Source organism: Streptomyces sp. NPDC048258, from assembly GCF_043201995.1.
Taxonomy (GTDB): Bacteria; Actinomycetota; Actinomycetes; order Streptomycetales; family Streptomycetaceae; genus Streptomyces.
Genome location: NZ_JBICZH010000015.1, coordinates 56,557 through 171,120 on the forward strand (window position 1 = coordinate 56,557; position 114,564 = coordinate 171,120).

The 114,564-nt window shown below is 72.1% G+C and carries 95 protein-coding genes, 2 tRNA genes, 1 pseudogene and 1 riboswitch (2 of these 99 cut by a window edge); of the genes and pseudogenes, 61 read left to right on the plus strand and 37 right to left on the minus strand.

What is annotated here, in order from left to right; all coding sequences use genetic code 11:
• Positions 1 to 2,723: the 5' portion of a S41 family peptidase gene (locus ACGFYQ_RS29130; protein ID WP_393748971.1), read on the minus strand. It extends 562 nt beyond the left edge of the window; the window shows 2,723 of its 3,285 coding nt (coding positions 1-2,723); it begins with the start codon at positions 2,721 to 2,723; its stop codon lies beyond the left edge, outside the window.
• A 176-nt stretch (positions 2,724 to 2,899) separates the two neighbouring features.
• Between ACGFYQ_RS29130 and ACGFYQ_RS29135 the strand changes: the two genes are divergently transcribed.
• Both ACGFYQ_RS29135 and ACGFYQ_RS29140 read left to right on the plus strand, forming a co-directional pair.
• Positions 2,900 to 3,490: a TetR/AcrR family transcriptional regulator gene (locus tag ACGFYQ_RS29135; protein WP_393748973.1), complete on the plus strand. Its 591-nt coding sequence runs from the start codon at positions 2,900 to 2,902 to the stop codon at positions 3,488 to 3,490.
• A 133-nt stretch (positions 3,491 to 3,623) separates the two neighbouring features.
• Positions 3,624 to 5,825, plus strand: a complete 2,202-nt coding sequence (locus ACGFYQ_RS29140) for an MMPL family transporter (protein ID WP_393748975.1) — start codon at positions 3,624 to 3,626, stop codon at positions 5,823 to 5,825.
• Positions 5,826 to 5,896: 71 nt separating this feature from the next.
• Here the strand turns inward: ACGFYQ_RS29140 and ACGFYQ_RS29145 are convergent, their stop codons facing one another.
• Positions 5,897 to 6,355: an SsgA family sporulation/cell division regulator gene (locus ACGFYQ_RS29145; RefSeq protein ID WP_393748977.1), complete on the minus strand. Its 459-nt coding sequence runs from the start codon at positions 6,353 to 6,355 to the stop codon at positions 5,897 to 5,899.
• Positions 6,356 to 6,538: 183 nt separating this feature from the next.
• Here ACGFYQ_RS29145 and ACGFYQ_RS29150 point away from each other — a divergent pair, with 183 nt between their 5' ends.
• From ACGFYQ_RS29150 to ACGFYQ_RS29165, 4 genes are read left to right on the plus strand one after another with little or no spacing between them, the layout of a single operon-like run.
• Positions 6,539 to 7,615, plus strand: a complete 1,077-nt coding sequence (locus tag ACGFYQ_RS29150) for an energy-coupling factor ABC transporter permease (protein WP_393748979.1) — start codon at positions 6,539 to 6,541, stop codon at positions 7,613 to 7,615.
• 1 nt (position 7,616) lies between these two features.
• Entirely contained in the window at positions 7,617 to 8,378 is a 762-nt protein-coding gene (cbiQ, locus tag ACGFYQ_RS29155) for a cobalt ECF transporter T component CbiQ (RefSeq protein ID WP_393748981.1), read from the plus strand.
• A complete protein-coding gene (locus ACGFYQ_RS29160; RefSeq protein WP_393748983.1) occupies positions 8,366 to 9,145 on the plus strand; it encodes an energy-coupling factor ABC transporter ATP-binding protein in 780 nt (259 codons plus the stop codon). Before cbiQ ends, ACGFYQ_RS29160 begins: the two co-directional genes overlap by 13 nt.
• Before the next feature lie 28 nt (positions 9,146 to 9,173).
• Positions 9,174 to 10,337, plus strand: a complete 1,164-nt coding sequence (locus ACGFYQ_RS29165) for a serine hydrolase domain-containing protein (protein WP_393748985.1) — start codon at positions 9,174 to 9,176, stop codon at positions 10,335 to 10,337.
• Positions 10,338 to 10,340: 3 nt separating this feature from the next.
• On the opposite strand, the gene ACGFYQ_RS29170 is transcribed toward ACGFYQ_RS29165, so the two are convergent.
• The 3 genes from ACGFYQ_RS29170 to ACGFYQ_RS29180 form a co-directional block, all read right to left on the minus strand.
• Positions 10,341 to 10,823: a YbaK/EbsC family protein gene (locus tag ACGFYQ_RS29170; RefSeq protein ID WP_393748987.1), complete on the minus strand. Its 483-nt coding sequence runs from the start codon at positions 10,821 to 10,823 to the stop codon at positions 10,341 to 10,343.
• Between the two features lie 122 nt (positions 10,824 to 10,945).
• Positions 10,946 to 12,592 (minus strand): penicillin-binding transpeptidase domain-containing protein, encoded by a 1,647-nt coding sequence (locus ACGFYQ_RS29175; RefSeq protein ID WP_393748989.1) that lies wholly within the window; start codon positions 12,590 to 12,592, stop codon positions 10,946 to 10,948.
• 195 nt (positions 12,593 to 12,787) lie between these two features.
• Positions 12,788 to 14,557: a dolichyl-phosphate-mannose--protein mannosyltransferase gene (locus ACGFYQ_RS29180; protein ID WP_393748991.1), complete on the minus strand. Its 1,770-nt coding sequence runs from the start codon at positions 14,555 to 14,557 to the stop codon at positions 12,788 to 12,790.
• Positions 14,558 to 14,635: 78 nt separating this feature from the next.
• On the opposite strand from ACGFYQ_RS29180, the gene rsmI reads away from it, so the two are divergent.
• The 14 genes from rsmI (at position 14,636) to ACGFYQ_RS29250 (ending at position 32,858) form a co-directional block, all read left to right on the plus strand.
• A complete protein-coding gene (gene rsmI / locus ACGFYQ_RS29185) occupies positions 14,636 to 15,532 on the plus strand; it encodes a 16S rRNA (cytidine(1402)-2'-O)-methyltransferase (RefSeq protein ID WP_393748993.1) in 897 nt (298 codons plus the stop codon).
• Between the two features lie 160 nt (positions 15,533 to 15,692).
• A complete protein-coding gene (locus ACGFYQ_RS29190) occupies positions 15,693 to 16,172 on the plus strand; it encodes a hypothetical protein (RefSeq protein ID WP_393748995.1) in 480 nt (159 codons plus the stop codon).
• Between the two features lie 10 nt (positions 16,173 to 16,182).
• Positions 16,183 to 17,064: a TatD family hydrolase gene (locus ACGFYQ_RS29195; protein ID WP_393748997.1), complete on the plus strand. Its 882-nt coding sequence runs from the start codon at positions 16,183 to 16,185 to the stop codon at positions 17,062 to 17,064.
• Between the two features lie 778 nt (positions 17,065 to 17,842).
• Positions 17,843 to 19,063, plus strand: coding sequence for a ubiquitin-like domain-containing protein (locus ACGFYQ_RS29200; RefSeq protein ID WP_393749211.1), 1,221 nt, complete (start codon positions 17,843 to 17,845; stop codon positions 19,061 to 19,063).
• Positions 19,064 to 19,148: 85 nt separating this feature from the next.
• Positions 19,149 to 20,669 (plus strand): zinc ribbon domain-containing protein, encoded by a 1,521-nt coding sequence (locus ACGFYQ_RS29205; RefSeq protein WP_393748999.1) that lies wholly within the window; start codon positions 19,149 to 19,151, stop codon positions 20,667 to 20,669.
• Positions 20,629 to 21,531 carry a 16S rRNA (adenine(1518)-N(6)/adenine(1519)-N(6))-dimethyltransferase RsmA gene (rsmA, locus tag ACGFYQ_RS29210; protein WP_328926090.1) on the plus strand — a complete coding sequence of 301 codons (903 nt, stop codon included), beginning with the start codon at positions 20,629 to 20,631 and terminating at the stop codon, positions 21,529 to 21,531. Before ACGFYQ_RS29205 ends, rsmA begins: the two co-directional genes overlap by 41 nt.
• A complete protein-coding gene (locus ACGFYQ_RS29215; RefSeq protein WP_393749002.1) occupies positions 21,528 to 22,436 on the plus strand; it encodes a 4-(cytidine 5'-diphospho)-2-C-methyl-D-erythritol kinase in 909 nt (302 codons plus the stop codon). The genes rsmA and ACGFYQ_RS29215 overlap by 4 nt, the downstream gene beginning before the upstream one ends.
• Before the next feature lie 404 nt (positions 22,437 to 22,840).
• On the plus strand, positions 22,841 to 24,184 hold the full coding sequence (locus ACGFYQ_RS29220) for an acyltransferase (protein ID WP_393749004.1): 1,344 nt from the start codon (positions 22,841 to 22,843) through the stop codon (positions 24,182 to 24,184).
• Between the two features lie 29 nt (positions 24,185 to 24,213).
• The gene (locus tag ACGFYQ_RS29225; RefSeq protein WP_393749006.1) at positions 24,214 to 26,013 is read left to right on the plus strand and encodes an ABC-F family ATP-binding cassette domain-containing protein; all 1,800 of its coding nucleotides are present in this window, start codon (positions 24,214 to 24,216) and stop codon (positions 26,011 to 26,013) included.
• A 156-nt stretch (positions 26,014 to 26,169) separates the two neighbouring features.
• Complete coding sequence (locus ACGFYQ_RS29230; RefSeq protein ID WP_393749008.1) at positions 26,170 to 27,888, plus strand: PQQ-binding-like beta-propeller repeat protein; 1,719 nt, start codon at positions 26,170 to 26,172, stop codon at positions 27,886 to 27,888.
• 41 nt (positions 27,889 to 27,929) lie between these two features.
• Positions 27,930 to 29,651, plus strand: coding sequence for a PQQ-binding-like beta-propeller repeat protein (locus ACGFYQ_RS29235; RefSeq protein ID WP_393749010.1), 1,722 nt, complete (start codon positions 27,930 to 27,932; stop codon positions 29,649 to 29,651).
• A 125-nt stretch (positions 29,652 to 29,776) separates the two neighbouring features.
• Entirely contained in the window at positions 29,777 to 30,469 is a 693-nt protein-coding gene (locus ACGFYQ_RS29240) for a response regulator transcription factor (RefSeq protein WP_393749213.1), read from the plus strand.
• A 95-nt stretch (positions 30,470 to 30,564) separates the two neighbouring features.
• Positions 30,565 to 31,539: a UDP-glucose 4-epimerase GalE gene (galE, locus tag ACGFYQ_RS29245; protein WP_393749012.1), complete on the plus strand. Its 975-nt coding sequence runs from the start codon at positions 30,565 to 30,567 to the stop codon at positions 31,537 to 31,539.
• Positions 31,540 to 32,018: 479 nt separating this feature from the next.
• Positions 32,019 to 32,858, plus strand: a complete 840-nt coding sequence (locus ACGFYQ_RS29250; RefSeq protein WP_393749014.1) for a LuxR C-terminal-related transcriptional regulator — start codon at positions 32,019 to 32,021, stop codon at positions 32,856 to 32,858.
• Here ACGFYQ_RS29250 and ACGFYQ_RS29255 read toward each other — a convergent pair.
• Complete coding sequence (locus ACGFYQ_RS29255) at positions 32,817 to 33,314, minus strand: MarR family transcriptional regulator (RefSeq protein WP_355410861.1); 498 nt, start codon at positions 33,312 to 33,314, stop codon at positions 32,817 to 32,819. The two genes, ACGFYQ_RS29250 and ACGFYQ_RS29255, sit on opposite strands and share 42 nt — an antisense overlap.
• A gap of 161 nt (positions 33,315 to 33,475) precedes the next feature.
• On the opposite strand from ACGFYQ_RS29255, the gene ACGFYQ_RS29260 reads away from it, so the two are divergent.
• Both ACGFYQ_RS29260 and ACGFYQ_RS29265 read left to right on the plus strand, forming a co-directional pair.
• The gene (locus tag ACGFYQ_RS29260) at positions 33,476 to 34,333 is read left to right on the plus strand and encodes a trans-aconitate 2-methyltransferase (protein ID WP_393749016.1); all 858 of its coding nucleotides are present in this window, start codon (positions 33,476 to 33,478) and stop codon (positions 34,331 to 34,333) included.
• Positions 34,334 to 34,335: 2 nt separating this feature from the next.
• Positions 34,336 to 34,713, plus strand: coding sequence for a VOC family protein (locus ACGFYQ_RS29265; protein WP_393749018.1), 378 nt, complete (start codon positions 34,336 to 34,338; stop codon positions 34,711 to 34,713).
• A gap of 79 nt (positions 34,714 to 34,792) precedes the next feature.
• On the opposite strand, the gene ACGFYQ_RS29270 is transcribed toward ACGFYQ_RS29265, so the two are convergent.
• Complete coding sequence (locus tag ACGFYQ_RS29270; RefSeq protein ID WP_393749215.1) at positions 34,793 to 35,464, minus strand: TetR family transcriptional regulator; 672 nt, start codon at positions 35,462 to 35,464, stop codon at positions 34,793 to 34,795.
• Positions 35,464 to 36,453: an acyl-CoA desaturase gene (locus tag ACGFYQ_RS29275; RefSeq protein WP_393749020.1), complete on the minus strand. Its 990-nt coding sequence runs from the start codon at positions 36,451 to 36,453 to the stop codon at positions 35,464 to 35,466. The genes ACGFYQ_RS29270 and ACGFYQ_RS29275 overlap by 1 nt, the downstream gene beginning before the upstream one ends.
• A gap of 410 nt (positions 36,454 to 36,863) precedes the next feature.
• On the opposite strand from ACGFYQ_RS29275, the gene ppc reads away from it, so the two are divergent.
• The gene (gene ppc, locus ACGFYQ_RS29280) at positions 36,864 to 39,626 is read left to right on the plus strand and encodes a phosphoenolpyruvate carboxylase (protein WP_393749022.1); all 2,763 of its coding nucleotides are present in this window, start codon (positions 36,864 to 36,866) and stop codon (positions 39,624 to 39,626) included.
• Between the two features lie 87 nt (positions 39,627 to 39,713).
• On the opposite strand, the gene ACGFYQ_RS29285 is transcribed toward ppc, so the two are convergent.
• The 7 genes and pseudogenes from ACGFYQ_RS29285 to ACGFYQ_RS29315 form a co-directional block, all read right to left on the minus strand.
• Positions 39,714 to 40,445 carry an LPXTG cell wall anchor domain-containing protein gene (locus ACGFYQ_RS29285; RefSeq protein WP_393749024.1) on the minus strand — a complete coding sequence of 244 codons (732 nt, stop codon included), beginning with the start codon at positions 40,443 to 40,445 and terminating at the stop codon, positions 39,714 to 39,716.
• 166 nt (positions 40,446 to 40,611) lie between these two features.
• Positions 40,612 to 41,202 (minus strand): aminoacyl-tRNA hydrolase, encoded by a 591-nt coding sequence (gene pth, locus ACGFYQ_RS29290; protein ID WP_393749026.1) that lies wholly within the window; start codon positions 41,200 to 41,202, stop codon positions 40,612 to 40,614.
• Between the two features lie 99 nt (positions 41,203 to 41,301).
• The gene (locus tag ACGFYQ_RS29295) at positions 41,302 to 41,886 is read right to left on the minus strand and encodes a 50S ribosomal protein L25/general stress protein Ctc (protein WP_393749028.1); all 585 of its coding nucleotides are present in this window, start codon (positions 41,884 to 41,886) and stop codon (positions 41,302 to 41,304) included.
• A 177-nt stretch (positions 41,887 to 42,063) separates the two neighbouring features.
• Positions 42,064 to 43,041 (minus strand): ribose-phosphate diphosphokinase, encoded by a 978-nt coding sequence (locus ACGFYQ_RS29300; RefSeq protein ID WP_393749030.1) that lies wholly within the window; start codon positions 43,039 to 43,041, stop codon positions 42,064 to 42,066.
• Between the two features lie 134 nt (positions 43,042 to 43,175).
• Positions 43,176 to 44,621, minus strand: coding sequence for a bifunctional UDP-N-acetylglucosamine diphosphorylase/glucosamine-1-phosphate N-acetyltransferase GlmU (gene glmU, locus ACGFYQ_RS29305; protein WP_393749032.1), 1,446 nt, complete (start codon positions 44,619 to 44,621; stop codon positions 43,176 to 43,178).
• A 109-nt stretch (positions 44,622 to 44,730) separates the two neighbouring features.
• Positions 44,731 to 44,802: transfer RNA gene (locus ACGFYQ_RS29310), tRNA-Gln, on the minus strand.
• Between the two features lie 7 nt (positions 44,803 to 44,809).
• Positions 44,810 to 45,611 (minus strand): annotated as a pseudogene (locus ACGFYQ_RS29315) (hypothetical protein).
• Between ACGFYQ_RS29315 and ACGFYQ_RS29320 the strand changes: the two are divergent.
• Together ACGFYQ_RS29320 and ACGFYQ_RS29325 are read left to right on the plus strand one after the other, a co-directional pair.
• Positions 45,552 to 45,740, plus strand: a complete 189-nt coding sequence (locus ACGFYQ_RS29320; protein WP_393749229.1) for a hypothetical protein — start codon at positions 45,552 to 45,554, stop codon at positions 45,738 to 45,740. The pseudogene ACGFYQ_RS29315 and the gene ACGFYQ_RS29320 sit on opposite strands and share 60 nt — an antisense overlap.
• An 89-nt stretch (positions 45,741 to 45,829) precedes the next feature.
• A complete protein-coding gene (locus ACGFYQ_RS29325) occupies positions 45,830 to 47,149 on the plus strand; it encodes a sensor histidine kinase (RefSeq protein WP_393749034.1) in 1,320 nt (439 codons plus the stop codon).
• 142 nt (positions 47,150 to 47,291) lie between these two features.
• On the opposite strand, the gene ACGFYQ_RS29330 is transcribed toward ACGFYQ_RS29325, so the two are convergent.
• Both ACGFYQ_RS29330 and ACGFYQ_RS29335 read right to left on the minus strand, forming a co-directional pair.
• Positions 47,292 to 47,816: an SUKH-3 domain-containing protein gene (locus ACGFYQ_RS29330; protein WP_393749036.1), complete on the minus strand. Its 525-nt coding sequence runs from the start codon at positions 47,814 to 47,816 to the stop codon at positions 47,292 to 47,294.
• Between the two features lie 2 nt (positions 47,817 to 47,818).
• Positions 47,819 to 48,337, minus strand: coding sequence for a YwqJ-related putative deaminase (locus ACGFYQ_RS29335; RefSeq protein WP_393749038.1), 519 nt, complete (start codon positions 48,335 to 48,337; stop codon positions 47,819 to 47,821).
• Positions 48,338 to 48,690: 353 nt separating this feature from the next.
• Between ACGFYQ_RS29335 and ACGFYQ_RS29340 the strand changes: the two genes are divergently transcribed.
• The 3 genes from ACGFYQ_RS29340 to ACGFYQ_RS29350 all read left to right on the plus strand — a co-directional run bounded on the left by ACGFYQ_RS29340 (position 48,691) and on the right by ACGFYQ_RS29350 (position 53,056).
• Entirely contained in the window at positions 48,691 to 49,704 is a 1,014-nt protein-coding gene (locus ACGFYQ_RS29340) for an SMI1/KNR4 family protein (protein WP_393749040.1), read from the plus strand.
• A gap of 7 nt (positions 49,705 to 49,711) precedes the next feature.
• On the plus strand, positions 49,712 to 52,060 hold the full coding sequence (locus ACGFYQ_RS29345; RefSeq protein ID WP_393749042.1) for an SUKH-4 family immunity protein: 2,349 nt from the start codon (positions 49,712 to 49,714) through the stop codon (positions 52,058 to 52,060).
• 123 nt (positions 52,061 to 52,183) lie between these two features.
• On the plus strand, positions 52,184 to 53,056 hold the full coding sequence (locus tag ACGFYQ_RS29350; RefSeq protein WP_393749044.1) for a cellulose-binding protein: 873 nt from the start codon (positions 52,184 to 52,186) through the stop codon (positions 53,054 to 53,056).
• A gap of 224 nt (positions 53,057 to 53,280) precedes the next feature.
• Here the strand turns inward: ACGFYQ_RS29350 and ACGFYQ_RS29355 are convergent, their stop codons facing one another.
• Complete coding sequence (locus ACGFYQ_RS29355; RefSeq protein ID WP_393749046.1) at positions 53,281 to 54,141, minus strand: alpha/beta fold hydrolase; 861 nt, start codon at positions 54,139 to 54,141, stop codon at positions 53,281 to 53,283.
• Between the two features lie 82 nt (positions 54,142 to 54,223).
• Here ACGFYQ_RS29355 and ACGFYQ_RS29360 point away from each other — a divergent pair, with 82 nt between their 5' ends.
• On the plus strand, positions 54,224 to 54,775 hold the full coding sequence (locus ACGFYQ_RS29360) for a CGNR zinc finger domain-containing protein (RefSeq protein ID WP_393749048.1): 552 nt from the start codon (positions 54,224 to 54,226) through the stop codon (positions 54,773 to 54,775).
• A gap of 60 nt (positions 54,776 to 54,835) precedes the next feature.
• Here ACGFYQ_RS29360 and ACGFYQ_RS29365 read toward each other — a convergent pair whose 3' ends face one another.
• Entirely contained in the window at positions 54,836 to 55,687 is an 852-nt protein-coding gene (locus tag ACGFYQ_RS29365) for a hypothetical protein (RefSeq protein ID WP_393749050.1), read from the minus strand.
• Between the two features lie 82 nt (positions 55,688 to 55,769).
• A complete protein-coding gene (locus tag ACGFYQ_RS29370) occupies positions 55,770 to 57,227 on the minus strand; it encodes an MFS transporter (protein WP_393749217.1) in 1,458 nt (485 codons plus the stop codon).
• A 498-nt stretch (positions 57,228 to 57,725) separates the two neighbouring features.
• Between ACGFYQ_RS29370 and ACGFYQ_RS29375 the strand changes: the two genes are divergently transcribed.
• Both ACGFYQ_RS29375 and ACGFYQ_RS29380 read left to right on the plus strand, forming a co-directional pair.
• Positions 57,726 to 58,502: an ABC transporter ATP-binding protein gene (locus ACGFYQ_RS29375; RefSeq protein ID WP_393749052.1), complete on the plus strand. Its 777-nt coding sequence runs from the start codon at positions 57,726 to 57,728 to the stop codon at positions 58,500 to 58,502.
• Positions 58,503 to 58,555: 53 nt separating this feature from the next.
• A complete protein-coding gene (locus ACGFYQ_RS29380) occupies positions 58,556 to 61,084 on the plus strand; it encodes an ABC transporter permease (protein ID WP_393749219.1) in 2,529 nt (842 codons plus the stop codon).
• A gap of 112 nt (positions 61,085 to 61,196) precedes the next feature.
• Here ACGFYQ_RS29380 and ACGFYQ_RS29385 read toward each other — a convergent pair whose 3' ends face one another.
• From ACGFYQ_RS29385 to ACGFYQ_RS29395, 3 genes are read right to left on the minus strand one after another with little or no spacing between them, the layout of a single operon-like run.
• On the minus strand, positions 61,197 to 62,603 hold the full coding sequence (locus ACGFYQ_RS29385; RefSeq protein WP_393749054.1) for a DUF2079 domain-containing protein: 1,407 nt from the start codon (positions 62,601 to 62,603) through the stop codon (positions 61,197 to 61,199).
• Positions 62,604 to 62,659: 56 nt separating this feature from the next.
• On the minus strand, positions 62,660 to 63,028 hold the full coding sequence (locus tag ACGFYQ_RS29390) for a type II toxin-antitoxin system VapC family toxin (protein WP_393749056.1): 369 nt from the start codon (positions 63,026 to 63,028) through the stop codon (positions 62,660 to 62,662).
• The gene (locus tag ACGFYQ_RS29395; RefSeq protein WP_393749058.1) at positions 63,025 to 63,267 is read right to left on the minus strand and encodes a type II toxin-antitoxin system Phd/YefM family antitoxin; all 243 of its coding nucleotides are present in this window, start codon (positions 63,265 to 63,267) and stop codon (positions 63,025 to 63,027) included. The genes ACGFYQ_RS29390 and ACGFYQ_RS29395 overlap by 4 nt, the downstream gene beginning before the upstream one ends.
• A 200-nt stretch (positions 63,268 to 63,467) precedes the next feature.
• Between ACGFYQ_RS29395 and mfd the strand changes: the two genes are divergently transcribed.
• The 3 genes from mfd (at position 63,468) to ACGFYQ_RS29410 (ending at position 69,357) form a co-directional block, all read left to right on the plus strand.
• Positions 63,468 to 67,025, plus strand: coding sequence for a transcription-repair coupling factor (mfd, locus tag ACGFYQ_RS29400; RefSeq protein WP_393749060.1), 3,558 nt, complete (start codon positions 63,468 to 63,470; stop codon positions 67,023 to 67,025).
• A gap of 227 nt (positions 67,026 to 67,252) precedes the next feature.
• Positions 67,253 to 67,855: a hypothetical protein gene (locus tag ACGFYQ_RS29405; protein WP_393749062.1), complete on the plus strand. Its 603-nt coding sequence runs from the start codon at positions 67,253 to 67,255 to the stop codon at positions 67,853 to 67,855.
• Positions 67,852 to 69,357: a protein kinase gene (locus tag ACGFYQ_RS29410; RefSeq protein ID WP_393749064.1), complete on the plus strand. Its 1,506-nt coding sequence runs from the start codon at positions 67,852 to 67,854 to the stop codon at positions 69,355 to 69,357. The genes ACGFYQ_RS29405 and ACGFYQ_RS29410 overlap by 4 nt, the downstream gene beginning before the upstream one ends.
• Here the strand turns inward: ACGFYQ_RS29410 and ACGFYQ_RS29415 are convergent.
• On the minus strand, positions 69,345 to 71,708 hold the full coding sequence (locus ACGFYQ_RS29415) for a YfhO family protein (RefSeq protein ID WP_393749066.1): 2,364 nt from the start codon (positions 71,706 to 71,708) through the stop codon (positions 69,345 to 69,347). The genes ACGFYQ_RS29410 and ACGFYQ_RS29415 overlap by 13 nt on opposite strands.
• A gap of 192 nt (positions 71,709 to 71,900) precedes the next feature.
• On the opposite strand from ACGFYQ_RS29415, the gene ACGFYQ_RS29420 reads away from it, so the two are divergent.
• Complete coding sequence (locus ACGFYQ_RS29420; RefSeq protein ID WP_393749068.1) at positions 71,901 to 72,524, plus strand: SurA N-terminal domain-containing protein; 624 nt, start codon at positions 71,901 to 71,903, stop codon at positions 72,522 to 72,524.
• 54 nt (positions 72,525 to 72,578) lie between these two features.
• Positions 72,579 to 73,562 (plus strand): nucleoside triphosphate pyrophosphohydrolase, encoded by a 984-nt coding sequence (locus ACGFYQ_RS29425; protein WP_393749070.1) that lies wholly within the window; start codon positions 72,579 to 72,581, stop codon positions 73,560 to 73,562.
• A 22-nt stretch (positions 73,563 to 73,584) separates the two neighbouring features.
• On the opposite strand, the gene ACGFYQ_RS29430 is transcribed toward ACGFYQ_RS29425, so the two are convergent.
• Complete coding sequence (locus tag ACGFYQ_RS29430; RefSeq protein ID WP_393749072.1) at positions 73,585 to 74,796, minus strand: globin domain-containing protein; 1,212 nt, start codon at positions 74,794 to 74,796, stop codon at positions 73,585 to 73,587.
• Positions 74,797 to 74,917: 121 nt separating this feature from the next.
• On the opposite strand from ACGFYQ_RS29430, the gene ACGFYQ_RS29435 reads away from it, so the two are divergent.
• The 7 genes from ACGFYQ_RS29435 (at position 74,918) to ACGFYQ_RS29465 (ending at position 82,218) form a co-directional block, all read left to right on the plus strand.
• Positions 74,918 to 76,204, plus strand: a complete 1,287-nt coding sequence (locus tag ACGFYQ_RS29435) for a cytochrome P450 (RefSeq protein ID WP_393749074.1) — start codon at positions 74,918 to 74,920, stop codon at positions 76,202 to 76,204.
• 103 nt (positions 76,205 to 76,307) lie between these two features.
• Positions 76,308 to 77,369 carry a transglycosylase family protein gene (locus tag ACGFYQ_RS29440; RefSeq protein ID WP_393749076.1) on the plus strand — a complete coding sequence of 354 codons (1,062 nt, stop codon included), beginning with the start codon at positions 76,308 to 76,310 and terminating at the stop codon, positions 77,367 to 77,369.
• Positions 77,370 to 77,645: 276 nt separating this feature from the next.
• Positions 77,646 to 77,818: riboswitch (cyclic di-AMP (ydaO/yuaA leader) on the plus strand.
• Positions 77,819 to 77,821: 3 nt separating this feature from the next.
• A complete protein-coding gene (locus ACGFYQ_RS29445) occupies positions 77,822 to 78,520 on the plus strand; it encodes a transglycosylase family protein (protein WP_393749078.1) in 699 nt (232 codons plus the stop codon).
• 283 nt (positions 78,521 to 78,803) lie between these two features.
• Positions 78,804 to 80,090 carry a phosphopyruvate hydratase gene (gene eno, locus ACGFYQ_RS29450; protein WP_393749080.1) on the plus strand — a complete coding sequence of 429 codons (1,287 nt, stop codon included), beginning with the start codon at positions 78,804 to 78,806 and terminating at the stop codon, positions 80,088 to 80,090.
• Between the two features lie 91 nt (positions 80,091 to 80,181).
• Positions 80,182 to 80,670 (plus strand): septum formation initiator family protein, encoded by a 489-nt coding sequence (locus ACGFYQ_RS29455; RefSeq protein WP_393749082.1) that lies wholly within the window; start codon positions 80,182 to 80,184, stop codon positions 80,668 to 80,670.
• A gap of 49 nt (positions 80,671 to 80,719) precedes the next feature.
• Positions 80,720 to 81,268, plus strand: a complete 549-nt coding sequence (locus ACGFYQ_RS29460) for a DUF501 domain-containing protein (protein WP_393749084.1) — start codon at positions 80,720 to 80,722, stop codon at positions 81,266 to 81,268.
• Positions 81,265 to 82,218, plus strand: coding sequence for an exopolyphosphatase (locus ACGFYQ_RS29465; protein ID WP_393749086.1), 954 nt, complete (start codon positions 81,265 to 81,267; stop codon positions 82,216 to 82,218). Before ACGFYQ_RS29460 ends, ACGFYQ_RS29465 begins: the two co-directional genes overlap by 4 nt.
• A 76-nt stretch (positions 82,219 to 82,294) precedes the next feature.
• Here the strand turns inward: ACGFYQ_RS29465 and ACGFYQ_RS29470 are convergent, their stop codons facing one another.
• Together ACGFYQ_RS29470 and ACGFYQ_RS29475 are read right to left on the minus strand one after the other, a co-directional pair.
• Positions 82,295 to 82,564 (minus strand): type II toxin-antitoxin system RelE/ParE family toxin, encoded by a 270-nt coding sequence (locus tag ACGFYQ_RS29470; RefSeq protein WP_393749088.1) that lies wholly within the window; start codon positions 82,562 to 82,564, stop codon positions 82,295 to 82,297.
• Positions 82,561 to 82,833 carry a type II toxin-antitoxin system Phd/YefM family antitoxin gene (locus tag ACGFYQ_RS29475; RefSeq protein WP_393749090.1) on the minus strand — a complete coding sequence of 91 codons (273 nt, stop codon included), beginning with the start codon at positions 82,831 to 82,833 and terminating at the stop codon, positions 82,561 to 82,563. Before ACGFYQ_RS29475 ends, ACGFYQ_RS29470 begins: the two co-directional genes overlap by 4 nt.
• A gap of 450 nt (positions 82,834 to 83,283) precedes the next feature.
• Between ACGFYQ_RS29475 and ACGFYQ_RS29480 the strand changes: the two genes are divergently transcribed.
• Positions 83,284 to 84,663, plus strand: coding sequence for an NAD(P)/FAD-dependent oxidoreductase (locus tag ACGFYQ_RS29480; protein WP_393749092.1), 1,380 nt, complete (start codon positions 83,284 to 83,286; stop codon positions 84,661 to 84,663).
• Positions 84,664 to 84,809: 146 nt separating this feature from the next.
• Entirely contained in the window at positions 84,810 to 86,198 is a 1,389-nt protein-coding gene (locus ACGFYQ_RS29485) for a class I SAM-dependent methyltransferase (protein WP_393749094.1), read from the plus strand.
• A gap of 94 nt (positions 86,199 to 86,292) precedes the next feature.
• Here the strand turns inward: ACGFYQ_RS29485 and ACGFYQ_RS29490 are convergent, their stop codons facing one another.
• Together ACGFYQ_RS29490 and ACGFYQ_RS29495 are read right to left on the minus strand one after the other, a co-directional pair.
• Positions 86,293 to 88,836 carry an ABC transporter permease gene (locus tag ACGFYQ_RS29490; protein WP_393749096.1) on the minus strand — a complete coding sequence of 848 codons (2,544 nt, stop codon included), beginning with the start codon at positions 88,834 to 88,836 and terminating at the stop codon, positions 86,293 to 86,295.
• A gap of 62 nt (positions 88,837 to 88,898) precedes the next feature.
• Complete coding sequence (locus ACGFYQ_RS29495) at positions 88,899 to 89,672, minus strand: ABC transporter ATP-binding protein (protein WP_393749098.1); 774 nt, start codon at positions 89,670 to 89,672, stop codon at positions 88,899 to 88,901.
• 470 nt (positions 89,673 to 90,142) lie between these two features.
• Here ACGFYQ_RS29495 and ACGFYQ_RS29500 point away from each other — a divergent pair.
• Together ACGFYQ_RS29500 and ACGFYQ_RS29505 are read left to right on the plus strand one after the other, a co-directional pair.
• Positions 90,143 to 90,224 (plus strand) — tRNA-Leu (locus tag ACGFYQ_RS29500).
• Positions 90,225 to 90,401: 177 nt separating this feature from the next.
• Positions 90,402 to 91,250 carry a Bax inhibitor-1/YccA family protein gene (locus tag ACGFYQ_RS29505; protein ID WP_393749100.1) on the plus strand — a complete coding sequence of 283 codons (849 nt, stop codon included), beginning with the start codon at positions 90,402 to 90,404 and terminating at the stop codon, positions 91,248 to 91,250.
• Between the two features lie 107 nt (positions 91,251 to 91,357).
• Here the strand turns inward: ACGFYQ_RS29505 and ACGFYQ_RS29510 are convergent, their stop codons facing one another.
• Positions 91,358 to 91,588, minus strand: coding sequence for a DUF4287 domain-containing protein (locus ACGFYQ_RS29510; RefSeq protein ID WP_069920555.1), 231 nt, complete (start codon positions 91,586 to 91,588; stop codon positions 91,358 to 91,360).
• Between the two features lie 101 nt (positions 91,589 to 91,689).
• Here ACGFYQ_RS29510 and ACGFYQ_RS29515 point away from each other — a divergent pair, with 101 nt between their 5' ends.
• Positions 91,690 to 92,025, plus strand: coding sequence for a hypothetical protein (locus tag ACGFYQ_RS29515; RefSeq protein ID WP_393749103.1), 336 nt, complete (start codon positions 91,690 to 91,692; stop codon positions 92,023 to 92,025).
• Here the strand turns inward: ACGFYQ_RS29515 and ACGFYQ_RS29520 are convergent.
• From ACGFYQ_RS29520 to ACGFYQ_RS29530, 3 genes are all read right to left on the minus strand, one after another.
• Positions 92,009 to 92,815 (minus strand): hypothetical protein, encoded by an 807-nt coding sequence (locus ACGFYQ_RS29520; RefSeq protein WP_393749221.1) that lies wholly within the window; start codon positions 92,813 to 92,815, stop codon positions 92,009 to 92,011. The genes ACGFYQ_RS29515 and ACGFYQ_RS29520 overlap by 17 nt on opposite strands.
• 491 nt (positions 92,816 to 93,306) lie before the next feature.
• Positions 93,307 to 94,527, minus strand: a complete 1,221-nt coding sequence (locus tag ACGFYQ_RS29525; protein WP_393749105.1) for an acetyl-CoA C-acetyltransferase — start codon at positions 94,525 to 94,527, stop codon at positions 93,307 to 93,309.
• Between the two features lie 48 nt (positions 94,528 to 94,575).
• Entirely contained in the window at positions 94,576 to 95,682 is a 1,107-nt protein-coding gene (locus tag ACGFYQ_RS29530) for an SGNH/GDSL hydrolase family protein (protein WP_393749107.1), read from the minus strand.
• 134 nt (positions 95,683 to 95,816) lie between these two features.
• On the opposite strand from ACGFYQ_RS29530, the gene ACGFYQ_RS29535 reads away from it, so the two are divergent.
• On the plus strand, positions 95,817 to 97,202 hold the full coding sequence (locus ACGFYQ_RS29535; protein ID WP_393749223.1) for a cystathionine beta-synthase: 1,386 nt from the start codon (positions 95,817 to 95,819) through the stop codon (positions 97,200 to 97,202).
• A gap of 388 nt (positions 97,203 to 97,590) precedes the next feature.
• Here ACGFYQ_RS29535 and ACGFYQ_RS29540 read toward each other — a convergent pair whose 3' ends face one another.
• On the minus strand, positions 97,591 to 97,968 hold the full coding sequence (locus tag ACGFYQ_RS29540; protein WP_393749109.1) for a hypothetical protein: 378 nt from the start codon (positions 97,966 to 97,968) through the stop codon (positions 97,591 to 97,593).
• A gap of 141 nt (positions 97,969 to 98,109) precedes the next feature.
• Here ACGFYQ_RS29540 and ACGFYQ_RS29545 point away from each other — a divergent pair, with 141 nt between their 5' ends.
• The gene (locus tag ACGFYQ_RS29545; RefSeq protein ID WP_393749111.1) at positions 98,110 to 98,952 is read left to right on the plus strand and encodes a MurR/RpiR family transcriptional regulator; all 843 of its coding nucleotides are present in this window, start codon (positions 98,110 to 98,112) and stop codon (positions 98,950 to 98,952) included.
• A gap of 7 nt (positions 98,953 to 98,959) precedes the next feature.
• Here ACGFYQ_RS29545 and ACGFYQ_RS29550 read toward each other — a convergent pair whose 3' ends face one another.
• Positions 98,960 to 99,211 (minus strand): FAD-dependent oxidoreductase, encoded by a 252-nt coding sequence (locus ACGFYQ_RS29550; RefSeq protein ID WP_393749113.1) that lies wholly within the window; start codon positions 99,209 to 99,211, stop codon positions 98,960 to 98,962.
• Between ACGFYQ_RS29550 and ACGFYQ_RS29555 the strand changes: the two genes are divergently transcribed.
• Both ACGFYQ_RS29555 and ACGFYQ_RS29560 read left to right on the plus strand, forming a co-directional pair.
• Entirely contained in the window at positions 99,210 to 99,479 is a 270-nt protein-coding gene (locus tag ACGFYQ_RS29555; protein WP_393749115.1) for a hypothetical protein, read from the plus strand. The two genes, ACGFYQ_RS29550 and ACGFYQ_RS29555, sit on opposite strands and share 2 nt — an antisense overlap.
• A gap of 299 nt (positions 99,480 to 99,778) precedes the next feature.
• The gene (locus ACGFYQ_RS29560; protein WP_393749117.1) at positions 99,779 to 101,089 is read left to right on the plus strand and encodes a hypothetical protein; all 1,311 of its coding nucleotides are present in this window, start codon (positions 99,779 to 99,781) and stop codon (positions 101,087 to 101,089) included.
• On the opposite strand, the gene ACGFYQ_RS29565 is transcribed toward ACGFYQ_RS29560, so the two are convergent.
• On the minus strand, positions 101,086 to 102,453 hold the full coding sequence (locus ACGFYQ_RS29565) for a diaminopimelate decarboxylase (protein WP_393749119.1): 1,368 nt from the start codon (positions 102,451 to 102,453) through the stop codon (positions 101,086 to 101,088). The two genes, ACGFYQ_RS29560 and ACGFYQ_RS29565, sit on opposite strands and share 4 nt — an antisense overlap.
• 104 nt (positions 102,454 to 102,557) lie before the next feature.
• Between ACGFYQ_RS29565 and hutU the strand changes: the two genes are divergently transcribed.
• The 8 genes from hutU (at position 102,558) to ACGFYQ_RS29605 (ending at position 112,317) form a co-directional block, all read left to right on the plus strand.
• Complete coding sequence (gene hutU, locus ACGFYQ_RS29570; RefSeq protein WP_393749121.1) at positions 102,558 to 104,222, plus strand: urocanate hydratase; 1,665 nt, start codon at positions 102,558 to 102,560, stop codon at positions 104,220 to 104,222.
• A 23-nt stretch (positions 104,223 to 104,245) separates the two neighbouring features.
• Positions 104,246 to 105,436, plus strand: a complete 1,191-nt coding sequence (locus ACGFYQ_RS29575) for an allantoate amidohydrolase (RefSeq protein ID WP_393749225.1) — start codon at positions 104,246 to 104,248, stop codon at positions 105,434 to 105,436.
• Entirely contained in the window at positions 105,427 to 106,791 is a 1,365-nt protein-coding gene (locus tag ACGFYQ_RS29580) for a formimidoylglutamate deiminase (RefSeq protein WP_393749123.1), read from the plus strand. The genes ACGFYQ_RS29575 and ACGFYQ_RS29580 overlap by 10 nt, the downstream gene beginning before the upstream one ends.
• 175 nt (positions 106,792 to 106,966) lie before the next feature.
• Entirely contained in the window at positions 106,967 to 108,145 is a 1,179-nt protein-coding gene (gene hutI, locus ACGFYQ_RS29585) for an imidazolonepropionase (protein WP_393749125.1), read from the plus strand.
• A gap of 113 nt (positions 108,146 to 108,258) precedes the next feature.
• Positions 108,259 to 108,939 carry an LPXTG cell wall anchor domain-containing protein gene (locus tag ACGFYQ_RS29590; protein WP_393749127.1) on the plus strand — a complete coding sequence of 227 codons (681 nt, stop codon included), beginning with the start codon at positions 108,259 to 108,261 and terminating at the stop codon, positions 108,937 to 108,939.
• Between the two features lie 17 nt (positions 108,940 to 108,956).
• The gene (locus ACGFYQ_RS29595) at positions 108,957 to 109,988 is read left to right on the plus strand and encodes a hypothetical protein (protein ID WP_393749129.1); all 1,032 of its coding nucleotides are present in this window, start codon (positions 108,957 to 108,959) and stop codon (positions 109,986 to 109,988) included.
• On the plus strand, positions 109,985 to 111,016 hold the full coding sequence (locus ACGFYQ_RS29600; protein ID WP_393749131.1) for a hypothetical protein: 1,032 nt from the start codon (positions 109,985 to 109,987) through the stop codon (positions 111,014 to 111,016). The genes ACGFYQ_RS29595 and ACGFYQ_RS29600 overlap by 4 nt, the downstream gene beginning before the upstream one ends.
• Complete coding sequence (locus tag ACGFYQ_RS29605; protein ID WP_393749133.1) at positions 111,013 to 112,317, plus strand: hypothetical protein; 1,305 nt, start codon at positions 111,013 to 111,015, stop codon at positions 112,315 to 112,317. The genes ACGFYQ_RS29600 and ACGFYQ_RS29605 overlap by 4 nt, the downstream gene beginning before the upstream one ends.
• 93 nt (positions 112,318 to 112,410) lie before the next feature.
• On the opposite strand, the gene ACGFYQ_RS29610 is transcribed toward ACGFYQ_RS29605, so the two are convergent.
• Positions 112,411 to 113,928: a peptide MFS transporter gene (locus ACGFYQ_RS29610; protein ID WP_393749135.1), complete on the minus strand. Its 1,518-nt coding sequence runs from the start codon at positions 113,926 to 113,928 to the stop codon at positions 112,411 to 112,413.
• Positions 113,929 to 114,403: 475 nt separating this feature from the next.
• Here ACGFYQ_RS29610 and ACGFYQ_RS29615 point away from each other — a divergent pair, with 475 nt between their 5' ends.
• Positions 114,404 to 114,564: the beginning of a response regulator transcription factor gene (locus tag ACGFYQ_RS29615; RefSeq protein ID WP_215139424.1), read on the plus strand. 517 nt of this gene lie beyond the right edge of the window; only the first 161 of its 678 coding nucleotides appear in the window; its start codon is at positions 114,404 to 114,406; its stop codon lies beyond the right edge, outside the window.

Here is a 114,564-nt window from a genome sequence, read left to right on the forward strand (position 1 = left end):
AGGTCGCGGTTGAACTGCGCCCAGCCCGAGCCGCCCATGTCGGGGATGTGCAGGTAGCCGCAGCGGCCGCCGCTGATCTCCCGGACCACGGCCCGCCGCTTGGACACCCAGTCCTGGTAGCGCAGCGGCCGTTCGTCGATCAGCGGCACGATCGCGACCCTGCGGGCCCGGCCCTCGCCCTCGGCGGGCTGGAAGGTGAGCTCCACCGTCGTTCCGCCCGCCGCCGACAGCAGCGGGTACGGGCCGGTCACCGGGTCCACCGGGCGCCCGTCGACATGGGTGAGCACCGCGCCCTCCCGGATGCCGGTGCCGGCCAGCGGAGAGCGGGCCTTGGAGTCCGAGGACTCGCCGGGCAGGATCCGGCTGACCACCCACGCCCCGTCCCGGGGCACGAGGTTGGCGCCGAGCAGCCCGATCGCCCGCTGGTAGTGCGGGGGGCCTTCGTTGCGGCGGGCGGGGGAGACATAGGCGTGCGAGGTGCCCAGCTCGCCGAGGACCTCGCGCAACAGGTCCGCGAACTCGTCGGGGGACGCGACCCGTTCGACCAGGGAGCGGTACTGGCGCAGCACCCCGTCCCAGTCGATGCCGCACATCTTCGGCTCCCAGAAGTACGCGCGGATGATCCGCCCGGCCTCCTCGTAGGCCTGGCGCCACTCGGCCGCCGGGTCCACCTCGTGCAGGATGCGCCGCAGGTCCAGGTAGACGGTCGAGTCGCTGTCGCCCGACTCGGTGGCCGGGACCGCCCGCAGGTCGCCGTCGTCGTTGATCACGAGCCGGGTGCCGTCGCCGCTGACGGCGAACCAGTCCAGTCCGGAGGCCAGTTCCGTCTTGCGGGCCTTGGTGAGGTCGAAGTGCTCCAGCGTCGGCTTGCCGCTGATGTCGGCCGGGTTGGCGAAGGTCTCGCCGAGCGCGCCCGAGATCGGCCAGCGCAGCCACACCAGGCCGCCGCCGTGCACCGGGTACAGGGCCGAGTACTTCGACGCCGACACCGGGAAGGGCGTGACCCGGCTCTCCAGTCCCTCCACCTCCACCATCACCGCGCCGTCGCCGGTGTCGCCCGAGTCCCCTTCCACCGGGTCGAGTCCGCCCGCCGCGGGCCGCCCCTCGGCGGACAGCGCGAAGGGGGAGGGGGTCGCCGAGGACAGCGGGACCAGGTACGGGCGGCAGCCCAGCGGGAAGGACAGGTCGCCGGTGTGCACGTCGTACACCGGGTCGAAACCGCGCCACGACAGGAAGGCGAGGTAGCGCCCGTCCCGTGTGAAGACCGGACTCTCGTCCTCGAAGCGGCCGTTGGTGACGTCGATGACCGTGCGTGCGCCGGGGCCGGAGATCCGGGCCATCTTGATCTGCCGCAGCGACCGGCCGATGCCCGGGTGCGACCAGGTCAGCCAGCACCCGTCGGGTGAGAACGCCAGGTCGGTGACGGGCCCGTTGATGGACCGGATCAGCTCGGTGACCTCACCGGTGGACTCCTCGGTCGCGTCGAGCAGCAGCAGCCGCCCGTCGTTGGAGGCGATGGCGAGCCGCTCCCCGTCCGGGTCGGACAGCAGCTCCAGTACGCGCCCCAGCTCGCCCGAGGCCAGCCGGCGCGGCTCCCGCTCCCCGGACGCCCGCGGCAGGGAGGCGATCTCGATCGCGTCCTCGCCCTCGGCGTCGGTGACGTAGGCGACCTGCCCGCCGCTGCCGAGCATTTCGGGCAGCCGCACCCGTACGCCCGGGGTGTCGGCGATGGTCCGGGCGGGGCCGTCGCGGTGGGTCAGCCAGTACAGGCTGCCGCGCACCACGACCGCGCTGGCCCGCCCGGTGGCGTCCACGGACAGCGAGTCGACGTGGCTGGCGGCCGGCACCTGGTACGTACGCCGGCCGGCCCGCGGGCCGCCGAGCCGGACCTCCAGCTTGCGCGGGACGGCGTCGGGGGCCAGCGAGTCCACCAGCCAGATGTCCCCGGCGCACTGGTAGACGATCCGGGAGCCGTCGCTGGAGGCGTGCCGGGCGTAGAACTCCTCGTGGTCGGTGTGCCGGCGCAGGTCGGTGCCGTCGGGCAGGCAGGAGTAGAGGTTGCCGATGCCCTCGTGGTCCGAGAGGAAGGCGATCCGGCCGTCGACGAACATCGGGGAGTCGAGGTGGCCCTCGACGTCCTCCAGCAGCCGCCGGCCGTGCAGCCACAGCCGGCCGGTGGCGCCGCCGCGGTAGCGCTTCCAGGCGGCGGGCTCGTGCGGGGGCTTGCCGGTCAGCAGCAGGGTGCGCCGCTCGCCCGAGTCGTCGGTGTGGACCTGGATGTCGGAGACCGGCCCCCAGGGCAGGCGCCCGCCGGGGCTGCCGTCGGTGGGCAGGCTGTAGGCCCAGGCGAAGTAGGAGAAGGGCTGGCCGTGCGAGGAGACGGCCAGGATGTCGCTGCGGCCCTCCTCGTCGGGCGGGGTCCAGCCGCACACGCGGGTGTCGGTGGCGCCCCAGTAGCTCAGCTGGCGGGCGGGGCCGCCGTCGACGGGGGCCAGGTGGATCTCCGGGTCGAGGCTCCGCCAGGTGGTGAAGGCGATGTGGCGGCCGTCGGGGGAGAAGCGCGGGTGGCTGACCCTGGTCCGGTCGACGGTGAGCCGCCAGGCCCGGCCGACCGGATCTCCAGGGGGAACCAAGGGCGCCACCCAAAGATCGTCCTCGGTGGCGAAACACAGCAGGTCGTCGTGCAGGTGCGGGAAGCGGAGGTACGCGACGTCGTGACTCACCCCCCAATGCTTTCCGTGCCAGGGGGGCCTGGCAACTCGTACACGTGATCCATGCCACTGCGGGAAGCGAAACGGAACGGTTTCGTTTCGCTGGGAGCGGGGGTATCGTCGTATGCGTACGGAACACTTTCGTTTCGATAAGAGGCGTGTTCGGACGTTCGGACGGAGGCACGGAGATGACCGAGGCGATGGGGCCGCGGCGCAGCCGGATCACCCCCGAACGGGAGGCCGAACTCCACGGGGCGGTCCTCGACCTGCTCCGCGAGGTGGGCTACGAGGCGCTGACCATGGATGCGGTCGCCGCCCGCACCAAGTCCAGCAAGGCCACCCTCTACCGCCAGTGGGGGAGCAAGCCGGAGCTGGTCGCCAAGGCCCTGCGATGTACCCAGCCCGTCTCGCTGGGGGAGATCGACACGGGCAGCCTGCGCACGGACTTCGCGCGCATGGTGGAGCACTCGGACGACGCGCAGATGGCCAAGGACACCGCGCTGATGCGGGGTCTGGCCCATGCGGTCCACGAGAGCCCGGAGCTCCACAAGGCACTGCGGGACCTGCTGGTCGACCCGGAGATCAACGGCCTGCAGGTGATGCTCCAGCGCGCGGTGGACCGGGGGGAGATCCGCCCGGACTGTCCGGCACTGGACTTCGTACCGCACATGCTCATCGGGGCGTTCATCGCGCTCCCGCTGATCGAGGACCGTTCGGTCGACCGGGCCTTCCTCGGTGACTTCATCGACGCCGTGGTCTTCCCCGCCCTCGGCGTCTGAACTCCCCTTCTCCGTCCCGTCCCCGCTGCTTTCCCGCTGTTCCTGACACGCCGCTCTCGTCGTCGGGCCGGCTCTCCATGCCCAGATCCGCCTTCCGGATCCATCCCACGACCCGAACGGGAGAACCACCGACGTGGCCACCTTCCTCTACCGCCTCGGCCGGGGCGCCTTCCGGCGCCGCGGCCTTGTCGCCCTCATCTGGGTGGCGCTGCTGTTCGCCGCCGGATTCGGCGCGGCCTCGGCGTCCGCACCCACCTCAGGCTCGTTCTCGATACCCGGCACGGAGGCCCAGAAGGCCTTCGACGTGCTCGACAAGAAGTTCCCGGGGATGGCCGCCGACGGCGCCACCGCCCGGATCGTCATCAAGGCCCCGGCGGGCGCCAAGGTCACCGACCCGGGCACCAAGACCGAGGTCGAGAAGATCGTCGAAGGCCTGAAGTCCGGTCCGGGCAAGGACCAGATCTCCTCGGTCGCCGACCCTTACCAGAGCCAGGCCGTGAGCCAGGACGGCTCCACCGCCTACATCAGCGCCAAGTACAAGGTCAGCGGTATGGAGCTGACCGACGCGACCCGCGACGCGCTCAAGGAGTCCGGCACGGACGCCCAGGCGCAGGGGCTCACCGTCGAGATCGGCGGTGACGCGCTGATGGCTGCCCCCGAGACCGGCTCCGGCGAGATCATCGGCATCCTGATCGCCGCGATCGTCCTCGTCATCACCTTCGGCTCGCTGATCGCGGCCGGGCTGCCGCTGCTGACCGCGCTGATCGGCGTGGGCATCGGCGTCTCCTCCATCACCGCGCTGGCCAACGTGCTGGACCTCGGCAACACCACGGCCACCCTCGCCACGATGATCGGCCTCGCGGTCGGCATCGACTACGCCCTCTTCATCGTCTCCCGCTACCGCGCCGAGCTCGCCGAGGGCCGCGAGCGCGACGAGGCCGCCGGACGGGCCGCCGGAACCGCCGGCTCCGCCGTCGTCTTCGCCGGTCTGACCGTGGTCATCGCCCTGGTGGGCCTGGCCGTCGTCAACATCCCGATGCTGACCAAGATGGGCTTCGCGGCCGCCGGAACCGTGGTCATCGCGGTGCTGGTCGCCCTCACGCTGGTCCCGGCCATCCTGGGCTTCGCGGGCAAGAAGGTCCTGCCGGCCGGCGAGAAGAGCAAGCTGTTCGGCAAGGGCAAGCCCGCGGGCGCCGGCGCCGAGAAGAAGGCCAACGGCGGCACCCGCTGGGCCCGCTTCGTCCTGCGCCGCCCGGTCATGGTCCTGCTGGCCGGTGTGATCGGCCTCGGCATCATCGCCATCCCGGCGAGCAAGCTGGAGATGGGCCTGCCGGACGACGGCGCCCAGCCGGTCTCCACCACCCAGCGCCAGGCGTATGACCTGCTGTCCGACGGCTTCGGCCCGGGCTTCAACGGCCCGCTGATGGTGGTCGTGGACGGGGACAAGCCCCTCGCCGACTCCACCGTCGACCGGATCAAGGGCCTGGAGGGCGTGGCCGCGGTCATGCCGCCGATGCCCAACGAGGCCGGCGACGCCTCGATGATCACCGTCATCCCGAAGGACCGCCCGTCCTCCACGCAGACCGAGGACCTGGTCCACGAGATCCGCGACGGCAGCGGGGACGACGTCATGGTCACCGGCGCCACCGCGATGAACATCGACTTCTCGCAGAAGATGAACGACGCGCTGCTGCCCTACCTGGCGCTCGTGGTCGGTCTCGCCTTCCTGCTGCTGATGCTGGTGTTCCGCTCGGTGCTGGTCCCGCTCAAGGCGGCCCTCGGCTTCCTGCTCTCGGTCGTCGCCGCCCTCGGCGCCGTCGTCGCGGTCTTCCAGTGGGGCTGGCTCGGCTCGCTCTTCGGCGTGGAGCAGACCGGCCCGATCATGTCGATGATGCCGATCTTCATGGTGGGCGTGGTCTTCGGTCTGGCCATGGACTACGAGGTCTTCCTCGTCACCCGGATGCGCGAGGCGTACGTACACGGCGAGCGCCCGGGCCAGGCCGTGGTGACCGGCTTCCAGTACAGCGCCCGGGTGGTCGTGGCCGCCGCCGTCATCATGATCGCGGTGTTCGCGGGCTTCATCGGCGCCAGTGAGCAGATGGTCAAGATGATCGGCTTCGGTCTGGCCGTCGCCGTCTTCTTCGACGCCTTCGTGGTCCGGATGGCCATCGTCCCGGCGGTGCTCGCACTGCTCGGGCACAAGGCCTGGTGGCTGCCGAAGTGGCTGGACCGCCTGCTGCCGAACGTCGACGTGGAGGGCGAGAGCCTGCGCAAGCACCTCGCCGCCGACTCCTCGGAGGGCCCGGACAAGGACCGCGAGCTGGTCAACGCCTGACCCCGTACGGAAGACGGCCCGGCCCCGTTCCGCCCGAGCACCACGGCGGAACGGGGCCGGGCCCGTTCCGCCTAACGGGTGGCGGTGGGGGCACTCCCCCAGCTACCGCTGGGGGCACCCCCACCCGGCCGGAGGCTGGGGGAGTACGTACGGCGCAGGAAGCGGCGCAGCCCCGCGATGTCGAACTGGACCACGGCCACGCCCTCGGGGGAGTGGAACTCGACGACGGCCTGGACGCGGCCGCAGGGCCAGATGCGTACGTCCCCGGTCCCGGTCGGGGCCTGGAGGCCGGCCTCCAGCAGGGCGCGGGGGAAGACCCACTCGTTGTCGGTGCCCTCGGGGGAGAGGTCCGCCGGGAAGACGATCCGTACGGCCAGCGGTTCCGCGGGGACGAAGCGCAGGATGACCGGGATCGCCCGGTAGAGCGGGTCGTCGGTGATCACGCGGGCCCTGACGCGCTCCTCGACGAGCGGGACGGTCGCCGTGGCGGTCGCGGCGGCGGCGGGTGGATTCTCGGCGGGGGCTGACATCGACAGGACTCCTCGCATCGGAGCGTTGTGCAATCGGCGCATATGCACCTTTTATCCGTCCAGCCTCGCACATTCCGACAGAAGTGCGAGTAGGTATTTGTGACGGAGACGCTGTTGCCAACCATTTGCAAGAGGGCACTATTCTTGAACGGTTAAAGACTGTGTGAGAAGCGGAGCCACTCCATGCATGTGCCCGACGGATTCATCAACGCACCCGTGTCGGTGGCCGCCGGAGTGGCGGCCGCCGCCGCTGTGGCCGTCAGCCTCCGCGGCGCCCGGCGCGAACTTGGGGGCCCCTCCCAGGCCGAAGGCTCTGGGGGAGAGCGGACCGCGCCGCTCGCCGGTCTCGTCGCCGCCTTCATCTTCGCCGTCCAGATGCTGAACTTCCCCGTGGCCGCCGGCACCAGCGGACACCTGCTGGGCGGGGCGCTCGCCGCGATACTCGTCGGCCCGTACACGGGTGTGCTGTGCGTGTCCGTCGTCCTGCTCATGCAGGGCATCCTCTTCGCCGACGGCGGACTGACCGCCCTCGGCGTGAACATCACCGTCATGGGCGTCGTCACCGTCGTCGTCTCCTACGCGGTCTTCCGCGGGCTGCTCAAGGTGCTGCCCCGCACCCGCCGCTCCGTGACCGTCGCCGCCTTCGCCGGCGCCCTGCTCTCGGTGCCCGGCGCGGCCGCCGCCTTCACCGCGATCTACGCGGTCGGCGGCACCACCGACGTGTCCATCGGCAAGGTGTTCACCGCCATGGTCGGCGTGCACGTGCTCATCGGCATCGGCGAGGCCGCCATCACCGCCGCGACCGTCGGCGCCGTGATCGCCGTACGGCCCGACCTCGTGCACGGGGCGCGCGGACTGACCACGCCGCTGAAGCTGCGCGTGGGCGGCGCACTCGTCGACGCCCCGGCCGCCGCCCCCGCCCCCGTCGCGGCGCGCTCCACCACGAAGGTGTGGGCCACCGGCCTGGTCACCGCCCTCGCCCTCGCCGGGTTCGTCTCCTTCTACGCCTCCGCCAGCCCCGACGGCCTGGAGAAGGTCGCCGCCGACAAGGGCATCGACGCCAAGGCCGAGGAGCACGCCGCGAAGGACTCCCCGCTCGCCGACTACGCCGTCAAGGACGTCGCCGACGCCCGCCTCTCCGGCGGCCTCGCGGGCGCCCTCGGTGTCGGGGCGACCGTCGCCGTCGGCTCCGGAGTCTTCTGGGTCGTACGCCGCCGTCGCACCGCCGAGCCGGCCGCCGCCGAGCCGTCGGCGGTCTGAGATGGGCGCGGGCCACGCCCACCGGCTCTACCGGCACGGGCACTCACCGGTGCACGCGCTGCCGCCGCACTGCAAGCTCGCCGCGACCTTCGCGTTCGTGGTCGTCGTCGTGTCCACACCGCGCGAGGCGGTGTGGGCCTTCGGGCTGTACGCCGTCCTGCTCGCCGGGGTCGCGGCCGCGGCCCGGGTACCGGCCGGCTTCCTGCTGCGGCGGCTGCTGATCGAGATCCCGTTCGTGGCGTTCGCGGTGCTGATGCCGTTCGTGGCCGAGGGCGAGCGGGTGGACGTACTGGGCCTGTCGCTCAGCGTCTCCGGACTGTGGGGCGCCTGGAACGTCCTGGCCAAGGGCACGCTCGGGGTGGCCGCGTCCGTACTGCTCGCCTCGACGACGGAGCTGCGGGCGCTGCTGCTGGGACTGCAGCGGCTGAAGCTGCCGCCGCTGCTGGTGCAGATCGCCTCGTTCATGATCCGGTACGGCGACGTGGTCACCGGGGAGCTGCGGCGGATGTCCGTCGCCCGGCGCTCGCGCGGGTTCGAGGCGCGGGGGATCCGGCACTGGGGGGTGCTGGCCAAGACGGCGGGCGCGCTGTTCATCCGCTCCTACGAGCGCGGCGAGCGGGTCTACCTGGCGATGGTCAGCCGCGGCTACGCCGGTTCGATGCCGGTGATCGACGAGGCGGTGGCCACGCGCGCGCAGTGGGCGTACGCGGCCGCGCTCCCGGTGACGGCGCTCGCCGTCTGTCTGATGGGATGGACCCTGTGACCGACCCCGTGACCAGTACCCCCTCGCCCTCGCTGGAAGTGACCGGCCTCGCGTACGCCTACCCCGACGGGCACCAGGCCCTCTTCGGGGTCGACCTGACCGTCGCGCAAGGTGAGCGGGTGGCCCTGCTCGGCCCGAACGGCGCCGGCAAGACCACCCTCGTGCTGCACCTCAACGGCATCCTGAGCGGCGGCGTCGGCACCGTGACCGTGGCCGGGCTGCCGGTGGAGAAGCGCAACCTCGCCGAGATCCGGCGCCGGGTCGGGATCGTCTTCCAGGACCCCGACGACCAGCTGTTCATGCCGACCGTCCGCGAGGACGTGGCCTTCGGCCCGGCCGCGGCCGGCCTGCGCGGCGCCGAGCTGGAGGAGCGGGTCCGGGAGGCGCTGGAGCAGGTCGGGATGGCCGGATTCGCCGACCGGCCCCCGCACCACCTGTCCTTCGGACAGCGCCGCCGGGTCGCGGTGGCGACCGTCCTGGCCATGCGGCCCGAGATCCTGGTCCTGGACGAGCCCTCGTCCAACCTGGACCCGGCCTCGCGGCGCGAGCTCGCCGACATCCTGCGCTCGCTGGACGTCACGGTCCTGATGGTGACGCACGACCTGCCGTACGCGCTGGAGCTGTGCCCGCGCTCGGTCATCCTGAGCGAGGGCGCGATCACGGCCGACGGCCGCACCCAGGACCTCCTGTGCGACGAGCCCCTCATGCGGGCCCACCGCCTTGAGCTGCCCTTCGGCTTCGATCCCCGTTCGGTATCGGTGGCATAAGCACCGGTCGCCGGTTGTTGGACTGCCCGTGGACATCCAGGGTGTGGTGACGGAGGGCTTCGAGCCCGTCAGGGACGCGTTCGTACGCAACTTCGAGGTGCTCGGTGACCGGGGCGCGGCCGTGGCCGTGTACCGGGACGGGCGCAAGGTCGTCGACCTCTGGGGCGGGACCAAGGACGCGAACGGCACGGAGCCGTGGACCGAGGACACCGCGCAGATCGTCCGCTCCGCGACCAAGGGCGTGGCCGCCGCCGTCCCGCTGCTGCTGCACCAGCGCGGACTGCTCGACCTGGACGCGCCCGTGGCCTCGTACTGGCCGGAGTTCAAGGCGGGCGGCAAGGACAGGACCTTGGTCCGTGACCTGCTCGCGCACCGCGCGGGAGTCCCGGCCCTGGACCGCGGACTGACCGTGGCCGAGGCCGCGGACGGGGTCTCCGGACCGCGTGCGGTCGCCGCGCAGCAGGCCTTCTGGGAGCCCGGCACCGAGCACGGCTACCACGCGCAGACCTTCAGCTGGCTGGTGTCCGAGCTGGTGCTGCGGGCGACCGGCCGCACGGTGGGAGGCATCCTGGCCGAGGAGATGGCGGAGCCGCTGGGCCTGGACTTCTGGATCGGCCTGCCGGAGGCGCAGGCCCACCGGGTGGGCCGGGTGGCCCCGGTCGACCCGCCGGAGAGCGCCGGCCTGCTCAGGACCCGGCCGAGGCGAAACGTTTCCGAGGCCTACGCCGACCCGGACTCCCTCACCCGCCGCGCCTTCGCGGCCATCGACCCCGTGCCGGACGAGAACGACCCCGCCTACCAGGCGGCCGAGCTCCCGGGCTCGGCGGGCATCGGCACGGCCCGAGCCCTGGCCCGCTTCTACGGGGCCACCATCGGCGTGGTGGAGGACGGCGCGCGGATCTTCACACCGGCCACCACGGCGCTGGCCGCGCGGGAGTTCTCGGCCGGACCCGACCGGGTGCTGGTCGTGAACACCCGCTTCGGCCCCGGCTACATGCTGCACGGCCCGGCCTCGCCGCTGCTGTCCCCCGCCTCCTTCGGCCACCCGGGCCGCGGTGGCTCACTGGCGTTCGCGGACCCGGATTCGGGCATCGGCTTCGGCTACGTCACCAACGCCCACGCCAAGTCGGTCACGGCCGACCCGCGTGCGCAGGCCCTCGTACGGGCCCTGCGCTCGGCCCTGGCTTCCTGAGGCTCAGCCGGTGACTTCCCGTACGTCGGCGAGTGTGGCGCCGGCGTGTTCTACGAGTTCCTGCGGTCCCATCGGGAACACGGTGTTCGGGGTGCCGGCGGCCGCCCAGACCACGTCGTGGTCGAGCAGCCGCGTGTCGGCCAGCACCCGGGTGCGGTTGCGGTGCCCGAAGGGCGGGACCCCGCCGATGGCGTAACCGGTGGTCTCGCGGACCACGGCCGCGTCCGCCCGGGTGACCTTCCCGGCGCCGAGCTCCCGGCGTACCGCCTCCACGTCGACCCGCGAGGCCCCGTCCATCAGGACCAGCACCGGGACCCCGTCCGCGGCGAAGATCAGCGACTTGACGATCTGGCTCAGCTCACAGCCGATCGCGGCGGCCGCGTCGGCCGCGGTACGGGTCCCCTCGGGGAAGGCCCGGACGGTGAGTTCGAGGCCCAGCCCGGCCAGGGCCTCGGCGAACAGGGGGTGCGGGGTGGTGGTCGTCATGCGGGCACGCTAGCGCTCTGCGGGCCGGCCGGGCGAACGGTTTCCCCTACGCCCCCGCAGGCGGGAGGGGCGCGCCCCGCCCACCGCCGGACGGAGTCCCCCGCCCCCCGCCGCCGGTGGGTTCATCCGGCGTTCAGCACCGCGGCCACGATCGGGCCCGCCGAGTCGCCGCCGTGGCCGCCGGCCTCGACCATCGCCGCCGCGGCCACGTCGCCGCTGAAGCCCGTGAACCAGCTGTCGGGGCTGCCCGCGCCGTCGACCTCCGCGGAGCCGGTCTTCGCGCCCTTGTCCGAGCCGCCGACCGAGGCCATCGCCTCACGGGCGGTGCCGCTGGTCGCCGTCAGCTTCATCATCGAGACCAGCTGCTGCTGCACCGAGGGCTTCATCCGGCGCTGGGCCGTCGCGATCGTACGGCCGTCGAGGTCCGGGGAGACCAGCAGCGGCTGGCGGAACACGCCCGTGCGGGCGGTCGCCGTGATGGAGGCGACGTTCATCGGGTTCATGGTGATCTGGCCCTGCCCGATGTACTCGGCGGCCGCCGCCGCGCCCGTCGCCGGCGGGACCTTGCCGTCGGTGGTCTTGATGCCCGTCTTCCAGTCCAGCCCGATGCCGAAGACCTCCGTGGCCTCCTTCGGCAGCGCGGAGTCGTCGTCGACGGGCTTGATCTGCTTGATGAAGGCGGTGTTGCAGGACCGGGCGAACGAGGTCGCGAAGTTGGTGCCGGCCGGGAGGTCGAAGTTGTTCAGGTTGTGGAACGGACGGCCGCCCCAGGACACCTCCTTCGGGCACTCCGCCGGCTTGTCGGCCGCGACCAGGCCGCGGTCCAGCAGCATCGCCCCCGTCACGATCTTCATCGTGGAGCCGGGCGCCCGGTTGCCCCGCATCGCCGCGTTGTAGCCGTCCTTGCGGTTGTTGGCCACGGCCAGGATGTGCCCGGTGCTCGGCTTGATCGCGACCACGGAGGCCTCGGGGAACCCGGCGACCGCCTTTTCGGCCGCCGCCTGGACCTTCGCGTCCAGATACGTCTTGAGGACGCTCGGCTCTCCCTCGACCAGGGTCAGCAGGGTCCGCTTGGCCGCGTTCTGGTCCGCCGGCTCGATCCAGACCTCGGCGCCCGCCTTGCCGCCCGCCTTGGCTCCGTACGCCTCGCGCAGTTCGTCGAGGACGGGCCGCAGCGAGGGGTACTTCTCCGCCGGCAGCTCCTCGCCGTTGCGGTCGACCGCCTTGACCGGCGGGCTCGCCGGGGCGCCCGCGCGCAGTTTCTCGTCCCGCTGGAGCTGCGGGTGGATCACCGAGGCCTGCCAGTCGACCAGCGGTTTTCCGCTGGTCAGGCCGCGCACCACGGTCAGCTGGGAGTCGTAGGCGAGGGGCTTGGTCGTGCCCTCGTACGTGATCTCCGCGGCGACCGTGAAGGGCACGGTGTCGCCCTTCGGCGTCCCGGGGGTGATCGCGGCCTTGGACACGTACGCCTTGGCCCTGAAGTCCGCCACCGCGGTCCGGGCGGCCTGCTCGTTGTTCGTCAGGGCGGCGGCCGCCTGTTCGTCCCCCGCCGCCCACGCCGCCAGGAAGGCCTTGGCGGTCGCGGCGGTCTCCTTCTCGGTGACGGGCCCGCTGCCCTTCTCCGACCGGGCGGAGGCCTCGGCCTGCCCGCCCCCCTTGCCGTTGCCGTCGCCGGCGTCCCCGACCAGGGCGTACACCCCGTATCCGGCGCCGCCGACCATCGCGAGGAATACCCCGCCGACGATGGCGCCCTTCGCTACCCCGTTCACTTGTGTCCCCTTCAGAGTCCCCGTTCTCTGAACATGTTCAAAGAACCTCTGGTGCGGACCTTACGCTCCGCGAGCAGGCGGGTGCACCCTTGTTACCGGACCGGAACATCGATGGCCGAAAAGCGCCGGTGACACGGCAGGAGGGCCCTCCCGCTACGGGAAGGCCCTCCTGCGGACGCCGTACGAGTCGCCCCGCTACACCCAGGTGTCCAGCCACATGCGGGCCCGCCAGGAGTCCATCGGAAGGGTCTGGCCCGTGAAGATGGGCCAGAAGTAGATGAAGTTCCACACGATCAGCAGGACCAGCACACCCGCCCCGATCGCGCCCAGCGTCCGCCGTCTCTCGGTCGAGCCCGCCGGACCCAGCAGCGCGCCGATCATCATCGCCACCGCCAGGCACAGGTACGGGACGAAGACCACCGCGTAGAAGAAGAAGATGGTCCGCTCCTGGTAGTTGAACCAGGGCAGCAGGCCCGCGCCCAGCGCGCACGCGATCGCGCCGGCCCGCCAGTCGCGGCGGAAGAACCACCGCCACAGCACGTACAGCAGCGCGAAGCAGCCCGCCCACCACAGCAGCGGCGTGCCCAGGGCCAGCACCTCGCGGGCGCACTTGCCCGCCTCCGTCGCCGGGCAGCCGTCGGTGCCCGGCTCGGGGGACTCGTAGAAGTACGACACGGGCCGGCCCAGGACCAGCCAGCTCCACGGGTTCGACTCGTAGGTGTGCCCCGACGTCAGACCGACGTGGAACTTGTACACCTCGGTCTCGTAGTGCCACAGGCTGCGCAGCCACTCCGGCAGGAACGACAGCGCGCTGCCCTGGTCGTTCTTGGCCGCCCAGTCGCGCAGGTAGCCGCCCTTGCCGTTGTCCGGGCTGAGGATCCAGCCCGACCAGGAGGCCAGGTACGTCACGGCCGCGACCGGGACCGTCGACAGGAAGGCGGGCAGCGCGTCGCGGCGCAGCATCGCCGTGTACGGGGCGCCCGCGCCCGCGGTGCGCCGCGCGGCCGCGTCCCACAGCACCGTGAGGACGCCGAAGAAGGCCAGCACGACGAAGCCGTTCCACTTCGTGCCCGCGGCCAGGCCCAGGCAGACCCCGGCCAGGATCCGGTACGGGCGCCAGCCCAGCCGCAGCGTCTCGGCGATCCTCATGTCGGGCCGGGTCCGGCCCTCCTCGTCCACCGGGAGCGCGTCCGCGAGTCTGCGCCGAGCCTTGTCCCGGTCGATGAGCAGCGCCCCGAAGGCGGCGAGCACGAAGAACATCAGCACCAGGTCGAGCAGCGCGGTGCGGCTCATCACCAGGTGCAGGCCGTCCACCGCGAGCAGCGCCCCCGCCAGGCAACCCAGGAACGTCGAGCGGAAGAGGCGCCGCCCGATCCGGCACAGCATCAGCACCGAGAGGGTGCCGAGCACGGCGGTCATGAACCGCCAGCCGAACGGGGTGAAGCCGAACATCCACTCGCCGAGCCCGATGACCCACTTGCCGACGGGCGGGTGCACGACGTAGCCCGGGTCCAGGGGCAGGCTGACCCCGTCCGGGTTGGCGAGGATCGACTTGTCGATGTCCTTGGGCCAGCTCGCCTCGTAGCCCTGCTTGATCGTGGCCCAGGCGTCCTTGGCGTAGTACGTCTCGTCGAATATCACCGCCTTGGGGCTGCCCAGGTGCGCGAACCGCAGCACCCCGGCGACCAGCGCCACGAGCAGCGGCCCCGCCCACGCCAGGATGCGCTGCCACGTGCCCCACACCTGCCGCGGCAGGCCGAAGGTCATCCACAGCTGCGGGGACGGCTGGGCGTACGGGGGCACCAGGCGGGTGCGGACGTCCGCGCGCCGCGACGCGGCGCCGTGCGGCGCGTAGCCGAAGGCGCGCAGGCGGCGCAGCCAGGTGGGCGGCTCTTCCCCCGGTCCCGCCGGCGGGGCGGGAGGGGCCCCCGCGGGGCTGGGCGGCGGCGTCGCGGTCTTGGTCACCGGCCCATCGTAGGGAAAGGATCTGTGAGTACCCCAGTGGCGGGGAGGGTCGGGGCGCGGGACTGAGAGGATGGACGGGTGACAACTGACCAGCCCCGCGGTACCGAGCCCACCTCTCCGGCAGGCGTCCTCGTCCTCGCCGGTACCCCGATCGGCGACCTCGCGGACGCCCCTCCGCGGCTCGCGGCCGAGCTGGAGCGGGCCGACGTGATCGCCGCCGAGGACACCCGGCGGCTGCGCCGGCTGACCCAGGGGCTCGGCGTGCACACCACCGGGCGTGTCCTGTCGTACTTCGAGGGCAACGAGTCGGCCCGCACCCCGGAGCTGGTCGAGGCCCTGGCCGGCGGGGCGCGCGTACTGCTGGTGACCGACGCCGGGATGCCCTCGGTCTCCGACCCCGGCTACCGGCTGGTCGCCGCCGCCGTCGAGAAGGACATCAAGGTCACCGCCGTCCCCGGGCCCTCCGCGGTGCTCACCGCGCTGGCGATGTCCGGACTGCCGGTGGACCGGTTCTGCTTCGAGGGGTTCCTGCCGCGCAAGGCGGGCGAGCGCCTCGGCCGGCTGCGCGAGGTCGAGGGCGAGCGCCGCACGCTCGTCTACTTCGAGGCCCCGCACCGGCTCGACGACACCCTGGCCGCGATGGCCGAGGTCTTCGGCGCCGAGCGCCGAGCCGCCGTGTGCCGCGAGCTGACCAAGACCTACGAGGAGGTCAAGCGCGGCGGGCTCGGCGAGCTGGCGGCCTGGGCCGCCGAGGGCGTCCGCGGGGAGATCACCGTCGTCGTCGAGGGCGCCGCGGCGGCCGCCCCCGGAGACGTGGACGACGAGGAGCTGGTGCGCAGGGTGCGGGTGCGCGAAGAGGCGGGGGAGCGTCGCAAGGAGGCCATCGCGGCGGTCGCCGCCGAGGCCGGCGTACCCAAGCGCGAGGTGTTCGACGCGGTCGTCGCGGCAAAGAATGCGGCACAAAAGGTGCCGTAAGTCGGTAAAGAGCTAACCTGAAAGGCAAAGCTCAGACCGCGCACCGGGCGCTTTGGGCATGAGTCGCCCAAAGACCGTCCAACACTAGACAGGGCCTGATGCGCTCCCGCCCGAAGAGGCGTCCACTGGCAATGGCACCAGTGGAACAAGAGGAGCTGGCATGAGTGAGATCGCTGACACCCCCGTACCCGTCTCCGTCGTACCCGCCCAGGCCGGCGTGCAGACCGTGCACGAGGCGTACTCCTTCGCCTGCATGAGGTGCGGGTACGGCTGGGAGCAGGCGTACGCGATAGAACACCACGTCGACGGCATGGGCCAGCCGTTCATCATGTACACGGTCAAGGGTGAGCGGGTGCCCTCCCCGCTGTCCAACCCGACCTGCCTGAACTGCGGCGGACACGTCGTACGCATCATGCGCGCGGGCCAGGTCTCCTCGGTGCTCGGCACGATCGACCAGCTCTACCACCACCGCATCGCGCCCGGGATCGCCGGGCCCGTCCCGGCGGGCGCGGACGTCCCCCGGCCCCCGAAGCCGCACAAGGCGTCCCGCCACGACGCCCCCGGACCCGTCGCCATCGACGAGTCCGAGAAGCGCGGAGGCCTGATCTCCCGTCTGCTGGCGCTGTTCCGCCGGTCATAAGATCGGCCGTATGAGCTCTTCCTCTGCTTCGAAGGACGCACCGCCGCCGCTGCCCGAGCCCCTCCGGGTGGCGGTGGCGGACTCGCACACCCACCTGGACATGCAGTCCGGCACCGTCGAGGAGGGCCTCGCGAAGGCCGCCTCGGTGGGCGTGGCCACGGTCGTCCAGGTGGGCTGCGACGTGAAGGGCTCCCGGTGGGCCGCCGAGACGGCCGCCGCGTACGAGAACGTCCACGCGGCCGTGGCCCTTCACCCGAACGAAGCCCCCCGGATCGTCCACGGGGACCCCGACGGCTGGTCGAGGCAGGGCGCCCGGACCGGCGGCGGCGAGGCCGCGCTCGACGACGCGCTCGCCGAGATCGAGGCCCTCGCGGCGCTCGACCACGTCAAGGCCGTCGGCGAGACCGGGCTGGACTACTTCCGTACCGGGCCGGAGGGGATGGCCGCGCAGGAGCGTTCCTTCCGCGCCCACATCGAGATCGCCAAGAGGCAGGGCAAGGCCCTCGTCATCCACGACCGCGAGGCGCACGCCGACGTGCTGCGCGTGCTGCGGGAGGAGGGCGCGCCGGAGCGCACCGTCTTCCACTGCTACTCCGGGGACGCCGAGATGGCCCGCGAGTGCGCCGCCGCCGGGTACTACATGTCCTTCGCCGGGACCGTCACCTTCAAGAACGCGGCGCCGCTGCGCGAGGCCCTGGCCGTGGCCCCGCTGGAGCTGGTCCTCGTCGAGACGGACGCGCCGTACCTGACCCCGGCGCCGTACCGCGGACGGCCCAACGCGCCGTACCTCATTCCGCTGACGGTCCGGGCGATGGCGGCGGTCCGCGGCCTCGACGAGGACGCCATGGCCACCGCGCTGGCCGCCAACACGGCTCGCGCCTTCGGGTACTGACCCCTCCACCACCCCGACACCCTGTGTAGTCACACAACTTTGGAGCGTGACGACTCCTCCGCTATGGTGCCGTGCCCGAGCCATGAGGGTCCGGACCAGTGGAGCGAGCTTCGTGAGCGAAACACAGGGCAGTCACCACCGCGGCGGTCCCGTCCCGGGGGCGTACGAGGCCGAGCCCGTGGCCTGGCCGGCCGGAGCGGCGGATCCGGAGCCCGTGGTCTGGACGGCCGAAGCCGCAGACCCGGAGTCCGTGGCCTGGCCCGCCGCGGCGGGGGATCCGGAGCCCGCGCCATGGTCGGCCGGAGCGGGGCTTCCGGAGCCCGCGGTCCCCGCGCCGCGCGGCGGCGACCGGCGGGCAGCCCGCCGCCGCGCCCGCGGCAGCTCGGCCCCGCCGGACCCCGCCGGGTGGCCGCCGGCCGGGGTCCCGGAGAGCGAGTGGCCCGGCGCGGCGCTCGGGCCCGGCGCGGGCGGCCGCCGAGCCCGTGGCGGTCCGGTCCCGCCGACATCCACCGCCCAGCCGGCCGCTGAGGCTGCCCCGGACACCGAGTGGCCCGACGAGGCCGCCGCGCCGGGCTCGGGCCGCCGGGCCCGTGGCCGTTCGGCCCCGCCGGACCCCGCCGGGTGGCCGCGGGCCGGGGTCCCGGAGAGCGAGTGGCCCGGCGCGGCGCTCGGGCCCGGCTCGGGCCGCCGCCGGGCCGCGGAACCCGCCTCCGCGCCGACGTACGACGCCGACGCCGGTACGGGGGGCCCGGGCCGCCGGGGCCGTGGCCCTACCACCATCGCCGAGCCCCCGGCGGGGACCGGCCGGCGCCGGGCGGCGGACCCGGTGGCCGGCGGCGCCGGCACCGGTACGGGTCGCCGCTCCCGCAGCCGGGCCGCGGGGCCCGCGGTGCTCATCCCCACCACCCCGGGAGGGACCTGGCGGCGGATCGTGCCCCAGGCGCTGGTCGTCGCCTTCCTCGCCGGCGGTACCACCGCCTTCGTCGCCGCCGACAAGTCGGTACGGCTCACCGTGGACGGCGTCCCCCGCAACCTCCACACCTTCGCCGACGACATCGGCGAACTGCTGGCCGCCGAAGGCCTCGGCGTCGGACCGCACGACCTCGTCGCCCCCGCCCCCGGCGAACCCCTCGACGACGGCGAACAGGTCGTCGTCCGCTACGGCCGCCCCCTGCGCCTCACCCTCGACGGACAGCAGCGCCAGGTGTGGACCACCGCCCGCACCGTCGAGGGCGCCCTGCGCCAGTTCGGCATCCGCGCCGAGGGCGCCTACCTCTCCGCCCCCCGCACCGCCCCCGTCCCCCGCGCCGGCCTGACCCTCAGCGTCCGCACCGAACGCAGCGTCACCTTCATGGCCGACGGCCGCGAACGCACCATCCGCACCAACGCCGCCACCGTCGAGGAAGCCCTCGACCAGGCCGGCATCACCCTGCGCGGCCAGGACACCACCTCCGTGCCCGCCACCGCCTTCCCGCGCGACGGCCAGACCGTCACCGTGCTCCGCATCACCGGCACCCGCGAGGTCCGCGAGGAACGCATCCCGTACGCGACGGAGAAGACCGAGGACGACACCCTCTTCGCCGGCACCGAGGTCGTCGAGCGGGCCGGCCGCCCCGGGGCGCGCAGGGTCACGTACGGCCTGCGCACCGTCAACGGAGTCCGCCAGAAGCCCCGCCGCATCGCGGAGGAGACCGTCCGCGAGCCCGTCACCCAGCTCGTCAAGGTCGGCACGAGGCCGCTGCCGACCTCGGTCTCCGGCGCCGACGGCCTCAACTGGGGCGCCCTCGCCCAGTGCGAGTCCGGCGGCCGGCCGTCGGCCACCGACCCCTCGGGCACGTACGGCGGGCTCTACCAGTTCGACGTCCACACCTGGCACGCCCTCGGCGGCAGCGGCCGCCCCCAGGACGCCTCGGGCGCCGAGCAGACCTACCGGGCCAAGAAGCTCTACGTGCAGCGGGGGGCGAGTCCGTGGCCGCACTGCGGCCGTAGGCTCACGTAGATACGGGTTCGTGGATCGAACGGGTGACCTTTCCCGCGGGGTGTCGTTGATCGGATGACAGCACCGGCGTGGGGGAGGGCGAGCGTTGAGCCGGAAACTGCCGCTCGCCGAGGGCGAGACCACCCGGATCGCTTGCGCCCGTGGCCTGTTGCGGGCGGGTGTGGATGAGGAAAGCGGTGAGCTGCTGACGTCCTCCGTGCTGGCGGAGCGGGTCGGCTGGGTGGCCGATCTTGTCTCGGCCATGGCCGCTGAGCTGTTGGCCGCGCACTGGAACGCTCCCGATGTGGCCGTGCTCGCGTCCAGGGAGGACTGCGGGGGCAGGAGGCTGCCGTCGAACGCGTGGATGGCACTGCGCCGCTTGGGATGGCCGCATCAGGGCCGTGTCCGGGTCGATCTCCCTCACACCCACCCGGTGCCGAAAGCCGCCCGCACCGGGCACACCGTCGCGCTGGGTGTGGACTGGGGCTTGAACACCCTGCTCACCGCGGGCGCGGCCCGGCTCCACGACGACGGGCGGATCACCGCCCTCGGATCCGGGGGCATGTTCCGGGCAGCCGGTGTCCTCGCAAAGCAGCACCGGCTGCGCCGGCAGGGCGAGCGCTTGCACGCCAAGTCCGACCAGTACCAGCGGCTGGCTGCCGGGGACGAGCAGCATGCTCTGGCAGCCAAGCACACCGTCTTGAGCGACGAGATCGCGTACGTGTCCGCGCGCCGGTCGAACCTCAACGACGCGTTGGCCCGGGCTGCCGCCCGGTGGGCGGTCGATCAGGCCGTCGCCGCCGGTGCGAGCGTCATCTACGTCGAGGACCTCCGGTCACTGGAAGCCCGTGGCATGGGTCACAGCGTCAACACGCGCCTGTCCCAGCAGGTACGCGGGCAGATCGTGGACCGCATGCGGCACCTGGCGGCCGAGACGGGCATGGCCGTCGTCACCGTCCCGGCCAGGAACACCTCCCGGCACTGCCCCCGGTGCCTCACCCCGCTACGGCACCGCAAGGCCCCCGACCGGCCCACCACACCCGGCTGGAAATGGGCCATCTGCCCCACCTGCCGCTGGCAGGCAGACCGCGACCAGGGCGCCTGGCAGCGCATCGCGGCACGCGGCCTGACCCACCAGGCCAAGACAGCCTGCGACCGCACCACCGGCGTGATGGCCATCCGCAGGGTCGTGGACACACTCGAAGCGGGCGCGGTCATCACACCCAGCGCGCCGAAGACCAGCCGGCAGGACCGGTCCAAGACCGGACCCACCCGGCGCCACACAACACGTCCGACGCCCAGGCGACGCCGGACACCCTCCCCCGCCAGATCCTCGGGCCCGGCGGGAAAGCGTCCGGAGGGACACGCTCACACGGGCCGGAGGCGGCTGCGCCGCGCAGCCGACCGGCACCAGGGCGTGACGACGATCAGCACACCCACCACCGGCCGACACCGGCCACGAGGAGCGGCACTGGGCGCGGGATTCCACCTCCACGCCCACGCCACCCCTCCACGATGGGAACGCGTCCTGAGCCGGACACGTGGTCCGGCTCAGGATCACTCCGCTGATCTGAGACGCTTACCCGGTGAGCACCGCAGAGCAGCAGCCCAACGAGAACCCTTCTGACGCCCTTCTCGGCCCCGCCGACATCCGGGAGCTGGCCGCCGCCCTCGGCGTACGCCCGACGAAGCAGAAGGGCCAGAACTTCGTCATCGACGCCAACACGGTGCGCCGGATCGTGCGCACCGCCGAGGTGCGGCCGGACGACGTGGTCGTCGAGGTCGGACCGGGGCTGGGCTCGCTGACGCTCGCGCTGCTGGAGGCCGCCGACCGGGTCACCGCCGTCGAGATCGACGACATCCTGGCGGCGGCGCTGCCCGCGACCATCGAGGCCCGGATGCCCGGGCGCAAGGACCGCTTCGCGCTGGTCCACTCCGACGCCATGCTGGTCACCGAACTGCCCGGCCCGGCGCCGACCGCGCTCGTCGCGAACCTGCCGTACAACGTGGCCGTGCCCGTCCTGCTCACCATGCTCGACCGCTTCCCGAGCATCGAGCGGACCCTGGTGATGGTGCAGGCCGAGGTCGCCGACCGGCTCGCCGCCGAGCCGGGCAACAAGGTGTACGGGGTCCCCTCCGTCAAGGCCAACTGGTACGCGCACGTCAAGCGCGCCGGATCCATCGGCCGCAAGGTCTTCTGGCCCGCGCCGAACGTCGACTCCGGCCTCGTCTCGCTGGTGCGGCGCGCGGAGCCGATCAAGACCACCGCGACCAAGGCCGAGGTCTTCGCCGTCGTGGACGCGGCCTTCGCGCAGCGCCGCAAGACGCTGCGCGCCGCGCTGGCCGGCTGGGCCGGCTCGGCGGCCGGAGCCGAGGCCGCGCTCGTCGCCGCGGGCGTCTCGCCGCAGGCGCGCGGGGAGTCGCTGACGGTGGAGGAGTTCGCCGCGATCGCCGAGAACAAGCCCGCGGCGGAGAGGCCCGCCCTGTGAGCTCCCGTACGAGCGTGACCGTACGCGTCCCCGCGAAGGTCAACGTGCAGCTGGCGGTGGGCGCGGCCCGCCCCGACGGTTTCCACGACCTGGCGAACGTCTTCCTCGCCGTCTCGCTCTTCGACGAGGTGACGGCGACGCCGGCCGGCGAACTGACCGTGACCTGCGCGGGCCCCGACGCCGACCAGGTCCCCCTGGACCGCACCAACCTCGCCGCGCGCGCCGCCGAGATCCTGGCGGCCCGGGCGGGCATCGACCCCGCCGTCCACCTCCACATCGCGAAGAACATCCCCGTCGCGGGCGGCATGGCGGGCGGCAGCGCGGACGGGGCTGCGGCCCTGCTGGCCTGCGACACCCTGTGGGGCCTGGGCACCCCGCGCGCCGAACTGCTCGACATCTGCGCGGAGCTGGGCAGTGACGTCCCGTTCAGCCTCGTCGGCGGCGCCGCGCTCGGCACCGGGCGCGGCGAGCTGCTGACCCCGGTGGACGCGGGGGCGTTCCACTGGGTGTTCGCGGTGGCCGACGGGGGTCTGTCCACCCCGGCGGTGTTCCGCGAGTTCGACCGCCTCACCGCCGGTACGAGGATCCCCGAGCCGGAGGCCTCGCCGGCCCTGCTCGCGGCCCTGGCCTCGGGCGATCCGGACGCGCTGGCTCCCGTACTGGCGAACGACCTCCAGCGGGCGGCCCTGTCGCTGCGCCCGCAGCTGGCCGGGACGCTGGCCGCGGGGACGGATGCCGGGGCGCTGGCCGCGCTGGTCTCCGGATCGGGCCCGACGACGGCCTTCCTGGTCCGGGACCCGGAATCCGCCGCGAAGGTGGCGGCGGCCCTCGAAGCCTCGGGCACGTGCCGGGCCACCCGCGTGGCGTCCAGCCCGGCCCCCGGAGCCACAGCCCTCCCGTCCTGACCCGACCTCCCCGGGGCTCGGCCCCGCGTCCCCTGCCGCGCCGTCGCCGGGGGCCGGCCCCCGGACCCCCGCGCCTCAATCGCCGGCGGGGCTGAATGTGCCCGGTGGCTCCGCCCCATGTTCCGTGCCGCACCGTTGCCGGGGGCCGGCCCCCGGACCCCCGCGCCTCAAACGCCGGCGAGGCTGAAAGACCGGGGCTCCGCCCCGCACCCCGCGCCAGGCAGGCGGCATCAGCCGAAATCCAGCCCCGCCGGCGTTTGAGGCGTGGGGGTCCCCCGGACGGAGTCTGGGGGAGGGTCTGGGGCGGAGCCCAGGAGACGGCCCGCGCCCGTGCCCCGTACCTAGGCGGGAGTTGAGTATCCGCGCCCTGTCGGGAGGCCCCCGCCGGCGGCGACCGTAGGGCCATGACAGTCAGCGCAAGCGATATGGCCGCCGCCACCCCCGCCACGCGGGACCGGTACGTCGACCTCCTGCGGGTCGCGTCCCTCGCCACCGTCATCGCCGGGCACTGGCTGATGGCCGCCGTCAGCGGCGACGGCATAGGGAACCTGCTCGCCCTCGTGCCCCCGCTGCAGGTGCTCACCTGGGGGCTCCAGGTCATGCCCGTCTTCTTCTTCGTCGGCGGGTTCTCGCACGCCCTGTCCTACCGCTCCCTGGCCCGCCGGGCCGACAGGCCCGTCTACGCCGCCTTCCTGCGGGCCCGGCTCCAGCGGCTGCTGCGGCCGACCCTCGTCTTCGTCCTCGTCTGGGCCGCGGCCGCGCTCGCCGTCCAGCTCGCCGGCCGCGGCGCCGGCGGGCTGAGCGGGGCCGCGCTGCGGCTGGTCACGCAGCCGCTCTGGTTCATCGGGATCTACCTCGCGATGGTCGCCTTCACCCCGCCGCTGCTGAAGCTGCACGAGCGATGGGGGTGGGGGGCCTTCGCCGCGCTGGTCGCCGCCGCCGCGCTCGTCGACGTACTGCGCTTCGCGCTCGGGGTCCCGTACGTCGAGTTCCTGAACTTCGCCTTCGTCTGGCTCGCCGTCCACCAGCTCGGCTTCCTGCGCGCCGACGGGCGGATCCGCTTCCCCGCCGCCCTGGCCGCCGCCGGGCTCGCCGTGGCCGCGGCGCTGGTCGCGTACGGCCCGTACCCGCTGTCCATGGTCGGGATGCCGGGCGAGAAGGTGTCCAACATGGCCCCGCCGACCCTCGCGCTGCTCGCGCACGGCATGTGGCTCGTGGGCGCCGTACAGCTCCTGGCCCGCCCCGCCACCGCCTGGCTCGCCCGCCCGCGCGTCTGGCGCGGCGTCGTCGCCGCCAACGGCGTCGCCATGACCGCCTTCCTCTGGCACCTCACCGCCATGCTCGCCGTGTACGCCGCCCAGTTCGCCCTGGGGATCGGGCTGCCGGTGCCGGCGTCCGCCGCCTGGTGGGCCCAGGTCCCGGTCAGGCTCCTGGCCGCCGCCGTGCTGACCGGCGTACTCGTCGCCGTCTTCCGGCGCTTCGAGGCCCCGGGCCCGGCGTCGGGCCCGGGCGGGGGCCGGAGCGAGGCCGCCCCCGGCAGTGGCCCCCGCGCCGCCGCCGGCATCACCCTCTGCCTGCTCGGCGTCCTCGGCCTGTCCATGACCGGGCTCGGGGGCCTGCTCGACGGCCACAGCGCCACCCTCGTCGCCGTCCCCGTCACCGCGCCCGCCGCGATCGCCATGGCGCTGGGCGGCTGGCTCCTGGTGGAACGGTCGGCGTCCTCCCGGAGCGTTAGGCTGAGGGGCTGATCCATAAACCCTCACCTGGAGCGCGTCTGATGGCCGTCAATCTGGTCAATGTCGAGGCAGTCAGCAAGGTGTACGGCACACGTACCCTGCTCGACGGCATCTCCCTCGGCGTGTCCGAGGGGGACCGGATCGGTGTCGTCGGCCGCAACGGCGACGGGAAGACCACCCTCATCCGGATGCTGGCCAAACTGGAGGAGCCCGACAACGGCCGCGTCACGCAGAACAGCGGTCTGCGCATGGGCGTCCTCACCCAGCACGACTCCCTCGATCCCGCGGCCACCATCCGCCACGAGATCATCCGGGACATGGCCGACCACGAATGGGCCGGCAACGCCAAGATCCGCGACGTGCTGACCGGCCTGTTCGGCGGACTCGACCTGCCCGGCTTCGGTCAGGGCCTCGACACCGTCATCGGCCCGCTCTCCGGCGGCGAGCGCCGCCGCATCGCCCTCGCCAAGCTGCTCATCGCCGACCAGGACCTCCTGGTCCTCGACGAGCCCACCAACCACCTCGACGTCGAGGGCATCGCCTGGCTGGCCGGACACCTCCAGGAGCGGCGCTCCGCCCTTGTCTGCGTCACCCACGACCGCTGGTTCCTCGACCAGGTCTGCACCCGCATGTGGGACGTGCAGCGCGGCGACGTGCACGAGTACGAGGGCGGCTACAGCGACTACGTCTTCGCCCGCGCCGAGCGGGAGCGGATCGCCGCCACCGAGGAGTCCAAGCGGCAGAACCTGATGCGCAAGGAGCTGGCCTGGCTGCGCCGCGGCGCCCCCGCCCGGACCTCCAAGCCCCGCTACCGCATCGAGGCCGCCAACGAGCTCATCGCCGACGTGCCGCCGCCGCGCGACCGCTCCGAGCTGATGCGCTTCGCCAACGCCCGCCTCGGCAAGACCGTGTTCGAGCTGGAGGACGTCACCGTCCAGGCCGGCCCGAAGACGCTCCTGAAGCACCTCACCTGGCACTTGGGCCCCGGCGACCGCATCGGCCTCGTCGGCGTCAACGGCGCCGGCAAGACCTCCCTGCTGCGGGCCCTCGCCGAGGCCGCGCGCACCCAGGGCGAGACCCAGCCCGCCGCTGGCAAGGTCACCGTCGGCAAGACCGTCAAGCTGGCCTACCTCTCCCAGGAGGTCGGCGAACTCGACCCGTCCCTGCGCGTCCTGGAGGCCGTCCAGCGCGTCCGCGACCGCGTCGACCTCGGCAAGGGCCGCGAGATGACGGCGGGCCAGCTGTGCGAGCAGTTCGGCTTCACCAAGGAGAAGCAGTGGACGCCGGTCGGCGACCTCTCCGGTGGTGAGCGCCGCCGGCTCCAGATCCTGCGCCTGCTGATGGACGAGCCCAACGTCCTGTTCCTCGACGAGCCCACCAACGACCTCGACATCGAGACCCTGACCCAGCTGGAGGACCTCCTCGACGGCTGGCCCGGTTCGATGATCGTGATCTCCCACGACCGGTTCTTCATCGAGCGCACCACCGACACCGTGATGGCGCTGCTCGGCGACGCGAGCCTGCGGATGCTGCCGCGCGGCCTCGACGAGTACCTGGAGCGCCGCCTGCGGATGATCGAGGCGGCCGCCCCGGTGCCCGTCCCGGCCGCCGCGGCGAAGTCCACCGCCTCCGGGGACTCCCGCGCCGCGAAGAAGGAGCTCCAGAAGATCGAGCGGCAGCTGAACAAGCTCTCCGACCGCGAGAGCAGCCTGCACGCCCAGATCGCCGAGAACTCCACCGACTACGACAAGGTGGCCAAGCTCGACGCGGAGCTCCGGGAACTCCTCGCGGACCGCGACGATTTGGAGATGCGCTGGCTGGAGCTGGCCGAGGAGGCGTAGCCCTCCGGCCGCCCCGCGCGGCCAACTGGCCGGATAACGGCGGCGTCACGGGCCGGTCCTCCCTTGGGAACAGGGGGCGGACCGGCCCGGCGTAAGACCTGCGTGAGTGATAGAAAGGTCATCCTCCCCGACCCCTGACATCGAAGGTACGCGCTGATGACCGAGCCGCCCCAGCCGCCGAACCAGCCGCCGACACCTTCCGGTTACGGGCACCTGCCCGGCCCGCCGCCGCAGGCCGGATACGGGTATCCGCAGCAGGGCGAGAACCCGTACGCCCAGCAGCCCCCCACCGTCCCGCAGCAGCCGGCCTCCTACCCGCCGCCGCCCGCCGGCCTGCCGGGAATGCCACCGCCTCCGGGAATGCCGCCGCACCCGGGCATGCCGGGAATGCCGCCGCCCCCGGGCATGCCGGGAATGCCGCCGCCCCCGGGCATGCCCGGAATGCCGCAGCCCTCCTCCGGCATGACGCCGAAGAAGAAGCTCACCGTGCTGATCGCCGCCTCGGTCGCCGCCGTCCTCGTCGTCGGGACCGTCGCCTACGTCGGCTTCTTCAAGGACGGCAAGGACCCGAAGCCGCCCGTCGCGCAGGAGTCCACCTCCCCCGACGCCAAGCCCTCCGGCTCCCCGTCCGTCGACACGGGCGACGGCAGCGGCAACGGAGCCGGGGAAGGCGACCTCAACTCCGCCCGCAAGCAGGGCGAGGACAAGGTCCTCTGGCTCAAGACCGCCAAGATCGACGGCCCCGGCGTGGGCGTCGACGCCGACGGCCAGTGGGTCGTCGGAGACACCGTCGCCAAGACCGTCTGGAAGAACCTCACCGGCTACGGCGCGGCCGACGGCAAGGAGAAGTGGACGATCTCCTTCCCCGGTGACATCTGCGCCGTCACGGACCAGATGACCGCCGACGGCAAGACCGTCGTCATGTTCAAGAACGGCGAGAGCGACAGCGCCGACTGCAACCAGATGCGCATGGTCGACCTCAAGGCGGGCAAGGAGGGCTGGACGAAGGAGGTGCCCAAGGAGGGCATGTTCGACCTCTTCGCCGGTCCCAACCTGAGCCTCACCGGGGACTCCGTCTCCGTCAACCGGGTCACCCGCGCCAGCGTCTTCAAGGTCAGCACCGGGGACAAGCTCTTCGCGACCCCGTCCGAGGGCTGCACGACCGGCTCCTACATCGGCGGCAACGGCAAGATGATCGGCATCGCCACCTGCCAGGACGCCGACCGCACCGTCGAGGTCAAGGACGCCGACCCGGCCACCGGCAAGTCGACCTGGACGTTCCGGCTCCCCAAGGACTTCACGGTCACCAGCGTCTACTCGGTGGACCCGCTCGTCCTCGACATCGGCAACGAGCAGAAGAAGGAGCGCTCCATCGTGGTCCTCGGACCCGACGGGAAGCAGCGCGCCACCGTCACCGGCGAGGGCAGCTTCGCGACCGGCTGCAGAAGCTCCCTCAGCCGGTCCCTCCAGGGGTGCGCCGCCGGCCTGGTGGACTCCAATACGCTCTACCTGCCCACGGCGACAGAGGCCGGCACCGCCAACGAGATCGTCGCTTTCGACCTGGCCTCCGGCAAGGCCAAGTGGCGTACCCCGGCAGGGGACAAGCGCACCCTCACCCTGGTCAAGGCCGCGAACGGGCAGCTGATCGCCTACCGCAAGGCCGAGTACGACAAGGGCGGCGAGATCCTCTCGATCCCGGCCGCCGGCGGCGAGCCCACCGCACTCCTGCGCCACCCGTCCGGCCCGGCCGCTCCGGTAGAGAGCTCCTTCTTCTCCCCGAAGGCCGACTACGTGGACGGGCGGTTCTTCCTCTCCGTCACGCATCTGCTCGCCCGGGGCAAGGACGAGAAGTTCCTGATGGTCTTCGGCAAGTGAACGCGTCCAACGAGCCGCCCACCGAGAGGCAGTAGCAACGCATGAGTACCCCGCCGCCCCCCAGCCAGCCGCCGTCCGGCGGCTTCGGAGCGCCGCAGGATCCGCCGCCGGGCGGGTTCGGGAAGCCGCCGGCGCCGCCCGTACCGCCGGCGCCCCCGCAGCAGCCGCCGGCCGCGCCGCCCGCCGCGCAGCCCGCGTACGGCTACCCCCAGCAGCCCGGGCCCGGTTACGGCTACCCGCAGCAGCCCGGCACCCCGCCGCCCTTCGGGCCGCCCACCACGCCCATGTACACCGCCCAGCCCCCGGCCGGCGGCGCGGGCGGCGGCGGCAGCAACGACAAGCGCAACCAGCTGATGATCGTCGGCGCGGCCCTCCTGGCCATCGTCCTCATCGTCGGCGGCGGCCTCTGGTACGTCTCCGGCGACGGCGGCGGCAAGAACGACACCGCGGACAGCGGTCCCGCCGAGCCGGGCGAGGACAAGGGCCAGGCCGGCGGGGGCGGCAGTGAGAAGGTGCCCGCCAACCCCAAGTCGAAGGTGATGGTCAACCAGCCGAGCCCGACGCCGGAGGAGATGGTCCAGGTCGCCGGTTCCTGGCTGACCGACTCCACCTACGTCAAGTCCGACGTGTCGAAGGTCGTCGGCTACAACCTCGTCGACGGCGGCAAGAAGTGGGAGGTGCCCCTCCCGGGAGAAGTCTGCGGCGCCACCCCGCACGTCAGCGACAACAAGTCGGCGGTGCTCTTCAGGCCCTCGGCGGCCACGCCGGAGAACAAGTACCCGCCGTGCACCGAGGTCGGCGTCATCGACCTGAACGCCGGCAAGCTCGTCTGGAGCGGCAACGCCAAGAGCGCCACCAGCGGCGACAAGCCCGCGTCGTACTACGAGGTCACCCTCAGCGGGCAGACGGTCGCCGCCGGCGGTTCCTCGGGCGGCGCCGCCTGGAACCTCGCCGACGGCAAGTCGCTGTGGGTGCCCAAGACGGACGGTGAAGGCTGCTACGACGCGGGCTACGCCGGCGGCGAGGCCCTCGCCGTCATCCGCAAGTGCGGCCGGAGCCCCAACCAGACCCTGTACGCACAGGTCCTCGACCCGGCCACCGGCGCCCCGCAGTCCTCGTACAAGCTCTCCGCGGGCATCGAGACCGCCGGCATCGTCTCCACCAAGCCCCTGATCGTCGCCGCCGACGTCGGCAAGACCGCCAAGAACGCCAGCGGCGTCAGCGACCTCTTCGTCATCGATGCCGCGGGCCAGCTGAAGGCGAAGATCTCGCTCTCCTCCGGCAACTTCGGCGGTGAGTGCGAGACCGAGGTCGAGCGGTGCTCCGGCTTCGTCGTCGGCAACGGCAAGCTCTACCTGCCCTCGTACGAGCACCAGGGCCAGGACCCCTACGCCAAGACCAACGAGCTGCTCTCCTTCGACCTGGAGACCGGCAAGCAGACCAGCGACCGCGCCGACGCGGGCGAGCGGTACAAGCTGTACCCGCTGCGCATGGACGGGTCGAACATCATCGTCTACAAGGACCCCCCGCACGACAAGGGCGGCCAGATCGTCAGCGTCGACGGCAAGACGATGAAGGAAACCGTCCTGATGGAGAACCCGTCGGACAAGACGACCCAGCGCATCGAGACGGCCTACCTGCCCGACCACCACGAGTACCGCTACCACAACGGCAAGCTCTTCATGGCTCGTACGACGGTCAAGAAGCCGTACTCCGCCACGTCCGACCCGGAATACATCTTCACCGCCTTCACCGCGAGCTGACCGACCCGCGTCCACGAAGCCCCCGGAAGGTCCGCCCTTCCGGGGGCTTCTGCGCGGTAACCCCCTCGCACCGTCGAACAAGCGTGTAGCTTGCCGGGTCAGAAGGGTGGGGGGTGGGTGCCGCAATGGGCGTACGGGTCGTGGTGGTCGACGAGCACCGGCTGCTGGCCGAGGCGCTCGCCTCGGCCCTGAAACTGCGCGGGCACCGGGTGCTCGCCGCGGCCGCCCCGGCCGCGGGAGCCGCCGAACTGGTCATCGGCCGCGCCCCGGAGGTCTGCCTCTTCGGCACCGCCACCCCCGCCGAGCCCGGCGTCTTCGAGCCGGTCGTCCGGATCAAGCGCGAGCGCCCGCAGATCGCCGTCGTCGTCCTGGGCCCGGTGCCCAGCCCGCGCGGGATCGCGGCCGCCTTCGCCGCCGGCGCCTCGGGGTACGTACGCCACGACGAGCGCATCGAGGGCGTGGAGCGGGCGCTGGCCAAGGCCAGGGCGGGCGAGGTGGCGATCGCCCCGCAACTGCTGCAAGGCGCCTTCGCGGAGCTCCTCAACCCCGCCGCCCAGCCCGACGACGAGGGCAGCCGGCTGCTGCGGCTGCTCACCCCGCGCGAGGTGGAGGTGCTGGTCCGGGTCGCCGAGGGCGAGGACACCCGGCTCATCGCCGCGGGCATGGCCATCGCACCGAGCACCGCCCGCACCCACGTGCAGCGGGTGCTGATGAAGCTGGGCGTGGGTTCCCGGCTGGAGGCGGCCGCGCTGGCCGCCCGTACCGGCCTGCTGGACCGGGCGGTGCCGGTGCAGCCGTCCGCCGCCGCCCGGGCCTGACGGGGCCGATTTCCCCGCGGGCGCCGAATCGGGTAAGCCAGTGTCTGCATGCGCAGGCACCCGGCGCGTGGTCCCCCGCGAGAGGCAGTAGGCGAGTGAGCAAGACGCCAGTTCACAAATACCTGGTAACCGGCGGCGCCGGATACGTCGGCAGCGTGGTCGCGGCCCACCTCCTGGAGGCGGGCCACGAGGTCACCGTCCTCGACGACCTCAGCACCGGTTTCCGCGTCGGAGTCCCGGCGGGCGCCACCTTCATCGAGGGCCGGATCCAGGACGCCGCCTCGTACCTGGACCCCTCCTACGACGCGGTGCTGCACTTCGCGGCCTCCTCGCAGGTCGGCGAGTCCGTGGTGAACCCGGGCAAGTACTGGGAGAACAACGTCGGCGGCACCCTCGCCCTGCTCGCCGCCATGCGCGGTGCGGGCGTGCGCAAGCTGGTGTTCTCCTCCACCGCCGCCACCTACGGGGAGCCGACGGAGGGCCTGCTGACGGAGGCCTCGGTGACCGCGCCGACCAACCCGTACGGGGCCTCGAAGCTGGCCGTGGACCACATGATCGCGGGGGAGTGCGTGGCGCACGGCCTGGCCGCGGTGTCCCTGCGGTACTTCAACGTGGCGGGCGCGTACGGGGAGTTCGGCGAGCGGCACAGCCCCGAGACCCACCTGATCCCGCTGGTCCTCCAGGTCGCCCTGGGCGAGCGGGAGTCGATCTCGGTGTTCGGCGAGGACTACCCGACCCCGGACGGTACCTGCGTACGCGACTACATCCACGTCGCGGACCTGGCGGAGGCCCACCTGGCGGCGCTGGAGGCGGCCGTCGCGGGCGAGCACCTGATCTGCAACCTGGGCAACGGCGCCGGCTTCTCGGTCCGCGAGGTCGTCGAGACGGTCCGCAAGGTGACCGGGCGGGATATCCCCGAGGTGATCGCCGCGCGCCGGGCAGGAGACCCGGCGATGCTGGTCGCCTCCGCCCGCACCGCCCACGAGCGGCTGGGCTGGACCCCGAGCCGCTCGGACCTCACGGGCATCATCACGGACGCGTGGAACTTCGCCAGGACGCACACCTCCTGAACCACCGGTGTATCCACCCGCACCACCGCTTTCCCCGCACGCCCCCCGACCCTCCGGTACGGGGGGCGTGCGCATATCCGCCGCGCGCTGGCGGCGGGCGCTCTGCGCGGGCGCCCAGCGTGCACACGCCGAGTGAAATGCGCACCGTGCAACTGCCCGTGGCACACGCCGGTCCGGAAGCCGTCATCCGGACCATCAGGGCAGGTGAAAACAAGCCACGACAAAGGCTGTTCAGCACACCCGCGCCGGAAAATCGCTGGAAAAACTTCTGCTATTCGGCCAACTGCGAGCCCCTGGCGCCCTACGCTGATGCGTGACACCGGTGGGGGCCGGTGTTGATTCAGGGGTCGAGACAAGTCGGGTACGACGTCCGCTCCGGGGTAGTGCAGAGATGTCACGGCGGCGGCCGCGGCAGCTGCGGATCACCCGGTCCGGGCGTCGTACCCGCCGTCGTCCGTTCCCCGACCCTTGGGGGTTTTGTGGTTCGTATCCGGGTTCTCGTGGTCGACGATCACCGCATCTTCGCCGAATCGCTCGCGGCCGCGCTCGCGGCCGAGCCGGACGTGGACGTGTCCGCGGCCGGCAGCGGCCCCGCCGCGCTGCGCTGTCTCGAACGCGCGGCGGCCGAGGGCCGCCGCTTCGACGTCATGCTGGTCGACGCCGATCTCGGCGCCGTCGCCGGGGCCGTCGGCGGCGTGCCGGGCGGCGCCGATCTCGGCGCCGTCGCCGGGGCCGTCGGCGGCGTGCCGGGCGGCGTGCCCGGCCAGCGGGAGCCCGGCTCCGGATCCGGGCCACCGCCCGCGTCGGACGGGATCGCGCTGGTCGCCGGGGTACGGGTGTCCCACCCCGGGGTGCGCACGGTCGTCCTCGCCGAGCGCGACGACCCCCGCCGGGCGGCCCTCGCGCTGCAGGCGGGAGCCTCGGGCTGGGTGGCGAAGGACTGCTCGCTCTCGCGGCTGCTGGCCGTCATCCGAGGGGTCCTGCGCGAGGAGACCCACCTGCCGCCCGCGCTGCTCACCGGAGTGCTGCGCGAACTGACCGCGGCGCGCAAGCACCGTACGGACAGCGAACGGCTCGTGGAGTCGCTCACCCCGCGCGAGCACGAGGTGCTGCGCTGCATGGTGGCGGGGCTGGGCCGCAAGGACGTGGCGGCGCGGCTGTTCCTGTCCCCGCACACCGTCCGCACCCACATGCAGAACGTGCTGGGCAAGCTCGGGGTGCATTCCACCCTCGCCGCGGTGGCGCTGGCCCGGCGGGCCGGCGTAAGGCCCGCCGACCTAGCCGGGGACGTTGTCGAACGGAGCGGTCAACTGGCGTAGCAGCGCGGCGAGATCGCCGCGCTGGTTGCGCGAGAGCTGGGCCAGGATCGCCCGCTCCTGGGCCAGCAGCCCGGCGAGGGCCTGGTCGGCGCGGTCCCGGCCCTCGGGGGTCAGCCGCACCAGGACCCCGCGGCGGTCGCTGGGGTCCGGCAGCCGCTCGACGAGGCCCTTCTTGGCGAGCCGGTCGATGCGGTTGGTCATCGTGCCGGAGGTGACCAGGGTCTGCGTCAGCAACTGGCCGGGAGAGAGCTGGTAGGGCGCACCCGCGCGCCGCAGCGAGGTCAGGACGTCGAACTCCCACGGCTCCAGGCCGTGCTCGGAGAAGGCCAGCCGGCGCGCCCGGTCGAGGTGGCGCGCGAGCCTGCTGACGCGGCTCAGCACCTCGAGCGGTTCCACGTCGAGGTCAGGGCGCTCCCGCCGCCATGCCGCTACAAGTCGGTCGACCTCGTCCTCCATGCCGATCAGTGTAAGGGGTCTGTCGACATGAAGTCTCTTCACGTCATGCATCTCGTGATCAAGTATCTTGACATCGAGATATAAACGGAGCGACCATGGGGCATGGAGGGTGCCGGAACTGATTCCGCTTCCGACCGACCCGCCAGCAGGGAGGCTCGAACATGTATTCCGATACGGCGCAGGCCGGCATCCCCACGGCCACCGCCCCCTCCGCCCCCACCTGGGATCCCCAGCAGTACCTCCGGCACGCCGGCCATCGCACCCGACCCTTCCTGGACCTCCTGACCCGCATACCCGAACTCCCCACCCGGCCCGCCCGCATCGCCGACCTCGGCTGCGGCCCCGGCAATGTCACCGCCCTCCTCGCCGGACGCTGGCCCGAGGCCCGCATCACCGGCTTCGACCTGTCCCCGGAGATGCTCCACCGCGCCACCGGGGAGTACGCCGGCCCCACCGCCGGCGGCGGCAGCCTCGACTTCCGGCACGGCGACCTCGCCACCTGGCTGCCCGACGAGCCCTACGACCTGATCGTCTCCAACGCCGCCCTCCAGTGGGTCCCCAGCCACCCCGGCTCCTTCGGCGCCTGGATCAACGGCCTGCGCCCCGGTGGCACCTTCGCCTTCCAGATCCCCGGCAACTTCACCGCCCCCAGCCACGCCCTGCTCGCCGAGCTCTGCGACACCCCGCGCTGGCGGGACCGGCTCGCCGGGCACGGCGCCCGCTACATCCATCTGCTCGAACCCGCCGAATACCTCGCCCGGTTCACCGAGCTCGGCTGCGCCGTGGACGTCTGGGAGACCACCTACCACCAGCTGCTCCAAGGCCCCGACCCGGTGCTCGACTGGGTCAAGGGCACCGCCCTGCGCCCCGTCCTCACCGCCCTCGGCGACGACCGTGAAGCCATGGACGCCTTCCTCGCCGAATACCGCGACCGGCTGCGCGCGGCCTACCCGACCGGGCCGCGCGGCACCGTCTTCCCGTTCCGCAGGATCTTCGCCGTCGCCCGCAAGGAGGCCTGACCGTGCTGACCGCCGTCGACCACGTCCAACTCGCCGCGCCGCCCGGGTCGGAGGACCGGCTCCGCGCCTTCTACACGGACGTCCTCGGCATGGAAGAGATCCGCAAACCGCCCGTCCTCGCCGCCCGGGGCGGCTGCTGGTTCGCCGCCGGCCCGGTGCAGCTGCACCTCGGCGTCGAGGAGGACTTCCGGCCCGCCCGCAAGGCCCACCCGGGACTGAGGGTGACCGGCATCGTCGCGTACGCGAGCAGACTTCAGGAGCGGGGTGCCGAAGTCGTCTGGGACGACCACCTGCCGGGCCACCACCGCTTCTACTCGCAGGACCCGGTGGGCAACCGGCTCGAGTTCCTGGAACCACACGGCCTGGAACCGGCCGGCTGACGCCGACCACACGACGGCGCCCCGCCACCGGATCTCCGGTGACGGGGCGCCGTCGTACGGGTCGCGCACGGTACGGGGCTCAGCTCTTGCGGCGGCCCACCAGCTGCGGCTTCGATTCCAGCCCGTCCAGCCCGTGCCAGGCCAGATTCACCAGGTGCGCCGCCACCTCCGCCTTCTTCGGGCGGCGGACGTCCAGCCACCACTGCCCGGTCAGCGCCACCATCCCCACCAGAGCCTGCGCGTACAGCGGGGCCAGCTTCGGGTCGAAGCCCCGCGCCTTGAACTCCAGGCCCAGGATGTCCTCCACCTGCGTGGCGATGTCACTGATCAGCGAGGCGAACGTGCCGGTCGACTGGGCCACGGGGGAGTCCCGTACGAGGATCCGGAAGCCGTCCGTGTACGACTCGATGTAGTCCAGCAGCGCGAACGCCGCCTGCTCCAGCAGCTCCCGCGGATGCCCGGCCGTCAGCGCGCCCGTCACCCCGTCCAGCAGCTGGCGCATCTCCCGGTCCACGACGACCGCGTACAGGCCCTCCTTGCCCCCGAAGTGCTCGTACACCACCGGCTTGGACACCCCGGCCTTCGCCGCGATCTCCTCCACCGACGTGCCTTCGAAGCCCTTCTCCGCGAACAGGGTCCGGCCGATGTCCAGCAGTTGCTGGCGCCGCTCCGCGCCCGTCATCCTCACCCGGCGGCCGCGCCTGGGCTTGTCACCGCTGGAATTACCGCCGTCGATCGCCACACCCCCCATCATGCCGCGTTCGGCTCGTTTTCCCTGCGCCGGGCGTCGATGCGGTCCGCCGAGGGCCAGCGCACGTTCGTGGCCCAGCCCAGCTGCTCGAACCAGCGGATCAGCCGCGCGCTGGAGTCGACCTGGCCGCGCAGCACCCCGTGCCGGGCCGAGGTCGGGTCGGCGTGGTGCAGGTTGTGCCAGGACTCCCCGCAGGACAGCACCGCCAGCCACCACACGTTGCCCGAACGGTCCCGGGACTTGAACGGCCGCTTGCCCACCGCGTGGCAGATCGAGTTGATCGACCACGTCACGTGGTGCAGCAGCGCGACCCGCACCAGCGAGCCCCAGAAGAACGCCGTGAACGCCCCCCACCACGACATCGTCACCAGACCGCCCACCAGCGGCGGGATCGCCAGCGACACCATCGTCCAGAAGATGAAGTCACGCGAGACGCGCCGGATCGCCGGATCCTTGATCAGGTCGGGGGCGTACTTCTGCTGATCGGTCTGCTCCTCGTCGAAGAGCCAGCCGATGTGCGCCCACCACAGGCCCTTCAGTAGCGCCGGCAGCGTCTCGCCGAACCGCCACGGCGAATGCGGGTCACCCTCGTGGTCCGAGTACTTGTGGTGCTTGCGGTGGTCCGCCACCCAGCGCACCAGCGGTCCCTCCACCGCCATCGAACCCATCACGGCGAGGGCGACCCGCAGCGGCCGCTTCGCCTTGAAGGAACCGTGCGTGAAGTAGCGGTGGAAGCCGATGGTGATCCCGTGGCAGGCCAGGAAGTACATGAAGACCATCAGACCGAGGTCCAGCCAGCTCACCCCCCAGCCCCAGGCCAGCGGAACCGCCGCCAGCAGCGCCACAAAGGGAACGGTGATGAACAGCAGGAGGGCGATCTGCTCGATGGACCGCTTCTTCTCGCCGCCGAGCGTCGCGGACGGCGTGGACGGAGTGGACGTGTCGGAGGACGCGGACGCGTCCTCGACCAGATCGGGACTGGTGGTCATGGGTGTCCCCTGGGGGGTGAGGAGGAGGGGGTGAGGAGTGGGCAGCTGCCTGATCGCGGACCCTACGGACCCGTAACCTACGGCATCGTAAGTATGGCAAAGCCTTGGGCCGGGGCAACAGGAGCACGGCCGGGGCGGACGGACGTCGACCAGGTGACCGGACGGCGGCGGCCCGGTGACCCCCACCCAGTGCGCCGCTAGCCGTTCACTAGCCGCCTGATGAGACATTTGCCCAGGCACGCGCCTCGGACACCTATCCTGGTCCCGTCGGACAGCGCGGTCCGCACGGGCAGCCCGAGCTGCGCATCAGGAGCGGAGACCCCCCCGGACGGATTCCGGGGAAGGCATCACCGCGCGCCGCCGGGAGCCCACCGCCCAGTAGCGCTCGAACACTGCAAGGAGCCGCACCTGTGAGCAGTGCTGACCAGGCCCCCCAGGGCCAGGCCCCCGTCACCCCGGCCGCCACCGCCAACGCGGAACTGCGGGCCGACATCCGCCGCCTCGGCGACCTCCTCGGGGAGACCCTCGTACGCCAGGAGGGCCAGGAACTCCTCGACCTCGTCGAACGCGTCCGCGCCCTCACCCGCACCGACGGCGAAGCCGCCGCCGCACTGCTCGGCGACACCGACCTGGAGACCGCCGCCAAGCTCGTGCGCGCCTTCTCCACCTACTTCCACCTCGCCAACGTCACCGAGCAGGTGCACCGCGGCAAGGAGCTGCGCGCCCACCGCGCCGCCGAGGGCGGGCTCCTCGCCCGCACCGCCGACATGCTCAAGGACGCCGACCCCGAGCACCTGCGCGAGACGGTCAAGAACCTCAACGTCCGCCCCGTCTTCACCGCACACCCCACCGAGGCGGCCCGCCGCAGCGTCCTCAACAAGCTGCGCCGCATCGCCGCCCTGCTGGAAGAGCCCGTCACCGGCGCCGGCGACCGCCGCCGCCACGACCTGCGCCTCGCCGAGAACATCGACCTCGTCTGGCAGACCGACGAGCTGCGCGTGGTCCGCCCCGAGCCCGCCGACGAGGCCCGCAACGCCATCTACTACCTCGACGAGCTGCACGCCGGCGCCGTCGGCGACGTACTCGAAGACCTCGCCGCCGAACTCCAGCGCGTCGGCATCGAGCTCCCCGCCGGCACCCGCCCCCTCACCTTCGGCACCTGGATCGGCGGCGACCGCGACGGCAACCCCAACGTCACCCCCGACGTCACCCGCGACGTGCTGATCCTCCAGCACGAACACGGCATCACCGACGCCCTCGAACTCATCGACTTCCTGCGCGGGCTGCTGTCCAACTCCATCCGCTACACCGGCGCCACCGAGGAACTCCTCGCCTCCCTCCAGGCCGACCTGGAACGCCTCCCCGAGATCAGCCCGCGCTACAAGCGGCTGAACGCCGAAGAGCCGTACCGCCTCAAGGCCACCTGCATCCGGCAGAAGCTCCTCAACACCCGCGAGCGCCTCGCCAAGGGCATCCCCCACGAGGAAGGCCGCGACTACCTCGGCACCGCCGAGCTGCTCACCGACCTCACCCTCATCCAGACCTCCCTGCGCGAACACCGCGGCGCGCTCTTCGCCGACGGCCGCATGGACCGCACCATCCGCACCCTGGCCGCCTTCGGCCTCCAGCTCGCCACCATGGACGTACGCGAACACGCCGACGCCCACCACCACGCGCTCGGCCAGCTCTTCGACCGGCTCGGCGAGGAGTCCTGGCGCTACGCCGACATGCCCCGCGACTACCGCGGCAAGCTCCTCGCCAAGGAGCTCCGCTCGCGCCGCCCGCTGGCCCCCACCCCGGCCCCCCTCGACGCCGCCGGACACAAGACCCTCGGCGTCTTCCTCGCCATCAAGGACGCCTTCGAGAAGTTCGGCCCCGAGGTCATCGAGTCCTACATCATCTCGATGTGCCAGGGCGCCGACGACGTCTTCGCCGCCGCCGTCCTCGCCCGCGAGGCCGGACTCATCGACCTCCACGGCGGCTGGGCCAAGATCGGCATCGTCCCGCTCCTGGAGACCACCGACGAGCTGCGCGCCGCCGACGTCATCCTCGACGAGATGCTCGCCGACCCCTCCTACCGCCGCCTGGTCTCCCTGCGCGGAGACGTCCAGGAGGTCATGCTCGGCTACTCCGACTCCTCCAAGTTCGGCGGCATCACCACCAGCCAGTGGGAGATCCACCGCGCCCAGCGCCGGCTCCGCGACGTCGCCCACCGCTACGGCGTCCGGCTGCGCCTCTTCCACGGCCGCGGCGGCACCGTCGGCCGCGGCGGCGGCCCCTCGCACGACGCGATCCTCGCCCAGCCCTGGGGCACCCTGGAAGGCGAGATCAAGGTCACCGAACAGGGCGAGGTCATCTCCGACAAGTACCTCGTCCCCTCCCTCGCCCGCGAGAACCTCGAACTGACCGTCGCGGCCACCCTGCAGGCCTCCGCCCTGCACACCGCGCCCCGCCAGTCCGACGAGGCCCTCGCCCGCTGGGACGCGGCCATGGACACCGTCTCCGACGCCGCGCACGCCGCGTACCGCGAGCTCGTCGAGGACCCGGACCTCCCCTCGTACTTCTTCGCCGCGACCCCCGTCGACCAGCTCGCCGACCTCCACCTCGGCTCGCGCCCCTCCCGCCGCCCCGACTCCGGCGCCGGCCTCGACGGCCTGCGCGCCATCCCCTGGGTCTTCGGCTGGACCCAGTCCCGCCAGATCGTCCCCGGCTGGTACGGAGTCGGCTCCGGCCTCAAGGCCCTGCGCGAGGCCGGCCAGGCGGACGCCCTCGCCGAAATGGGCGAACGCTGGCACTTCTTCCGCAACTTCCTGTCCAACGTCGAGATGACCCTGGCCAAGACCGACCTGCGGATCGCCCGCCACTACGTCGACACCCTCGTACCCGACCACCTCAAGCACGTCTTCACCCGCATCGAGGCCGAACACGAGCTCACCGTCCGCGAGGTCCTGCGCATCACCGGCGGCGAGAAGCTCCTGGACTCCCACCCCGTGCTCCAGCAGACCTTCGCCGTACGCGACGCCTACCTGGACCCCATCTCCTACCTCCAGGTGTCCCTGCTGGCCCGCCAGCGCGCCGCCGCGGCCCGCGGCGAGGAACCCGACCCGCTGCTCGCCCGCGCCCTGCTGCTCACCGTCAACGGCGTCGCGGCCGGCCTGCGCAACACCGGCTGAGTCTCCGCCACCGCCCGCAGACACGGCGAAGCCCCCGCACCGACCGACGTGCGGGGGCTTCCTCCGTACGGGCTACCTACGCACGGGCTACTGCTGCGGCGCGCGGCGGCGGCGGACCACCAGCACCCCACCGGCCGCGACCAGCGCGACGGCCAGCGTCGAGACCAGGGCGACGGGCAGGCCGGACCCAGTGTTCGCCAGGTCGCCGGTGACCGGGGCCGGGGAGCTCGCCGTGGCGCTCGGCGTACCCGACGGCGTACCGCTGACACTCTGACCCGGGGTCACCGACCCGGAGGGGGAGACCGACTGCGACGGCGTCACCGAACCGGACGGGGAGACCGACTGCGACGGGGTGCCCGAGGGGGTCTTGGAGGGCGTGCCGGAGGGCGTCCCGCTCGGCGTCACGGTGGACGGGCAGGTGTGCGACAGGTTGAACCACTCCAGCTTGCCGCCCTTCACCTTGGCGACGGCGGAGGTGAGCTTGGCGCCGGGCTCGGAGGCGACGTAGGCGTGGTTGCCGTTCGGCGGCCCGAAGGAGGTGATCACCTTCTGTCCGCCCGGCTCGAACGTCACCGTCAGCTCCACGAAGGAGATGTCGTTGGGGTTGCCCGGAGCGATGAAGTGCCAGCCGTCCTGGGTCGACGGTATGTCAGCGCACTTCTTCTCCGTCGATTCGAAGGAGGCCGCGGTGATGGGGACCTGCTGGTGCAGCGGAATGGTGTACGCGTCGGTGGCGAGAGCGGGAGTCGCGCCGGCGGCGAGGACGAGCGAGGTCGCGGCGACGGCAAAGGCCGCGCGGCGCATCCTGGAAGGGGACATGGAGTACCTCTGGCACAGGTGAGGACAATGGGCCGTGGGGGTGGCGCCGCTCAGCTTGCTGATGACGCCCGCACCGGTCAAGAGGTACTCGTCAGTATTCGTATGCTCTTGTGCTTCTGTATGACGGTATGTCCGAAGTAACGATCGGCCTACGCCCGCTGGCCGCTCAGGAGTTGTACGCCGACTGGGCGCGCTCCAGACCCTCCGCGATCAGGCACTCCACGGAATCCGCCGCCCGGTCCACGAACCAGTCCAGCTCCTTGCGCTCCGTGGAGGAGAAGTCCTTCAGCACGAAGTCCGCGACCTGCATCCGGCCCGGCGGCCGGCCGATGCCGCAGCGCACCCGGTGGTAGTCCGGGCCCATCGACTTCGTCATCGACTTCAGACCGTTGTGGCCGTTGTCCCCGCCGCCCAGCTTCAGACGCAGCGTCGGGTAGTCGATGTCGAGCTCGTCGTGGATCGCGACGATCCGCTCCACCGGCACCTTGTAGAAGTCGCGCAGCGCCGTCACCGGCCCACCGGAGAGGTTCATGTACGTCATCGGCTTGGCCAGCACCACCCGGCGGCTGGCCGGCCCCGGCGGACCCATGCGGCCCTCGACCACCTGGGCCCGGGCCTTGTGCGCCTTGAACTTCCCGCGGATCCGGTCCGCCAGCAGGTCGGCCACCATGAAACCGATGTTGTGGCGGTTCCCCGCGTACTCCGGTCCCGGGTTGCCGAGGCCGACGATCAGCCAGGGCGCCGCGTCGTCCGACATCAAAAGCTCCTTAGGTCCTGAACGAAAGACGACCGCCGTCCCGCTCCAGTGGAGCCGGACGGCGGTCGGTCAGCAACTGCTGAGGGGAGAGGGCGAGGCTCAGGCCTCGGTGCCCTCGGCGGCCTCGGCGGACGGCTCCTCGGCCTGCGGGGCCACGACCTGCAGGACGGCGATGTCGCCGTCGACGGCCAGGGTGGTGCCGGCCGGCAGGACCAGGTCCTTGGCGTGGATGGTGGCGCCGGCCTCCAGGCCCTCGATCGAGACGGTGACCTCGGTCGGGATGTGGGTGGCCTCGGCCTCGACGGAGATGGTGTTCTGGAGGGTCTCCAGCATGTTGCCGCCGGCGGCCAGCTCGCCCTCGGTGACGATCGCGACGTCGACGGTGACCTTCTCGCCCTTCTTGACGATCAGGAAGTCGACGTGCGAGATCGAGCGCTTCAGCGGGTGCTTCTGCACGGCCTTCGGGATGACCAGCTCGGCGGCGTCGCCCTCGATGTCCAGGGAGATCAGGACGTTCGGGGTACGCAGCGCCAGCTGCAGGGCGTGGGCGTCCACGTTGACGTGCTTCGGGTCGGTGCCGTGGCCGTAGATGACTGCGGGGGTCAGGGCGTCACGACGGGCCTGACGGGCAGCACCCTTGCCGAAGTCGGAACGGACCTTGGCGGCAAGCTTGATCTCGGACATGCTCACTCCTCGTGGGGTGACGGAAATGGACGACAGTCACCCGGCCGGAACGGCCTGCTACGAAGAGCGCGTCGATAACGGAGTTCCCGCACACAAAAGTGCGGCCTCCCTCGCCGAGCAACTCGATGAGTCTACCCGGCGGGAAGGCCGCACTTCAAAAGGATCTACGCGGAGCGCTTACTGCTGCTCCTCGAAGAGGCTGGTGACCGAGCCGTCCTCGAAGACCTCGCGCACCGCGCGCGCCACCATCGGGGCGATCGACAGCACCGTGATCTTGTCGAGCTCCAGGTCGGACGGGTCCGGCAGGGTGTTCGTGAAGACGAACTCGCTGACCTTGGAGTTCTTCAGACGGTCGGCGGCCGGGCCCGACAGGATGCCGTGCGTGGCCGTCACGATGACGTCCTCCGCACCGTGCGCGAACAGCGCGTCGGCCGCGGCGCAGATGGTGCCACCCGTGTCGATCATGTCGTCGACCAGGACGCAGACGCGGCCCTTGACCTCACCGACGACCTCGTGGACGGTCACCTGGTTGGCGACGTCCTTGTCGCGACGCTTGTGCACGATCGCCAGCGGCGCGTCCAGACGGTCGCACCAGCGGTCGGCGACACGCACGCGGCCGGCGTCCGGGGAGACGATGGTCAGCTTCGAGCGGTCCACCTTGGCGCCGACGTAGTCCGCGAGGACCGACAGGGCCGAAAGGTGGTCCACCGGGCCGTCGAAGAAGCCCTGGATCTGGTCCGTGTGCAGGTCGACCGTGAGGATGCGGTCGGCACCCGCGGTCTTCAGCAGGTCGGCGACCAGACGGGCCGAGATCGGCTCGCGGCCCTTGTGCTTCTTGTCCTGGCGGGCGTACCCGTAGGACGGGATGATCACGGTGATGGAGCGTGCCGACGCGCGCTTCAGCGCGTCGATCATGATCAGCTGCTCCATGATCCACTTGTTGATCGGAGCCGTGTGGCTCTGGATCAGGAAGCAGTCCGCGCCACGAGCCGACTCCTGGAAGCGGACGTAGATCTCACCGTTCGCGAAGTCGAAAGCCTTGGTCGGCACGAGGCCGACTCCCAGCTGGTGCGCGACCTCCTCGGCCAGCTCGGGGTGGGCGCGGCCGGAGAAGAGCATCAGCTTCTTCTCGCCGGTCGTCTTGATCCCGGTCACAGCACTGTCTCCTCAGACGTGTTGAAAGCTGCTCGCCCCCATGTGCGTCCGTCCCGCACACGGTGAGCCAGCCGAATTGCGTGCACCTATCACGGTACGCCGTCCCAGGCGTACCCGTTTCCGGTCAGTTCACCTCAACGGCTGTCGGAGTCCACCTGGACCGCCGACTCGGCCGCCGTCGCGGCGGCGCTTCCCGGACGCTTGCGGGCCACCCAGCCCTCGATATTCCGCTGCTGGCCGCGGGCCACGGCCAGCGCACCGGGCGGCACGTCCTTCGTGATCACGGACCCGGCCGCCGTGTAGGCGCCGTCCCCGATGGTGACGGGCGCCACAAACATGTTGTCCGAGCCCGTCTTGCAGTGCGAGCCGACGGTGGTGTGGTGCTTGTGCTCACCGTCGTAGTTCACGAACACGCTCGCGGCGCCGATGTTCGTGTACTCGCCGATCGTCGCGTCACCCACGTACGAGAGGTGCGGCACCTTGGTGCCCTCGCCGATCGTCGCGTTCTTCATCTCCACGTACGTGCCGGCCTTGGCCTTCGTACCGAGGGTCGTCCCCGGACGCAGGTACGCGAACGGCCCCACGGAGGCCAGCTCGCCGATGACGGCGCCGTCGGCCACCGTGTTGTCCACGCGAGCCCCCGGGCCCACCCGGGTGTCCTTCAGCCGGGTGTTCGGGCCGACCTCGGCCCCCTCGGCGATGTGGGTGGCACCGAGGAGCTGCGTCCCCGGGTGGATCAGGGCGTCCTGCCCGAAGGTGACGGTGACGTCCACGAACGTGCTGGCGGGGTCTACGACCGTCACGCCCGCGAGCATGGCCTGCTCCAGCAGCCGCGCGTTCAGCAGGGCGCGGGCCTCGGCGAGCTGGACGCGGTTGTTGATGCCGAGGATCTGGTGGTGGTCGCTGCCGACGGCCGCACCGACGCGGTGGCCGGCCTCGCGGAGGATCCCCAGCACGTCGGTGAGGTACTCCTCGCCCTGGCTGTTGTCGGTGCGCACCTTGCCGAGGGCATCGGCGAGCAGGGCGCCGTCGAACGCGAAGACGCCGGAGTTGATCTCGCGGATGGCGCGCTGGGCGTCGGTAGCGTCCTTGTGCTCGACGATGGCGGTCACGGCGCCGCCGGCGTCCCGGACGATCCGCCCGTAGCCGGTGGAGTCCGGCACCTCGGCGGTGAGCACGGTGACGGCGTTGCCGTCGGCCTCGTGGGTCGCCGCGAGCTGCCTGAGGGTCTCGCCGGTCAGCAGAGGGGTGTCGCCGCAGACGACGATCACGGTGCCGTCGACGACCCCGCCCAGCTCTTCGAGGGCCATCCGGACGGCGTGGCCGGTGCCGTTCTGCTCGTACTGGACGGCCGTGCGCACACCGGCGTCGATCGCGCCGAGGTGAGCGGTGACCTGCTCCCGGGCGTGCCCGACGACCACGACGAGGTGCGCGGGGTCCAGCTCACGGGAGGCGGCGACGACGTGACCGACGAGCGAGCGCCCGCAGATCTCGTGCAGAACCTTGGGAGTGGCCGACTTCATGCGGGTGCCTTCACCCGCTGCGAGTACGACGACGGCTGCCGGGCGGTTGGCGCTCACGGGGATGCCCTTCGGCTTCGGGGGTGGACCCGTGAAGGATACCGGGGGCTCGGCGGCCCCTAATGAACACGGGTCCCGACCGCTGTGGTCAGGACCCGAACATGCGAAGCTCCCCCGCCAGGACTCGAACCCGGACATAAGGCACCAAAAGCCTCAGTGCTGCCAATTACACCACAGGGGAGGGTAAATCAACTCAAACCGGACATTCGATCTTCCCGGTTCGGGTTGGACGCATCTACTATGCCGCACCAGGCGCCCTCGATGCGACGGTAGATGTCGGCGCTTTGGCTGACGTAAAGGACGAGGCAGCCTCGGTAGTTCTCACCCACGTTCTTCCGGGTGGTCCTGGGGTTGTGCTTCTTGAGGGTCGTCCTGGCGAACCGCGTCACGTCCGCGCCGACGCAGTCGGCCCAGAATTCCTCGGCCGCCTTGGTGTCGGCTGATTCATGGATCATCACGCGATAGCGAATCCGTTCCCTGTCGACGCCGATGAGGTCCAGCCAGGCGAGGAATACCTGGATGACTCCCGGGTCGCTGTTGACGAACTGGACCTTCTCGCGGCGGTCGTACGACTTGTCCTTCGCTCCCTCCGCCCAGTACAGGGTCACTCCCGCGATGAAGAGCTCCCTGTCGCTGAGCTGCCCGACCTCGGCTCGCGCCCCGGACGGTGTTCTCGTGCTCCCAGCGTCGCCGCGAGGCGAGCCGAGCCTGTTCCGCGGGGGTCCTTTGTCCGGCCGGCTTCGGGAGGTCGCGGACCCAGAGGGAGACCGAACTCTTCGAGCAGCCCAGCTCGACCTGGATCTCGTCGTACGTCATGCCCTGGAGGCGGAGCTCTCGCGCCTTCGCGCGGAGGTCGTCCTTGGCGTTGGGGCGCTTCGTCCACTCGGGTGACGGTTCGCCCTTCACCAAGCTGTTGAGGATGTTGTTGTTGTGGACGCCGAGGCGGTCACGGATCTGGCGCAGACTGAGGCCCTCGCGGCGCAGGGCCACCGCCTGTTCGCGGAGGGAGTCGAAGGTCGCGGTTCCGGTGCGGAGGCCGCCGGTGCCGTCGCCGGGGCGACGTCGGGTTTCGGTCATGTCGCCAATGTCATCCGGAATGTGGGATTCAGGTCTCGATGAGCGGACGATTCAGTCGTGCGTGCGATTACCGGGGGTTTGCTGGAATTTCCACCCCGTCCGTGCTGAGGGCGCTGCGTACGCTGGACGGCATGACCAGTACGGGGGAAGTGGAAGGCCGCGCTGGGCCGCCTTTGTGGTGGGCGCGGCGGCGGGATGTCGTGTGGGACGTGGTGCTCGGCGGGGTGTCCGCGCTGGAGTGCGCGTGGGAGGGCGTCGGCTTCGCGCGCCAGGCCGGGGTGCCGACCGCGGTCGGGGTGCTGTTCGGGTTCGTCGTGGGGGCCGTGCTGGTGCTGCGGCGGCGGTGGCCGGTCGCCGTGGTGCTGGTGGGGATCGCCGTGGCCCCGGCCGCGATGGGGTTCCTGCTCGGGGTGGTGGGGCTGTACACGCTGGCCTCCTCCGAGGTGCCGCGGCGGATCATCGCCACGCTGGCCTCGATGTCGTTGGCCGCGACGTTCGTGGTGATGTACCTGCGGACCAGGGGTGATGTCGAGGCCGACCACCTGCTCGTGGTCGCGCTGTCCGGGTTCGTGGCGGTGGCGCTGACCGTGCCGCCGGTGCTGTTCGGGCTGTACATCGGGGCCCGGCGGCGGCTGATGGAGAGCCTGCAGGAGCGGGCGGACTCGCTGGAGCGGGAGCTGTCGCTGCTGGCGGACCGGGCGGAGGAGCGGGCCGAGTGGGCCCGTACGGAGGAGCGGACCCGGATCGCGCGGGAGATGCACGACGTGGTGGCGCACCGGGTGTCGCTGATGGTGGTGCACGCGGCGGCGCTGGAGGCGATCGCGGCCAAGGATCCGGCGCGGGCCGCGAAGAACGCCGCGCTGGTGGGGGACATGGGCCGGCAGGCGCTGACGGAGCTGCGGGAGATGCTGGGGGTGCTGCGGGCCGCCGAGAAGCCGGTGCGGCCGGTCGTGGCCGTCGCGGCCGCCGCGCCCGTGGCTCCCCCAGCTACCTCCCCCAGACTCCGTCCGGGGGGACCCCCAGGGAGGTACCCCCACGTGGGAAGTTTCGAGGACGGGCCCTCGCTCGGTGAGCTGGAGGTGCTGGTCGGGCAGTCGCGGGCGGCCGGGATGGCGGTGGAGATGGTGGTGCAGGGCGAGGGGGCGGCGTATGCGGCGGAGGTGGAGCAGACGGCGTACCGCGTGGTGCAGGAGGCGCTCACCAATTGCCACAAGCACGCTCCCGGCGCGCGGGTGACCGTACGGCTGGCGCACCGGGAGGGGGAGGTGGCGATGCAGGTGGAGAACGGGCCGTGCGACGGGAAGGTCGCGGAGCCGGGTCTGCCCAGTGGGGGCAACGGGCTGGTCGGGATGCGGGAGCGCGTGCTCGGGCTGGGCGGGGTCTTCGTGTCGGGTCCGACGGACGCGGGTGGTTTCAAGGTGTCGGCGGTGCTGCCGGGCCGCTGTCCCTAGGGCGGGTGGTGGCTGGGTCTCGGTCTCGGTCTCGGTTCCGGGTCTCGGTTCTGTGGTGGTTCGGGGCCCTGTCCGGTCGTGTCCCAGGTGGCGCGGGCGGCCGGGGATCCGGGGATCCGGCGGTCCGGGGATCGGATCGCCGCTACGACGAGGGGTCCTGGCCGGTGGTGAGGCGGGTCGGCTGGAGGCCGGTGAGGAGGAGGGTGAGGGCTTCGTCGAGGCTGCCGCCGAGGTACCAGTCGCCGGTGTGGTCGATGCCGTAGACGCGGCCTTCGCGGTCGATGGCGAGGTGGGAGCTCCCGTCGGCCTCGACGCCGAGCGGGCAGAGCTGGGTGGACAGGGCGCGGCCCAGGTCGGCGAAGGTGCGGGCCAGGTGCAGGCCGGTGAGCGGGTCGAGGCGGATCGCGACGGGGGCTATCTGGCGGCCCGGGCCGGGGGCGTTGACGGTGAGGCCGCCGAATTCGGCCCAGGCTTCCACGGCGGCGGGGAAGACCTCGTGGCGGTGTCCGGCGGGGGTGGTGTGGTCGCGGAGGGCGTCGGCCCAGAACTCGGCCTGCTTGATGTCCCAGCGGCCGGGCTCCCAGCCGGCGGTGCGCAGGGCGGAGTCCACGGCGACGGGGAAGCGGGTGGCCGAGGAGCGGTCGTAGGAGGCTGAGGCGGTGGTCATGGCTACTCGGAGGGGGTGAGGTCGACGGGGCGTACGCCGAAGTGGGCGAGGAGTGCGTCGCAGGAGCGGCAGGGGGGTGCGTAGCTGCCGTGGAGGGGGTCGCCGTCCTCGCGGATGCGGCGGGCGGTGATCTTCGCGTGTTTGAGGGAGCGGCGGGCTTCGCTCGGGGAGAGGGGTTTGCGGGAGGCGCGCCGGGAGCGGGCGCTCTCGATGGCGGCCAGGTGGCGGGAGAGCAGGATCGCTTCCGGGCACCGGCCGGTGAAACGTTCGCGCTGGCCGCTGGTGAGGGTGTCGAGGAAGTCCTGTACGAGGGGGTGGAGTACGGGTGGGTGGTCGGCCTTGCCGGCGGTGCCGGTGAGGGTTTCGCCGCGTACGGAGAGGGCGGCGGCGACGGTGGGGAGGATGCCGTCGCGGCGGAAGCGCAGGACGGGCGCGGCGGGGCGGCCGTCGGTGGTGCTCCAGCGCAGGCGGGGGTCGCCTGCGGGGCCGCCGGGTTCGGCGGCCGTGGCCGGTGGTGGCATGGGTACGGGCGGTCCCACCGGTGGGGGTGGTCCCGGCGGTGCCGGTGGTGCGGGCGGTCCTGACGGTCCGGGGGTTCCCGGGGTGGCGTCGGCCGGATCTGTGCGTGTTGCCGTGTGGTGCATGGTCGCGCTTTCCCTCCCGTGGCGGCGGTGGTGGCCGCTGTCGCGCACGCCCCCGTGCTGCGGGGACAGCCTGCCAAATGTCACCTGTCATGCGGAAGCGGGGTCGAATATTCGTATCAATTCGGATGTTCCCGGCCCGCGGCCGGGTGTGCCGGTCGTGCGCGGGTGAGCCCCTTGCCCCAGCGCATAGGCTGTGGTGAACCAGCCAGATCCAGCAGGGGGCTACCGCCATGACGACAGGTCGGCTCGGGCAGCAGGCCGCGCCACCCAACGCCGCTTATTCGGGGCAGGTCGTGCATTTCCCGGACCCGGTCCGGGCCGCTCGGCATCCCCACGGAGTGCGGATGGGCGGCAACGGGCATCCGGACTTCTCCGCGTACGCGCGTGCCGCGGTGGAGATCGCAGAGCCGCCGGAGGGCTTCGGCGTGGACGAGTTGCGGCTGACGGACTACGTGTCCGCGAACGCCGCGATGCGGGCGGCCGGGCACGAGTTGTGGGACACGGTCGGCCCGGTGGCCACCCCGCACGGCTGGACCTGGCACCACGTGTCGGGTTCGCGGCGCATGGAGCTGGTCCCGGTCGAGGTGAAGGCCCTGCTGCGGCATCACGCGGGGCTCGCGACGGCGCCGGTGGACCACACCAAGCGCGGGACGCGGCCGTTGCAGGAGCTGCGCCCGGCGCATCTGGGACTGCCGAAGTCCGTGGTGTCGGTCTCGGAGCAGCAGGTGCAGGGAGTCGAGGAGGACCTCGGCTACCGGCTGCCGGAGGCGTACCGCTCGTTCCTGAAGGCCGCGGGCGGCTGCGCGCCGGTCGGCGCCGCGCTGGACGTGGACCTCGGCCTGCTGGTGGACCAGCCGTTCTTCACGGTGCGTGAGGAGGTGGCGGTCAACGACCTGGTGTACGTCAACAAGTGTCTGCGGGACCACCTGACGAAGGACTACCTGTGCGTGGCCTTCGTGCAGGGCGGTCTGCTCGCCCTGAAGGTGAAGGGCGAGGGCATCGGTTCGGTGTGGTTCTCCCCGTACGACGATGCGCGCGACCAGGACGGCTGGTCGGTGCAGGAGCGCGTGGAGCGGCTGTTGTTGCCGTGCGGCGGTGATTTCGACGCCTTTCTGGAGCGGTTGGCGGGCAACCCGCCGGAGCTTGAGACGGTGGCCGGTCTGATGGTGGACGGCGGATTCGCGCGCTCGGTTCCCGTGGCGGGGCCGGTTCCGGTGGTGCGTGCCGGTTCGGATGAGGGGTGACGGCGCGGTGGTGACATTTGCGCAGGCGCAGGAGCGCGCCGAGGAATGGATCAACGGTGACGTGCCCGCGTACCAGCACCGCGAGGTGCGCGTACGGGAGTTCGGGCTGGGGTTCGTGGTGTGGGCGGAGGACCGCGCGGCCGGTCCGGTGTCGGGTGGCGGCCGGCAGCGGCTGGTCATCGCCCGGGACAGCGGTGAGGTGACGCTGTGGCCGGGGCTGCCGGTGGGTGAGGTGATCCGCCGGTACGAGGAGGAGTACGGGGCGACGGCTGCCGCGGCGGTTTCGGAGGCTTCGGTTCCGCCGCCGCGGATCGACTCGGAGCAGACGTCGTTCATGCTGAGCCCGCCGGAGTGGCTGCAGGAGGCCGCGGACCGGGCGGGGATTCCGGCTGCCGCGTCTTCGTCCGCGGCCTCGCCTTCGTCTTTGTCTCCGTCTCCGTCTTCGCCGGCTCAGGCTCCGGCCGACCCGGCACCGGCTCCGGTTCCCGCTCCCGTGGAGCCTGTTGCCGCCGCTCCGGAGCCGGTTCCGGCTCCGGCGCCTGTGGACGCGGTGCCGCTGCGGCGCGGGGGCGAGGTCCCGTACGAGCCGACCGCCAACGACGGGGTTCCGGCGGCTGTTCCGGCGGCCGTCCCGACCGGGGCCACGCCGTGGGCCGGGACCGATGTGAACCCCGGTGCGGACGACGCGTCCGTGCCGCTGCCCGCGACCGTGTTCGCGCCGCCGCTGTCCGGCTCGGACCTGGACGAGGCGCCGTCGTCCGGGGTGGCCCCGGAGGCGAAGACCACGCTGATGCCGGGCGGCAGCCAGCTGCCGCGGACCGCCGTCGTGCCGGCGCTGGCTCCGGAGGCGGGCAGCATCGCCGACGCGCCGACGAGCAAGGCCCAGATCTCCCGGCCGCTCTCCCGGCAGGGTGGCCCCGACGCCGGTGCGGCGGGTTCGGGCGCGGGGCGGCCGCCGACGCCGCCCGGTCCGCCCGGGGTCCCCGGGGGTTCCGGTGGCCGTGGGCTCGACCACGCCGCGACGATGCTCGCGGGTCCCGCTGTGACGGGTCAGCCGCCGGCGCCTCCCGGTCCGCCCGGGGTTCCGGGTGCCGGAGTGCCGCAGCCGCCCGGTCCTCCTGGTCCGCCGGGGGTTCCCGGGGGTTCCGGTGGCCGTGGGCTCGACCATGCCGCGACGATGCTCGCCGGCCCTGCCGTGACGGGTCAGCCGCCGGCGCCTCCCGGTGCTCCGGGTGCGCCCGGCGTTCCCGGTGCGGGGATCGACCATGCCGCGACGATGCTCGCCGGTCCCGCCGTGACGGGTCAGCCGCCCGCGCAGCCCGGTCCTCCCGGTCCGCCGCCGGCCGGCCCCGTCGCGCAGCCCCCGGCGCCCACCGGTGCGCCCACGGTCGGCCCCGGCTACCAGGCCGTCCTGCGCTACCGCGCGCCCGACGGCTCCGAGCAGCAGCTCATCCGCCGTTCCGCGCCCGGCACCCCGCACCCCGAGTGGCAGATCCTGCACGAGCTGCGCGCCATGAACGTGCCGCCGCAGCAGGTGCTGGAGCTGCACACCGAGCTGGAGTCCTGTGAGCTGCCCGGCGGTTACTGCGCCCGGATGATCCGGGAGACCTGGCCGCAGGTGCGGATCACCAGCGTGGCCCCGTACGGCAAGGACCACGCGGGCCGTCAGCAGGGCATGCGCCACCTGCTCACCCATCAGGGGGAGCTGCACCAGGTGGCGGACGGCCCGGCGCGCCCGGCGCCGGTACGGGTGCCGCTGCCGCAGGTCCCGCTCCAGCCGGCGATCCCGCTGGACGCGATCGCGCAGGAGCTGGCGGGGGCGTTCGGCCCGCAGGGCGTGTTCCGCTTCGACCAGCGGGCGGTGTCCCGTCAGGGTGTGCCGGAGATCGTGGCGCAGACGCTGATGTGGTCGGGCCTGCCCGTCGATTTCGGGCCGTTCTTCTGGGCGCAGGCGGTACCGGGCCAGCCGGTGCCGACGCTGGCGGAGATGGCCGCGCAGCGGCAGGTGGCGCCGGCGTCGGACGCGGGCTCGTACCTCGTCGTCGGCAGCGACTTCGGCAAGGCGCTGTGCGTGCAGTACGGCACGGCGCACATCGTGGCGGTGCCGGTGGAGGGCGGTCCGGGCGGTGCCCCGGTACCGCCGCAGTTCGTGAACTCCAGCCTGCCGCAGTTCGTACGGTCCCTCGCGATGCTGGGTCAAATGTGGCGGCTGCGCCAGCATCTGACGCCGGAACAGGCGGGTCGCTGGACCGTCGATTTCCAGGCGAATCTGGCGGGGCTGGACAGCGCGGCGCTGGCCTCTCCGGAGAGCTGGTGGTCGGTGCTGCTGGAGCAGATGTGGGACGGACTGCTCTGATCGGATGATCAGTTGAGTGGCCGGGCCGAGACCCCTGAACGGGGTCTCGGCCCGGCCATTCCGGCTTCTGGGAGCAAATGGCGCATCCTTGACAGGAATCCCCGCGAGAGAGGCGCTTCCAGGATGAGTGCACCCATTGCCACTGTGCGCGGCCGCGGCTACCGCACGGATGAGGTCGACCGGTATCTCGCGCGGCTCTCCGGCAGCCGTGACGAGGCCTGGGAGCGCGTGGCCCGGCTGACCGTCCTGGCGCGGCAGATGGAGGCGGAGGCGGGGTGGCTGCGCGAGGCGGTGTCCGTGCTGGCTCCGCAGACGTACGAGGACCTGAGCGAGCGCGCCCGCCGGATCCTGCTGCTGGCGCAGGAGGAGGCGGACTGCGTACGGGAGGAGGCGCGGGCGGACGCGTCCGCGACGCTGGGCGCGGCCGAGGCGTACGCGGACCGGGCGGCGGGGCTGGCGCGGGCGGACGCGGAGGCGGTGCGCGAGCAGACGGAGGTCCGGGCCCGGCAGGGGCTGCTGCGGGCGCAGCGGGAGGCGGACGAGGCGCGGGCGGAGGCGCGGGCGGACGCGGAGGGCCGGCGGGCGGAGGCGGTGGCCGCGCTGGCGGAGATGCGGCGGCGGTCGGAGGCGTTGCTCGCGGAGCTCGAGCAGGAGCACGCGGAGCGGTGGGAGGCGGCCGAGCGGGAGCTGGCGGCGCGGGAGGCGGAGTTCGCGGCGCGGGCGGATGAGTCGGAGCGGTACGCGGAGGGGCGGCTGGCGGAGGCGCGGCGGGGGTTCGCGGAGGCGGAGGAGTCGGCGCGGCACGGGCAGGAGGACGCGGAGGCGCTGGCCGCGGAGCTGGTGGCGGAGGCGCGGGTGGCGGAGGAGCGGGTCGGTCGGGAGACGGAGCGGATCCTGCGGGAGCACGCGGAGTCGCAGGAGGAGATGCGGGCGCACATGAACCACGTCCGATCGAGCCTGGCAGCCCTGACGGGCCGCGCCCCCGCCGAGGGCTGACCCGGCGGCCCGTTTCCTGGGGCTCCGCCCCGGACCCTCCCCCAGACTCCGTCCGGGGGGACCCCCACGCCTCAAACTCCCCCGGCTACCTCCCCCAGACTCCGTCCGGGGGCACCTCCCAGCGGTAGCTGGGGGAGTTTGGGGCGCGGGTCCGGGCAGAGCCCGGTTTCGGGAAGGGGCGGGGTGGGGGAATCGCCCCGCGCAGCGGCCCGCCCGCCCCCCGCCTACGGGAGTTCGGCGAGGAACGTGGTGATCAGGGGGGCGATGGCCGGGAGGTGGGTCTCCAGGGCGAAGTGGCCCGCGCCGTCGAAGACGTGGACGGCGGCGTCCGGGACGTCCCGGAGGTAGGCCTTCGCTCCCGCCGGAGTGAAGAAGGGGTCGCCCGCGCCCCAGACGACCAGGACCGGCGGCCTCGCGGTGCGCAGCCAGGCCTGCCAGGCAGGGTAGTGGGCGAAGTTCGAGGAGTAGTCGAAGGCGAGGTCCGCCTGGGCGTCGGCGCGCCCCGGCAGGCCGAGGTAGTGGACGTCGAGCGTCCAGTTGTCCGGGGAGATCAGGGCGGGGTCCGCGACCCCGGTCTCGTACTGGAAGCGGGTGCCCTCCAGGGTGAAGAGCCCCCGGATACGGTCCTCGTTGCCCGGCACGTCGCGCCGCAGACCGGCGAACTCGCGGGCCGCGTCCGAGAGTCCCTCCTCGTACGCGTTGCCGTTCTGGACGATCAGGCCCGTGACGCGGTCCGGGCGGCGGGTGGCGAGCCGCAGCCCGACGGGGGCGCCGAAGTCGAAGACGTACAGGGCGAAGCGGTCGAGGCGGAGGGCGTCGGTGAAGCCCTCCACGACGTCGGCGAGCCGGTCGAAGGTGTACGTGAATCCGTCCGGGGCCTCGGTGCGGCCGAAGCCGGGGTAGTCGGGGGCGATCAGGCGGTACGGGGTGTCGCCGAGGGCGTCCATCAGGCGGGCGAACTGGTGCGAGGCGGTGGGGAAGCCGTGGAGGAGCAGCAGGACGGGGCCGTCGGCGGGACCGCTTTCGCGGTAGGCGACGCGCACGCCGTCCACGTCGACGGTTCGGTGCTGGACGGACGTGAGCATCACATGCCTCCTGGTGGCTTGGTCCCATTAGTCTTGCCTGTGGATCACTAACGGGTCAAGTGCTTCAGGTAGCATTAGTTGCGTGACGGACTTTCCGCTGACCGGCGAACCCCTCGCCCTGGACCTCCTCAACACCCTGACCGCCGCGGGCGACCTCGTCGCCGAGCCGGCGGGTCTCGCGCGGTGGCTGGCCGAGCAGGCCGGCCGGCTGACCCCGGTCGGGGACGTGGGCGCGGCCGAGGTGGCCGCCGTACGGGCCGTGCGGGAGGCCGCGCGGCCGGCGCTCGCGGCCGTGCGGTGCGGGGAGCGGCCGCCGGGCGATGCGCTGCGCGCGCTGAACGAGGCCATGGCCGGGGCGCCGGCGCGCCGTGAGCTGGCCTGGAGCGCGGAGGCGGGCCTGACGGCGGCTGCGCACCGGGTGGCCGCCCCGGCGCGGCGGCTCGCGGCCGAACTGGCCGAGTCGGTCGCGGAGTTCCTGACGGATCCGCGGGTGGCGTCGGTTCGCGGCTGCGAGGCGGAGGACTGCGTCCTGCTGTTCCTTCCGCTGCATCCGCGGCGGCGGTGGTGCGTGGCGTCGGCCTGTGGCAACCGGGCTCGGGTGGCCCGCTACTACGCGCGGCACAAGCTCCCGTAGCCGGGGGCGCGGGAGCCGCTGCGCGGAGCCGGTCCCCGCCTCAACGCCGGCGGGGCCGGATCAGGCCGGCCGGGGGCCCTGCTGGGCCGGGACCGTCGGGGTCGGGGGCTCGTAGCGGTACGGGTCGCTGCGGAGGCCGCGGGAGGTGACCACCACCGTGAACGGGGGGTGGGCCGCGGGCGGCAGGGGGGTGGTCAGGGCGCCCGTCACCTCGTCCGGGGTGGTGGGGAGCGCGGTGTCGTCCACCGTGAGGCGCGGGTCCGTGAAGCCGCCGCCCTCGACCCTGAGCAGGCCGTCGGCGACCGTGACGTTCGTGATCACCGGGTTCGCGCGGGTGGCCATCTTGTTCACCAGGTACGCCCCCGCCGGTGCGCCCGTCAGGGCCCAGATCTCCGCGGGGAGGTGGGGGAGCCCGGCGCCCACGTCCGAGAGGAAGAACAGGACGACGTAGAGCATCGTGACCGCGCTGAGCGCGACGTACTGGAGGTCCACGAGGTCGGTCCGGCCGCTGTCGTTCGCGATCAGCTCACGCAGCGGGCGGCGGCCCGTGGCCGTCGGCTTCGGCGCGGGCTTGGCCATGCTGCCGTTCTCCACGCGGATGCCGACCACCGTCTTCGCGGCGATCAGGGCCGCGTACGGGCCCCCGAGCAGCGGCAGGTACACCGTCGTCAGTGAGGACAGCGGGCCGTGCTCGCCCTGGAACCAGCCGATGCCGCCGCCCGCGGTGAGCCCGTAGACGAGGGTCGTGAGCAGCAGCCAGACCAGGACCACCGTCCAGGCCAGGGCGAGCACCGTGGAGGTGGAGAGCCGGCCGTCGCGGCCGGTGACGAAGCCCGGGTGGCGGTGGAGCCGCCGGGCGAGCGGCCCGGCCAGTGCGGCCAGTAACGCCAGTGCGAAGAGTGCGGATGCCATGTCGTCGTCCCCCCGGAAACGGTTGTGCCCCAGGCTTACCCGTTGACGGGGAGCATGACAAGTCGGCTTCTCCGGCGGCCCGTTACTCCTCGCTCTGCTCCGGCAGCACCGGGAACCTCCGCGGCGCCACCAGCAGCAGGACCAGCAGCGAGGCCACGGCCGCGCCCGTCGCGCCGAGGAAGATGTGGTCCACGGCGGCGGCCACGGCCTCGCGTAGGTAGTCGGCGGCGGCCTGGGGGAGCAGCCCCGGCTGGTCCAGGGCCTTCGACACGTCGTCCAGGTTGTCCGGCAGTCCGGGCATGGGGGCGTGCACCAGCCGTGCGGCGATGGTGGCGTTGGCGACGGCGCCCAGCAGGGCCGCGCCGATGCTCTGGCCGACCTGGCGGGAGAACAGCACCGAGGCCGTCGCGGTCCCGCGCTCCGCCCAGCCGACGGTGGACTGGACCCCGACGACCAGCGGGAGCTGGAAGATGCCGAGGGCGCCGCCCAGCAGCAGCATGATCAGCGCGGGCTGCCAGGGCCGCGCGGGATAGGGGAGCAGGGTGAAGGAGTACAGGATCACCGCGGCCAGCGCGATCCCGACGGCCGCGGTGTTCCGGAAGCCGATGCGCCGGTAGACGTGCTGGCTGAAGGCGGCGGTGATGGGCCAGCTGAGGGTCATCACGGACATGACCAGCCCGGCGCTGACGGGCCCGAGGCCGAGGACGGACTGGGCGTACGTCGGCATGAACACCATCGGGGCGACCATCAGCAGGCCGAGCGCCCCCATGGCCAGGTTGACGGCGGCGATGGTGCGCCGGCGCCACACCCAGCCGGGCAGGATCGGTTCCTCGGCCCGGCGTTCGATCCGCACCACCACCACGGCCAGCACGGCGCTCGCGCCCAGCAGCCCCAGCGAGGGCGCGGACAGCCAGGGCCAGGCGACCCCGCCCTGGACGAGCGCGAACAGCAGCAGCCCGCCGCAGGCGAAGATGCCCAGCGCTCCCGCCCAGTCGACCGGGCCCCGGCGCCCGGGGGAGCGTACGGGCTCCGCCAGGTGACGGGCGATCATCCACAGGGCGAGCGCGGCCAGCGGCAGGTTGATCAGGAAGATCCAGCGCCAGTGCGCGTACGAGGCGAGCAGCCCGCCGAGGGCCGGGCCGGCGACGGCGGAGGTGGCCCAGACGGTGGACATCCGGGCCTGGATCTTCGGCCGGTCCTTGAGCGGATAGAGGTCGCCGGCCAGCGTCTGGACCGTGCCCTGGAGGGCGCCGCCGCCCAGGCCCTGGATGATCCGGAAGGCGATGAGGGCCGCCATGTTCCAGGCGACCGCACACAGCAGCGAGCCGACGAGGAAGAGGCCGATGCCGAAGAGCAGCACGGGCTTGCGGCCGAACGTGTCGGACAGCTTCCCGTAGACGGGCAGGGTGACGGTGACGGACAGCAGGTAGCCGGAGAAGAGCCAGGAGAAGACGGAGAACCCGCCGATGTCGCCCACGATCTGGGGGACGGCGGTGGCGACGATGGTGCTGTCGAGGGCGACGAGCGCCATGCCGAGCATCAGCGAGGCGACCACGGGGGCGGGCGGACGCCCCGGCGCCGCCGTTGCCGTGCCCCCCGATGCCGTGCTGCCGGGCCCCGCGCCTTTGGCGGAAACCGTGCTCCCGGACGGGCCGTCGCTCCCCCCGGATATGCCGTCCGGACTGTCGTCCGCTCTCTCCCCAGACCCCACGAAGATTCCTTCCCCCTGCACGCACATGCGGGGAACACCTTCTCACCGCCGCCGTATCCGGCGGTATCCCCCAGAGCAGCTCCCCCGAAGGGTGGAGAACCCCTAGGGGACGCTCCGCACAACGGGCCAGGGGTCTTTCGTCCCGGCGGATGAGGAGACGGATCCCGGCGCGTCCTTAACTGGTTCACATGGGCCGGGAGCCCGGGGGTGGGGTTAACCCCCGGACGGATACGGCGATGGGCACCAGCGCGCCGGATCCCGCCGCGCAACAGACTTCACGACGGCGACGCACGCAGAACGAGAAGGAGAAACACCGTGACAACGGCTATGACCGAAACCAGGCACGGGGACGCGGGAGGGCACGCAGCCGTCGCGGCCCGGGCGCGGAAGGTCGTCAAGGCCTACGGCTCCGGTGAGACGCGCGTCGTGGCCCTCGACGCGGTGGACGTGGACATCCACCGCGGCCAGTTCACCGCGATCATGGGCCCCTCCGGCTCCGGCAAGTCCACGCTGATGCACTGCCTCGCCGGTCTCGACACGGTGACCAGCGGGCAGATCCACCTCGACGACACCGAGATCACCGGGCTGAAGGACAAGAAGCTCACGCAGCTGCGCCGGGACCGGATCGGCTTCATCTTCCAGGCGTTCAACCTGCTGCCCACGCTGAACGCCCTGGAGAACATCACCCTCCCCATGGACATCGCGGGCCGCAAGCCCGATGCGCAGTGGCTGAACCGGGTCGTGGAGACCGTCGGCCTGGCAGGCCGCCTCAAGCACCGCCCGACCGAACTCTCCGGCGGCCAGCAGCAGCGCGTGGCGGTCGCCCGCGCCCTCGCCGCCCGCCCGCAGATCATCTTCGGCGACGAGCCGACCGGAAACCTGGACTCGCGGGCAGGCGCCGAGGTACTCGGCTTCCTGCGCCGCTCGGTGGACGAGCTCGGCCAGACCATCGTGATGGTCACGCACGACCCGGTGGCCGCCTCGTACGCGGACCGCGTCATCTTCCTCGCCGACGGCCAGATCGTCGACGAGATGTACGGGCCCACGGCCGAGCAGGTCCTGGACCGCATGAAGGACTTCGACGCGCGCGGGCGGACCTCGTGAGCAACACCGTCCTGAAGACCTCCCGGCGCAACTTCATCGCGCACAAGGGACGGATGGCGCTGTCCGCCGTCGCCGTCCTGCTCTCCGTCGCCTTCGTCTGCGGCACCACGGTGTTCACCGACACCATGAACACCACCTTCGACAAGCTGTTCGCCGTCACCAGCTCCGACGTGACCGTCAGCCCCAAGGCCGCGGAGGGCGGGGAGGAGACCCCGGACCGCGGCAAGCCCGAGATGCTGCCCGGCCCGGTCGTGGAGCAGGTGGCGAAGGCCGAGGGAGTCAAGAGCGCCGAGGGCGGCGTCGTCTCGATGTCCGTCACGGTCGTCAACTCCAAGAACGAGAACATGGGCTCGACCACCGGCGCCCCGACCATCGCGGGCAACTGGACCGACAACGAGCTGAAGTCCATGAAGATCACCGCCGGTCACGCCCCGCGCGGGCCGACCGAGGTGATGGTCGACGCCGACACCGCGGACAAGCACCACCTGGGGCTCGGTGACGAACTGCGCACCATCGCGGTCACCGGTGACATCCGCGCCACCGTCACCGGTATCGCCACCTTCACCGTGACCAACCCGGGCGCGGCCGTCGTCTACTTCGACACCCCGACCGCCCAGCGGCACCTGCTCGGCGCCACCGGCTCCTTCACGCACGTCAACGTCACCGCCAAGGACGGGGTGAGCGACGAGCAGCTCAAGCGGAACGTCGCCACCGTCGTCGGCGCGGACACCTACAAGCTCCAGACCGCCAAGGAAGCCGCGGACGCCAACCGCAAGGACGTCGGTTCCTTCCTCAACGTCATGAAGTACGCCATGTACGGCTTCGCCCTGATCGCGTTCCTCGTGGGCATCGTCCTGATCTTCAACACCTTCTCCATGCTGGTCGCCCAGCGCACCCGCGAGATCGGTCTGATGCGCGCCATCGGCGCCGACAGCGGACAGGTCCTCAAGTCCGTCATCGTCGAGGCCTTCCTCCTCGGCGTCGTCGGCTCGGTCCTGGGCATCGGGGCCGGCGTGGGCCTGGCCGTCGGGCTGATGAAGCTCATGGGCCAGATGGGCATGCACCTGTCCACCGACGATCTGACGGTCGCCTGGTACACCCCGGTCGCCGGTCTCACCCTCGGTGTCCTCGTCACCCTCGTCTCCGCCTTCATCCCGGCCCGCCGGGCCGGCAAGGTCTCCCCGATGGCCGCCCTGCGCGAATCGGGCACCCCCGGCGACAAGAAGGCCGGCGTCGTCCGCGCCGTCCTCGGCCTGGTCGTCACCGGCATCGGCGGCGCGGGGCTCTACCTCGCCACGGCCGCCGAGAAGGCCGGACCCGGATCGCTCTGGCTGGGCCTCGGTGTCGTCCTCACCCTCATCGGCTTCATCGTGATCGGCCCGCTGCTCGCCGCGGGCGTGGTGCGGGCGCTCTCCGGCGTGGTGCTGCGGCCCTTCGGGTCCGTGGGCCGGCTCGCCGAGCGCAACGCCCTGCGCAACCCGCGCCGCACCGGCGCCACCGCCGCCGCGCTGATGATCGGCCTCGCGGTCGTCGCCTGCCTGTCGGTGGTCGGCTCCTCGATGGTGGCCTCCGCCACCGACGAGCTCGACAAGTCGGTCGGCGCGGACTACATCGTCGACTCCGAGACGGGGCAGCCCGTCATGCCGCAGGTCGAGCAGGCGCTGCGGGCCAGCCCCGGCCTCGACCACGTCACCGCCTACCGCGAGGTGGACGCCAAGGTCACCGCACCCGACGGCGCCACCGAGACGGTGGGACTCGGCGCCACCGACCCGACGTACGCCAAGGACATCCGCCGCAAGATGATCGCCGGCGAGCACGCGGCGGCGTACGGCAAGGACTCGATGTCGGTCGGCTCGGAGTACGCCACCGCGCACCACATCAAGCTCGGTGACGAGCTGACGGTCGCCTTCACCGGCGGCAACACCGTCAAGCTGAAGGTCGCGGCGATCACCAGCGACGAGGGCAGCCTCGACAAGACCATGAAGTACGTCAGCACGGCGGTCGCCGAGGCGAACGTCCCGGCCGACCGGATGCCGCGCCCCTTCATGCTGCTGGCCAGCGCGAAGGACGGGCAGTCCGATGCCGCCGCGTACACGGCGGTCAAGTCGGCGCTGGCGGAGTACCCGCAGTACAAGGTGCGCAATCAGGCCGACTACAAGCAGTCCCTGAAGGACCAGGTCGGCCAGCTGCTCAACATGGTCTACGGGCTCCTCGCCCTCGCCATCGTCATCGCGGTGCTGGGCGTCGTGAACACCCTCGCCCTGTCGGTGGTCGAGCGGACCCGCGAGATCGGCCTGATGCGCGCCATCGGCCTCTCCCGCCGCCAGCTGCGCCGCATGATCCGCCTGGAGTCGGTGGTCATCGCCCTCTTCGGCGCCCTGCTCGGCCTCGGGCTGGGCATGGGCTGGGGCGCCACCGCGCAGCAGCTGCTCGCGCTGGAGGGACTGAAGGTGCTGGAGATCCCGTGGCCGACGATCCTCGGGGTGTTCGCCGCCTCGGCCTTCGTGGGCCTGTTCGCCGCACTGGTCCCGGCCTTCCGGGCGGGGCGGATGAACGTACTGAACGCGATCGCGAGCGAGTAGGAGCAGTACCTGCCGCCGCGGTCGTACGGGGGAGCACGGGGGAACACGGGGGAACGGGGGAAGGCGCCGGTCCGGGACCTTGGGGTCCCGGACCGGCGTCGTTCCAGCCGCGTCACTCGTGGCGCATGAGGACGACGCCCTCGGCCTCGCCCACGAGGGCGAAGCGCTCGCCGGGGTGCAGCTGCCGGGCGTAGCCGGTCGGGTCCTCGCCGGCCCACTTGGAGGAGTTGTCCAGGGTGATCCAGTCGGGGACGACGCCCTTGCTGCCGCCGATCCACAGCACGCGGCAGCGGGAGGTCAGCCGGGTCAGGGGGCCGGTGTCGGCCTCCACCGTCGCACCGTCGGGGATGCGGGCGAGGAGCTCCTCGATCGCGGTGACCCGGGCGGGCTTCTCGTACGTACGGGCCTGCGCGAGCTTCTCGGTCGGCAGGCTGGTCGCGCTGAGGGCGAGGCCGGCGGCGAGGACGGCGGTGGGCAGCTGGAGGGCGTACGCGCGCAGCCAGGGCCGCGCGCCGCGCCGGGCGGTGTCGATGGCGTCGACGAGGGCGAGGGCCACGACGGGCATGAGGACGGCGCTGTAGTGCCAGTCGGTGGACCAGTAGTGGTCGTCGCCGGACAGGAACCGCCAGCCGAGGGTGGGGGCGGCGACCAGCAGCAGCGGCGAGCGCAGGGCCAGCAGCCCGGAGGTCGGGATCAGCACCCAGGCCAGGGTGGTGAGCTTGGTGCCGATGCCGTCGAGGGGGCCCGCACCGTCGATCTTGTCCCAGTAGCCGTAGCCCGCCGTGGCGAAGGCCGGTATGAAGACGGTGAACACCAGGACGGCGAGGACCGTGGCGGCGACGGCGACGCCGAGGGCGGCCGCGGCGGCCCGCCGGTGGGTGGGCCGGGCCCGCCAGGCGACGACCACGGCCAGGGCGGCGAGGGTGAAACCGAGGTCCTCCTTGACGAGGAGCAGCGGCAGCCCCCACAGCAGGGCGGCCCGCCAGCGCCGGGCGAGCACCGCCTCCAGGGCGAAGGCCAGCACGGGCACGGCGAAGGCGATCTCGTGGAAGTCGAACTCGACGGCCCGCTGGATCCCCCACGACAGCCCGTACGCGATTCCGACGGCGAGCCCGCGGGGCCGGCCGAGGAACCGCCCGGCCGCCCTGGTGACGGGGACGGCGGAGAGCGCGAACAGCGCGGCCTGCGCGACGAGCAGGGTGACGGGGCCGGGGAAGATCCGGTAGACGGGGGCGAGCAGGGCGATGACCGGGCTGAAGTGGTCCCCCAGGATGTTGGCCCCGGGCCCCTTCAGATCGGCGACGGGCTCCTGCAGGTGCGCGTACGCGCGGATCGCCTGCTCGAAGATGCCCAGGTCCCAGGAGGCCCACTCCATCCGCCGGAACCGCCCGACGGACAGCACGAGGTAGACGAGGAACAGCCCGCCGGCCACCACGTACGGCCCGGGCCACCACGCCCGTGCCGCCGTCACGGGCGCGCGGGGCGCGGGCACCGGGCGGGCTATCGCATCGCTCGTCACGGACTCGTGCTCCTAGGCCGGTCGACGTCTCTCCGGCGGAAAGCGACGCGGCGAGCTCAGACGGTCAGTACCGGGACATCGTAGAGCGGGATGAACTTGTCACGGGTGACGAGGGTCAGCCCTTCGCTCTGGGCCTGGGCGATCAGCATGCGGTCGAACGGATCCTTGTGGTGGAGGGGCAGCTTGCCTGCCAGGACGCCGTGGTGGGCGTCGATGGGCAGGGCCTGGAACTGCGTGTTGCAGGCCTGCATCGCCAGATCCTCGGTGCTGGTGAGCTTGCCCACGGCCTGTTTCACGGAGATCTCCCAGGGCGTGATGGCGCTCATGTACACCGTGAGCTCACGCCCGAGAAGCTCCCGCGTCTCGTCGGGAAGCTCCCCGTTCATCCACCACAGGACGACGTGCGTGTCGAGCAGGAGCTTCACGCGTCGACCTCGAATGCCTCGGCGAATCCGTCGGGCAGTTCGTCGAAGTCGTCGGCGATCTTGATCCGGCCCGCAAGGGAGCCGTAATCCGTGCGCCGGACCTTCCCCGCGAGCGGGATCACCTTGGCGACGGGCTCGCCCGCCTTGCTGATGATCACCTCCTCGCCCGTGGCGACCGCCTCCAGGATCTTGGAGAAGTTCGTTTTCGCCTCGTGGACGTTGTACTGCCGGGCTTCCATGGGGTCTCCAGGGCAGACATGGACTAACTGCTGGACCAAGCGTAATCAGGTCGGCCCAGTGGGCGCCAGCTCCATCACCCCTGCGGGTGACCCGAATCCCCCGCGCGTGGGGCCAGGGGGCGTCGTAGGGTGGGAACCCCCGGCCCGTGCGACGTGTCGGGTCCTTCGCGTTGCCCCTTCACCGGATGGAAAGCCTCTACATGAGCCTGCACGGACTGCTCGACGCCGTCACCCGGGATCCCGCCCTCGCCGAGGCGGTCACCGCGGCCGGGGACGGCAACCGCATGCATGTGGACCTGGTCGGGCCCGCCGCCGCGCGGCCCTTCGCGATCGCCGCGCTGGCCCGGCAGACCGGGCGGACCGTCCTCGCGGTCACCGCGACCGGGCGTGAGGCCGAGGACCTGGCCGCCGCGCTGCGCTCGCTCATGCCCTCGCCCGACGAGGTGGTGGACTACCCGTCCTGGGAGACGCTCCCGCACGAGCGGCTCAGCCCGCGCAGCGACACCGTCGGCCGCCGGATCGCCGTACTGCGCCGCCTCGCGCACCCGAGCAAGGACGACCCGGCCGCCGGGCCCGTCTCCGTGGTCGTCGCGCCGATCCGCTCCGTGCTCCAGCCGCAGGTCAAGGGGCTCGGGGACCTGGTGCCCGTGGCCCTGCGGCAGGGCCAGAGCGTCGACCTCGGCGAGGTGACCCGGGCACTGGCGGCGGCCGCGTACGCGCGCGTGGAGCTCGTGGAGAAGCGCGGCGAGTTCGCCGTGCGCGGCGGCATCCTCGACGTGTTCCCGCCCACCGAGGAACACCCGCTGCGCATCGAGTTCTGGGGCGACGAGGTCGAGGAGATCCGTTACTTCAAGGTCGCCGACCAGCGGTCGCTGGAGGTCGCCGAGCACGGCCTGTGGGCCCCGCCCTGCCGCGAGCTGCTGCTGACCGACGAGGTACGGGAGCGGGCGGCGGCCCTCGCCGAGGCCCACCCCGAGCTCGGCGAGCTGCTGAACAAGATCGCCGAGGGGATCGCCGTCGAGGGCATGGAGTCCCTGGCCCCGGTCCTGGTCGACGACATGGAGCTGCTGATCGACGTCCTGCCCGCCGGGTCGATGGCCGTCGTGTGCGACCCCGAGCGGGTACGGACCCGGGCCGCCGACCTGGTCGCGACGAGCCAGGAATTCCTGATGGCCTCCTGGGCCGCCACCGCGGGCGGCGGCGAGGCCCCCATCGACGTCGGCGCGGCCTCGCTGCGCGGGATCGCGGACGTACGGGAGCACGCGCGCGAGCTCGGCATGATGTGGTGGTCGGTTTCCCCCTTCGCCGCCGACGAGGCGATCGGCGGCACAGCGACAACAGCCGGCGAGCCGGCGGTCCTCAAGCTCGGCATGCACGCCCCCGAGGCCTACCGCGGCGACACCGCCCGCGCGCTCGCCGACACCAAGGGCTGGATCGCCGACGGCTGGCACACCGTCTATCTCACCGAGGGCCACGGCCCGGCCGTCCGTACGGTCGAGGTGCTCGGCGGCGAGGGCATCGCGGCCCGCCTGGAGGCGGACCTGCGGGCGCTGGAGCCGGGCATCGTGCACGTCGCCTGCGGCTCGATCGACAACGGCTTCGTCGACCCGGTCCTCAAGCTGGCCGTCCTCACCGAGACCGACCTCACCGGGCAGCGCACCGCCACCAAGGACCTCGGCCGGATGCCGACCCGGCGGCGCAAGACGATCGACCCGCTGACCCTGGAGGCCGGCGACTACATCGTCCACGAGCAGCACGGCGTCGGCCGCTACATCGAGATGGTGCAGCGCACCGTCCAGGGCGCGACCCGCGAGTACCTCCTCGTCGAGTACGCCCCCGCCAAGCGCGGCCAGCCCGGCGACCGCCTCTACATCCCCACCGACCAGCTGGAGCAGGTCACCAAGTACGTCGGCGGCGAGGCCCCGACCCTGCACCGGCTCGGCGGCGCAGACTGGACCAAGACCAAGGCGCGCGCGAAGAAGGCGGTCAAGGAGATCGCCGCCGACCTCATCAAGCTGTACAGCGCGCGCATGGCGGCGCCCGGCCACGTCTTCGGCCCGGACACCCCCTGGCAGCGCGAACTGGAGGACGCCTTCCCGTACGCGGAGACGCCCGACCAGCTCACCACCATCGCCGAGGTCAAGGAGGACATGGAGAAGTCCGTTCCCATGGACCGGCTGATCTGCGGCGACGTCGGCTACGGCAAGACCGAGATCGCCGTGCGCGCCGCCTTCAAGGCGGTCCAGGACGGCAAGCAGGTCGCCGTCCTCGTCCCCACGACGCTCCTCGTGCAGCAGCACTTCGGCACCTTCTCCGAGCGCTACAGCCAGTTCCCGGTCAAGGTGAAGGCGTTGTCCCGGTTCCAGGGCGAGACCGAGTCCAAGGCCACCCTGGAGGGCCTGCGCGAGGGGTCGGTGGACGTGGTCATCGGTACCCACCGCCTCTTCTCGCAGGAGACGAAGTTCAAGGACCTGGGCCTGGTCATCGTCGACGAGGAGCAGCGGTTCGGCGTCGAGCACAAGGAGCAGTTGAAGAAGCTCCGCGCCAACGTGGACGTGCTCACCATGTCCGCGACCCCGATCCCGCGCACCCTGGAGATGGCGGTGACCGGCATCCGCGAGATGTCGACGATCACCACCCCGCCGGAGGAGCGGCACCCGGTGCTCACCTTCGTCGGCCCGTACGAGGAGAAGCAGATCGGCGCGGCCGTCCGCCGTGAACTGCTGCGCGAGGGCCAGTGCTTCTACATCCACAACCGGGTCGAGTCCATCGACCGGGCGGCTGCCAAGCTGCGCGAGATCGTGCCCGAGGCGCGGATCGCGACCGCGCACGGCCAGATGTCCGAACAGGCCCTGGAGCAGGTCGTCGTGGACTTCTGGGAGAAGAAGTTCGACGTGCTGGTGTCGACGACGATCGTCGAGTCCGGCATCGACATCTCCAACGCCAACACCCTGATCGTGGAGCGCGGCGACAACTTCGGCCTCTCCCAGCTGCACCAGCTGCGCGGGCGCGTGGGCCGCGGCCGCGAGCGCGGGTACGCGTACTTCCTGTACCCGCCGGAGAAGCCGCTGACCGAGACCGCGCACGAGCGGCTCGCGACGATCGCCCAGCACACCGAGATGGGCGCCGGCATGTACGTGGCCATGAAGGACCTGGAGATCCGCGGCGCGGGCAACCTGCTCGGCGGCGAGCAGTCCGGCCACATCGCGGGCGTCGGCTTCGACCTGTACATCCGCATGGTCGGCGAGGCCGTGGCCGACTACCGGGCCGCCGTGGAGGGCGGGGCGGAGGAGGAGCCGCCGCTGGACGTCAAGATCGAGCTGCCGGTCGACGCGCACGTCCCGCACGACTACGCGCCGGGCGAGCGGCTGCGCCTGCAGGCGTACCGGTCCATCGCCTCGGCGAACTCCGAGGCGGACGTCAAGGCCGTACGGGAGGAACTCACCGACCGCTACGGCAAGCTGCCGGAGCCGGTGGAGAACCTGCTGCTGGTGGCCGGGCTGCGGATGCTCGCCCGCGCCTGCGGGGTCGCCGACATCACCCTCCAGGGCCCCAACATCCGCTTCGGGCCGGTGGAACTGCGCGAGTCGCAGGAGCTGCGCCTGAAGCGGCTCTACCCGGGGGCGGTGCTCAAGCCCGCCACCTCCCAGGTGCTCATCCCGCGCCCGAAGACCGGCAAGATCGGCGGGAAGCCGCTGGTCGGGCGGGAACTACTGGCCTGGACGGGGGAGTTCCTCGCCACCATCCTCGGTTCCTGACAGTCGTGGGGGCCGGGAGCCCGCACTGCGGACTCCCGGCCTCCACGTATCCCGTTTGCGACGGTAAGCCCGTTTGGGGTGGTCTGCTCGCCGGGGTCCGGAAGCCGCTGCTCAGACGGCCTGTGCGGCGACCGTGCAACGGTTGGGCACATCCCCTCACCATGGCCGGAATCGCTGTATACGCTCAGACCCTGAAAACCTTTCCGCACGGCCTGTCAGGAGCACCGATGCACGGCCCCGGCTACCCGCCGCAGCATGGTCACCAGCCCGGTAACGGGGGCGTGGTGACCCTGCGCGTGCTGTTCACGCTGCTGCCGATCCTGAGCTGTGGCTTCCTGGCCTGGGCCACGATGCTGAGACTCGCCATCCTGACCCGCGCCGCCCGCGACTGGACGCTGCTCGCCGTCAGTTTCGTGCTCTCCGTCAGCTGGGTCGTGCTGATCGGTCTCGACCCGACCCCCGAAACCGACGGCTGGCAGGGCAACACCGGGGCCTTCGGCACCCTCATCACCGGCTTCGCGACCTGCGTCTACTTCCTCGTCGCCGACATCCGGCACTACGAGAAGCGGGCCGCCGTCCCCTCCGCGCAGTGGTACCCGGCGCAGCCCGCCCGCCCCGCCTACGGCTACCCGCCCGCCCAGGTGCCCGCCCCGGCGCCCCTGCCGCCGCAGGTCCCGCAGGTCCCGCCGCAGCCGACCCCGCCCCCGCGCATCGGGCAGGTCCGCGCCGAACTCGACGAGCTCAGCGAACTGCTGCGCAAGCAGACCCCGCCGCCCGGCGGCCCCTACAAGGACCCGAACACGACCGCGATCCAGGACCCGAATCAGTGACCGACCGGCTCATCGGAGACCGCTACCAGCTGGCGAGCATCCTGGGACAGGGCGGCATGGGCCAGGTCTGGACGGCGTACGACAAGCGCCTGGACCGCCGTGTCGCCGTCAAACTGCTGCGCCCCGACAAGGTCGCCGGCCCCGGCACCGTCGCCGAGGAACTGCGCCGCCGCTTCGTGCGCGAGTGCCGGGTCACGGCGCAGGTCGACCACCCCGGCCTGGTCACCGTGCACGACGCGGGCAGTGACGGCGACGAGCTGTTCCTCGTCATGGGATACGTCGAGGGCACCGACCTCGCCGACCACCTCGCCCAGCACGACCCGTACCCCTGGCCGTGGGCGGTCTCGGTCGCCGCGCAGCTGTGCTCGGTCCTCTCGGCCGTGCACGCGGTGCCGATCGTCCACCGCGATTTGAAGCCGCGCAACGTGATGGTCCGCCCGGACGGCACCGTCCTGGTCCTGGACCTCGGTGTGGCCTCGGTGATGGACACCGACACCACCCGCCTCACCAGCACCGGCACGCCGATCGGCAGCCCCGCGTACATGGCGCCCGAGCAGGCCATGAGCGGCGCGGTGGGCCCGTACACCGACCTCTACGCCCTGGGCGTGCTGCTGTACGAACTCCTCAGCGGCAACGTCCCGTTCGCCGGCTCCACCGCCCTGGGCGTGCTCCACCGCCACCTGTACGAGCCCCCGGCCCCGATCCGCCCGAAGCGCCCGGAGATCCCCGCGGAGCTGGAGGCGATCCTGCTCCGCCTGCTGGCCAAGGACCCGCAGGACCGCCCGGCGTCCGCGCAGGAGGTCTACGAGGCCCTCGCGCCGCTGCTGCCCGCCCGTGGCGGCCGCGCTCCCTCGGGCCCGCTCGACCCCACCCGCCCCTTCCTGCGCCCGCACGCCCCCTGGCCGGACCGGGCCACGGTGATCCCGCCCCAGCCGACCTCCCCGCCGAAGCAGCAGCCCGACATCCCCGCGGCCGTGGACGAGGCGCGCAAGCTGCTGGACCAGGGGCAGCTGACCCAGGCCGGCGACATCCTCGGCGGTATCCTCCCGGCCGCCGCCGCCCAGCACGGCGAGCACTCGCCGGTGGTCCGCTCCCTGCGCAAGCAGTACGCCGCCACGCTGATGGACGACGGCCAGTACCGCCGCGCCCTGCCAGAACTGCGCCGCCTCGCCGACGAGTTCCCGGCCGGCGACCCGCAGTCGCTGCGCTTCCGCTACGACTCGGCGCAGTGCCTGGAACAGCTCGGCGAACCGGCCGCGGCCCTCGCCGAGTACCGCTCGCTGCTGCCGCTCTTCGAGAACCACTACGCCAACCCGGACCCGGGCCTCCCCCTGGAGGTCCGGCGCCGGATAGCGCACCTGCTGCTCTCCCTCGGCGACCGGCAGGCGGCCCACGACACCCTGGCCCGCCTGCTGTTCGACGCGGAGCGCCTGCACGGCCCGAACCACCCCTTCCCGGGCGAGGTCCGCCGCACCCTGCACTGGCTCGGTCAGGTCCGCTGACGCCGCTGCCTGAGGGCCAGGGCCAGGACGACCGCCAGGGCCAGCGCGGCCAGGGCCGTGCCCGGGACGAGACCCGGGGGGCGGAAGGTGCAGTCCAGGCGGGTGGTGCCGGGCTCCAGCGGGACCGCGACCAGGCCCAGATACGCCGACGCCGGGCGGTCGTTGCAGGTCCATCCCGCGATCGCGGGGACCGACAGGACCGCCGTGCCCGTGCTGCCCGGCGGGAGCGTGGCCCGGACCTCCGCGGAGCCGACCGCGACGGAGGAGGCGGCCGTGGCGCGCAGCCGGTCCACGGCCGCGGCCAGCCGGCCCCGGTCCAGGCAGGACAGCGCCCACCGCGCGGGCGCGGCCTGGTCGAAGACCAGTGGTGAGGACTCCCCCCGCGAGACGCCCAGCGGCTGGACGGCCGCCCGGTTGCGCGGGGCGTTGCCATTCAGCCGCAGCGGCGGGCCGCCGGCGAGGCGTGCCGTCGCGTTGTACTCCGGCGCCCACAGGTACGCCTCCGTGCCCGAGCGGCAGACACCCGGCGCGAGAGGATCCTCGTACACCCGCGCGCCCAGCAGGAGTTCCTGGTTGGCGAAGGGGGAGTCGCCGTAGCCGGCGGGAGCGCCCGGCGGCCGGGTCGTGACCAGCGGGGGCACCTCGGCGCGGGCGATCGTGCCGTCCGGCCGCAGCCGGGCGCCGACCGCGAAGACGGCGTCCGTCACCGGGCTGTCGATGCTCTGCACGTTGCGCCCGCGCGAGGTCCAGCCCGCGCCCAGCGCCACCATCGTCCGGGTGAACACCTCCGGGGTGTGGCTGCTGTAGTACGAGCCGCCCTCCCCGCCCAGCAGCATCGGGTCGTTGCCCGTCAGGGCCGGCCGGCTCGGGTCGGTCCGGTACGCCGGCCAGCCCTCGGCGCCGGCCAGGACCCCGGCGCGCGCGGTGTGCGCCGGGGACCAGGACGGGTAGTCGTCGAGACCGCCCAGCTTGCCCTTGTGCCCGTACGCGGTCGTGGCGGCCGCCTGCCCGACGAGCACGGCCGCCAGCAGCGCGGCCGCCGGGAGCGCCAGGCGGCGCCGGCGCAGGCGCAGCGCCCACCAGCCCGCGGCCGCCAGCGCCAGCCCGCCGCAGAACAGCACGTACCCCCAGGCCGTCACCAGCGTGCTCCCGCGCGCCCACAGCGCCGCGGCCGCCAGCACGCCCGCCCCGGCCGCCAGCGCGCGCGGGCCCGGCAGTCCCGCCGCCAGGCCGGTCCAGGCGGCGATCACGGCGATCCCGGCCAGCACGAAGGTCTGCCGGTACGGGCTTCCGTTCGGGGTCGCGAACAGGTGCCAGGCCAGGTGCGTCGGCGCCCACTGGAGGGAGAGCGCCACGGCCGCCGTCAGCCCCGCCCACGCCAGCCGGGTGCGCGGCGGCACGGCCCGGTGGAAGGGCAGCGCGGCCACCAGCAGCAGCGTCCCGGTGCCCACGAAGACGGCGGGGGAGGAGAAGGAGTACGTCGCGGGCAGCAGCCGGGCGAAGAGGTCCGCCCAGGACACCGGCTCGAACTCCTTGACCCAGCCCGGGTACGCCTGCCCGGAGCTGAGGAACAGGGGCGCCAGGACCGGCGCCGCGAGCGCGATCCCCAGCACGGTCGTCCCGGCCGCCCGCCCGACCACCGTCAGCCGGGTCCGGAGTCCCTCCCGCGTCAGCACCACCCGTACCAGCAGCACCAGCGCCGCACCCAGCGTCGCCATGTAGCCGGTGTAGAAGTTCGCCGTCCAGCAGACGGCCACGACGAGCGGCGCGAGTACGATCCGCCGTCCGCGCAGGGCCCATTCACCGGTCAGGCACAGCAGGGGGAAGGCGATCAGCCCGTCGAGCCACATCGGGTTGTAGGAGGCCTCGATCACCGACCAGCCGCACAGCGCGTACGAGGCCCCGAGCAGCCCCGCCGCCCACCAGGCCCCGCGGCGCTGCGTGCGCAGCAGCCAGGTCATCGCCGCCGCGGCGGCCGCCGTCTTGAGCACGGTGACCACGTACACCGCGAGGTCTATGTCAGCGCGCGGGAACAGCCCGACCAGCACGGAGAACGGGCTGGTCAGATAGGTCCCGAGATCGGGCAGGAAGCTCGTGCCGTATCCGGACTGCCAGTTGAACAGCAGCCCGCCCTCCGCACGGCCGTGCAGGAGGTCCCACAGGTGCGCGTGGAAGGGGACGAACTGATTGCCGAGGTCGTTGATGCTGCGGTGGCGCGGTCCGTACGGGAAGACGCGGGCCACGGCGTCCCCGGCGCACACGGCCACCGCCGTGAGCAGGGCGGCGAGGGCCGAGCCGAGCAGGCTCAGGCGGCGCGGTGAGCCGTACGGCGAGCGGTGCGGTGTCGACATGGTGCGCCGACCTTGGCAGCGCCGGAGGACCGGAGGGTGGCCGTGGAGTGACCCCGACACGAACAACCGCGCACCCCGACACCTCGGGAATCGTTGGTCGAACAGGTGGCCCGGACCACCTCGACCTCATACCATCGATCACCGCACGGCCCTTGTGCACCGACGCACAATCTCCCGGCCCTGGAGGCTCCTTTGCACCGTCGCACAGCGCTCTCCGTCTCCGCCGCCCTGCTCCTGGCGGCCCCCCTGCTGGCCGCCTGCTCGGGCGAAGCCCGCCCCGGCACCGCGGCCGTCGTCGGCGGCGAACGCATCACCACCTCCGCGCTCCAGGCCCAGGTCAACGACGTGCGCGCGGCGCAGAACCGGACCGGGCAGGCCGCCGCCGAGCTCATCGCGAGCACCCCCAACCTGGAGCGGGAGCAGCTCGACTCGATCCTCCAGAACCGGATCATCGACAAGATGGCCGCGACCGCCGGGATCACGGTCTCCGCCAAGGAGATCGAGGACGAGCACAAGGCGTACGTCGAGGACAACAAGGGAGCGGATCAGTTCGAGGCGCTGCTCCTGCAGAAGGGCCACATGGCCCCCGGCCAGATCGACCGGTTCCTCCGGGACCGCGTGCTGCTCACCAAGCTGGCCGCCAAGTACGGCAACGGGAAACTGGAGGAGCCGGCCCGGGCCGCCGCGAAGGCGCTGCACATCGAGGTCAACCCGCGCTACGGCTCCTGGGACGTCCAGCAGATCAAGCTCGGCACCGGGGAGACCCCGTGGATCACCCAGCGGACCCGGCCCGAGCAGGCACCCGCCGGAGCCTGAGACCGCTGGGGCCCCTCCCGGCCGGAGGCCGGCGGACGGAGGTAGGTTCGGAGGGTGACCGACCACGTACCCGCCGAGCCCACCGGCCGCATCGTCCTGCTGACCACCAGCCACCGGGTCGCCCCCGGCGTGCTGTCCTGGCCCGCGTGGCAGACCCTGCACGCCGCGGACCGGGTGGTCTGCGCCGACCCCGGCCACCCGCAGCTCCCGTACCTGAGGGAGGCGGGCGTCGAGGTCGTCCACGAGAGCCCGGAGGCGCACGCGCTGGTCGAGGCCTGCGCCGGCGGCCGCACCGTCGTGGTGCTGCCGAGCGGCGAGGGCGACAAGCGGCTCACCGACGGGCTGGCGCGCCTGGCCGGCTCGGGCCGGGTCTCCATGCCCGACCTGGAACTGCTGCCCGGCTCGTACGACCTGCCGGGTGCCCGCCTGCTCGACCTGGTCCAGGTGATGGACCGGGTCCGGCGCGAGTGCCCGTGGACCTCGCGGCAGACCCACCGGGGGCTCGCCAAGTACGCGATCGAGGAGGCGTACGAGCTGGTCGAGGCGATCGAGGACGGGGACCGGGAGGAACTGCGCGAGGAGCTCGGCGACGTCCTGCTCCAGGTGGTCTTCCATGCCCGGATCGCGCAGGAGTACGACGATCCCGATGAGGCGTTCTCCATCGACGACGTGGCCGGGTCCCTGGTGGAGAAGCTGATCCACCGCCACCCGCACGTCTTCGGCGACGAGAAGGCCGAGACCCCGGAGGACGTCAGCGCCCACTGGCAGCGCACGAAGGCGGCCGAGAAGCGGCGGGAGTCCGTCACGGACGGGATTCCGGTGGGCCAGCCGGGGCTCGCGCTCGCGGCCAAGCTCGCGGGTCGGGTCCGTACGGGCGGGCTGGCCGTGGAACTGCCCCGCGGCGAGGGCATCGGGTACGAGCTGCTGGAGCTGGCGGCGCGCGCCGAGGCGGCGGGGATCGACCCCGAGACCGCGCTGCGCGCGGCGGCCCGCGTCTACCGGGACGCGATCCGTGCCGCCGAGGGCGTCGGCGAGTAGCCCTCAGCAGCGGTAAGAGTTCTCAGTACTCCCTCGGCGCGCGGCCGGAGGGGTTGTGCCAGTGCGGGGACGGGCGGTTCAGGAACCACTCCCCGAAGCCCAGCGGGCGGCCGTTCGGGCCGTTGCCCCTGCCGGTGGCGGGTACGGAGTCGTAGAAGATCCGGCCGGGGCGGGCGCCCAGCTCCTCCAGGAGGTACGAGGTCTCCTCGACGAACCGTGGCGGCCCGCTGAGGTAGACGTCCTGGTCGGGCCACAGGCCCCGGTTGCTGAGCGCGGTGGCCAGCCGGTCGGTGGCCTGGTTGCGGTGCTGCCCGGGAGCGGGCGTGATGTAGGTGACGCCGAGCCAGTCGCAGGCGGCGGCGTACTCGTCGATGAGCGGGCGGTCGTAGAGGTGGGCGGGGTCCCGCGCCACCACGAAGAGCCGTATGTCCTGATCGGGAGGGTGTTTCCCGAGATCCTCCAGAATGGCCCGGATCGGTGCCCAGCCGGTCCCGGCGGCGATGAGGCTGGCCGGGCGGTCCGCGCGGCGGAAGGTCAGCTGCCCGCCGGCGGCGGCGAGCCGCAGCGTGTCGCCCGGCTGGGCGTCGCGGACCAGGGCGGTGCTGACCCGTCCCCCCTCGATCCGGCTGACGTGCAGGTCCAGGGTGCCCTCGGGGCGGGGGGCGTTGCCGATGGAGTACGTGCGCCAGGTCCTCGGGACCCGCTCGCTGCTCACGCTCGTGTACTGGCCGGGTACATAGGGGAAGGGGGCGTGCGGCTCCAGGGTCAGGACGCCGATGTCCTCCCCGTACCGGAGGTGGCGCACGACCTCCGCGTCCCACCACGGCGGGTCCCCGGCTTCCGCGGCGCCGGCCGTCATCGCGTCGGCGATCACCTGGTACGCCTCGGTCCAGGCCTTCTCCACCGGCGGGGTCCACGCCGCTCCGGAGGTCTCCGCGAGGGCGGCGAGCAGGCTGGTGCCCACGGCCGCGTAGTGCTCGGGGCCGGCCTGGAACTTGCGGTGGTCGCGGCCCAGTTCGCGGAGATAGGGGACGAGGGTCTCGTTCTCCAGATGGGCGACCACGTGGGTGAGCGCGGCGAACAGCCGGTCCCGCTGTCGCTCCATGTCCTCGAAGGAGGGCGGGAAGAGCTCACGGACTCCGGGGTTGTGCCAGAACAGGTGGGAGTAGAAGAACTTGACCGCGTGCTCGGCCCGTCTCTCCACCACCGCGAAGCTGCTTTTCAAGATCCTCACATCCACAGAACCGAAAGTAGGAACGTCGGGGAACGTCAGGTCAAGCGATGGCGGATCTACGGACAGCCGCGACGAACCTCCCATATGGGATCGGGGGCGGGCGCCGGGATACGGTCAGCGGGTGCATGAGCAGACCCCCGCAACCCCCGCCGACACCCCTTCGACCTCCCCTTCCCGCGGAGGGCCGACCCTGTTCGACTGGGAGTTCGCGACCGATCCGTACCCGGCCTACGCATGGCTGCGCGAGCACGCACCGGTGCACCGCACCAAGCTCCCCAGCGGGGTCGAGGCCTGGCTGGTCACCCGGTACGCGGACGCCCGCCAGGCCCTCGCGGACCAGCGGCTCAGCAAGAACCCGGCGCACCACGCGGAGCCCGCGCACGCCAAGGGCAAGACCGGGATCCCGGGGGAGCGCAAGGCGGAGCTGATGACGCACCTGCTCAACATCGACCCGCCGGACCACACCCGGCTGCGGCGGCTGGTGTCGAAGGCCTTCACCCCGCGCCGGGTCGCCGGGTTCACCCCGCGCGTGCAGGAGCTCACCGACCACCTCATCGACCAGTTCGCGGGGAAGGGGGAGGCGGACCTCATCCACGAGTTCGCCTTCCCGCTCCCCATCTACGCCATCTGCGAGATGCTCGGCGTACCGCGCGAGGACCAGGACGACTTCCGGGACTGGGCCGGGATGATGATCCGGCACGGCGGCGGTCCGCGCGGCGGGGTGGCCCGTTCCGTCAAGCAGATGCGGACCTATCTCGGTGAACTCATCCATCGCAAAAGGGATGATCTGGGCAATGATCTGATCTCGGACCTGATCCGGGCGAGCGACCACGGCGACCACCTCACGGAGGTCGAGGCCACCGCCATGGCTTTCATCCTGCTTTTCGCCGGTTTCGAGACGACCGTGAACCTCATCGGCAACGGCGTCCACTCCCTCTTCATGAACCCCGGCGAGCGCGAACGCCTCCAGCTCTCCCTCGCCGCGGGCGAGCGGGACCTGCTGGAGACCGGGATCGAGGAACTCCTGCGCTACGACGGCCCGGTGGAGCTGGCCACGTGGCGGTTCGCCACCGAGCCGCTGACCCTCGGCGGGCAGTCGATCGCGGCCGGCGATCCGGTCCTGGTCGTCCTCGCGGCCGCCGACCGCGACCCGGAGCGCTTCGCCGACCCGGACACCCTCGACCTCTCCCGCACCGACAACCAGCACCTCGGGTACGGGCACGGCATCCACTACTGCCTGGGCGCTCCGCTCGCGCGACTTGAGGGACAGACGGCGCTTGCGACTTTGCTCACGCGTCTGCCGGATCTGGAACTCGCCGTTCCGCCGGAAGACCTGCGCTGGCGCGGCGGGCTGATCATGCGTGGCCTGCGCACCCTTCCCGTGCGCTTTACACCCCGAAACATCTGAGGGCCGTCTGACCGGAAGTCAGATACCGACCGGAGTTGTGACAATCGTTCGAAGGCCGCTAGGTTCTGCCGTTACCCAGCCGTTATGCGAAAGGTGCAGCCTCATGCGTTCCGGGAACGGCCGTCACAGACGCCCCCGTCAGGTGCCCGCGATAGTCGTCACCGCAGGAGTCACAGGCTCCGCGCTGGCCCTGCCGCTTCTTGCCGCCACCAACGCCTCCGCGGCCGACACCTCCACGTGGGACAAGGTCGCCGAATGCGAGAGCGGGGGCAGCTGGAGCGCCAACTACGGCAGCGGCCAGTACGGCGGCCTCCAGTTCACGCAGGACCAGTGGCAGAGCGCCGGCGGGCTCGACTTCGCCAAGCGGGCCGACCTGGCGAGCCGGTCCCAGCAGATCGCGGTGGCCGAGCGCGTACTGGCCTCCCAGGGGCCGCAGGCGTGGCCGCTGTGCGCTGCCTCGGCCGGACTGGACGGGCAGAGCCCCGCCGCGGCCGTCGACCCCGGTCTGCCCGGCGGCCCGGGGGTGATCGCCCCGACGCCCTCCCGGCCGGACACCACCGTGCCCTCGACGGGGACCGGCAAGCCGTCCACGGACTTCGGCGCCCCGACCCAGCCGGCCCCGAGCCCGTCGGACACCCCGTCGTTCGTGCTCCCCGACGGCCCGCTCGCGCCGTCCCTCGGACTGCCCGTCATGCCCTCGCCGGACGAGCCCACGACCCCGGCCCCGACTCCGACGGACCCGGGTGCGCCGACCGCCCCCGTGGACCCGAGCGCGCCCACCACGCCGCCCGGCACCCCCGGCCTGCCCCCGGTCACCCCGGCCGACCCCACGGCCCCCACAACTCCGGGCGCCACGACGGACCCCGTGGACCCGACGGCACCGGCCGCCCCGGGCGCCTCCGCCGACCCCACCGCACCGCCCGCCACGGCGCCCGAGGGCAGCGGCAAGCACCGCGGAGCGCCCGCGCCCGAGGCACCCGTCACATCTGACGCCGCGTCGGACCCCGTGTACACCGTGAAGGCGGGCGACAGCCTGGCGACCATCGCGGACGCCAAGGGGGTCAAGGGCGGCTGGAACGCGCTCTACGAGGCCAACGAGCAGGTCATCGGCGGGAACGCCGATCTGATCAAGCCCGGTCAGAACCTGGATCTAACCGCGCAATAAGGGCACTTAAGCCACCCGGTAAGAGTTGATTGTCCGTTTTCTGTAAGTGAGACATGTGTCTCTTCCGGTCAACTGGCGTGTCTCGTCCCGGGGCTTCCGCAATCCCCACCCTCACCTGCGCAAACACCCCTACAAGGGGCGCAAGTAGGGGCCGTTTCTCCCCGATGGCGGTCGTTGAACATCGGGGAGAGACCTGTCTACCTTCTGAATCGCTCGCCATCGTGAGCTCCTTCGACCGCATCGCCGAATCCTGCCGGCGGACGGGGGGAACAGTCGTCGCGTCAAGCGCCGAAGGCAGGAGCGGGGGAACCAAGGTAGGTGCCGGGAGCGGCCGTTGAGAGACGGTCACGCCACCGGCTAGGGGTTAAGACGTGCGCTAGGTCGCACGGCCGGGCAACTCACTCGCCCGAACCCGACAGCTCACCTCGTAGGCGTCGGTGAGGAGAAACTCCATGCTGCTTTCCGGCAAGGGCAAGCACCGCCGCGGTTCCAAGGCCGTCCGCATCGTCACGCTCGCCGGTGTCGCCGGTGTGGCCGTCGCCGCCCCCCTGATGGCCGCGGGCTCCGCCAGCGCCGCCACCGCTTCCGAGTGGGACCGCGTGGCGCAGTGCGAGTCCGGCGGCAACTGGGCCATCAACACGGGCAACGGCTACTACGGCGGCCTGCAGTTCTCGTCCTCCACCTGGGCCGCGTACGGCGGCAAGACGTACGCCCCGCAGGCCAACCAGGCCTCGAAGTCCCAGCAGATAGCCATAGCCGAGAAGGTCCTCAAGGGCCAGGGCAAGGGCGCCTGGCCGTCCTGCGGCGTGGGTCTGTCGAACTCCTCCTACACCGGCGGGGGCGCGACCGAGACCCCGAAGCAGACGGAGAAGAAGACCGAGACCAAGAAGACCCAGCCGAAGAAGACCGAGCCGAAGAAGGAGACGAAGCGCTCCGAGACCCCGGCTCCGACCACCCGCTCCGAGCGCTCCGAGGCCCCGGCCCCGAAGACCGGCAACGGCTCGTACGAGGTCAAGTCCGGCGACACCCTGGGCAGCATCGCCGAGGCCAACGGCGTCAAGGGCGGCTGGGAGAAGCTCTTCGAGCTGAACAAGGACATCGTCTCGGACGCCGACCTGATCTTCCCGGGTCAGAAGCTGAAGCTCAGCTGAACACTGCGGCAACAGCCGCAGCAGTCGCAGTAACACGCACCATCCCCACCGCCCGGCGCGCCTCCCCCCACGCGCCGGGCGGCGGCGCGTGCGCCGTCGGAACCGCGGTCATCCGGCGCCGATCCAGAGTCCTATGTCCCGGAAGAGGGGTATTCGGGCTCTTTTTCGTCCCAGGACCCGGGCGGTCGGCCGGTCGAGTGCCCGGAGCCGGTTAGGCTCTAGTCGGCAAGGCCATCCCACGGCCTGACGCCACCGCACACCCAGCGTCACATCCCAGAAGGAGATGCTCGTGCCGTCCATCGACGTCGTCGTAGCCCGGGAAATCCTGGACTCCCGAGGCAACCCCACGGTCGAGGTCGAGGTGGGCCTCGACGATGGCAGCACCGGCCGTGCTGCAGTTCCGTCCGGCGCCTCCACCGGTGCATTCGAGGCCATCGAGCTGCGTGACGGTGACCCCAACCGTTACTTCGGCAAGGGCGTGGAGAAGGCCGTCCTGGCCGTCATCGAGCAGATCGGCCCGGAGCTCGTCGGCTACGACGCCACCGAGCAGCGTCTGATCGACCAGGCCATGTTCGACCTGGACGCCACCGACAACAAGGGCTCCCTCGGCGCCAACGCCATCCTCGGCGTCTCCCTGGCCGTCGCGCACGCCGCGTCCGAGGCCTCGGACCTTCCGCTCTTCCGCTACCTCGGCGGCCCGAACGCGCACCTGCTGCCCGTTCCGATGATGAACATCCTCAACGGTGGGTCGCACGCCGACTCCAACGTGGACATCCAGGAGTTCATGATCGCCCCGATCGGCGCGGAGTCCTTCTCCGAGGCGCTGCGCTGGGGTGCCGAGGTCTACCACACCCTCAAGAAGGTCCTGCACACCAAGGGCCTCTCCACCGGCCTGGGTGACGAGGGCGGCTTCGCCCCGAACCTGGAGTCCAACCGCGCCGCGCTCGACCTCATCGTCGAGGCCATCAAGCAGGCCGGCTACACCCCGGGCAAGGACATCGCGCTCGCGCTCGACGTCGCCGCGTCCGAGTTCTACAAGGACGGCAAGTACGAGTTCGAGGGCCAGTCCCGCTCGGCCTCCGAGATGACCGACTACTACGCCGAACTCGTCGAGGCGTACCCGCTGGTCTCCATCGAGGACCCGCTGTTCGAGGACGACTGGGCCGGCTGGAAGACCATCACCGACCGCCTGGGCGCCAAGGTCCAGATCGTCGGCGACGACCTCTTCGTCACCAACCCGGAGCGCCTGGCCCGCGGTATCGAGGAGGGCTCCGCGAACGCCCTGCTCGTGAAGGTGAACCAGATCGGTTCGCTGACCGAGACCCTGGACGCCGTCGAGATGGCCCAGCGCAACGGCTTCAAGTGCATGATGTCGCACCGCTCCGGTGAGACCGAGGACGTCACCATCGCCGACCTCGCCGTCGCCGTGAACTGCGGCCAGATCAAGACCGGCGCCCCGGCCCGCTCGGACCGCGTCGCCAAGTACAACCAGCTGCTGCGCATCGAGGAGATCCTCGACGACGCCGCGGTGTACGCGGGCCGCAGCGCGTTCCCGCGCTTCAAGGGCTAATCACGCTCTTGCTTCCGTACGTCCCCGCACTCGGTCCCGTACCGTGTGCGGGGACGTATTGCGTAGTGCGTACATAGGGGAGGCGGGATCAATGGCCGGGAACCGGGATCGGTTCTCCACCTTCTCGACCGCGACCAGGCTCAAGCAGCTCGGCGAGCGGACCGCCGCCCACGTCTACCGCTCGCAGTCGCGCCGCCAGGTCCGCCGCAGCCGGCTCACCGGCCGCGCGGCCCTCCTGGTGCTCGTCCTCTGTACGCTGGTCGTCGCCCTCGCGTATCCGATGCGCCAGTACGTCTCCCAGCGCTCGGAGATCGCGGAGCAGCAGCGGGCCGCCGCCGCCGCGCGGGACCGCCTGGAACGGCTCCGCGACGAGAAGGCCCGCTGGCAGGACAACGCCTACGCGGAGCAGCAGGCGCGCAAGCACCTGCACTTCCTGCGCCCGGGGGAGATCGGCTACATCATGACCGACCCCGGGGCACAGGCCGCCGAGCGGCACCGGACCGGCCAGGCCGGCTCGGACCGCCCCTGGTACTCCAACGTCTGGGACGGCGTCGACAAGGCCGACCGCCCCGGCGAATGAACCAGTTCCACCCGTCATAGAACCGCGAACGAAGAGACTCCCTCCAGGCATGCAGACGCCCCCGCCCCAGACCGACCGGACCGAGCCGACCGACGCGGACATCGAGGCGTTCGAGCAGCAGCTCGGCCGCCCGCCGCGCGGGCTGCGCGCCATCGCGCACCGCTGCCCCTGCGGCCAGCCGGACGTGGTGGAGACCGCCCCGCGGCTCCCCGACGGCACCCCCTTCCCGACGCTGTACTACCTGACGTGCCCGCGCGCGGCCTCCGCGATCGGCACGCTCGAGGCCAACGGCGTGATGAAGGAGATGCAGGCCCGGCTCGCCGAGGACCCCGAGCTCGCCGCCGCCTACCAGGCCGCGCACGAGGACTACATCCGGCGCCGCGACGCCATCGAGGTGCTCCAGGGCTTCCCGAGCGCCGGCGGGATGCCGGACCGGGTCAAGTGCCTGCACGTGCTGGTCGGCCACTCCCTGGCCGCGGGCCCGGGCGTGAACCCGTTCGGCGACGAGGCCCTCGCGATGCTGCCCGAGTGGTGGGCCAAGGGCGCCTGCGTCACCCCGTGCGCGGAGAAGGCGGAGCCCGAGGAGACGGACGCGTGACCCGGGTCGCGGGCATCGACTGCGGTACGAACGCCATCCGGCTGCTCGTCGCGGACTGCGACCTCGCGACCGGCGAGCTGGTCGAGGTCGACCGGCGGATGATCATCGTCCGCCTCGGTCAGGGCGTGGACAAGACCGGCCGCCTCGCCCCGGAGGCGCTGGAGCGAACCTTCGCCGCCTGCCGTGAGTACGCGGCGGTCATCAAGGAACTCGGCGCCGAGCGGGTGCGCTTCGTGGCGACCTCGGCCTCCCGGGACGCCGAGAACCGGGACGAGTTCGTCCGGGGCGTACTGGACATCCTGGGCGTCGAGCCCGAGGTGATCTCCGGTGACCAGGAGGCGGAGTTCTCCTTCACCGGCGCCACCAAGGAGCTCACCGCGCACGAGCACCTGGAGCGGCCGTTCCTGGTCGTGGACATCGGCGGCGGCTCGACGGAGTTCGTCGTCGGCGAGGAGCACGTGCGGGCGGCCCGTTCCGTGGACGTGGGCTGCGTCCGGATGACCGAGCGTCACCTGGTGGTGGACGGGGTCGTCACCGATCCGCCGACCGAGACGCAGATCGCCGCCGTACGGGCCGACATCGAGGCGGCGCTGGACCTGGCGGCCGAGACGGTCCCGCTGGCCGAGGCCCGCACCCTGGTGGGCCTGGCCGGCTCGGTGACCACCATCGCCGCGATCGCGCTCGGGCTGCCGGAGTACGAGTCGGCGGCCATCCACCACTCCCGGATCTCCTACGACCAGGTCCGCGAGATCACCGGCCGGATGCTGACGTCGACGCACGCCGAGCGCGCGGCGATCCCCGTCATGCACCCGGGCCGGGTGGACGTGATCGGCGCCGGCGCGCTGGTCCTGCTGGCGATCATGGAGCGCATCGGAGCCACGGAGGTCGTGGTCTCGGAGCACGACATCCTCGACGGCATCGCGTGGAACGCGGCACTCGGCACCGGGTGACCGCCCCGATCCACCGCCGGGCCGCCCGGAGTCCTCGCACTCCGGGCGGCCCTCGGCGTTTCAGGTGTTGCGGGCGTCAGATGCCGCGGTGGACGTCGCGACGGTCCCCGACCTTGACGACGAGGATGACGAGCTCGCCGTCCAGGACCTGGTAGGCGACCGGGTAGCCGCCGACCCGGAGCCGGTAGAGGCCGGAGGGCCCGGTGAGCTTCTTGATGTCGGCGTCCTCGCGGTACGGATCGTCACCGAGCGCGGTCAGGGCGGCCAGGATGCGCATCGCCGCGGGACGGTCGATGGCGCGCAGCTGCCGCTGCGCCGCGGTGGTGAACCGGAAGGCGTACTTCACGCCGCGTCTTCGCCGCGCTCGGTGAACAGGTCCGCCAGCAGCTCGGCCATCGACACGGTCGGGCCGCCCTCCGCGAGGACCGCCTCGGCCTCACGCGCCAGCAGCACATCGGCCGCTTCCTCCAGCGCGTCGAAATCGGCGATCGGCACCACGGCTGCCACCGGTACGCCGTTGCGGGTGATCACCGTGGGGGTGCCCTGCTCGGCACGGTTGATGTGGTCCGCGAGATGCGCACGGGCTTCGCGGACGGTCACAGTGCTATCAGCCATGAAGGAGTACACGCGGGAGGATGTCCGATGCCCTTTGAATCCTCCGCCCATGGGCGGGACTTCGAAGGAAAGACGGGTCTGAGGGGGTCCCGGGGCCCTTGATCCACATGAACTTCGTGAAGTTCTTCACAAGGAAAAGGGGTCGGTCGGGTCAACGGAAGGGCCGTTCGGCCCCTCCGCAAGGCCCTGAGGGCTCTTTCCGAGCGCGTTCGTGCGAAGAGCGGACGCGACGGGTTCCGTATCGGAGGTATCGACGAACCCCGGTGGTCCAGTCCGGTTGAGGGGCTACAGGCCAGCTCAGGACGGGTTTACAACGACTCCCGTTACACCGTGGTTCCCGTTGCGCGCCATGACCCACGTCACGTGGGCGGCGGAGTGTAGCAGAGGGTCTCGCACACCTTGTGAAGGGGCTCACGAGCGTCACCCCTGAGGGTGCTGGATACTCGTTCCATGAGCACCACGGAGCGTCCCAGGATCCTCGTTGTAGGAGGTGGGTACGTAGGCCTGTACGCGGCCAAGCGGATCATGAAGAAGATGCGCTATGGCGAGGCGACCGTCACGGTCGTCGACCCGCGGTCGTACATGACCTACCAGCCCTTCCTCCCCGAAGTGGCCGCAGGCAGCATCTCGCCTCGGCACGTCGTCGTCCCGCTGCGACGCGTGCTGCCCAAGGCAGAGGTTCTCACCGGCCGGGTCACCAGCATCGACCAGGACCGCAAGGTCGCCGTCGTCACGCCGCTGGTCGGCGAGGCGTACGAGCTGCCCTTCGACTACCTGGTGATCGCGCTCGGCGCCGTCTCCCGCACCTTCCCGATCCCCGGCCTCGCCGAACAGGGCATCGGCATGAAGGGCGTCGAAGAGGGCATCGGCCTGCGCAACCACGTCCTCGAGCAGCTCGACAAGGCCGAGTCCACGACGGACGAGAACGTCCGCCGCAAGGCCCTCACCTTCGTCTTCGTGGGCGGCGGCTTCGCCGGCGCGGAGACCATCGGCGAGGTCGAGGACATGGCCCGCGACGCCGCGAAGTACTACTCCACGATCAAGCGCGAGGACATGCGCTTCATCCTGGTCGACGCGGCCGACAAGATCCTTCCCGAGGTCGGGCCCAAGCTCGGCACCTGGGGCAAGGAGCACCTCGAGTCCCGCGGCATCGAGATCTACCTCAACACCTCCATGGACTCCTGCGTGGACGGCCACGTGGTGCTGAAGAACGGCCTCGAGGTCGACTCCAACACCCTCGTGTGGACCGCCGGCGTCAAGCCCAACCCCGTTCTGGCCCGCTACGGCCTCCCGCTGGGCCCGCGCGGCCACGTGGACGCCGAGCCGACCCTCCAGGTCAAGGGCACGGACTACATCTGGACCGCCGGCGACAACGCCCAGGTGCCGGACGTCGCCTCCCGCAAGGCCGGCGTCGAGAACGCCTGGTGCCCGCCGAACGCCCAGCACGCGCTGCGCCAGGCCAAGGTCCTCGGCGACAACGTGATCTCCGGCATGCGGGGCTTCCCGCAGAAGGAGTACTCGCACTCCAACAAGGGTGCGGTGGCGGGCCTCGGCCTCCACAAGGGCGTCGCGATGATCGTCATGGGCAAGACGAAGATCAAGCTCAAGGGCCGGCTCGCCTGGTACATGCACCGTGGCTACCACGGCATGGCCATGCCGACCTGGAACCGCAAGATCCGCGTCTTCGCCGACTGGACCCTCGCCATGTTCCTCAAGCGCGAGGTCGTCTCCCTCGGTGCGCTGGAGACCCCGCGCGAGGAGTTCTACGAGGCCGCCAAGCCGGCCCCGGCCGCCGCCGCGGCTCCGGCCCAGAAGGCCAAGGCCTCCTGACCCGGGCCTGACCGGAGCTTCCCAGCACGACCCCGAAGGGGCCGTCCGCCATCCGTGGTGCGGGCGGCCCCTTCGGCGTGCTTTCCGATTGGCCGCCGCCGGAAATGGGTAGGCCGTTCGGTCGGAACTCATCGGAGGTGCCTGCCATGACCGACGCCGCGCCGCGGCTGGCCGCTCTCGCCGAGACGCTGCTGGGCGCCCCGCTGCCCGTGCGCATACGGGCCTGGGACGGCAGCGAAGCCGGACCGTCCTGCGGTCCGGTCCTCGTGCTGACGCACCGGCGCGCCCTGCGCCGCATGCTGTGGAAGCCGGGCGAGCTGGGGCTGGCCCGCGCCTGGGTCGCCGGGGACCTGACGGTCGAAGGCGACCTGTTCGAGCTGCTCGACCGGGTCGGGGGCCTGCTCTGGGAACGGGAGCCGCCCGCGGCCGCCCCTGCCCTGCCCCGTGCCGGCCTGGCCAAGCTGGCCCTCCTGCGCCCGCACCTGCCCGCGCGGGCCTCCGGCGTCGTCGGGAGCGCCTCCGGCACGCTCGCGCTGCTGCGCGACCCGGCGGCGCGGGCCGCCGTACGCGACCTCGCGGCGCTGGCCCGCCCGTGGCCCGCGCCCGCGCCGCCGCCCGAGGAGGCGAGCGTCCGGCGCAGCGGGCCCGCCCACACCAAGGGCCGTGACCGCGCCGCCGTCAGCCACCACTACGACGTCGGCAACCAGTTCTACGGGCACGTGCTCGGCCCGTCCATGGTGTACTCCTGCGCCTACTGGAGCCCCGGCTCCACCCTGGAGGAGGCCCAGCGCGACAAGCTCGACCTGGTCTGCCGCAAGCTCGACCTCGCGCCCGGCGCCCGGCTCCTCGACGTCGGCTGCGGCTGGGGCTCCATGGCCCTGCACGCGGCCCGCGAGTACGGGGTCCAGGTCACCGGCATCACGCTCTCGCGCGAGCAGGCCGCGTACGCCCGCAAACGGGTCGCCGAGGAGGGCCTGGCCGACCGGGTCGAGATCCGCGTCCAGGACTACCGGGACGTCAACGACGGCCCGTACGAGGCGGTTTCCTCGATCGGCATGGCCGAACACGTCGGCGCCGCCCGCTACCGCGAGTACGCCGGCACCCTGTACGGGCTGCTGAGCCCCGGCGGCCGCCTGCTGAACCACCAGATCGCCCGGCCCCCGGAGCCCGACGAAGAGGCGTACCGGGTCGACGAGTTCATCGACGCGTACGTCTTCCCCGACGGGGAGCTCTCCCCGCTCGGCAGCACCGTGGGCGAGCTGGAGCGGGCCGGCTTCGAGGTCCGCGACGTGGAGGCGCTGCGCGAGCACTACGCGCTGACCCTGCGGGCCTGGGTGGCGCGGCTGGAGGAGCACTGGGACGAGGCCGTACGCCTGACCTCGCCCGGCCGGGCCCGGGTCTGGCGGCTGTACATGGCGGCCTGCGCGCTCGCCTTCGAGCACGGCCGGCTCGGCGTCAACCAGGTCCTCGCGGTACGCCCCGGACCGGGCGGGGCCTCCGGGCTGCCGCTGCGGCTGCGCACCTGGGGCGCGTGACCGCCCGTACGGAAAGCCGGCAGGGCCCCGGGGCGTGTGCCCCGGGGCCCTGCCGTGTCCCGTGTTCCCGTGCCCGGGTTCCCGAACCGCCGGGCTACTCGGTCTTGATGGCCGTCAGCATGTTCAGGCGGGCGGCGCTGCGGGCCGGCCACATGGCGGCCAGGACGCCGACCAGTCCGGCGAGGAGGAAGAAGATCCCGATCCGGTCGAAGGGGATGACCAGCTCGTAGCCCGGGATGGAGCCCGCGATGGTCTTGCCTCCGGCCCAGGCGAGGAAGACGCCGACGGCGATGCCGATGACCGCACCGAACAGGGAGATGACCACCGCCTCCAGGCGGATCATGTTCTTGACCTTGCCCCGGTCCAGGCCGACCGCCCGCAGCATGCCGATCTCCTGCTGGCGCTCGTAGACGGACATCGCCAGAGTGTTGATCACACCGAGCACGGCGATGATCAGGGCCATGCCGAGCAGGCCGTACATGATGTTCAGCGCCATGTTCATCTGGCCGGCCATGTCGTTGCGCATGTCGGCCTGCGTGGAGACCTTGACGGCCGGGTTCTTGCCGAGGGCGTCGATCACGGCCTGCTGGTTCGCCTTGGAGGGGCCGCCGTCGGTCTTCACGAGCACCTCGGGCAGGTACTGGGTCTCGTTGTGCGCGGCGAGGATCTTGTTGTCGAGGACGTAGTCCGACAGCTGGCCCCGGTTGTCGAAGATCGCGCCGACCTCGAGCTTGCCCTTCTGGCCGTCCTCGTACTGGGCCTCGACCGTGGAGCCGACCGTCAGACCCTTCTTCTTCGCCTCCTCGGCGGAGACCATCAGCTTGCCCTGGCCGAGGGAGGCGAGGCCGCCGCCGGTGGTCCTGACCGTCAGGACCTGGGAGAGGGCGGCCGGGTTGACGCCGTTGACCTGCTGGTGGTCGTCGCCGATCTTGATGTACTCGCTGGTCTTCGGGGAGACGGCGGTGACTCCCTTGCCCTTCTCCAGGGCGGGGAGCACCGACGTGTCGAGGTTCATGCCCTCGCCGGCCATCGTGACCCGGTAGTCGGCCTTGATGTTCTGCGTGGTCGCCTTGTCGACGGCCTGGCCGACGGTGATGCCGATGACCGACATCGCGGTGACCAGGGTCAGGCCGATGGTCAGGGAGGCGGCGGTGACGGCGGTACGGCGCGGATTGCGGACGGCGTTCTGAGCGGCGAGCTTGCCGGCGACGCCGAAGACCTTCTCCAGCGGCGGGCGGACCAGGGCGATGACGGGGCGGGACAGCATCGGCAGCAGGACGAAGAGGCCGATGAGGAGGAAGAAGGCGCCGCCGGCGATGGTGGTGCGGCCGTCGCTCTTCTGGCTGACACCGAGGAAGACCACGCCGATGCCGATGAAGGCGAGGACGCTGCCGATGGTGTTGCGCAGCACCAGGGACTTCATGGTGGCCGGGAGGTGGACGCTGCCCATGGCGGCGACCGGGGCGATCTTGGCGGTCCGGCGGGCGGGCAGCCAGGCGGCGAGCATGGTCACCAGGACGCCGATGATCAGCGCGACCACGACGGTGCCGGGGGCGATGATCAGCGGACCGGCGGGGATCTTGGCGTCGAACAGGTCCATCGCGGAGCGCATGGCGACCGCGAGGCCGATGCCCGCGGCCAGGCCGATGACCGAGGAGACGAGGCCGACGACCCCTGCTTCGGCGAGGACCGAGCGCTTGACCTGGCCGCGGTTGGCGCCGACGGCGCGCAACAGGGCCAGTTCCCTGGTGCGCTGGGCGACCAGCATGGTGAACGTGTTGTAGATCAGGAAGATGCCGACGAAGAGGGAGACACCGGCGAAGATCAGCAGGCCCGTGCTCATGCCGGACATGGCCTGCTCGATCATCTTGGCCTGCTCGGCGGCGAGGGCGGCGCCGGTCTGGGCCTTGGTGTTCTCGTCGAGCAGCGGCTTGATCTCCGCGAGCAGCCGGTCGGCCGAGGCGTCGGCCTCGGCGCCGACCGACAGCTCCTCGTAGAAGCCGGGCTTGAGGTACAGCTCCTGGGCGACGGCGGTGTCGAAGAGGACCAGGCTGCCGCCCGCGTTGACGGCGCCGTCCTCGGTGGTGAAGACACCGGCGAGGTTGTACTCCTTCACCGGGCCGTTGGTGGCGACGCGGACCTTGTCGCCGACCTTGTACTTGCCGGCGGCCGCGCTCGCCGTGTCGAGGGCGATCTGGTCGTCCTTGGTGGGGCCGCTGCCTTCGGTGAAGGTGTAGCGCGGGTCCTTGCCGTCCTTGACGGGGGCGTAGTTGGAGCCCTTGTTGGCCCAGCCGGAGCCGATCAGCTTGCCGTTCTCGTCGCCGACGCCGGCGAAGCCGGAGACCCGGCCGGAGACGGCGTCGACGCCCTTGACCGCCTTGACCTTGTCGAGGGTCTGCTGGCTGATGCCGGGCTCGCCCTCCTTCTGCCCGTCCTCGTTCCGGGACTGGCCGTACGAGGTCACGGAGACGGCGACGCCGTCGTAGCTCTTGGCGGACTGGCCGGAGAGGGCCTTGCTGAGGGTGTCGGTGAAGACGAGGGTGCCGGAGACGAAGGCGACGCCGAGGGTGACGGCGAGCACCGTCATCAGCAGTCTGGCCTTGTGCGCGAGGACGTTGCGCAGGGCGGTACGGAACATGGGGGTATCTCAGTCCTGAGGCTGGAAGTCTGGAGGAGGGCTTCGTCGGGGCCGGCCCCGGTTCAGCTGGTGCGGCCCTTGGCGTCGAACGCCTTCATGCGGTCCAGCACGCCGTCTGCGGTGGGGCTGAGCACCTCGTCGACGATCCGGCCGTCGGCGAGGAAGATGACGCGGTCCGCGTAGGAGGCGGCGACCGGGTCGTGGGTGACCATCACGACGGTCTGGCCCAGCTCGCGCACCGAGTTGCGCAGGAAGCCGAGGACTTCGGCGCCGGAGCGGGAGTCGAGGTTTCCGGTCGGCTCGTCACCGAAGATGATCTCGGGGCGGGAGGCCAGGGCGCGGGCCACCGCCACGCGCTGCTGCTGGCCGCCGGAGAGCTGGGTGGGGCGGTGGGAGAGGCGGTCGGAGAGGCCGACCATGCTGATCACGGCGTCCAGCCACTGCCGGTCGGGCTTGCGCCCGGCGATGTCCATGGGGAGCGTGATGTTCTCCAGGGCCGTCAGGGTCGGCAGCAGGTTGAAGGCCTGGAAGATGAAGCCGATCTTGTCCCGGCGCAGCTGGGTGAGCTGCTTGTCCTTGAGGGAGCCCAGCTCGGTCTCGCCGATGCGCACGGAGCCGGAGGAGAAGGTGTCCAGGCCCGCGACGCAGTGCATCAGCGTGGACTTGCCGGAGCCCGAGGGGCCCATGATCGCGGTGAACTGCCCCTGGGCGAAGTCCACGGAGACGTTGTCCAGGGCGACCACCTGGGTCTCGCCCTGGCCGTACACCTTGGAGAGGCCGGTGGCGCGGGCGGCCACGGCCTGGGTGATGTGCGGGGCGTAGTTCGTGGTGGTCACGGAAGCGACTCCTGTTCAGGGCGGGGACCGCGGACCGGATACGGCCGCGGTCCGCTCGGCGGCGGGACGTTTCCATCCTCGCCGCGCCCACACCCGCTCCGGATCAGCCGAGGTGCCCGTTCCCGGGCCCACTGGAGTCTGATCGCGGGCACGCCCGTCTCCTCCTTTGGTATGACAGGAGCCCTGATGCGGCCGGGCGGAAGCCTCGTGAAGCCGGGGGCGGCCGGACGGAGGAACGGGGTGGCGCGGAGGGTGGCGCGCAGGGTGGCGTGGCCATCGAAATCCCGTCAATCCCAGGTCGCGCGCGATCGTCGCCGGGAAGGGGCCCACCGTGCGTTCTCGGGTCTGACGCACCCTCAAGCGCCAATAAAATCAGACAACATCGGAAAGACGGCCCGTTGGCGGCGATGACGTTCCGGATAGGCTCGGCCCAGCGTTGAAGGCTTTTTCCACGGGGGCCGCCACGCCCTGCCCGGATGGTGGAATGCAGACACGGCGAGCTTAAACCTCGCTGGCCTTCGGGCCGTGCCGGTTCAAGTCCGGCTCCGGGCACTCCGCAGCTCTCTCCACGGATCGGCGAGGCCCGGCGGGCTCCGTGAAGCCCGCTCCGTTTAACACCTGCGCTTCGCCACGCCTTCTCCTAAGATCCTCCTCCAGCAGTAGGGTGCTTTCTTTGCGAGCGCATTACTCTTGATGCAAGGCCGCGCCCGGTGGCCACGGAGGAGTGAGATGAGGAGCAGTAACCCGGTCTTCTCGCGACGGGGGTTCAGCCGCGACAACGGTGGCTACGCGGGGTTTGACGCGCAGCACCAGCAGGCCGGGACCAACCCGTACGCGACGAATCCGTACGCGACCGACCAGGCCACGGGCATGCCGCAGGCGCCGGCGCGCGCCAACGTGATGACCATGGACGACGTCGTGAGCCGTACGGCCATCACGCTCGGCACGGTCATCCTGACGGCGACCCTCGCCTGGGTCCTGCTGCCCGTCGACCCGGCCAACCTGAACAAGTCGTACGGCATCGCCGTCGTCGCGGCCATCGTCGCGTTCGTGCTGGCGATGATCCAGTCCTTCAAGCGCAAGCCGGTCCCGGCGCTGATCCTGGGCTACGCGGCGTTCGAGGGTGTCTTCCTCGGCGTCATCAGCGCGGCCACCAGCACCTACCTGGGCGCCGGCGTGGTCATCCAGGCCGTGCTGGGCACGATGTGCGTCTTCGCCGCCGTGCTCCTCGCCTACAAGATGGGCTGGATCCGCGTCAACCGGCGCTTCGCCGGCTTCGTGATGGCCGCCGCCATGGGCTTCATGCTGCTCATGGTCGCGAACCTGCTGTTCTCGGTCTTCGGCGGCGGTGACGGCCTCGGCTTCCGCAGCGGCGGCCTGGGCCTCCTGTTCGGCGCCATCGGCGTCATCCTCGGTGCGTGCTTCCTCGCCCTGGACTTCAAGCAGGTCGAGGACGGCGTGGCCTACGGCGCCCCGCGCGAGGAGTCCTGGCTGGCGGCCTTCGGCCTCACCATGACCCTGGTGTGGATCTACCTGGAGATGCTGCGCATCTTCCAGATCCTCTCGGGCGACGACTAGCAGGACCGGCAGCCGCCGCGGCTGCCGTCCACAGCATGGGGAAGGCCCCGCGAGCACACGCTCGCGGGGCCTTCCCGCATCTGGGGGTCGGAATCGGGGGAGAGGGCTCAGCCGAACCGGCGGGCGGCTCTGCGCAGGTCGTACTCGTGGATGATCGCTTTGGCCTGGCCGTACGACAGTTCGTGCGCGCCGCGCAGCCAGCTGACCTTCTCCTCGAACCGGACGAGGGAGGGGCCTTCGTCGACGGTGCGGAGCCAGTCGGAGAGCTCACGACCGGTGGCCTGGGGGATTCTGTCGATCATGTTGCGGTGGGTCTGCTCGGAGAACTCTACGGACATGGGCGCCTCCGGAGGTATCGCCGTGCTGTTCTCTTCACGCCACCGTGCCGGAGAGTTCGCCCGTTGGCAATGGTGCCGGGGCGGCGCGTAGGGTCGGCCGGGTGCTCGATACCTCACCCTTGACCGCCGTCGTGGAACGTTTCGCCGTCCGGCTGCGGGCCGCCCCCCAGAGCCGCCTGCAGCAGGGCGCCGCCGCTGTGGCGCTGGAGCTGGCACGCGAACTCGCCGTGCGGGCGCAGACCCTGGAGGGCGCCCCCGTACGGGAGATGCCGGACGCGGGGATCTTCGTCGTCGGCGACCAGGTGGCGGTGGCGGGCCTGGACCTCGCCGAGGCGCTGCGCGCCGTGCGCGCGGGGGACAGCGGGACGGCCCCGTCCGAGATGCTGGACGAGGCCGTGCGGCTGGTGGAGCAGGCGGAAGTCAGAGCGATGCGATGACGCGGTCCGCGAGGATGTAGACGTTGCTGTCGGGGTCCTCGGCGTCACCGCAGGAGAAGGTGAGCGCGTAGGCGCCGGAGATGCCCGAGCCGCCCAGCAGGACCGGCGCGGTGCCCGAGCGCAGGGCCTCGGCGAGGCGCTCCGCGGTCTCCCGGTGGCCCGGGGTCATACAGAGCGTGGTGCCGTCCGTGAAGACGTACACGTCCAGCGTGCCCAGCGGGCCGGGGCGGACGTCCGCGAGGGCCGTACGGGCCTCCGCGAGCTCCTCCAGCCGGCTGACGGTGCGCTCGTGGTCCGCGCCGGGGGCCGAGGCCTGGGCCGGTACGAAGTCGGGGTGCGAGGGGTGGCGCCGACGGGCGGCGGCCAGCTCGGCCGAATCCTCGGGGTACTCCTCCGCGGACTCCTCGGCGAGCAGCGGCTCCAGACCCACCAGGTCGGCCTGCCGGGGCAGGAAGACGGGGTTGTCCTCGCCGAGGCCGGGCAGGCCGCCCAGCAGCGACGGGGCGTCGGCGGAGTCGCGGGCCTCCTGCGCGGCCCAGAAGGCGCGCGCCTCGGCGAGCTCGCGCTCACGCTCCTCGGCGAGGGCTTCGGCCACGGCGGCTCGTATCTCGGCGGCGGGGGACTCCACGGCGCTGCGGGCGTGCGGGACGGTCGTGGCGCGGGCGAGGGCCGGCATCGCCAGCTCGCTGCGCAGGGCCGTGACCTGCTTACGGAGACCGTGGACGGCGTGCAGCGCAGCAGCGCCCACGGCCGTGGCAGCGGCCGTGGTCAGCAGCAGGGCAAGAGACATGGCGCTCACTGACTAACTCCTGAGGTGATTCGATCCCCCGACTTCCTACATCAGAGTGTCCCGACCTGGGAATGGCGTGCAGTGCATTACGTCACGAATTGGACAGGGCTTTGGTCACACCCGGCCCACCCGTACCGGCTCTGACCTGCACACATGCCTCTCCCCCAGGAGATAGGTCACATCCTGGGGGAGATTCGGTCACAGGTCGGCCGCGACGGGATTAGATTTGGCGTCAGTACGAGGCGCTGGATCCGGCCGGATCCCTTGCGGCGACTGGCCGGCCGCGACCAGCTCAGCCGCTTGATTCCCTGGTCGCGCCGAGCCTCGCCACCGCTGCGGGCAGGTGCCGCCCCTCGTTCCTCGGGGCGACCCCTACCCTCCGCTACGGCTCAGCTCAGCCGCTCGATTCCCTGGTCGCGCTGAGCCTCGCCACCGCTGCGGGCAGGTGCCGCCCCTCGTTCCTCGGGGCGACCCCTACCCTCCGCTACGGCTCAGCTCAGCCGCTCGATGACCATGGCCATGCCCTGTCCGCCGCCCACGCACATCGTTTCCAGACCGAACTGCTTGTCGTGGAACTGCAGGCTGTTGATCAAGGTACCGGTGATGCGGGCGCCGGTCATCCCGAACGGGTGACCGACGGCGATGGCCCCGCCGTTGACGTTCAGCTTGTCCAGCGGGATCTCCAGGTCCCGGTAGGACGGGATGACCTGGGCCGCGAAGGCCTCGTTGATCTCGAACAGGTCGATGTCGCCGACGGTCAGGCCGGCCCGCTTCAGGGCCTGCTTGGACGCCTCGACCGGGCCCAGGCCCATGATCTCGGGGGAGAGGCCGGTGACGCCCGTGGAGACGATCCGCGCCAGCGGGGTCAGGCCCAGCTCGCGCGCCTTGGTGTCGCTCATGATGACCAGCGCCGCGGCGCCGTCGTTGAGCGGGCAGCAGTTGGCGGCCGTGACCAGGCCGTCCGGGCGGAAGACGGGCTTGAGGCCCGAGACGCCCTCCAGGGTCACGCCGGCGCGCGGGCCGTCGTCGGTGGAGACGACCGTGCCGTCCGGGGTGGTGACCGGGGTGATCTCCCGCTCCCAGAAGCCGTTCTTGATCGCGGCCTCGGCCAGGTTCTGCGAGCGGACGCCGAACTCGTCCATGTCCTGGCGGGTCACGCCCTTGAGGCGGGCCAGGTTCTCGGCGGTCTGGCCCATCGCGATGTACGCGTCGGGGATCAAGCCGTCCTCGCGCGGGTCGTGCCAGGACGCGCCCTCGCTCTGCGCGACGGAGGCGGTACGGGCCTCCGCGTCCGCGAAGAGCGGGTTGTGGGTGTCCGGCAGGCCGTCGGAGGAGCCCTTCACGGACCGGGAGACCATCTCGACGCCCGCGGAGATGAAGACGTCGCCCTCGCCCGCCTTGATGGCGTGCAGGGCCATCCGCGAGGTCTGGAGCGAGGAGGAGCAGTAACGGGTGATGGTGGCACCCGGCAGGTAGTCCATGCCCATCTGCACCGCGACGATACGGGCGAGGTTGTGGCCCTGCTCGCCGCCGGGGAGGCCGCAGCCGAGCATCAGGTCGTCGATCTCGCGCGGGTCCAGCTCGGGGACCTTGGCGAGCGCGGCCTGGATGATCGTCGCGGTCAGGTCGTCCGGGCGGACGTCCTTGAGGGACCCCTTGAAGGCGCGCCCGATGGGCGAGCGGGCGGTGGAAACGATGACGGCTTCGGGCATCGAAGGCTCCAAGGGTGTGTTGCGGCTCTATCCGGACCGCAAGCGAAGTTACCGCCCCGTACGGTCGGGGTCACCGGCCTTGGGGTGTGATGCCGGTCGCTCCGCTGCTCGCGGCGGTGTCCGGGGCCCGTCGCCCGGGGCCGCCGCGCCCGTCGCCCCGGCCGCGTGGGCGGCCGGGAGCTCCTCGCCCGGGACCCGCCGCCGGCGCCGGTGCTTGAGCAGTGCCCAGGGGCCGCGGGCCGCCGTGACCTCCGTACCCGCCTGGCCGGCCGCGGCCGACGCGGCCTTGGCCACCGGAAGCATGTCCTCGTCCCGGGACACGTCCAGCCGGTCGGACTCCGGCCACAGTCCGAGCGCCGCGCACACGGTCGGCAGCATGGCCATGGCGGCGGTCGCGTAGCCCTCCGCCGACGGGTGGTAGGAGTCCGGGCCGAACATCTCGCGCGGGTTCGCGGCGAACTCCGGGCCCAGCAGGTCCCCCATCGAGACCGTACGGGCGCCCAGTGCCACCACCCCTATGGTCTGCGCGGCGGCCAGCTGGCGCGAGACCCGCCGGGCCACCCAGCGCAGCGGCTGGTACACCGGCTCGATGGTGCCCAGGTCCGGGCAGGTGCCCACGACGACCTCGGAGCCCGCCAGCCGCAGCCGGCGTACCGCCCCGGTGAGGCACCGCACCGACTGGGTCGGCGGCATCCGCCGGGTCACGTCGTTCGCGCCGATCATGATCACGCACACGTCCGGGGCGGGCGCGTCACCGTCCAGCAGCATGCCCGCCTGCCGGTCCAGGTCGTCCGACATGGCGCCCGACAGGGCCACGTTGCGCAGCTCCACCGGCCGCTCGGCCACCTCCGCCAGCCCGGAGGCCAGCAGGGCCGCCGGAGTCTGCCGGGCCCGCCGTACGCCCAGCCCCGCGGCCGTGGAGTCGCCCAGCATGCCCAGCCGCAGCGGGCCCGGGCTCTGCTCCGGCCCGCTGAACTCGCTCCCGTACAGGCCGTCCGCGCGCGGCGGGTCGCCCAGCCCCGTGCCCACCGTCCGCTTGGCGAACTGCACCTCCGCCAGCACCAGACCCACCGCGGCGACCCCGACCAGCCCGAGTCCGCCCCCGCCGTACGCCGCCCCCGCCGCGATCCGGCGGGCCGTTCTCGCCCTGGACACCCTTCAGGCCACCTCGCTCCCTTGTCGGGCCTTGTTGACCTACCTGCCCCGTACGTACGGTCGGTCAATCCCTTTCCGCATAGTCTGGCCATGCCTCCCGGAGAACCCGTGGAGTCCCCTCCTTGGAGAACATGGTGCAATTCCACGACTCGATGATCAGCCTCGTCGGCAACACCCCGCTGGTGAAGCTCAACCGTGTGACCGAAGGCCTCCAGGCCACCGTCCTTGCGAAGGTCGAGTACTTCAATCCCGGTGGATCCGTGAAGGACCGGATCGCCGTACGGATGATCGAGGCCGCCGAGCAGAGCGGAGCCCTCAAGCCCGGTGGCACCATCGTGGAGCCGACCAGCGGCAACACGGGTGTAGGACTCGCCATCGTGGCCCAGCAGAAGGGCTACAAGTGCATCTTCGTCTGCCCTGACAAGGTGTCGATGGACAAGATCAACGTGCTGCGCGCCTACGGCGCCGACGTCGTGGTCTGCCCGACCGCCGTCGACCCCGAGCACCCGGACTCGTACTACAACGTGTCCGACCGCCTCGTGCGCGAGACGCCGGGCGCCTGGAAGCCCGACCAGTACAGCAACCCGAACAACCCCCGTTCGCACTACGAGACCACCGGTCCCGAGCTGTGGGAGCAGACGGACGGGAAGATCACCCACTTCGTCGCCGGCGTCGGCACGGGCGGCACGATCTCCGGTACCGGCAACTACCTCAAGGAGGTCAGCGGCGGGAAGGTCAAGGTCATCGGCGCCGACCCCGAGGGCTCGGTGTACTCCGGCGGCAGCGGCCGTCCGTACCTCGTCGAGGGCGTCGGCGAGGACTTCTGGCCGACGGCGTACGACCCGAACGTCACGGACGAGATCATCGCGGTGTCCGACAAGGACTCCTTCCAGATGACCCGCCGCCTCGCCAAGGAGGAGGGCCTCCTCGTCGGCGGCTCCTGCGGCATGGCGGTCGTCGCCGCGCTGAAGGCGGCCGAGGGCCTGGGGCCGGACGACGTGGTCGTCGTCCTGCTGCCGGACAGCGGCCGCGGCTACATGAGCAAGATCTTCAGTGACGAGTGGATGGCGGGACACGGCTTCCTGGAGGAGGCCGGGCCCGCCGCGCGCATCGGTGACGTGCTGAACGACAAGGAGGGCGGCATCCCCTCCCTCGTCCACATGCACCCCGAGGAGACGGTCGGCCAGGCCATCGACGTCCTGCGCGAGTACGGCGTCTCGCAGATGCCGATCGTCAAGCCGGGCGCCGGCCACCCGGACGTGATGGCCGCCGAGGTCATCGGCTCGGTCGTGGAGAAGGAGCTCCTGGCGGCGCTCTTCGCGAAGCAGGCCGCGCTGAGCGACCCGCTGGAGAAGCACATGAGCGCGCCGCTGCCGCAGGTCGGCTCCGGCGAGCCGGTGTCCGAGCTGATGGCGGTGCTGGGCGAGGCGGACGCGGCGATCGTGCTGGTCGAGGGCAAGCCGACGGGCGTCGTCAGCCGCCAGGACCTGCTGGCGTTCCTCGCCAAGGGCGCGAAGTAGCGGTTACGGAGCGGTTCCCGGCCGTCGCGCAAACGGTACGGGCCCGACACGTGACGGCAGCACCGGCTTAACACGGCTCCGGCACAGTGGTGGTTGTCGGCAGGGAAGCCCGGGAGACCGGGACCCGGCCGGCACCACCAAACGGCGTTGCGTGCCTCCGGAGCGGCTCCCGGACCGCGTGGACGCCACCGGACGCGGACGGCCCTGACCCGGCCCGTGTCCTTCGCGGGGACCGCCGTCGTCCCGCCCCCGGGCAACCGGGGTGCGGCGGTCCCCGCGCCAAAAGCAGCCCCAGTCCCAGCTCCGGTCCCAGCCCCGCCGGCGTTCGAGGCGCGGAGGCTCGGGGGCGGCGCCCCCGCAACGGCGCCGCACCCAACGGCGGGGCCGGTCAGGCGCGGGTGTCCCGGCCCCAGCGGCGCAGCCTGTGGGCATGGGCGAAGTTCACACCCAGGATCCCGGCCCAGGCCACCACGAGCCCGCTCAGATGGGCATGCGCGGCGGCGATCGCGGACAGCGGGATCGCCAGGACCAGCGTGACGATGGCGAAGCCGAAGCGTTCGCCGAAGCCCCCCTCCGCCAGGGCGGCCGGACCGGCGGGGCCCCGCGCGGCGGACAGCCGGTCCTCCGCGAGCCGCCGCCGGACCTGCGTGTCGACCTTCTCGACGAACGAGTCCACCAGCGCGGCCTCGTACTCCGGACCCAGCTCCCGCCGGGCGTCCAGCGTGGCGTCGAGTTCTTTCTTCAGCTCTCGGGCGTGCGCGTCCATCCCCCCACCGTAGGAACCGCCGGAGGCCCCGGCACTGGGGGTAGCCCCCGTATCCGTATCCCGGGCGCGGCTTGCCGTGCTGCATAACCACATGCAGAGTGCTCGGTGACTGAATATCTCACCGGGACGGAGGGGACGGGCATGAGCGACAGCCCGGCCGCGCGGCTGCAGAAGCTCTTCGAAGGGCACCGGCTGACGCCGACCCAGCGGCGGATCGCGCACTGCATGGTGCGCGGAGCGGCGGAGGTGCCCTTCCTGTCGAGCGTGGAGCTCGCCGAGCTGGCCGGGGTGAGCCAGCCGTCGGTGACCCGGTTCGCGGTGGCGCTGGGCTTCGACGGGTATCCCGCGCTGCGCCGGCACCTGCGTGAGGTGGCCCCCGCCGAGCGGACCGGGACCGGGCACGAGGACGCGTACAACGAGTACCAGCAGGCCGTCCAGGGCGAGATCGAGAACCTGCGGCAGCTCGCGGCGATGCTCGCCGATCCCGCACCGGTCCAGGAGGCGGGCCGGCTGCTGGCCGGCTCGACCCCGCTGCCGGTGCTGGGGCTGCGGGCGGCGTCCTCGCAGGCGCGCGGGTTCGCGTACTTCGCCGCCAAGGTCCACCCGGACGTACGGCCCCTCGACGAGGGCGGCTCGATGCTGGAGGACCGGCTCGACGCCGCCGTCGGCGCGGGGGCCTCGGCGCTGCTCTGCTTCGCGCTGCCCCGCCATCCCCGGGAGGTCGTGGACACCCTGGAGCGCTCCCGGCGGGCCGGGCTGACCGTGGTGACGGTCGCGGACTCGGTCTTCGCGCCGGTGGCCCGCCACTCGGACCTGCTGATCCCGGCGCCGGTCGGGACCGGGCTGGCCTTCGACACGGCGTGCGCGCCGATGCTGCTGGGCCGGGTGCTGCTGGAGGCGATGGCGGACGCCCTGCCGGACGCGCAGGCCCGGCTGGAGGCCTTCGACGCGCGGGCCGCCGCGCGCGGGCTGTTCGTGGAGTGAGGGCGGTTCAGCGGTAGTCGAGCTCGGCCGGCTCGGTGGCGAGGCGGTTGCGCAGGGCCGGGACGCGGGCGAGCAGGGGCAGCAGGGTGTTGCGTACGGACCGCAGGGCGCGGCTGCGGGTGGTCGCGACCCGGGTCATCCGGTCGGTCGGGGCCACCACCCGCAGGGCGACCGGGCGGCGGCGGGCCTCGTAGCCGTCGAGGTCGCCGTCGGCCAGGGCGCGGCCGAGGGCGTAGTCGTCCTGGATGCCGGTGTTCATGCCCTGGCCGCCGGCCGGGCTGTGCACGTGGGCGGCGGAGCGGATGCGGGAGGTGTTCGCCGCCCAGGTCGCCCCGGCGCTGGCGGCGGCCCTCGGTCCCGAGCGGGCCGCCCGCGCGGCGGGCCTGGTCTCCGCCCAGCTGCTGGGCCCGGCCCTGACCCGCTACCTCCTGCGGCTCCCCGCGGTGACCGCCCTGACCCCGGACGACCTCGTCCCGGCCCTGGCCCCGGCCCTGGCCCCGGCCTTGGCGGTCACGCTCGCCGGCTGAGCGCTGTCCGGGCCCCGTCCGGGCCCCAGTTGGATCCCGTCCGGGCCCTGACCTGGCCCTGATCCGTCCCGCCCCTGACCCCACCCTGCCCCGGCCCTCGCCGGCTCGCGGACCGAACCGGCCAGGGCCGCTTTCGTCCAGCCGTTCGCCCTTCCAACTACCGTGCGGGGCAACGAGATTAGTGGATGTCACCGGGCGCCACACCCGCAACAGACCGCACAGCTGCACCTGCAGGGCAGCTGTCGTCGGTCGGGTGGACCTCCCGCGCCCCTTCCCACTTCTCTCCGCAGGAGAAAGCCATGTCGCTCCGCCGCGCCCTCCGCCGGTCCGCCGCCACCCTCGCCCTCGGTGCCACCACCCTCGGCATGGTCACCCTCACTTCGACGCCGGCCCAGGCCGCCGCCATCTGCGGCGGTGACGTGTCGATCTACGGCACCCTCGCCGACGGACGCCTCACCTACACGGCGATCTCCCCCAACACCGGCGACCGGGTCAAGACCCTGATCGGCCCCAGCCTCGGCTTCACGCCCAAGGCGATGGCCACCCTCAACTTCAACACCGTCCTCGTGACGTCGACGGCCGGCGAGCTGTACCGGGTCGACATCCAGACGAACGACAACGCGCTGGCCCTGGCCGGCGTCACGAAGATCTGGGACAGCGGCTGGACCTTCGACAAGATGACCTACGACGGCTACGGCCACCTCTACGGCACGGTCGCCGGCCAGCTCCACCGCTACAACGTCTCCCAGGCCAAGCCCTCCGGGCCCGCCCACATCGCCAAGCACGCGGTGATCGACGAGGGCTTCGTCCTCAAGACGCTCGCCGCCGCCGGAGACGACGTCCTCGTCGCCAGCACGGCCGACGGCAGGCTGCTCTCCTACCAGGTCAACGGCGTGGGGGACTGGGAGAGTTCGGAGCTCAAGAGCTCCGGCTGGTCGGCGGTCGACAGCCTGGTCTCGCCCGGCGGCGGCCTCTACTACGGCCGTACGAACGGCGGAATGTACTGGTACCACGACGCCGACCCCACCGACGGCAAGGGCACCGACATCGCCTACCACTCCGACGACCCGGTCGACGCGAGCGGCTGGACCCAGAGCCTGCTCTCCGCCTACGCGAGCGACTGCACCTACCAGCCGCCGGCGCCCCCCACCCCGACCCCCTCCACCCAGGGTGGGCAGATCGCCCGCAGCGAGGTCATGAGCCGCGCCGTGAACTGGCTGAACCGCGACATCCCGTACAACCAGGGTGCTTACGCCAGTGACCCGGACGGCGACCACACCTACCGCACCGACTGCTCCGGCTTCGTCTCCATGGCCTGGCACGCCGGCACCAGCTACACGACGTACAGCCTGCCCGGCGTCAGCAGCGTCATCTCCAAGTCCGACCTCCAGCCGGGCGACGCGCTGAACACCCAGGACGGGCACGTCGTGCTCTTCGAGAAGTGGGTCGACAAGGCCGCCGGCAAGTTCTCGTACATCCACGAGGCCAACACCGCGGACGACATGATGCGCGGTCAGGACTACCTCAACGGCGGCTCCGACGGCCGCATCGCCGGCCACGCCGCCTCCGGGTACGTCGCCCTGCGCTACGACAAGATCGTCAACGGCTAGCGGGTCGGGAGGAAGGCGTCCCGGAAGGCGCCGCCGGCCTCCGTGACGATCTCCATGAGGGACTGCGCCGGGCGGGCCAGGGCGAAGCGGACCTCCCCCTCCGGGGTGACCGTGAAGCCGTGGACCGCCGGGCGCGGCAGGCTGTTGTAGCCGTAGTGGGCGGTGAAGAAGTACGCGCCGGTGTCCGGGACGCCGATCAGGTCGCCCGGATCCAGCCGCGGCAGTTCCCGGGCCGTGGCGAGCAGGTCGCCGGCGAAGCAGGCCGGGCCGGCGATGTCCTGGGCGAGGAGGTCCCCGGCCTTCGGGGCGCCCTTCGCGTCGTACGGCAGGATCCGCAGCGGCCAGGCCGCCGGCGCGTACACCGTCCGGGTCGCCAGCTGGACCCCCGCGTGGGTGAGGGCGATCGGGCGGGCCCCGGTGGTCTTGGTGTACTCCACCCGGGCGAGGACCAGCCCGTGCTTGGCCAGCAGGGACCGGCCGAACTCCGTGACCAGGCCGTACGAGCCGTCGAAGAGGGCGGGGACCGCCCCGCGGAGGGCGGAGACGTACTCCGCGTACGTCGGGGTCTCCTCGTCCGAGGCGAAGTTCACCGGCAGGCCGCCGCCGATGTCGAGGGTGTCGACCTGGCGGCGGCCCGCCGCCGCGTTGATCTCCTCGGCCAGCGCGTGCAGCTCCCGTACGCCCTCCGCGATCAGCGGCAGCGGGACCCCCTGCGAGCCCGAGTGGGTGTGCAGCCGGGTCAGCCACGGGCGGTCGAGGAAGGCCCGTACGAGCCACTCGCGCGCGCCCGGGTCGCGCAGCGCGATCCCGAACTTCGAGGTCGCCGTGGCGGTGGACAGGGCGTCGATGGCGCCGGCCCCGGTCTGGGGGTTGATCCGGACGCCGACCGGGGACCGGGACGGGGACGGGCCCGCGGCGACCAGGGCGTCCAGCCGCTCCAGCTCCTGGCGGTTGTCGGCGTTGACGGCGATGCCGAGGGCCAGGGCCTCGCGCAGCTCGGCCGCCGTCTTGGCGGGGGAGTCCAGGACGGTCCGCTCCGGATCCACCCCGGCCGCCCGGGCCAGCGCCAGCTCGCCGGGACTGGCCACCTCGCAGCCGAGCCCGGCGCCGGCGAGCAGCCGCAGGACCGGGACGAGCGGGGCGGCCTTGACCGCGAAGGTGTGCAGGACGGGGGTGCCGGGCGCCAGGGCGGCCGCGAATGCGCTGGTCAGGGCGGTGGCGGAGGCCCGGATCCCGGCCGTGTCCAGCAGGCAGACCAGGGGCTGCGCGGAGTCGTGGCCGCCCACCAGGCCCTGCTCGACCGCGGCCCGTACCGCCAGATCCCGGCGCTCGGCGGCGCCCCGCACGTCCATGTCGGCAGCCATGTCCGCCATCCCATCATCCGGCGCGGCCGCCCGCAGCTGTTGACTGAATCTATTCAGAAGGCGAGTATGTGAATGGATTAACCAACATCGGAGGAGGCACAGCCATGTCAGGACCTCGCCCCGTACGGGCCTCGCGCGGTACCGCACTCAGCACCCTGGGATGGCAGCAGGAGGCCGCGCTGCGGATGCTCCAGAACAACCTCGACCCCGAGGTCGCCGAGCACCCGGACAAGCTCGTCGTCTACGGCGGCACCGGCAAGGCCGCCCGCGACTGGCGCTCGTACGACGCCATGGTCCGCACCCTCCAGACCCTCAAGCAGGACGAGACGATGCTCGTCCAGTCCGGCCGCCCGGTCGGCGTGATGCAGACCCACGAGTGGGCGCCGCGCGTCCTGCTCGCCAACTCCAACCTCGTCGGCGACTGGGCCAACTGGGAGGAGTTCCGCCGCCTGGAGCAGCTCGGCCTGACCATGTACGGGCAGATGACCGCCGGGTCGTGGATCTACATCGGCACCCAGGGCATCCTCCAGGGCACGTACGAGACCTTCGCGGCCGTGGCGGCGAAGAAGTTCGACGGCACGCTGGCCGGCACCATCACCCTGACCGCCGGCCTCGGCGGCATGGGCGGCGCCCAGCCGCTGGCCGTGACGATGAACGACGGCGTCGCGATCTGCATCGACGTCGACCCGCGCGCCATCGAGCGCCGCATCGAGCACCGCTACCTGGACGTGAAGGCCGACAGCCTCCAGCACGCCCTCCAGCTCGCCGTCGAGGCCCGCGACGCCCGCAAGCCGCTCTCCATCGGCCTGCTCGGCAACGCCGCCGACCTGCTCCCGCAGATGCTCGCCGAGGGCGCCCCGATCGACATCGTGACGGACCAGACCAGCGCGCACGACCCGCTGGCCTACCTCCCGACCGGCGTCGACTTCGACGACATGGCGTCGTACGCGGCCAAGGACCCGGCCGGCTTCACCACGCGGGCCCGCGAGTCCATGGCCAAGCACGTCGAAGCCATGGTCGGCTTCATGGACGCCGGCGCCGAGGTCTTCGACTACGGCAACTCCATCCGCGGCGAGGCCCAGCTGGCCGGCTACGACCGCGCCTTCGCCTTCCCCGGCTTCGTCCCCGCCTACATCCGGCCGCTGTTCTGCGAGGGCAAGGGCCCCTTCCGCTGGGCCGCCCTGTCCGGCGAGGCCTCGGACATCCACAAGACCGACAAGGCGATGCTGGAGCTCTTCCCGGAGAACGAGTCCCTGCACCGCTGGATCAAGATGGCGGGCGAGCGCGTCCACTTCCAGGGCCTGCCCGCGCGCATCTGCTGGCTCGGCTACGGCGAGCGCGACAAGGCCGGCGAGCGCTTCAACGACATGGTCGCGAGCGGCGAACTGGCCGCCCCGCTGGTCATCGGCCGTGACCACCTCGACTGCGGCTCGGTTGCCTCCCCGTACCGTGAGACCGAGGCCATGCTCGACGGCTCCGACGCCATCGCCGACTGGCCGCTGCTCAACGCCATGGTCAACGTCGCCTCCGGCGCCTCCTGGGTCTCCCTGCACCACGGCGGCGGCGTCGGCATGGGCCGCTCCATCCACGCGGGCCAGGTCACCGTCGCCGACGGCACCCCGCTCGCCGGCGAGAAGATCCGCCGCGTCCTCACCAACGACCCGGGCATGGGCGTCATCCGCCACGTCGACGCCGGCTACGACATCGCCGAATCGGTGGCGGACGAGCGCGGCGTCCGCATCCCCATGCGCGAGGGTGACACCGCGTGAGCGAGGCTCCCTCCTTCCACACCATGTGGGCGGACCTCGCGCCCATCGGGCGAAACGCCGACACCGGCGGGTACCGCCGGTACGCCTGGAGCGGGGCCGACGCCGACTGCCGGACCTGGTTCCGGGCGCAGGCGGAGGCGCGCGGGCTGACGTACGAGACCGACCGCAACGGCAACCAGTGGGCCTGGCTCGGCGACCCCCTCGCGGGGGACGCCGTGGTCACCGGCTCGCACCTGGACTCCGTCCCCGACGGCGGAGCCTTCGACGGCCCCCTCGGGGTGGTGTCCTCCTTCGCGGCCCTGGACGAACTCCGCAGGAGGGGCGCGGAGTTCGCCAGGCCACTCGCCATCACCAACTTCGGTGACGAGGAAGGGGCCCGCTTCGGCCTCGCCTGCGTCGGCTCCCGGCTCGCCGCCGGGCAGCTGACCAAGGAGAAGGCGTACGAGCTCCGCGACGCCGACGGCATCTCCCTGCCCCAGGCCATGGAGGCCGCCGGATACGACCCCGAGGGCATCGGGGCCGACCCCGAACGCCTGGGCCGGATCGGCGCCTTCGTCGAACTGCACGTGGAGCAGGGCCGGGCCCTGGACCTGTCCGGGGACCGCGTCGGCATCGCCTCCGCGATCTGGCCGCACGGCCGCTGGCGGTTCGACTTCCGCGGCGAGGCCAACCACGCGGGCACCACCCGCCTGGTGGACCGCCGCGACCCGATGCTCACGTACGCGGCGACCGTGCTGGCCGCCCGTACCGAGGCGGCCCTCGCCGGGGCCGTGGCCACCTTCGGGAAGATCTCGGTCGAGCCCAACGGGGTCAACGCGATCCCGTCCCTGGTGCGCGGCTGGCTCGACTCCCGCGCCGCCGACCAGGTCACCCTCGACACGGTCGTCACCGCCATCGAGAAGGCCGCCCGCGAGCGCGCCGACCAGGACGGCATCGACCTCGGCGTCGTCCGGGAGTCCTTCACCCCGGTCGTCGAGTTCGAGCACGCCCTGCGCGACGAGCTGAACCGGATCCTGGGCGGCGCCGTCCCCGTGCTCGGAACCGGGGCGGGACACGACGCCGGAATCCTCTCCGCGGCCGTCCCGACCGCGATGCTGTTCGTACGGAACCCCACCGGCGTCTCCCACTCCCCGCGGGAGTTCGCCGCCGAGGACGACTGCGTGGCCGGCGTCCTCGCCCTCGCCGACGTACTGGAAGGTCTCGCATGCAGTTGAAGGGGCACGTGGTGACCGCGGAGAAGACGTACTGGCTGGAACACGCCTGGCTCGGCACCCACGTCGAGCCGGGCGTGGCCCTGGCCGTGTCGGGCGACGGCCGGATCGCCGGCCTGCGCACCGGCGTGGACGCCCCGCCGCCCGGCGCGGAGATCCTGCGCGGCCTCACCCTCCCGGGTCTGGCCAACGCCCACAGCCACGCCTTCCACCGGGCCCTGCGCTCCCTCGTCCAGGTCGGCTCGGGCACCTTCTGGACCTGGCGCGACTTCATGTACAAGGTCGCCCAGAACCTCACCCCCGACACGTACTTCGCGCTCGCCCGCGCCGTGTACGCGGAGATGGCGCTGGCGGGCATCACGAACGTCGGCGAGTTCCACTACGTCCACCACGCTCCCGGCGGCGCCGCGTACGCCGACCCGAACGCCATGGGCGAGGCCCTGATCGAGGCCGCCGCCGAGGCCGGCATCCGGATCACCCTCCTCGACACCGCCTACCTCTCGGCGGGCTTCGGAGAGGCCCCGAACCCGCACCAGCTGCGCTTCTCCGACGGCACCGCCGACGCCTGGGCGGAGCGGGTGTCCGCCCTCAAGGGCCGTGACCACGCCCTGATCGGCGCCGCGATCCACTCGGTACGCGCCGTCCCGGCGGGGCAGTTGGCCACGGTCGCCGCGTGGGCGCAGGAGCGCCGGGCCCCCCTGCACGTCCACCTCTCCGAGCAGACCGCCGAGAACGACGCCTGCCAGGCCGCCCACGGCCGGACCCCGACCCAGCTCCTCGCCGACCAGGGCGTGCTGGGCCCGCGCACCACCGGCGTCCACAACACGCACCTCACCGACGAGGACATCGCCCTCCTCGGCGGCACCACCACCGGCACCTGCATGTGCCCCACCACGGAACGCGACCTCGCCGACGGCATCGGCCCGGCGACCCGCCTCCAGCGGGCGGGCAGCCCGCTCTCCCTGGGCAGCGACAGCCACGCCGTCATCGACCTGCTCGAAGAGGCCCGCGCGATGGAGCTGAACGAGCGGCTGCGCAGTCGTACGCGGGGGCACTGGACGGCGAACGCCCTGCTGACGGCGGCCACTGCCGACGGCCACGCGGCGCTCGGCCGGCCCGACGCGGGCCGTCTGGAGGAGGGTGCGCTCGCGGACTTCACCACGATCGCCCTGGACTCCGTACGCACGGCGGGCCCGCTGCCGCGGCTGGGCGCCGAGACGGCCGTGTTCGCCGCCACGGCGTCGGACGTCCGCCACACGGTGGTGGCCGGCCGCCACGTGGTCCGCGACGGCGCCCACACCCTGGTCGAGGACGTCCCCTCGGCCCTGGCCGCGGCCATCGCGGCCCTCCGCTCCTGACCGGCGCGGCTCACACACGGCGCTCCGCGCCCGCGCCTCAAACGCCGGCGAGGCTGAAATTGCCGCTGCGCGGCAATCCAGCCGCTCTGGGCAGGCGGCACCAGCCAAAATCCAGCCCCGCCGGCGTTTGAGGCGCGGGGTCTGGGGCGGAGCCCCAGGAAACCCGAGAGGAACCATGACCACCACCGTCATCACCCACATCGGCAGCCTCGTCACCAACGACCCCGCCCTCGGCGACGGTTCCCCCCTCGGGCTGATCCAGGACGCGGCCGTCGTCATCGAGGACGACAAGATCGCCTGGGTCGGCCCCGCCGGCAAGGCCCCGGCGGCAGACGACACGTACGACGCCGACGGCCGCGCCCTGATCCCCGGCTTCGTCGACTCCCACTCCCACCTCGTCTTCGCCGGCGACCGCACCGCCGAGTTCAACGCCCGGATGTCCGGCCGCAGCTACTCCGCCGGCGGCATCCGGACCACCGTCGCCGCCACCCGCGCCGCCACCGACGCCGAGCTCGAAGCCAACCTGGTGCGCCACCTCGACGAGGCCCGCCGCCAGGGCACTACCACCTTCGAGACCAAGTCCGGCTACGGCCTCACCACCGCCGACGAGGCCCGCGCCCTGCGCATCGCCGCCGCGCACACCGAGGAGGTCACCTACCTCGGCGCGCACATCGTCTCCCCCGACTACGCCGAGGACCCGGCCGGCTACGTCGACCTCGTCACCGGCGAGATGCTGACCGCCTGTGCCCCGTACGCCCGCTGGGTGGACGTCTTCTGCGAGAAGGGCGCCTTCGACGGGGACCAGGCCCGCGCGATCCTCACCGCGGGCGCCGCCGCCGGGCTGATCCCGCGCGTCCACGCCAACCAGCTCTCCTACGGCCCCGGCGTGCAGCTCGCCGTCGAGCTCGAAGCCGCCTCCGCCGACCACTGCACCCACCTCACCGACGCCGACGTCGACGCCCTGGCCCAGGCCGCCGCCACGACCGTGGCCACCCTGCTGCCCGGCGCCGAGTTCTCCACCCGCGCCCAGTGGCCCGACGCCCGCCGCCTGATCGACGCGGGCGCCACCGTCGCCCTGTCCACGGACTGCAACCCCGGCTCCTCCTACACCAGTTCGATGCCCTTCTGCATCGCACTCGCCGTCCGCGACATGCGGATGACCCCCGACGAGGCCCTGTGGTCCGCCACCGCCGGCGGTGCCCGCGCCCTGCGCCGCACCGACATCGGCGCCGTCAGGCCCGGAGCCCGCGCCGACCTGGCCCTCCTCGACGCGCCCAGCCACGTCCACCTCGCCTACCGCCCCGGTGTCCCGCTCGTTTCCGCCGTGTGGCAGAAGGGTGTCCGCGTCCACTGACGAACGGTCAATTCCGGCCTGCCCTTTGTCTTCCCTCCGTAAGGCCCCGGGCGTACCTTGAGCCACCAATCTGATGTGTCGTCAGTAACTTGTGGCCCGAGGGGAAGACGAAGGTGTCCAACCGGAAACGCTTCACCGCGCTCGCGCTGGCGTCCGCGCTGGCCGGATCGGCGGTCCTGCTGGCCGCCCCCGCAGCCCACGCCGCCGTCGTCGACGTGGCATACGACTGCAAGACCCCGATCGGGGACAAGTCGGCCGTATCGCCCATCGACATCAAGGCCGTCAAGGAAGGCGACGGCTACAAGCTGACGATGTCCTTCCAGAAGGGCGTCTCGTCCAGCCCGATCGAACTCGGCAAGGGCGCGATGAACCCCAGCGCCGTCATCCTCGTCGGCGGCGCCGAGAAGGTCTCCGTACCGGTCTCCGGCCCGCCCAACCCCGAGGCCGCGCCCGCCAACACCCCCATCAAGATCACCGACCTGTCGGGCACCTACACGCCGAAGAAGAGCGGCAAGGTCACCTTCACCGCCGGTGTGCTCACCATCAAGGCGATGGGCACCACGACCACCTGCACCCCCGGCAACAGTCCGGGACCGTCCCTGGAACTGGACGTCACGGCCCCCGGCGGCGCCGCCGCGCAGTCCGGCGGCGACGGCGACGGGGACGGCACCCTCCCGCAGACCGGCCCCACCGACTCCGCCCTCGCCCTCGGCACCCTCGGCGGCACCGTGCTGCTGTCCGGCGCCGCGGGCGTGCTCTGGCTGACCCGGCGCGGCCAGCGAGCCCGGTCCTGAACGGAGCACCCCCGGCCATGCCCGTGCTCCGACCCTCCCGAAGGCTCTACCGGCTCGGGGTACCGCTCCTCGCGGCCACCGCGCTGTACGCGGGCGCCGCGGCCCCCGCGGCGGCCGACGACCCCGGCTGGACCGCCGAGCCCGCCGCCGGGACGGCACCCCGGCCCGGCGGCGTCCGCCCGTACTACTACATGGCGGGCGCCGCCGGCACCGTACTGGAGGACCGCCTCGCCCTGGCCAACACGACCGACCGGGAACGCACCGTCACCCTGCGCGGGGCCGACGCGTACAACACCGCCGACGGCGCCTTCGCGGTGCGCCCTCCCGAGCCCGCGGCCGCAGGCCCCTCGGCAGGTGCCGTGGAGGGCGCCGGAGCCTGGATCAGCTTCGGCGCCGGCGCCACGGTGACGATCCCGCCCCGCACCCGCGCGGTGGTCCCGTTCACCGTCACCGTGCCGCCCGCGTCCCCGCCCGGCGACCACCCCGCCGCCGTGGTCGCCAGCGAGGGAGGCCACGAGGTGGGCGTACGGGTCCACCTGCGGGTCGGCGGCCCCACCCTGGCCGCCCTCACCGTCGAGGACGTCGCCGTACGGGGCCGGGGCCCGGCCGCGGTCGTCGCGTACACCCTGGTCAACCGGGGCAACGTGGCCCTCGCCCCCGAGCTCGCGATCCACGCCGAGGGGCTCTTCGGGGAGGTACCGGGCCGCGGCGCCCGCGCCCTGCCGGTGGAACTGCTCCCCGGCCAGCGGGTGGAGCTGACCGAGCCCTGGCCCGGTGCCCCCGTGGCCGACCGGGTGCGCGTCACCCTCACGGTCACCGCCCCCGGCGGCGCCCGGGCCGTCGGCGCCGGAGCGCGCTGGCTCGTGCCCTGGGACCTCGCCGGCTGGACGGGCCTCGGCCTGCTCGGGCTCGGCGGGACCGCCGCGGCCGCGCTGCTCCTCGTACGCGGCCGGCGGCCGGGCCAGGACCCGCCGGACGACGCGTCGCGGGGCCGACAGCCCGCCCGGACCCCCGCACCCGAACACGAACTGACGGGAGCCCCCCGGTGAGAAGACTCGGAGCCCTGCTCGCCGCGGGGCTGGCGGTGTGCGCGCCGGCGCTGTTCCCGGCGTCCCCGGCCGCCGCCGACGAGGGCAAGCCGGCCGTGGCGCTCTCGCTCCAGGAGGCCGCCAAGGGCACCGGGATCACCGTCACCGGCACCGGCTGGCGGCCCAAGACGCTCGTGATGCTGCTGGTCTGCGGGCAGAACATGATCGGCGGCACCAACAGCTGCGCCAACGCCGACGGGGCGGCCGTCTCGGTCGCCGACGACGGGCACTTCGCCGCGCAACTGCCCGTGGTGGCACCGCCCAAGCCCTGCCCCTGCGTCGTCAACGTCACCTCCGTCAACGGCGACCAGTCCACGGTCGCCGTCCCCCTGAAGATCACCGACCACGCGGTGGCGGAGCTGCCCGCCGAATCCGGCACGCCCCGCCTGGCGATGCTCACCGGGGTCCGGCTGGAAGGCGACGACGGGGTGCTGACCTGGTTCGGCGCCCCGCCGAGCCGGAAGTTCAAGGTCACCGTCGGCAACCTCGGATCGGCCCCGGTCAAGGACCCGGTCTTCCAGCTCGGCACCGCCCACGGGGTGTTCGCGCCCCTGTGGGAGGAGGCCCGGTGGAAGGGCACCATTCCGCCGGGCGGCAAAGCGGAGATCGCCCTGGACGTCGGCCTCACCGCGGGCGCCCACGGCGACTACACGATCTCCCTCAAGTACGGAGAGACCGTCGTGGCCACCCAGCCCTGGGGCGTGGACCGGCCGTACGGGGTCCTGCTCTTCTGGGGCCTGCTCCTGCTGGTGATCCCGGCCGCCGTGTTCCGCGTCGGCATGGCCGTCGTCGACAAGGTCGGGCCGCGGGCCGCGGCCGCCGGAGGCCGTTACCGGGGGCCCGTCCCCGCCCGCTCCGAGCAGCCGCCGGAGCCCCCTGAGACCACCACGGCGGTCCTGCCGTGGTTCACCCCGGACAGCGCGCCGGAGACAGCACCACAGACGTCCGCACCGTCTGAGAACCGTTCGACGACGAAAGGACAATCGTGAAGACCCAACGGAGGGTGAGCGCGGCCGTGGTCGCGCTGCTGCTCGGCGGCGCGGGTATCGCCATTTCAGCTTCTCCCGCCCTGGCCGCCGAGGCCACGTACAAGGTCAAATGCGTTCCGCCGGCCGGCGGAGGAGACCCGGTGGAGGGCGAGACCACCGCCAAGATCACCGCCCCGGCCACGGCCAAGGTCGGCGACGAGGTCGACGTGGTCTGGGAGACCGTCAAGCCCGCCTCGAACAACACGGACCTGATGGACATCCCGAAGGACTCGGTCCAGCCCACCGGCTGGATCGCGCTGGGCGGGGGGATGGGCGAGCTGAAGGTCGTCGGGGAGAAGAAGAACCCGCCGATCCCCAAGAAGGCCCCGATGGTCATGTCTCCCATGAAGGGCAAGCTGAAGCTCACCAAGGCCGGCAAGATCACCCTGACGCCCGGCAAGTACGACGTCGCCGTCACGTTCTCCTTCGGCACCTTCGTCACCAAGTGCGCACCGGTGGGCGAGGTGAAGGGCGGGGCGACCATCGACGTGTCGGCGGGCTCCAGCGGCGGCACGACGAGCGGCGGCACGACCTCGGGCGGCTCCACCACCGGCGGCTCCACCACGACCGGCGGCTCCACCACGACGGGCGGTTCCACGACCACCTCGGGCGGCTCCACCACCGGGGGAGGCGGCGGCCAGACCGACTTCCCGGGCAAGCCCGTCGAGGTCTCCTTCGACTGCGGTCCGGTCGTCCCCGGGGGCATCAAGACCCCGGTCACGATCAACGCCAAGAAGAACGGCGGCAGCTACGACCTGACCGTCAAGACCGCCAAGGGCGCGATGGCCGCGCCCATGGCCCTGCCGGCGGGGGCCCTCAAGCCCTCGATGGACGTCAAGCTCGGCGGCGCCGACAGCGGCACCGTCAAGGTCTCCGGCCCGGCCAACGCGGAGGCGATCCCGGACAAGGGCCCGGTCAGCCTCAGCGACATGACCGGCACCTACAAGCCCGGCAAGACCGGCAAGGTGACGCTCAGCCCGGACCAGCTGACGATCGACGTCACCATGGCCCCGGGCGCGACGCCGATCAACGTCCCCTGCAAGGCGGCCAGCAGCGGCGTCTCGCTGGAGCTGGACACCACCGCCCAGGCGGGCGGCTCCGGCTCCTCGACCAGCACCACCACCTCGGGCGGCCTCGCCGACACCGGTGCCGAGGACGAGGGCGGCATCCGTGCCCTGGCCCTGGTCGCCGGCACGGTGATCCTGCTCGGCGGCGCGGTCTTCACGTTCACCCCGTGGCGCCGCCTGCGCGGCACCCGGTAGGAGCGGGTCCGTACAACACAGCGGGTCCGTACAACACAAGGACGGCCCGGCACACCAGGAGGTGTGCCGGGCCGTCCGTCGCGCGGGGGTGCGTCAGTGCACGCCGCCCATCAGCGCCTGGACCTTCTTGCGGTACGTGTAGACCGCGAAGCCGGCCAGGGTGGCGGCGGCCGCCTGCAGGGCGATCACGCCGAGGCCGTTCAGGTCCACACCGGCGATGGAGAGCAGGCTGGTGATGCAGTCACCGGCGGTGACCGCGAGGAACCAGACACCCATCATCTGGGAGGCGTACTTCTGCGGGGCCATCTTCGTGGTGACGGAGAGGCCGACCGGGGAGACGCACAGCTCACCGATGGTCTGGATCATGTAGATCGAGACCAGCCACATCGGGGAGACCTTGACGTCGCCGCCCGCCATGTTCATCGGGACGATGAAGACGAAGAACGAGGCGCCGATCAGGACCAGACCCATCGCGAACTTCACGATGGTGTTCGGCTCCTGGTTCTTGCGCGCCAGCCACACCCACAGCCAGGCGAAGACCGGGGCCAGGGCCATCACGAACAGCGGGTTCAGCGACTGGTACCAGGTGGCCGAGAAGCCGAGGCCGAACACGGTGCTGGCGGTCTTGTCGTCGGCGAACAGGGACAGCGTGGAGCCACCCTGGTCGTAGATCATCCAGAAGACGGCGGCGGCGATGAAGAACCAGATGTACGCGGTCATCTTCGACTGCTCGGCGCCCGACAGGTCCTTGTCGCGCTTGATGCGCGTCAGCACCGCGATCGGGATGATCAGGCCGGCCAGCGTCAGCGGGACCAGGGCCCAGTTCAGCGTGTAGGCGCCGAGGGCGACCACGGCACCGTAGAAGACGGCGATGCCCAGAACGGCGAAGACGACCTTGGTGAGGACGGCCTTGCGCTCCTCCGGCGTCAGCGGGTTCGGGACCAGGCTGCTCTTCGGGCTCAGGTGCTTGGTGCCGAGCAGGAACTGGAGGAGACCCAGACCCATGCCGACGGCGGCGAGGGCGAAGCCCAGGTGCCAGTTGTGCTCCTTGCCGACCGTTCCGACGACGAGCGGGGCGACGAAGGCACCGAGGTTGATGCCGATGTAGAAGAGCGTGAAGCCACCGTCACGGCGCGGGTCCTCCGGGCCGTCGTAGAGGTGGCCGACCATCGTGGAGATGTTGGCCTTCAGCAGACCGGAACCGGCCGCGACGAGGATCAGACCGACGAAGAACATCGCCTGGCCGGGGAGGGCCAGCGAGAGGTGACCAGCCATGATCACGAAGCCGGCGATGGCGACCGTCTTGCGGGCGCCCCAGACACGGTCACCGAACCATCCGCCCGGCATGGCCATCAGGTAGACCATGGAGACGTACACGGAGTAGATGGCCGTGGTCGTGGCCGCGGTCATCGCCAGACCGCCGCCCTGGCTGCCCGTGGCTGCGTCGGCGCCGCCCGAGACCAGGTAGTACACGAGAAGTGCGCGCATGCCGTAGTAGGAGAAACGCTCCCACATCTCGGTCATGAACAGAGTGGCCAGGCCACGGGGGTGGCCGAAGAAGGTCTTCTCGGCGGACGAATCCGCCGGGTCCCTCGTCAGGCTGGAAGCCATGGTCGATCCTTGCTTGGTCGGGACGCGCTTCGCTTCGTGAGCTGTTCAGCGCCCGGTGGGGGGTGGCCGGCACCGGCAGCGGGTGACCCACCCCACGCCTCGGGGTCCCGCCTCCGACGGATCGGGGGCGGAAGGTCAGCCGTAACCGGGATCCACGCCCTGTCGCGCAGCTTCGCGCTGACAAGGCCCGGCCCACAGGTCATTCACTGTCATCTGGGCCGGACAAACCGACCAGAGCAGAATTTGAGGTCTTTGGCGCGCTTTTCGGCACAAAGATCCCCTGGGTAGTGCATCAGGCGTCTCGCCACCATACGACACGACACTGCGGCATATGGAAGGACTTGAGATATGCATCACAGGTAACCCGGGAACCGATCGACCATATTCGAAGGTGCCCCCTCGTTCATAACCACAGATCAGGAGGGTCCCGCAGGCATGCCCCTCCTGGCAGCCGCCGCGGACTACCATCACCCACATGACGCGTGTACTGCTCGCCGAGGACGACGCATCCATCTCGGAGCCCCTGGCCCGCGCCCTGCGCCGGGAAGGGTACGAGGTCGAGGTCCGTGAGGACGGCCCCACGGCCCTGGACGCAGGCCTGCAGGGCGGCGTCGACCTGGTCGTCCTGGACCTGGG

Coding starts and splice junctions, on each gene's coding strand:
- ACGFYQ_RS29445 (WP_393749078.1), top strand. CDS start 77,822: ATGCTGCTTTCCGGCAAGGGCAAGCACCGCCGCGGTTCCAAGGCCGTC.
- ACGFYQ_RS29275 (WP_393749020.1), bottom strand. CDS start 36,453: ATGACCACCAGTCCCGATCTGGTCGAGGACGCGTCCGCGTCCTCCGAC.
- ACGFYQ_RS29550 (WP_393749113.1), bottom strand. CDS start 99,211: ATGAACACCGGCATCCAGGACGACTACGCCCTCGGCCGCGCCCTGGCC.
- ACGFYQ_RS29395 (WP_393749058.1), bottom strand. CDS start 63,267: ATGGAAGCCCGGCAGTACAACGTCCACGAGGCGAAAACGAACTTCTCC.
- ACGFYQ_RS29335 (WP_393749038.1), bottom strand. CDS start 48,337: ATGCCACCACCGGCCACGGCCGCCGAACCCGGCGGCCCCGCAGGCGAC.
- ACGFYQ_RS29195 (WP_393748997.1), top strand. CDS start 16,183: ATGAGCTCTTCCTCTGCTTCGAAGGACGCACCGCCGCCGCTGCCCGAG.
- ACGFYQ_RS29270 (WP_393749215.1), bottom strand. CDS start 35,464: ATGGGGGGTGTGGCGATCGACGGCGGTAATTCCAGCGGTGACAAGCCC.
- ACGFYQ_RS29230 (WP_393749008.1), top strand. CDS start 26,170: ATGACCGAGCCGCCCCAGCCGCCGAACCAGCCGCCGACACCTTCCGGT.
- ACGFYQ_RS29170 (WP_393748987.1), bottom strand. CDS start 10,823: ATGACGACCACCACCCCGCACCCCCTGTTCGCCGAGGCCCTGGCCGGG.
- ACGFYQ_RS29235 (WP_393749010.1), top strand. CDS start 27,930: ATGAGTACCCCGCCGCCCCCCAGCCAGCCGCCGTCCGGCGGCTTCGGA.
- ACGFYQ_RS29490 (WP_393749096.1), bottom strand. CDS start 88,836: ATGTTCCGTACCGCCCTGCGCAACGTCCTCGCGCACAAGGCCAGACTG.
- ACGFYQ_RS29135 (WP_393748973.1), top strand. CDS start 2,900: ATGACCGAGGCGATGGGGCCGCGGCGCAGCCGGATCACCCCCGAACGG.
- hutU (WP_393749121.1), top strand. CDS start 102,558: ATGTCAGGACCTCGCCCCGTACGGGCCTCGCGCGGTACCGCACTCAGC.
- ACGFYQ_RS29475 (WP_393749090.1), bottom strand. CDS start 82,833: ATGGCTGATAGCACTGTGACCGTCCGCGAAGCCCGTGCGCATCTCGCG.
- ACGFYQ_RS29525 (WP_393749105.1), bottom strand. CDS start 94,527: ATGCCCGAAGCCGTCATCGTTTCCACCGCCCGCTCGCCCATCGGGCGC.
- ACGFYQ_RS29510 (WP_069920555.1), bottom strand. CDS start 91,588: ATGTCCGTAGAGTTCTCCGAGCAGACCCACCGCAACATGATCGACAGA.
- ACGFYQ_RS29240 (WP_393749213.1), top strand. CDS start 29,777: ATGGGCGTACGGGTCGTGGTGGTCGACGAGCACCGGCTGCTGGCCGAG.
- ACGFYQ_RS29255 (WP_355410861.1), bottom strand. CDS start 33,314: ATGGAGGACGAGGTCGACCGACTTGTAGCGGCATGGCGGCGGGAGCGC.
- ACGFYQ_RS29595 (WP_393749129.1), top strand. CDS start 108,957: ATGCCCGTGCTCCGACCCTCCCGAAGGCTCTACCGGCTCGGGGTACCG.
- ACGFYQ_RS29355 (WP_393749046.1), bottom strand. CDS start 54,141: ATGCTCACGTCCGTCCAGCACCGAACCGTCGACGTGGACGGCGTGCGC.
- ACGFYQ_RS29220 (WP_393749004.1), top strand. CDS start 22,841: ATGACAGTCAGCGCAAGCGATATGGCCGCCGCCACCCCCGCCACGCGG.
- ACGFYQ_RS29160 (WP_393748983.1), top strand. CDS start 8,366: ATGGACCCTGTGACCGACCCCGTGACCAGTACCCCCTCGCCCTCGCTG.
- ACGFYQ_RS29260 (WP_393749016.1), top strand. CDS start 33,476: ATGTATTCCGATACGGCGCAGGCCGGCATCCCCACGGCCACCGCCCCC.
- ACGFYQ_RS29480 (WP_393749092.1), top strand. CDS start 83,284: ATGAGCACCACGGAGCGTCCCAGGATCCTCGTTGTAGGAGGTGGGTAC.
- ACGFYQ_RS29370 (WP_393749217.1), bottom strand. CDS start 57,227: ATGCTCGGCATGGCGCTCGTCGCCCTCGACAGCACCATCGTCGCCACC.
- ACGFYQ_RS29365 (WP_393749050.1), bottom strand. CDS start 55,687: ATGGCATCCGCACTCTTCGCACTGGCGTTACTGGCCGCACTGGCCGGG.
- ACGFYQ_RS29145 (WP_393748977.1), bottom strand. CDS start 6,355: ATGTCAGCCCCCGCCGAGAATCCACCCGCCGCCGCCGCGACCGCCACG.
- ACGFYQ_RS29375 (WP_393749052.1), top strand. CDS start 57,726: ATGACCGAAACCAGGCACGGGGACGCGGGAGGGCACGCAGCCGTCGCG.
- ACGFYQ_RS29555 (WP_393749115.1), top strand. CDS start 99,210: ATGCCCTGGCCGCCGGCCGGGCTGTGCACGTGGGCGGCGGAGCGGATG.
- ACGFYQ_RS29295 (WP_393749028.1), bottom strand. CDS start 41,886: ATGTCCGAGATCAAGCTTGCCGCCAAGGTCCGTTCCGACTTCGGCAAG.
- ACGFYQ_RS29225 (WP_393749006.1), top strand. CDS start 24,214: ATGGCCGTCAATCTGGTCAATGTCGAGGCAGTCAGCAAGGTGTACGGC.
- ACGFYQ_RS29485 (WP_393749094.1), top strand. CDS start 84,810: ATGACCGACGCCGCGCCGCGGCTGGCCGCTCTCGCCGAGACGCTGCTG.
- ACGFYQ_RS29460 (WP_393749084.1), top strand. CDS start 80,720: ATGCAGACGCCCCCGCCCCAGACCGACCGGACCGAGCCGACCGACGCG.
- ACGFYQ_RS29150 (WP_393748979.1), top strand. CDS start 6,539: ATGCATGTGCCCGACGGATTCATCAACGCACCCGTGTCGGTGGCCGCC.
- ACGFYQ_RS29350 (WP_393749044.1), top strand. CDS start 52,184: ATGAGTGCACCCATTGCCACTGTGCGCGGCCGCGGCTACCGCACGGAT.
- ACGFYQ_RS29505 (WP_393749100.1), top strand. CDS start 90,402: ATGAGGAGCAGTAACCCGGTCTTCTCGCGACGGGGGTTCAGCCGCGAC.
- ACGFYQ_RS29340 (WP_393749040.1), top strand. CDS start 48,691: ATGACGACAGGTCGGCTCGGGCAGCAGGCCGCGCCACCCAACGCCGCT.
- ACGFYQ_RS29580 (WP_393749123.1), top strand. CDS start 105,427: ATGCAGTTGAAGGGGCACGTGGTGACCGCGGAGAAGACGTACTGGCTG.
- ACGFYQ_RS29565 (WP_393749119.1), bottom strand. CDS start 102,453: ATGGCTGCCGACATGGACGTGCGGGGCGCCGCCGAGCGCCGGGATCTG.
- ACGFYQ_RS29610 (WP_393749135.1), bottom strand. CDS start 113,928: ATGGCTTCCAGCCTGACGAGGGACCCGGCGGATTCGTCCGCCGAGAAG.
- ACGFYQ_RS29545 (WP_393749111.1), top strand. CDS start 98,110: ATGAGCGACAGCCCGGCCGCGCGGCTGCAGAAGCTCTTCGAAGGGCAC.
- ACGFYQ_RS29190 (WP_393748995.1), top strand. CDS start 15,693: ATGAGTGAGATCGCTGACACCCCCGTACCCGTCTCCGTCGTACCCGCC.
- ACGFYQ_RS29540 (WP_393749109.1), bottom strand. CDS start 97,968: ATGGACGCGCACGCCCGAGAGCTGAAGAAAGAACTCGACGCCACGCTG.
- ACGFYQ_RS29560 (WP_393749117.1), top strand. CDS start 99,779: ATGTCGCTCCGCCGCGCCCTCCGCCGGTCCGCCGCCACCCTCGCCCTC.
- mfd (WP_393749060.1), top strand. CDS start 63,468: ATGAGCCTGCACGGACTGCTCGACGCCGTCACCCGGGATCCCGCCCTC.
- eno (WP_393749080.1), top strand. CDS start 78,804: ATGCTCGTGCCGTCCATCGACGTCGTCGTAGCCCGGGAAATCCTGGAC.
- hutI (WP_393749125.1), top strand. CDS start 106,967: ATGACCACCACCGTCATCACCCACATCGGCAGCCTCGTCACCAACGAC.
- ACGFYQ_RS29285 (WP_393749024.1), bottom strand. CDS start 40,445: ATGTCCCCTTCCAGGATGCGCCGCGCGGCCTTTGCCGTCGCCGCGACC.
- ACGFYQ_RS29575 (WP_393749225.1), top strand. CDS start 104,246: ATGTGGGCGGACCTCGCGCCCATCGGGCGAAACGCCGACACCGGCGGG.
- ACGFYQ_RS29405 (WP_393749062.1), top strand. CDS start 67,253: ATGCACGGCCCCGGCTACCCGCCGCAGCATGGTCACCAGCCCGGTAAC.
- ACGFYQ_RS29325 (WP_393749034.1), top strand. CDS start 45,830: ATGACCAGTACGGGGGAAGTGGAAGGCCGCGCTGGGCCGCCTTTGTGG.
- ACGFYQ_RS29330 (WP_393749036.1), bottom strand. CDS start 47,816: ATGACCACCGCCTCAGCCTCCTACGACCGCTCCTCGGCCACCCGCTTC.
- ACGFYQ_RS29520 (WP_393749221.1), bottom strand. CDS start 92,815: ATGTCTCTTGCCCTGCTGCTGACCACGGCCGCTGCCACGGCCGTGGGC.
- cbiQ (WP_393748981.1), top strand. CDS start 7,617: ATGGGCGCGGGCCACGCCCACCGGCTCTACCGGCACGGGCACTCACCG.
- pth (WP_393749026.1), bottom strand. CDS start 41,202: ATGTCGGACGACGCGGCGCCCTGGCTGATCGTCGGCCTCGGCAACCCG.
- ACGFYQ_RS29380 (WP_393749219.1), top strand. CDS start 58,556: ATGGCGCTGTCCGCCGTCGCCGTCCTGCTCTCCGTCGCCTTCGTCTGC.
- ACGFYQ_RS29415 (WP_393749066.1), bottom strand. CDS start 71,708: ATGTCGACACCGCACCGCTCGCCGTACGGCTCACCGCGCCGCCTGAGC.
- ACGFYQ_RS29440 (WP_393749076.1), top strand. CDS start 76,308: ATGCGTTCCGGGAACGGCCGTCACAGACGCCCCCGTCAGGTGCCCGCG.
- ACGFYQ_RS29455 (WP_393749082.1), top strand. CDS start 80,182: ATGGCCGGGAACCGGGATCGGTTCTCCACCTTCTCGACCGCGACCAGG.